Annotated in this window: 70 protein-coding genes and 17 pseudogenes; 38 read left to right on the forward strand and 49 right to left on the reverse strand. The window is 65.8% G+C overall.

Annotated features, from left to right (window positions below; all coding sequences use genetic code 11):
• The 6 genes and pseudogenes from G205_RS23970 to G205_RS05175 form a co-directional block, all read right to left on the reverse strand.
• Positions 1 to 164 (reverse strand): annotated as a pseudogene (locus G205_RS23970) (adenylosuccinate lyase family protein); the annotation flags it as partial.
• Positions 161 to 726 (reverse strand): annotated as a pseudogene (gene pcaG / locus G205_RS05155) (protocatechuate 3,4-dioxygenase subunit alpha). The pseudogenes pcaG and G205_RS23970, both read right to left, overlap by 4 nt.
• Before the next feature lie 16 nt (positions 727 to 742).
• A complete protein-coding gene (pcaH, locus tag G205_RS05160) occupies positions 743 to 1,609 on the reverse strand; it encodes a protocatechuate 3,4-dioxygenase subunit beta (RefSeq protein ID WP_009357045.1) in 867 nt (288 codons plus the stop codon).
• Positions 1,610 to 1,655: 46 nt separating this feature from the next.
• The gene (locus G205_RS05165) at positions 1,656 to 3,524 is read right to left on the reverse strand and encodes a bifunctional sugar phosphate isomerase/epimerase/4-hydroxyphenylpyruvate dioxygenase family protein (RefSeq protein ID WP_009357046.1); all 1,869 of its coding nucleotides are present in this window, start codon (positions 3,522 to 3,524) and stop codon (positions 1,656 to 1,658) included.
• Entirely contained in the window at positions 3,524 to 4,405 is an 882-nt protein-coding gene (locus tag G205_RS05170; RefSeq protein ID WP_009357047.1) for a shikimate dehydrogenase, read from the reverse strand. Before G205_RS05170 ends, G205_RS05165 begins: the two co-directional genes overlap by 1 nt.
• A 112-nt stretch (positions 4,406 to 4,517) precedes the next feature.
• The gene (locus G205_RS05175) at positions 4,518 to 5,357 is read right to left on the reverse strand and encodes an IclR family transcriptional regulator (protein ID WP_083875014.1); all 840 of its coding nucleotides are present in this window, start codon (positions 5,355 to 5,357) and stop codon (positions 4,518 to 4,520) included.
• Positions 5,358 to 5,586: 229 nt separating this feature from the next.
• Here G205_RS05175 and G205_RS05180 point away from each other — a divergent pair, with 229 nt between their 5' ends.
• From G205_RS05180 to G205_RS05200, 6 genes and pseudogenes are all read left to right on the forward strand, one after another.
• Positions 5,587 to 6,906, forward strand: coding sequence for an MFS transporter (locus G205_RS05180; protein ID WP_009357049.1), 1,320 nt, complete (start codon positions 5,587 to 5,589; stop codon positions 6,904 to 6,906).
• A gap of 253 nt (positions 6,907 to 7,159) precedes the next feature.
• Positions 7,160 to 8,716 carry an ABC transporter substrate-binding protein gene (locus G205_RS05185; RefSeq protein WP_009357050.1) on the forward strand — a complete coding sequence of 519 codons (1,557 nt, stop codon included), beginning with the start codon at positions 7,160 to 7,162 and terminating at the stop codon, positions 8,714 to 8,716.
• Positions 8,717 to 8,747: 31 nt separating this feature from the next.
• Positions 8,748 to 9,689, forward strand: a complete 942-nt coding sequence (locus G205_RS05190) for an ABC transporter permease (RefSeq protein ID WP_009357051.1) — start codon at positions 8,748 to 8,750, stop codon at positions 9,687 to 9,689.
• Positions 9,690 to 9,744: 55 nt separating this feature from the next.
• A pseudogene (locus G205_RS23700) lies at positions 9,745 to 10,077 on the forward strand (ABC transporter permease); the annotation flags it as partial.
• Positions 10,078 to 10,165: 88 nt separating this feature from the next.
• Positions 10,166 to 10,510, forward strand: coding sequence for an ABC transporter permease subunit (locus G205_RS23400; RefSeq protein WP_268743662.1), 345 nt, complete (start codon positions 10,166 to 10,168; stop codon positions 10,508 to 10,510).
• The gene (locus G205_RS05200; RefSeq protein ID WP_009357053.1) at positions 10,507 to 12,123 is read left to right on the forward strand and encodes an ATP-binding cassette domain-containing protein; all 1,617 of its coding nucleotides are present in this window, start codon (positions 10,507 to 10,509) and stop codon (positions 12,121 to 12,123) included. The genes G205_RS23400 and G205_RS05200 overlap by 4 nt, the downstream gene beginning before the upstream one ends.
• On the opposite strand, the gene G205_RS05205 is transcribed toward G205_RS05200, so the two are convergent.
• The gene (locus G205_RS05205) at positions 12,120 to 13,208 is read right to left on the reverse strand and encodes an ATP-dependent DNA ligase (protein WP_009357054.1); all 1,089 of its coding nucleotides are present in this window, start codon (positions 13,206 to 13,208) and stop codon (positions 12,120 to 12,122) included. The two genes, G205_RS05200 and G205_RS05205, sit on opposite strands and share 4 nt — an antisense overlap.
• A gap of 63 nt (positions 13,209 to 13,271) precedes the next feature.
• On the reverse strand, positions 13,272 to 14,195 hold the full coding sequence (locus G205_RS05210; protein WP_009357055.1) for an AEC family transporter: 924 nt from the start codon (positions 14,193 to 14,195) through the stop codon (positions 13,272 to 13,274).
• Between the two features lie 152 nt (positions 14,196 to 14,347).
• On the opposite strand from G205_RS05210, the gene G205_RS05215 reads away from it, so the two are divergent.
• The 5 genes from G205_RS05215 to G205_RS05235 all read left to right on the forward strand — a co-directional run bounded on the left by G205_RS05215 (position 14,348) and on the right by G205_RS05235 (position 20,097).
• Positions 14,348 to 15,373, forward strand: a complete 1,026-nt coding sequence (locus G205_RS05215; RefSeq protein WP_009357056.1) for a TIGR03885 family FMN-dependent LLM class oxidoreductase — start codon at positions 14,348 to 14,350, stop codon at positions 15,371 to 15,373.
• Positions 15,370 to 17,064, forward strand: a complete 1,695-nt coding sequence (locus G205_RS05220; protein WP_009357057.1) for an alpha-amylase family protein — start codon at positions 15,370 to 15,372, stop codon at positions 17,062 to 17,064. Before G205_RS05215 ends, G205_RS05220 begins: the two co-directional genes overlap by 4 nt.
• A 141-nt stretch (positions 17,065 to 17,205) precedes the next feature.
• Positions 17,206 to 18,423 (forward strand): MFS transporter, encoded by a 1,218-nt coding sequence (locus G205_RS05225; RefSeq protein ID WP_035752141.1) that lies wholly within the window; start codon positions 17,206 to 17,208, stop codon positions 18,421 to 18,423.
• A 66-nt stretch (positions 18,424 to 18,489) separates the two neighbouring features.
• On the forward strand, positions 18,490 to 19,716 hold the full coding sequence (locus tag G205_RS05230) for a pyridoxal phosphate-dependent aminotransferase (RefSeq protein ID WP_009357059.1): 1,227 nt from the start codon (positions 18,490 to 18,492) through the stop codon (positions 19,714 to 19,716).
• Between the two features lie 144 nt (positions 19,717 to 19,860).
• On the forward strand, positions 19,861 to 20,097 hold the full coding sequence (locus tag G205_RS05235; protein WP_009357060.1) for a hypothetical protein: 237 nt from the start codon (positions 19,861 to 19,863) through the stop codon (positions 20,095 to 20,097).
• 94 nt (positions 20,098 to 20,191) lie between these two features.
• Here the strand turns inward: G205_RS05235 and G205_RS05240 are convergent, their stop codons facing one another.
• From G205_RS05240 to G205_RS05250, 3 genes and pseudogenes are all read right to left on the reverse strand, one after another.
• On the reverse strand, positions 20,192 to 20,512 hold the full coding sequence (locus G205_RS05240) for a MoaD/ThiS family protein (protein ID WP_407710247.1): 321 nt from the start codon (positions 20,510 to 20,512) through the stop codon (positions 20,192 to 20,194).
• A pseudogene (locus G205_RS05245) lies at positions 20,472 to 21,577 on the reverse strand (WD40/YVTN/BNR-like repeat-containing protein). Before G205_RS05245 ends, G205_RS05240 begins: the two are co-directional and overlap by 41 nt.
• A 63-nt stretch (positions 21,578 to 21,640) precedes the next feature.
• Positions 21,641 to 21,841 (reverse strand): hypothetical protein, encoded by a 201-nt coding sequence (locus tag G205_RS05250; protein ID WP_009357062.1) that lies wholly within the window; start codon positions 21,839 to 21,841, stop codon positions 21,641 to 21,643.
• A 299-nt stretch (positions 21,842 to 22,140) separates the two neighbouring features.
• Between G205_RS05250 and G205_RS22055 the strand changes: the two genes are divergently transcribed.
• From G205_RS22055 to G205_RS05280, 6 genes are all read left to right on the forward strand, one after another.
• Complete coding sequence (locus G205_RS22055; RefSeq protein ID WP_200859137.1) at positions 22,141 to 22,830, forward strand: hypothetical protein; 690 nt, start codon at positions 22,141 to 22,143, stop codon at positions 22,828 to 22,830.
• Positions 22,831 to 22,937: 107 nt separating this feature from the next.
• Complete coding sequence (locus G205_RS05260; protein ID WP_009357064.1) at positions 22,938 to 23,666, forward strand: class F sortase; 729 nt, start codon at positions 22,938 to 22,940, stop codon at positions 23,664 to 23,666.
• 46 nt (positions 23,667 to 23,712) lie between these two features.
• Entirely contained in the window at positions 23,713 to 24,231 is a 519-nt protein-coding gene (locus G205_RS05265) for a universal stress protein (RefSeq protein ID WP_009357065.1), read from the forward strand.
• A 277-nt stretch (positions 24,232 to 24,508) separates the two neighbouring features.
• The gene (locus G205_RS05270) at positions 24,509 to 24,853 is read left to right on the forward strand and encodes a metal-sensitive transcriptional regulator (protein ID WP_009357066.1); all 345 of its coding nucleotides are present in this window, start codon (positions 24,509 to 24,511) and stop codon (positions 24,851 to 24,853) included.
• Positions 24,854 to 24,908: 55 nt separating this feature from the next.
• The gene (locus G205_RS05275) at positions 24,909 to 25,148 is read left to right on the forward strand and encodes a heavy-metal-associated domain-containing protein (protein ID WP_009357067.1); all 240 of its coding nucleotides are present in this window, start codon (positions 24,909 to 24,911) and stop codon (positions 25,146 to 25,148) included.
• A gap of 21 nt (positions 25,149 to 25,169) precedes the next feature.
• Entirely contained in the window at positions 25,170 to 27,512 is a 2,343-nt protein-coding gene (locus tag G205_RS05280) for a heavy metal translocating P-type ATPase (protein ID WP_009357068.1), read from the forward strand.
• Between the two features lie 25 nt (positions 27,513 to 27,537).
• Here the strand turns inward: G205_RS05280 and G205_RS05285 are convergent, their stop codons facing one another.
• On the reverse strand, positions 27,538 to 27,810 hold the full coding sequence (locus tag G205_RS05285; RefSeq protein ID WP_009357069.1) for a DUF2277 domain-containing protein: 273 nt from the start codon (positions 27,808 to 27,810) through the stop codon (positions 27,538 to 27,540).
• A 212-nt stretch (positions 27,811 to 28,022) separates the two neighbouring features.
• Between G205_RS05285 and G205_RS05290 the strand changes: the two genes are divergently transcribed.
• Positions 28,023 to 28,286: a WXG100 family type VII secretion target gene (locus G205_RS05290; RefSeq protein WP_009357070.1), complete on the forward strand. Its 264-nt coding sequence runs from the start codon at positions 28,023 to 28,025 to the stop codon at positions 28,284 to 28,286.
• A 97-nt stretch (positions 28,287 to 28,383) separates the two neighbouring features.
• Here the strand turns inward: G205_RS05290 and G205_RS05295 are convergent.
• Positions 28,384 to 29,432 (reverse strand): annotated as a pseudogene (locus tag G205_RS05295) (EamA family transporter).
• A gap of 71 nt (positions 29,433 to 29,503) precedes the next feature.
• On the opposite strand from G205_RS05295, the gene G205_RS05300 reads away from it, so the two are divergent.
• Positions 29,504 to 30,049 carry a CGNR zinc finger domain-containing protein gene (locus G205_RS05300; RefSeq protein ID WP_009357071.1) on the forward strand — a complete coding sequence of 182 codons (546 nt, stop codon included), beginning with the start codon at positions 29,504 to 29,506 and terminating at the stop codon, positions 30,047 to 30,049.
• A gap of 28 nt (positions 30,050 to 30,077) precedes the next feature.
• Here G205_RS05300 and G205_RS05305 read toward each other — a convergent pair.
• The 3 genes and pseudogenes from G205_RS05305 to G205_RS05315 form a co-directional block, all read right to left on the reverse strand.
• Positions 30,078 to 30,433, reverse strand: a pseudogene (locus tag G205_RS05305) (hypothetical protein).
• Between the two features lie 104 nt (positions 30,434 to 30,537).
• Positions 30,538 to 31,127 (reverse strand): annotated as a pseudogene (locus tag G205_RS05310) (hypothetical protein).
• Positions 31,128 to 31,181: 54 nt separating this feature from the next.
• Positions 31,182 to 32,534 (reverse strand): MATE family efflux transporter, encoded by a 1,353-nt coding sequence (locus tag G205_RS05315; protein ID WP_009357073.1) that lies wholly within the window; start codon positions 32,532 to 32,534, stop codon positions 31,182 to 31,184.
• A gap of 117 nt (positions 32,535 to 32,651) precedes the next feature.
• Here G205_RS05315 and G205_RS05320 point away from each other — a divergent pair, with 117 nt between their 5' ends.
• From G205_RS05320 to G205_RS05330, 3 genes are all read left to right on the forward strand, one after another.
• Positions 32,652 to 33,086: a DoxX family protein gene (locus G205_RS05320; protein WP_009357074.1), complete on the forward strand. Its 435-nt coding sequence runs from the start codon at positions 32,652 to 32,654 to the stop codon at positions 33,084 to 33,086.
• Between the two features lie 344 nt (positions 33,087 to 33,430).
• Positions 33,431 to 37,831: a rhamnogalacturonan lyase family protein gene (locus tag G205_RS23705; RefSeq protein WP_152419531.1), complete on the forward strand. Its 4,401-nt coding sequence runs from the start codon at positions 33,431 to 33,433 to the stop codon at positions 37,829 to 37,831.
• Between the two features lie 102 nt (positions 37,832 to 37,933).
• The gene (locus G205_RS05330) at positions 37,934 to 38,953 is read left to right on the forward strand and encodes an acyl-CoA thioesterase (RefSeq protein WP_009357076.1); all 1,020 of its coding nucleotides are present in this window, start codon (positions 37,934 to 37,936) and stop codon (positions 38,951 to 38,953) included.
• Between the two features lie 8 nt (positions 38,954 to 38,961).
• Here G205_RS05330 and dnaB read toward each other — a convergent pair whose 3' ends face one another.
• Entirely contained in the window at positions 38,962 to 40,344 is a 1,383-nt protein-coding gene (dnaB, locus tag G205_RS05335) for a replicative DNA helicase (protein WP_009357077.1), read from the reverse strand.
• 662 nt (positions 40,345 to 41,006) lie between these two features.
• Here dnaB and G205_RS05340 point away from each other — a divergent pair.
• Together G205_RS05340 and G205_RS05345 are read left to right on the forward strand one after the other, a co-directional pair.
• Positions 41,007 to 41,291: a hypothetical protein gene (locus tag G205_RS05340; RefSeq protein ID WP_009357078.1), complete on the forward strand. Its 285-nt coding sequence runs from the start codon at positions 41,007 to 41,009 to the stop codon at positions 41,289 to 41,291.
• Between the two features lie 13 nt (positions 41,292 to 41,304).
• Entirely contained in the window at positions 41,305 to 41,874 is a 570-nt protein-coding gene (locus tag G205_RS05345; protein WP_009357079.1) for a hypothetical protein, read from the forward strand.
• A gap of 9 nt (positions 41,875 to 41,883) precedes the next feature.
• On the opposite strand, the gene G205_RS05350 is transcribed toward G205_RS05345, so the two are convergent.
• The 3 genes from G205_RS05350 to G205_RS05360 all read right to left on the reverse strand — a co-directional run bounded on the left by G205_RS05350 (position 41,884) and on the right by G205_RS05360 (position 43,848).
• Positions 41,884 to 42,219, reverse strand: a complete 336-nt coding sequence (locus G205_RS05350; protein WP_035752142.1) for a TFIIB-type zinc ribbon-containing protein — start codon at positions 42,217 to 42,219, stop codon at positions 41,884 to 41,886.
• Positions 42,220 to 42,266: 47 nt separating this feature from the next.
• Positions 42,267 to 42,893 (reverse strand): FMN reductase, encoded by a 627-nt coding sequence (locus G205_RS05355; RefSeq protein ID WP_009357081.1) that lies wholly within the window; start codon positions 42,891 to 42,893, stop codon positions 42,267 to 42,269.
• A gap of 103 nt (positions 42,894 to 42,996) precedes the next feature.
• Positions 42,997 to 43,848 carry a PhzF family phenazine biosynthesis protein gene (locus G205_RS05360; protein WP_009357082.1) on the reverse strand — a complete coding sequence of 284 codons (852 nt, stop codon included), beginning with the start codon at positions 43,846 to 43,848 and terminating at the stop codon, positions 42,997 to 42,999.
• A 57-nt stretch (positions 43,849 to 43,905) separates the two neighbouring features.
• Between G205_RS05360 and G205_RS05365 the strand changes: the two are divergent.
• Positions 43,906 to 44,327: pseudogene (locus G205_RS05365) on the forward strand (DUF1801 domain-containing protein).
• 66 nt (positions 44,328 to 44,393) lie between these two features.
• Here the strand turns inward: G205_RS05365 and rplI are convergent.
• The 5 genes and pseudogenes from rplI to G205_RS05390 all read right to left on the reverse strand — a co-directional run.
• On the reverse strand, positions 44,394 to 44,846 hold the full coding sequence (gene rplI / locus G205_RS05370) for a 50S ribosomal protein L9 (RefSeq protein ID WP_009357083.1): 453 nt from the start codon (positions 44,844 to 44,846) through the stop codon (positions 44,394 to 44,396).
• Positions 44,847 to 44,863: 17 nt separating this feature from the next.
• Positions 44,864 to 45,103, reverse strand: a complete 240-nt coding sequence (rpsR, locus tag G205_RS05375; RefSeq protein WP_003800144.1) for a 30S ribosomal protein S18 — start codon at positions 45,101 to 45,103, stop codon at positions 44,864 to 44,866.
• A 125-nt stretch (positions 45,104 to 45,228) separates the two neighbouring features.
• Positions 45,229 to 45,801 (reverse strand): single-stranded DNA-binding protein, encoded by a 573-nt coding sequence (locus G205_RS05380; RefSeq protein WP_009357084.1) that lies wholly within the window; start codon positions 45,799 to 45,801, stop codon positions 45,229 to 45,231.
• Positions 45,802 to 45,874: 73 nt separating this feature from the next.
• Positions 45,875 to 46,180, reverse strand: a complete 306-nt coding sequence (gene rpsF / locus G205_RS05385; protein WP_009357085.1) for a 30S ribosomal protein S6 — start codon at positions 46,178 to 46,180, stop codon at positions 45,875 to 45,877.
• Positions 46,181 to 46,570: 390 nt separating this feature from the next.
• Positions 46,571 to 47,878, reverse strand: a pseudogene (locus G205_RS05390) (amino acid permease); the annotation flags it as partial.
• A 475-nt stretch (positions 47,879 to 48,353) separates the two neighbouring features.
• On the opposite strand from G205_RS05390, the gene G205_RS05395 reads away from it, so the two are divergent.
• A complete protein-coding gene (locus G205_RS05395; RefSeq protein ID WP_009357086.1) occupies positions 48,354 to 51,047 on the forward strand; it encodes a helix-turn-helix transcriptional regulator in 2,694 nt (897 codons plus the stop codon).
• 22 nt (positions 51,048 to 51,069) lie between these two features.
• Here G205_RS05395 and G205_RS05400 read toward each other — a convergent pair.
• The 16 genes and pseudogenes from G205_RS05400 to G205_RS05465 form a co-directional block, all read right to left on the reverse strand.
• A pseudogene (locus G205_RS05400) lies at positions 51,070 to 52,373 on the reverse strand (M18 family aminopeptidase).
• A gap of 51 nt (positions 52,374 to 52,424) precedes the next feature.
• A complete protein-coding gene (locus G205_RS05405; RefSeq protein WP_009357087.1) occupies positions 52,425 to 53,117 on the reverse strand; it encodes a response regulator in 693 nt (230 codons plus the stop codon).
• On the reverse strand, positions 53,077 to 54,459 hold the full coding sequence (locus tag G205_RS05410; RefSeq protein ID WP_009357088.1) for a sensor histidine kinase: 1,383 nt from the start codon (positions 54,457 to 54,459) through the stop codon (positions 53,077 to 53,079). The genes G205_RS05405 and G205_RS05410 overlap by 41 nt, the downstream gene beginning before the upstream one ends.
• A 13-nt stretch (positions 54,460 to 54,472) precedes the next feature.
• Complete coding sequence (locus tag G205_RS22535; RefSeq protein ID WP_009357089.1) at positions 54,473 to 54,988, reverse strand: ABC transporter permease; 516 nt, start codon at positions 54,986 to 54,988, stop codon at positions 54,473 to 54,475.
• Positions 54,985 to 55,368 (reverse strand): hypothetical protein, encoded by a 384-nt coding sequence (locus G205_RS22540; RefSeq protein ID WP_009357090.1) that lies wholly within the window; start codon positions 55,366 to 55,368, stop codon positions 54,985 to 54,987. The genes G205_RS22535 and G205_RS22540 overlap by 4 nt, the downstream gene beginning before the upstream one ends.
• 5 nt (positions 55,369 to 55,373) lie before the next feature.
• Positions 55,374 to 56,321, reverse strand: a complete 948-nt coding sequence (locus G205_RS05420) for an ABC transporter ATP-binding protein (protein ID WP_009357091.1) — start codon at positions 56,319 to 56,321, stop codon at positions 55,374 to 55,376.
• A gap of 166 nt (positions 56,322 to 56,487) precedes the next feature.
• Positions 56,488 to 57,970 (reverse strand): annotated as a pseudogene (locus G205_RS05425) (phosphatase PAP2 family protein).
• A 58-nt stretch (positions 57,971 to 58,028) separates the two neighbouring features.
• Positions 58,029 to 59,234: an MFS transporter gene (locus G205_RS05430; protein ID WP_009357092.1), complete on the reverse strand. Its 1,206-nt coding sequence runs from the start codon at positions 59,232 to 59,234 to the stop codon at positions 58,029 to 58,031.
• Positions 59,231 to 60,004 (reverse strand): DeoR/GlpR family DNA-binding transcription regulator, encoded by a 774-nt coding sequence (locus G205_RS05435; protein WP_009357093.1) that lies wholly within the window; start codon positions 60,002 to 60,004, stop codon positions 59,231 to 59,233. The genes G205_RS05430 and G205_RS05435 overlap by 4 nt, the downstream gene beginning before the upstream one ends.
• A 56-nt stretch (positions 60,005 to 60,060) precedes the next feature.
• Positions 60,061 to 61,743: an ABC-F family ATP-binding cassette domain-containing protein gene (locus G205_RS05440; protein WP_009357094.1), complete on the reverse strand. Its 1,683-nt coding sequence runs from the start codon at positions 61,741 to 61,743 to the stop codon at positions 60,061 to 60,063.
• Between the two features lie 89 nt (positions 61,744 to 61,832).
• Positions 61,833 to 63,821 carry a penicillin-binding transpeptidase domain-containing protein gene (locus tag G205_RS05445; RefSeq protein WP_009357095.1) on the reverse strand — a complete coding sequence of 663 codons (1,989 nt, stop codon included), beginning with the start codon at positions 63,819 to 63,821 and terminating at the stop codon, positions 61,833 to 61,835.
• Between the two features lie 61 nt (positions 63,822 to 63,882).
• Positions 63,883 to 65,340, reverse strand: coding sequence for a phytoene desaturase family protein (locus tag G205_RS05450; RefSeq protein ID WP_009357096.1), 1,458 nt, complete (start codon positions 65,338 to 65,340; stop codon positions 63,883 to 63,885).
• Positions 65,333 to 66,793 (reverse strand): glycosyltransferase family 87 protein, encoded by a 1,461-nt coding sequence (locus tag G205_RS05455; protein ID WP_009357097.1) that lies wholly within the window; start codon positions 66,791 to 66,793, stop codon positions 65,333 to 65,335. The genes G205_RS05450 and G205_RS05455 overlap by 8 nt, the downstream gene beginning before the upstream one ends.
• Before the next feature lie 63 nt (positions 66,794 to 66,856).
• Positions 66,857 to 66,991 (reverse strand): hypothetical protein, encoded by a 135-nt coding sequence (locus G205_RS23405; protein WP_009357098.1) that lies wholly within the window; start codon positions 66,989 to 66,991, stop codon positions 66,857 to 66,859.
• Positions 66,992 to 67,579: 588 nt separating this feature from the next.
• Positions 67,580 to 68,164: a histidine phosphatase family protein gene (locus G205_RS05460; protein WP_009357099.1), complete on the reverse strand. Its 585-nt coding sequence runs from the start codon at positions 68,162 to 68,164 to the stop codon at positions 67,580 to 67,582.
• Positions 68,161 to 69,669 carry a CCA tRNA nucleotidyltransferase gene (locus G205_RS05465; RefSeq protein WP_009357100.1) on the reverse strand — a complete coding sequence of 503 codons (1,509 nt, stop codon included), beginning with the start codon at positions 69,667 to 69,669 and terminating at the stop codon, positions 68,161 to 68,163. The genes G205_RS05460 and G205_RS05465 overlap by 4 nt, the downstream gene beginning before the upstream one ends.
• A 207-nt stretch (positions 69,670 to 69,876) precedes the next feature.
• Here G205_RS05465 and G205_RS05470 point away from each other — a divergent pair, with 207 nt between their 5' ends.
• The 5 genes and pseudogenes from G205_RS05470 to trxA all read left to right on the forward strand — a co-directional run bounded on the left by G205_RS05470 (position 69,877) and on the right by trxA (position 76,038).
• Positions 69,877 to 70,377 carry an NUDIX hydrolase gene (locus G205_RS05470; RefSeq protein ID WP_009357101.1) on the forward strand — a complete coding sequence of 167 codons (501 nt, stop codon included), beginning with the start codon at positions 69,877 to 69,879 and terminating at the stop codon, positions 70,375 to 70,377.
• Between the two features lie 93 nt (positions 70,378 to 70,470).
• Positions 70,471 to 72,644, forward strand: a pseudogene (murJ, locus tag G205_RS05475) (murein biosynthesis integral membrane protein MurJ).
• A gap of 166 nt (positions 72,645 to 72,810) precedes the next feature.
• On the forward strand, positions 72,811 to 74,400 hold the full coding sequence (locus G205_RS05480; protein WP_009357102.1) for a protein kinase family protein: 1,590 nt from the start codon (positions 72,811 to 72,813) through the stop codon (positions 74,398 to 74,400).
• A gap of 348 nt (positions 74,401 to 74,748) precedes the next feature.
• Positions 74,749 to 75,675 (forward strand): annotated as a pseudogene (locus tag G205_RS05485) (NAD(P)/FAD-dependent oxidoreductase).
• Positions 75,676 to 75,711: 36 nt separating this feature from the next.
• Positions 75,712 to 76,038 (forward strand): thioredoxin, encoded by a 327-nt coding sequence (gene trxA / locus G205_RS05490; RefSeq protein WP_009357103.1) that lies wholly within the window; start codon positions 75,712 to 75,714, stop codon positions 76,036 to 76,038.
• A gap of 4,164 nt (positions 76,039 to 80,202) precedes the next feature.
• Here the strand turns inward: trxA and G205_RS05495 are convergent.
• The 8 genes and pseudogenes from G205_RS05495 to rpmH form a co-directional block, all read right to left on the reverse strand.
• Positions 80,203 to 81,500, reverse strand: a pseudogene (locus G205_RS05495) (ParB/RepB/Spo0J family partition protein).
• 64 nt (positions 81,501 to 81,564) lie between these two features.
• Positions 81,565 to 82,632: a ParA family protein gene (locus G205_RS05500; protein WP_275450412.1), complete on the reverse strand. Its 1,068-nt coding sequence runs from the start codon at positions 82,630 to 82,632 to the stop codon at positions 81,565 to 81,567.
• A 90-nt stretch (positions 82,633 to 82,722) separates the two neighbouring features.
• Positions 82,723 to 83,373, reverse strand: a complete 651-nt coding sequence (rsmG, locus tag G205_RS05505; RefSeq protein ID WP_009357105.1) for a 16S rRNA (guanine(527)-N(7))-methyltransferase RsmG — start codon at positions 83,371 to 83,373, stop codon at positions 82,723 to 82,725.
• A 21-nt stretch (positions 83,374 to 83,394) separates the two neighbouring features.
• A complete protein-coding gene (locus G205_RS05510) occupies positions 83,395 to 83,961 on the reverse strand; it encodes a Jag family protein (RefSeq protein ID WP_009357106.1) in 567 nt (188 codons plus the stop codon).
• Entirely contained in the window at positions 83,961 to 84,935 is a 975-nt protein-coding gene (yidC, locus tag G205_RS05515) for a membrane protein insertase YidC (protein ID WP_009357107.1), read from the reverse strand. The genes G205_RS05510 and yidC overlap by 1 nt, the downstream gene beginning before the upstream one ends.
• Positions 84,936 to 84,950: 15 nt before the next feature.
• Positions 84,951 to 85,343, reverse strand: coding sequence for a membrane protein insertion efficiency factor YidD (gene yidD / locus G205_RS05520; protein WP_009357108.1), 393 nt, complete (start codon positions 85,341 to 85,343; stop codon positions 84,951 to 84,953).
• Positions 85,336 to 85,746, reverse strand: a complete 411-nt coding sequence (gene rnpA, locus G205_RS05525) for a ribonuclease P protein component (protein WP_035752146.1) — start codon at positions 85,744 to 85,746, stop codon at positions 85,336 to 85,338. Before rnpA ends, yidD begins: the two co-directional genes overlap by 8 nt.
• A gap of 41 nt (positions 85,747 to 85,787) precedes the next feature.
• The gene (gene rpmH / locus G205_RS20955; protein ID WP_003800212.1) at positions 85,788 to 85,925 is read right to left on the reverse strand and encodes a 50S ribosomal protein L34; all 138 of its coding nucleotides are present in this window, start codon (positions 85,923 to 85,925) and stop codon (positions 85,788 to 85,790) included.
• A gap of 469 nt (positions 85,926 to 86,394) precedes the next feature.
• Between rpmH and dnaA the strand changes: the two genes are divergently transcribed.
• The 7 genes and pseudogenes from dnaA to gyrA all read left to right on the forward strand — a co-directional run bounded on the left by dnaA (position 86,395) and on the right by gyrA (position 97,386).
• On the forward strand, positions 86,395 to 87,816 hold the full coding sequence (gene dnaA / locus G205_RS05530; protein WP_009357110.1) for a chromosomal replication initiator protein DnaA: 1,422 nt from the start codon (positions 86,395 to 86,397) through the stop codon (positions 87,814 to 87,816).
• A gap of 524 nt (positions 87,817 to 88,340) precedes the next feature.
• Complete coding sequence (dnaN, locus tag G205_RS05535) at positions 88,341 to 89,465, forward strand: DNA polymerase III subunit beta (RefSeq protein WP_009357111.1); 1,125 nt, start codon at positions 88,341 to 88,343, stop codon at positions 89,463 to 89,465.
• 66 nt (positions 89,466 to 89,531) lie between these two features.
• Positions 89,532 to 90,415, forward strand: a pseudogene (gnd, locus tag G205_RS05540) (phosphogluconate dehydrogenase (NAD(+)-dependent, decarboxylating)).
• 45 nt (positions 90,416 to 90,460) lie between these two features.
• Positions 90,461 to 91,669, forward strand: coding sequence for a DNA replication/repair protein RecF (gene recF, locus G205_RS05545; protein WP_009357112.1), 1,209 nt, complete (start codon positions 90,461 to 90,463; stop codon positions 91,667 to 91,669).
• The gene (locus tag G205_RS05550; protein ID WP_009357113.1) at positions 91,653 to 92,213 is read left to right on the forward strand and encodes a DciA family protein; all 561 of its coding nucleotides are present in this window, start codon (positions 91,653 to 91,655) and stop codon (positions 92,211 to 92,213) included. The genes recF and G205_RS05550 overlap by 17 nt, the downstream gene beginning before the upstream one ends.
• A gap of 359 nt (positions 92,214 to 92,572) precedes the next feature.
• A pseudogene (gyrB, locus tag G205_RS05555) lies at positions 92,573 to 94,656 on the forward strand (DNA topoisomerase (ATP-hydrolyzing) subunit B).
• A gap of 54 nt (positions 94,657 to 94,710) precedes the next feature.
• A pseudogene (gyrA, locus tag G205_RS05560) lies at positions 94,711 to 97,386 on the forward strand (DNA gyrase subunit A).
• Positions 97,387 to 97,502 lie beyond the last annotated feature (116 nt).

Below are 97,502 nucleotides of genomic sequence, written 5' to 3' on the forward strand. Positions count from 1 at the left end.
TGTTCCAGCGCCGCGGCCCAGCCGGCCTCGACGGCGAGGATCGCCGCCAGTACGGCACCGTCACCCGTCAGCGCAGCCACCATGGGCGATGCGGAGGCGGGCCGGAGCAGGCCGGCGTCGACACCGTGGCCGGCGGCCGCGTTCGGGGCAGCGGCGTCCGTCACTGGAAGTCCAGGAAGACGGTCTCGCCCTCACCCTGGAGGCGGATGTCGAACGTCAGGCCGCCGTCGGGATCACGCCGCGCGATAAGGGTCTTGCGCCGTTCCGGGTCCAGGGAGGACAGCAGCGGGTCCTGGGCCAGGGCCTCCTCGTTTTCCGGCAGGTAGGTGCGGGTGAAGAGCCGGTTGGTCAGGCCGCGGGCAAAGACGGCCACCGAGATGAAGGGGGCCGCGCCGGGCTTGGTGGCACCGGGGTTGACGGTGGTGAAGGTGTAGATACCGGTGTTGCCCACGGCGCCGCGGCCCCACCCGGTGAAGGTGTAGCCGTCGCGGTGGAATGAACCGGTCTGCTGGACGATGTTGCCCTCCGCGTCGGGCTGCCAGATTTCCAGGATGGCGTCCGGGATCGTCTCTCCGGCGCGTCGTAGACGGTGCCCTGGAGGCGGATGGAGCCGGGCGATCCCGGGGCAAGGAGCTCGTTGTCCTTCTCGAACGGCAGCGCGTAGCCGTAGAACGGGCCCACGGTCTGGCCGGGGGTGGGGACGAGCTGGCTGGTCTGGTTGCTCATGTGACTGGTCCTCTGCCTATTCCTCGTCGCCTGCGGCACCAAGTGCCTCGTTTTCGGTCCAGGTCCGCTTGGGACCGGTCAGGACAATGTCCCAGTTGTAGCCCAGGGCCCACTCCGGTTCGGTGAGGCTGTGGTCGTAGCTTGCCACCAGCCGGTCGCGGGCGTCCTGGTCCACGATGGTCTGGTAGATGGGGTCCAACGGGAACAGCTGGTCGCCCGGGAAGTACATCTGGGTGATGATGCGCTGGGTGAACTCGGTGCCGAACAGCGAGAAGTGGATGTGCGCCGGACGCCAGGCGTTCAGGTGGTTCTTCCACGGGTACGCGCCCGGCTTGATGGTGGTGAACCGGTAGGAACCGTCCGGACCGGTGATGCAGCGGCCGATGCCCGTGAAGTTCGGGTCGATCGGTGCCGGGTGCTGGTCGCGCTTATGGATGTACCGGCCGGAGGCGTTGGCCTGCCAGATCTCCACGAGCTGCCCCGCCACCGGGCGGCCGTCGCCGTCCAGGACTTTGCCGGCCACGATGATGCGTTCGCCCTGGGGTTCGCCGTTGTGCTGGATGGTCAGGTCTGATTCCAGGGCGTGGACGTCCTGGTGGCCGAAGGCAGGCGAGAACAGTTCGATGGTTTCCGGATCCGCGTGGTGCAGGCTCTTGGTGGGGTGCCGGAGGATGCTGCTGCGGTACGGCGGGTAGTCCAGCCGGGGCTGGGTTTCCGCCGGGGCGCCGTCCTTCAGTGCACGGGCGTAGGCGTCGGCCAGGCCGTTGATCTCTGCGCTGAGGTCCTGCTGGGTTTCCACGGCTGTGTCCAGGGGCGCATGTCCTGCCTTGGGTTCGGCAGCCGGGACAAGCTCGTCCGTGGGGGCGTTCAATTCGTGCGGCACGGCTGGCTCCTTTCTGGTGTTTGGTTGGGTTTGCAGTGGTGCGGGTTCAGGGGCGGTGCAGGGAGTCGTACTGGACCGCATGCCGAACCGGGGCGTTGGGCGCCCCGTAGCCGTCGTAGTTGCCGCGGCGTTCCACCATCTCGAAGAACACGCTGCCCACCGTGGCGGTGTAGAAGTGCAGGAATTCGCCGTCGGCGTCGCGGTCGTACAGGAGGTTCAGTTCCCGGAGCGTGGCCAGGAAACCGGGTTCGAGATCGAACCGGGCGTCCAGGTCCTCGTAGTAGTTGGCAGGGATCTGCAGGAACTCCAGGCCGCGGCGGCGGGCCTCCCGGGCCGTGGCCACGAGGTCCTCCACCGCGAAGGCGATGTGTTCCTGGTAGGTCTGGCGCACCTCGCTCTGTGCCTGCTGCACGGGTGCGAGGTTGAGCACCAGCCGCACGGCGCCGTCGGACGTCTGCATGACCTGCGAGCGGACCAGGCCGCTGGGGCTGGGAACCTCGGCGAACGGCTGCGGTTCCAAAGCCAGCGCACTGGTGTAGAAGAGGACGGCCTCGTCGAAGTGCTGCCAGGGCTGGGCCAGGTTGACGTGGTCGATGACGGCGCTGGCTCCGCTCGAGGGGTGCTCCAGGCCCTCGCCGAACTCGCGCGTCCACGCCGCGGTGCCGTCCGGGCTGCCCTGGCACAGGAAGATTTCCGTGGAGTCCGGGGCCGCGATGCCCTGGAACACCTCCTCGTCAGCCTGGACCTTGCGGGCCACCACCGGCGCCTTGAGCTGCTGGGCGCGGGCGGAGGCAATGACCGGCGAATCGACGTCGAACCCCAGGGCGGCGATGGCCGGTTCGGTGTGCAGGGCTGCCTGCTCGTTGATGATCACGCGCGCCTGGCCCATGGTCCAGAGCTGGACGTCCTTGGTGCGGTGGCGGCCCTGGAAGGCGAAGCCGAGCTGGCCGAGGAGCTTTTCAAGCTGGGCGGTATCGTCTGCCTTGACCTCGGCGAAGTTGAACCCGGCGGGCTCGTTCACCTTGGGCAGGGTGGCCAGTTCCATGGGATAACGACGGCGGAGGGCGGCGCCGCCGGCCCCTTCGGCGTCCGTGGCGGCGAGCCATTTGGCGCTCTGTTCCTCGAGCCAGATGAGCGACCGCATGGCGTCCACGGCAGTGCGCTCGACGTCGGACTGGCGGAAGACGTCATTGAACACTTCGAGGGAGACGGGACCTGTGTAGCCGGCACGGACCACATGCCCCATGAACTTGGCCAGCTCAAACTGGCCTTCACCGGGGAATACCCGGTAGTGGCGGCTCCAGGAGAGCACGTCCATGGACAGCTTGGGGGCGTCGGCCACCTGGACGAAGAAGATCTTGTCCGCGTTGATCTGCTCGATCGGCGCGGTGTCCCAGTCGCGGGAGAGGATGTGGAAGGAGTCCAGGCAGGTTCCGAGGTTGGGGTGGTCCACCATCTCCACGAGCCGGTACGCGTGCTCGTAGTCGTTCACGTGCTTGCCCCAGGCGAGGGCCTCGTACGCCACCTTGATGCCGTGGTCTCCGGCAAGCCCGGCCAGCTGCGCCAGTTGGGAGGCGCGCAGGCCGTCGTCGTCGATCGTGGCCGTGGCAACGTTGGAGCAGACCAGGATGGTGTCCATGCCCAGGCGGGACATGAGCCCGAACTTCGCCTCAGCCCGGCGGAGGTTGGCCTTGAGCAGGTCCGGGGTGACGCCGTCGAAATCCCGGAACGGCTGGTAGAGGTCCAAACCCAGCCCGAGGTCCGCGGCCATCTTCCGGACATCCTCCGGGCTCAGCGGCGAGGTGACCAGGTCCTGCTCGAAGATCTCGATGCCGTCGAAGCCGGCGATGGCGCAGGCCTGCATCTTTTCCTTGAGGGTGCCGGAGAGGCAGACGGTGGCGATTCCCGTACGCATCAGGCGGCCACCTCCTCGGCGGCCACGAGCTCCAGGAAGTGCGAGCGCATGCGGTCCGGGTCGGCGTCCAGGCCGGTGAAGATCCGGAAAGCGTCGGCCGCCTGGCCCACTGCCATCCGGCCGCCGTCCAGGACGTCACAGCCCTTGGCGCGGGCGCCGCGGACCAGTTCGGTGTCGATGGGGCGGTAGACGATGTCCGCCACCCAGTGGCGTGCTTCCAGCAGGTCAAGGTCAAGGGGTACGCCGGGGTGCGCAGCCATGCCGACCGGCGTGCAGTGCACCAGGCCGTCGGCCAGCGGCATCAGCTGCGGCAGCTCCGCCGTCGTCCGGGCCGTAACGGTGGCGTGCGGGAAGAAGCCTGCCAGTTCCGCCGCCCGCTCCGCGGCGCGCGCAGGGTCCATGTCCACCAGGTCCAGCGTCCTGACTCCGGCGGTGAGCAGGGCATAGGCGACGGCGGATCCGGCGCCGCCTGCACCAAGCTGCACCACGCGGTCCAGCCGTGCACCCGGCAGGCCGGAGGCCAGGGCTGCGGCGAAGCCGGAGAAGTCGGTGTTGTGGCCGATGAAGCGGCCGTCCCGGATGACCACCGTGTTCACGGCGCCCAGCCGGCGGGCGTCCGGGGAGATTTCATCCAGGTGCTGCAGGACCAGCTGCTTGCAGGGATGGGTGATGTTGAGCCCGTTGAATCCGAGGGTGCGTGCACTCTGAAGGAGCTCGCCCACAGCTTCGCCGGGCAGGCCCAGCTCCAGGAGGTCGATGGGACGGTACAGGTAGCGCAGGCCTTGCACATCCCCTTCGCGTTCGTGCATGGGCGGGGTGAGTGACGGCGTGACGCCGTCGCCGACCAGTCCCACCAGGTAGGACTCAGTTCGAGAACTCATCCGTGCAGCTCCTTTGGTAACGGCACCGGACCAGCCCTGCGGCGGTTCCGGTGATGGAAAATACAGTACAGCATTTGTTCACTTATCGCACTCCTGTTCGAGATACGAACTTTTAGCGCTGGGGAAGGCGTGCCGCCAGTTCCGCTGCGGCCTCCTGCAGGAGCGGGACATAGGCCTCGAGCGCCTCGAGGCTGAGCCGGAAGACGGGCACCGCGGTGGCCAGGGACGCGAACGCGTGGCCCTGGGCGTTCAGCAGCGGGACGGCGACGGCGCGCATGCCCGCCTCATTCTCTTCATCCATGACGGCGTAGCCCTGGTGGCGCACCTTCTCGACTTCCTCGCGGAAGGCCTGCCTGTCGGTAATGGATTTTTCCGTCAGCGCCTCCAGCGGCAGTTCGTCCAGCAGCCGCTCGCGCTCCGAATCTTCCGCGAAGGCGACCAGGGCCTTCCCCACCGCCGTGGTGGACAGGGAGCCCAGGTGTCCGGGGTCGCTGGTGACGCGAAAGATCTGCGGCCCATCCACCTTGTTCACGGTGAGATGGTGGAGGCCGTCGCGGACGCTGAGGATGGTTGCCTCACCCGTCTGCCCGGTGACGCGGCGCAGGACCGGGAGGGCGGTGCCGGCAAAGCCGTGATAGCTGGAGACCCGCTGGCCCAGCTGGAAGATGCGCAGGCCAAGGTGGTAGCGGCGCCCGTCCGGCTCATAATCCACAAACCCGTCGCGGGCGAGGGAGCCCAGGAGCCTGTATGTGGTGCTGAACGGCAGCTCCGCGCGGCGTGAGATTTCCGCAGCACTGGCCCCCCGGGGCTCATCACCCAGGAGGACCAGCAGGCCAAGGGCCTTGCCCACCATGTCCGTCCGGTCCCCCGCCCGCGTCTTTTTTCCGCCTGCCGGGGCGCCGGCCTCCTCAGCGGGAACGTCATCGGCCACTGTGGTTTGATTCACACTCATAGCTCGATATTGCCACAATGTGAGAGCTATTTCTAGATCGTGATCATTTTCTTGACAGGTGACTGCCCTCACAGCCATCATTGCTGTATCGCACAAGTAGCTCTCATCATGTGGCTACTCGCCCTGGACCTCCACCGGACTCCAGCCGCATCGCGCCCCGCCCGCACCCAGGCACGGCTGCGATCCCCCAAGATTCACCAGCGACAATGTCGTCACACAAAGGAACTCCATGAGCCAGACTCTTCCGTCCGCCGGAGCGGGTACCGCCACCCATGCCGGGACGCCCAAGAAGGCGGCCCTCGCCAGCTTCCTGGGCAGCGCCGTCGAATACTACGACTTCTTCATCTTCGGCTCGGCAGCGGCGCTGATCTTCCCCACTGTCTTCTTCCCCGACGCTGACGCCAACGCCGCCATCATGTCGTTCGCCACCTTCGGCTTCGCCTATGTGGCACGCCCCGTTGGCGCCGTGATCCTGGGGCACTTCGGTGACAGGATCGGCCGGCGGAAGGTGCTGATGTTCACCCTGATCCTGATGGGCGCCTCCACCTTCCTCATCGGCTGCCTGCCCGACTTCAACACCGTGGGCTGGTGGGCTCCGGCACTGCTGGTCCTGGCCCGGCTCTGCCAGGGCCTTTCCGCCGCCGGCGAGCAGGCCGGTGCATCCTCCATGACGCTGGAACACGCCCCGGACAACCGCCGCTCCTTCTTCACCTCGTGGACCCTCACCGGCACCCAGGGCGGCCAGATCCTCGCGGCCCTCGTTTTCATCCCCGTCCTGGCCCTTCCGGACGAGATCAAGTACGGCATCGGGTGGCGCATCCCCTTCTGGCTGAGCGCCGTGGTGGTCGTGGTGGCGTTCTTCATCCGCCGTACGCTGCACGAGCCGCCCGCCTTCGAGGAAGCCCAGAAGTCCGCGCAGATCTCCAAGCTCCCGGTTGCCGACCTGCTCAAGGGCCACTGGCGGGACGTCCTCCGCGTTATCTGCTGCGCCTTCATCGCCGCCGTCTCCACCGTCTTCGGCACCCTGGCCATCAGCTACGCCAAGACCGTTGCCGGGGTGGACGGGACCATCACGCTGTGGCTGGTGGTCGGCGCCAACCTCGTGGCCCTGGGCACCCAGCCGCTGTTCGGCATGCTCGCGGACAAGATCGGCCGCAAGCCCGTGTTCATCTACGGCGCGGTGGCCAGCGCGGTGCTGACGCCCCTGTTCCTGCTCAGCCTTGAGTCCGGCAGCGTGCCCCTGATGTTCCTGGCCGCCATCGGCATGTTCTCCTGCGGCTACGCAGCCTCCAACGCCGTCTGGCCGTCCTTCTACGCGGAGATGTTCAGCACCAAGGTCCGGTTCTCCGGCCTGGCCATCGGCACCCAGCTCGGCTTCCTGATGGCAGGCTTCGCCCCGGCCATCGTCGCAGCCATGGGCGGCATCAAGGCCGGCGGCTGGGTCCAGATCAGCATCTTCACCGCGGTCATCTGCGCCGTGGCAGCCATCTCGGCCCTCACCGCCAAGGAATCCTTCAAGACCCCCACCCAGCAGCTGGGCCTGAAGTAGGCCGCACACCGTACGGTCCCTCCCGGTTGCTCCCCGGACAGCCCGCCATTTCCCCGGAAACGGCGGGCTTTTCGGTGCCCGGGGACCGGCCGGCGGGCAGTAACCGGGCAGGAAGGCACGACGGCGGCCGGCTGGGTCATCCGGCAGGCAGGGACCGACATCAATTCACGGTTTTCAGGAAGGGAAGGCTACCCTAAGTCGTTCCCATCTTTTTATTCCTGCTTCCCCGGCAGCCCTGCAAGGCGGTATTTTCGTGCGCTCGTTCCTCCGGCCCCGCGTCCTCGTGGCAGCCCTCGCCACCCTTACCCTGGCCGGCTGCGGCTTCAGCGGCACCCAGACCCAGGCCGTCCAGGGCACGGCTGCCGCGGACACCAGCCAGCGGATCGTGGTGGACAACTTCCGCGCGCCGGTGGCCAACTGGGCCATCGAATCCGATGCCGCCTACATCCTTTCGCTGTCCGGCTGCCTGGAAACCCTCACCCGGTTCGACCAGGCACAGGGCAAGGTAGTGCCCATGCTTGCGACAGAGTGGAAGCAGACGTCCCCGCTGGACTGGGACTTCACCATCCGCCAGGACGTTTCCTTCCAGGACGGCACCCCGCTCACCGCGGAGTCGGTGGTTGCCTCGCTGAACCACGTCCTGGACGCCAAAGTGCCGGCCCGGGCCTTCAACCGGACCATGGTCAGCAGCGTCAGCGCCGTGGACGAAAACACCGTCCGTGTGAGCACCCCGGCCGAAAACCCGCTGGTCCCGTACCGCCTGGCAAGCGTCAACACCGGCATCCTCGCCCCGGCGGCCTACAAGGACGCAGAGGTGGACCCGTTCGGCCACTGCACCGGCCCCTTCACCCCCGTCTCGGAAAAAGCGAAGCAGTCCCTGACGCTCGACCGCAACGAAAACTATTGGGGCGGCGAGGTCCAGCTGGCAGGAGCGGAAATTCGCTTCATCACCAACGGCGCCACCCGCGCGGCCCAGGTCCAGACCGGCGAGGCGGACATCTCCCTGTCCATCCCGGTGGCGAGTCTCGCCACCCTGAAGGGCACCGCCGGTGTCACCGTGCTGGGCGCCGATTCGCCGCGCACTGCCACCCTGTACATGAACAACGGCCGCGCACCGCTGGACAACATCGATGTCCGCAAGGCGATCCGCGACTCGCTGGACCTGGAAGCCCTGGCCGCCAGCGTCTACGAGGGCGCTGCCCTGCCCGCCACGGGACCGTTCGCGCCGTCCGAGCCCTGGGCCGGCGAGGCGCAGGAGCAGCACAAGCAGGACCTGGAGGGAGCCCGCGCCCTGCTGGAAAAGGCCGGCTACACCGCCGACCGCCCGCTGGAGATCATCGCAATCGTGGAGCGCGCCGAGTTCGCGGACGTGGCCGCGGTCATCCAGGAGAACCTGAAGAACATCGGCATCCCGCTGTCCATCCAGGCAAAGGAATACGCCTCGGCGGAACCGGATGTGCTGGCGGGCAACTACGACATGCTGCTCAGCCAGCGCAACCGACTGATCGACATCGCCGACCCCATCGGCTTCCTGACGGCCGACTACACCTGCAAGGGCACCTACAACCTGAGCCACTTCTGCGATCCGGAGTACGACCGGATCATTGCCGAGGCGGCCAAGACGGTGGACACCAACGAACGGTACAAGCTGTACGCGGAGGCCGGACAGATCCTCCAGGACAAGGCGGTCAACGCCTGGCTGGTTAACGAGCAGGCCACCGACGCCGTCCGCACCAACGTCCTTTCCTACGTCCAGGACCCGCTGTCCCGCTATGTCCTGACGGCAAAGACGGCCAAGGCCGCCTCCTAGCCCCCAAGTCCCTCGAACACCGGACCACCGCATGCTGCAGTTCATCGCCAAACGGACGGCCACCCTGGTGGCCGCCGTCGCTGTGTCCTCTTTCGCGGTGTTCCTCATCCCCTACGTCACCCCCGGCGACCCGGTCCGGAAGATCATCCGGTCCAGGGTCGCCGGCGATGCCATCGAGGACTCCTCCGTCCAGGCCCTCGCCGAGAGCCTGGGACTGAACGATCCCCTCGCCGCCCAGTACTTCCGGTGGCTGGGCGACTTCTTCAGCGGTGACATGGGGCTGTCCTACGTCAGCCGCACCCCCGTCGCAGAGCAGGTCCTGCCCGCGCTTGCCGTCACGCTCAGCCTCGTGGCCATGTCGCTGGGGCTCGCCGCCGCCGTCGCCCTTCCGCTCGGCATCATCTCCGGGCTGCGTCCGGGCAGCATGCCGGACAAGGCCATCACCGCCGTGACCCAGGCGTTCATCGCCATGCCGGAGTACTGGGTGGCACCGGTTCTGGTCCTGGTCTTCGCCCTCAAGCTCTCGGTGCTGCCCACGGCCGGCTGGAACGACATGTCCTCGGCAGTCCTTCCTGCCCTGACCCTGGCACTGCGGCCCATCAGCTTCTTCACCTCCGCGGTCCGCGCCGGCATCATCGACGCAGCAGCAGCGGACCACGTGCCGGCCGCCCGGGCCCGCGGCCTGAGCCAGGCCCAGTCCATCATCCGCCATGTCATTCCCAACGGGCTGGTGCCCCTGTCCACCCTGTTCGCTGTCTGGTTCGCCGGGCTGCTGGGCGGCTCGGTGATCGTGGAGGTGATCTTCGCCGTGCCCGGCATGGGCCGCCTGCTCTTCGATTCCGTGGTCAACAGCGACATCCCCCTGGCACAGGGCGGCGTGGTGGTGGTCGTGGCGCTGGCCGTGGGGGTAACCACCCTGGCCGATTTCGTCCACCGCTTCCTCAACCCCACGGTGGGAGGTTCCCTTGCGTAGCCGGATCAGCGTGACCGCGGTTGCCGGATCAGTCCTTGCCCTGATCGTCCTGGCGGTGCTGCTTGCCCCGTGGATCTCGCCCTACCCGCCCGCGGAGCAGAACCTGGCACTGCGCCTGGCACCGCCGTCGGCAGCGCACTGGCTGGGTACCGACAACCTGGGCCGGGACACGCTGAGCCGGATCCTGGAGGGTGGCCGGTTCTCCATGTCCGTCGCCGCCTTGGCAACGGTGCTGACGTGCATCCTGGGGGTGGGCATCGGCATCCTCAGCGCCCGGCGACGTGGCTGGGTGGATGAGTTCCTCACCCGCACGAACGATGTCCTGCTCGCGCTGCCGGAGATGGTAGTGGCGCTGTTCATCGTCGCGGCCCTCGGCACCGGATTCGGTCCCCTGCTGCTGGCGCTCACCGTCACCGGCTGGACGCCCTTCGCCCGGCTGGCACGGACTTGCCTACGACGTCTCCGCCCGCGGGTTCGTGGATGCCGCCAGGGTGCTGGGCTGCAGTCCGCGCTTCGTTATCTTCCGGCACGTCCTGCCGCACCTTGCCGCCCCGATCCTGGGCCAGGCCACCCTGCGGTTCGGCCACCTGCTGATCAGCGTAGGCGCCCTCTCCTACCTCGGCCTGGGCGTCCAGCCGCCGCAGTCGGACTGGGGCTCCATGCTGGCCGCGGCGCAGCCGTTTGCCGACCGTGCACCGCTGGGCATCCTGGCCCCGGGCCTGGTCATCTTCACGGTTGCCCTCTGTGTCACCCTGCTGGGCCAGCGCGCCGCCCACATGGCCGCCGGGCCCCTGCTGCTTCCGACGGCGGCGGACACGTGAGCGCCCGGCTGGTGCTGGACGGCCTGGAGGTCCGGCACAAAACCGACGACGGCGGACACGGCCGCCGTTTGCTGTCCGGCGTCTCCCTCGCCGTCGAGCCCGGTGAGTTCGTGGCCCTGGTGGGCAGTTCGGGGTCGGGGAAGACGCTCACCGCCATGTCGTGCCTGCGGCTGCTGCCCCCGCAGCTGGAAATCACCGCAGGGTCCATCCGGCTGGGGGACCAGGACCTGGCGCGCGCCCGCGAACCCGAACTCAACGCGGTCCGCGGCGGGCGGCTGGGCATGCTGTTCCAGCAGCCCAAGCGGATGTTCAACCCCAACCGGACCATCGGGAACCACCTCAAAGAGCCGCTGCGCCTGCACGCCGGGCTGCGCGGGTCCAAGGCCCGGGCCAAGGCCCTGGAGCTGCTGGCGGAGGTTGGTTTCGCCGACCCCGGCAATGGCCTTCGCTCTTTCCCGCACCAGCTTTCGGGCGGCATGGCCCAGCGCGCCATGACCGCCCTGGCGCTGGCCGGCCAACCGGACATGCTCCTGGCCGATGAGCCTACGTCAGCCCTGGACAAGATGCTTGAACGCCAGGTGCTGCAGCTGCTGGACCGCGAGCGCCGGGAGCGCGGGCTCGGCATCCTGTACATCACGCACAACCTGGCGTCCGTCGCCGCTTACGCGGACCGCGTCCTGGTCATGAACGCCGGCAGCATCGTGGAGGACGGACCCGCAGGTGAGCTGCTTACCCGCCCCGCAACGGAGTATGCCCGGGACCTGCTGGCCGCGGCGCAGCTGGCACCCGCCTCCCGGCGTCGTCCGTCCCCCGGAGAAGGCGACGTGCTGGTCCTGGACAAGGTGGGCAAGCGCTTCGGGCGCAGGCGCGGCAGTACCGTGCTGGAAGATGTCTCACTCACGCTCCGCCGCGGGGAGATCCTGGGCGTCCTCGGCCAGTCCGGGTCCGGCAAGAGCACCCTGGCCAAGGCCATCGTCGGGCTTGAGGAGGCCAGCACCGGGATTATCAGCCGGCGGTTCGACGGCGGCGCCGCCCGGCCCACGGCGGTGCAGCTGGTGTTCCAGGAGCCGCACGGCGCGTTCGACCCCCGCATGACCCTGCGGGCAAGCCTGCAGGCACCGCTGCCGCCGCGGCGGGACCTCCCGCCCGCCCAGCGGGACGAGCGGATCGCGGCCGCCTTCAAGGAGGTGGAGCTGGATGCCGCCCTCCTGGACAAGCGCCCCGGCCAATGCTCCGGCGGCCAGCTGCAGCGGGCCACCATCGCCCGCGCCCTCCTGCTCGAACCTAAAGTGCTGATCTGCGACGAAGCCACCTCAGCCCTGGACGCGCTCACGCAGCGGACCATCCTGAACCTGCTGCTGCGGCTGCAGCGTGAGCATGACCTGTCCCTGATCGTGATCTCCCACGACATGGACGTGGTGCGGTACATGTGCGACAGGGTGGCGGTCCTGCTCGAGGGTAGGGTTGTGGAGGTGGCCGAAACGCGCGACTTTTTCGCCGCCCCGCGGCACCCGCACAGCCGGGCACTGGTGGACGCGTCCATTCCCTGCCGCGCGGACGGCCTGTGGAGCATGCTGGACGCCAGGAACCCGGCAGTCCGGGGCAACGGCTAGGGCCGGCCGGTCTCCAGGACCGAGGCGAGGTCAAAGTTGACCGGCTCCTCCAGCTGCGCGTAGGTGCACGACTCCGGGTCCCGGTCCGGGCGCCAGCGGTTGAACTGGGCGGTGTGCCGGAACCTGTCCCCCTCCATGTGGTCGTACCGGACCTCCACCACCAGTTCCGGCCGCAGCGGCACGAAGGACAGGTCCTTGCCGGCGCTCCAGCGGCTGCCCTCGGCGTTCCGCGGCGTCCGTTCGCCTTCCTCCTGCTTCGCCCATGCCCAGGGGTGGTTGTCGAAATCGGTCACCAGGGGCTGCAGTTCCTGGAACAGCTCCTTGCGGCGCTTCATCGGGAAGGCGCCGATCACGCCAACGCTCGCCAGGCCGCCGTCGTCCTTGTACAGGCCCAGGAGCAGCGAGCCGATGCTGTCCGGCCCGCTCTTGTGCAGCCGGTAGCCGGCCACCACGCAGTCGGCCGTGCGCTCGTGCTTGATCTTGAACATCACCCGCTTGTCCGGTTCGTACCGGCCATCCAGCCTCTTGGCCACCACGCCGTCCAGGCCGGCGCCCTCGAACTGCTCGAACCATTTGCCGGCGGTGTCCTTGTCCGTGGTGGCGGCCGTGAGGTGGACCGGTGCCTTGCTGGCCGCCAGCGCCTTCTCCAGCGCGGCGCGGCGTTCGGAAAAGGGCCTGCCGGTGTAGTCGTCATCGCCCAGGGCCAGGAGGTCGAAGGCCACGAAGGATGCCGGGGTCTGCTCCGCCAGCAGCTTCACCCGGCTGGCGGCGGGGTGGATGCGCTGCTGCAGGGTGTCGAAGTCCAGCCGGTCGCCCGAGGCGCCCACCAGGATGATTTCCCCGTCCACCACGCACCGCGGCGGCAGGTTCTCCTTCAGCGCCGCCACCAGCTCGGGAAAGTACCGGGTCATCGGCTTTTCGTTGCGGCTGCCGATTTCCAGCTCGTCCCCGTCGCGGAAGATGATGGACCGGAAGCCGTCCCACTTGGGTTCGTAGCTGAGGCTCCCTGTCCCCGGAATACCGTCGATGCCGCTGACGGATTTGGCGAGCATGGGCGGGACAGGCGGCATCACGGGAAGTTCCATGTGCCCATTCTTGCCCGGGGGCGGCCGGCGCGGAACCCCTGCCCTGCCTGCCGGCGCGGCGGATCAGCCTGCGAGCAGCCAGACGATGAGGATCAGCGCCGGCGCCGCAGCGGCCGTGGAGAGCATGATGGTTTCCCTGGCCACGGCCACTCCCCGGCCGTACTTGCTGGCGAACAGGAAGGCGTTCTGGGCGGAGGGGAGCGCAGCCATGAGGACAACGCCCAGGAGCATGGGCTGGTCCAGGTTGAACAGGAAGCGACCGACGACGAACGCCACCGCCGGCATCACCGCGGACTTGAGCACGGTGGCGGTGAGGATCTCCGCCGTATGCCCGCCGCTGCCCAGCATCCGGCTGCCGTGCAGCGACATGCCGAACGCCAGCAGCACCACCGGCACGGCCGCGCCGCCGAGCAAGGCCAGCGGGGCCATCACCGGCTCAGGCAGCTCCACGTTGAACGCCGCCAGCACCACGCCCAGGAGGGTGGCGATGATCATGGGATTCCGGAACGGCTGCGTCAGCATCAGCCGCGGCGAGAACCTGCCGGCGGCCGAAAGGTCCAACAAGGTGAGCACCAGCGGCGCCAGCAGGAGCAGCTGGACCAGGAGCACCGGTGCCACGGGGGTGGCGTCCCCCAGCGCGTACAGGGTGATGGGGATGCCGATGTTGTTGGCGTTGACGTAGGAACTGGCCATGGCGCCGACCGCCGTTTCGGCGAGCGGCCTCGGGAACCACAGCCGGCTGATCACCACGTACAGCAGCGCGGTGACCAGTGCGGTAAGCAGGGCCAGCGGCACGTAGGCAGAGAACACCACGCTGACGTCCGATTCCAGGACCACCGTGAACAGCAGGACCGGGTTGGTGATGAAGAACGCCGTGCGCGTCAATGCCGTGACGGTGGGCTCGCCGCCCAGGCCGCAGCGCGCCGCGATGTACCCCACGGCGATCACGACGCCGATCACCGCCAGCCCGATCAGCACGCCTCCCATTGAGGTACTTCCTTCCCGTTCCGCCGGCCCCCGCATCGTCGGCAGGAACGCAGTACTACAAGTTCCAAACTTATCCGACAAGTGGACGGGTTTGGGCACCGCCGTCCGGGATGCCCTCGACAGGGCACCGTACCGGACGGTAGAGGTTAACGATGGTTACCGTCGGCTTTCACGCCTCCCACGAACAGATCAGTCCCGGCCAGCTGCTCCAGGATGTCCAGCATGCGGAGCGCGCAGGCTTTGACGCCGCCATGTGCTCCGACCACATCGAGCCGTGGTCCGCACGCCAGGGCCATTCCGGGTTCGCCTGGTCCTGGCTGGGGGCCGCCCTGGCCACCACCGGCCTCCGGTTCGGGGTGGTGACGGCACCGGGCCAGCGCTACCACCCGGCAATCATCGCCCACGCGTCCGCGACCCTCGCCGGGATGTTCCCGGGACGGTTCTGGTTCGCCCCCGGCAGCGGCGAAAACATGAACGAGCACATCACCGGCGATGCCTGGCCGGCCAAGGACATCCGGCAGCGCCGGCTGGAAGAGTGCGTTGACGTCATCCGCAGGCTGCACCGCGGTGAGGAAGTCACGCACCGCGGCCTGGTGACGGTGGAGCAGGCGCGGATCTGGGATGTCCCGGATTCTCCGCCGCCGCTGATTGCGCCCGCCATCAGCGTGGAGACAGCACGACGTGCCGCCGCCTGGGCGGACGGGCTGGTCACCGTCAACCAGCCTGCCGACAAGCTGCGGGACATGCTGGCCGCCTACCGGGACAACGGCGGACAAGGCAAGGCCGTGCTGCAGGTCCACCTTTCGTGGGCGTCCCGCGAAGAGCAGGCTGCTGCCATCGCCGTGGACCAGTGGCGGACCAACACGTTCGCCCCGCCTGTGCCCTGGGACCTGCCGACGGCCGGGCATTTCGACGGCGTGGGCGAGCATGTGGGCGAGGAGCAGGTCCGCACAAGCGTCAACGTATCGGCAAGCCTGGAGCAGCACGTGGACTGGCTGGCCGGTTACGCCGAGCTCGGGTTCGACGAGCTCTACCTGCATTTCGTGGGCCAGGAGCAGGCTCCCTTCATCGACGCGTTCGCGGCGGACGTCCTGCCCCACCTGCGGACATCCGGCGGAGCGCCTGAACCGCAGCTTGCCGCAGCGGCTGCCGAACCGTCGTCGGAGGCCCGGGCATGAGGCTCGCCGAGACGTCCGACCTGTGGTGGAAGAACGCGGTCATCTACTGCCTGGACGTGGAGACGTTCTTTGACGACGACGGCGACGGCACCGGAGATTTCGCCGGGCTGACCCAGCGGGTGGACTACCTGGCCGCCCTGGGCGTGACCTGCATCTGGCTCATGCCGTTCTACCCGTCCCCGGACCGGGACGACGGCTATGACGTGACGGACTTCTTCGCCGTGGACTCCCGGCTGGGCACGCTCGGCGACCTGGTGGAGTTCATCCGCGCCGCCAAGGACCGGGGCATGCGCGTGATCGCGGACTTCGTGGTCAACCACACCTCCGACCAGCACCCGTGGTTCGTCGAGGCCAGGAAATCGACGGACAACCCGTTCCGCGACTTCTACGTGTGGCGCCAGGACACTCCCCCGGACACGTCCTCCGAGGTGGTCTTCCCCGGGGAGGAGAATTCGCTGTGGACGCAGGACGACGCCACGGGCGAGTGGTACCTGCACATGTTCGCCAAGCACCAGCCGGACCTCAACGTCACCCATCCCGGCGTCCGGGACCAGATCGCGAAGGCGATGGGACTGTGGCTGGAACTGGGGCTGGACGGTTTTCGGCTGGATGCCGTGCCGTTCTTCCTGGAGACCCGCGGCCAGCCCAAGGATGAGGCCGCCAACCTGGACCCGCACGAGTACCTTGCGGCGCTCCGCAGCTTTGTGAGCCGCCGCAACGGCAGCGCGGTGCTGCTGGGCGAGGTGAACCTGCCCTACAAGGAGCAGCTGGAGTACTTCGGCGGTCCCGAGGGCAACGAGCTGAACATGCAGTTCGACTTTATGTCGATGCAGCACATCTACCTGTCGCTGGCCCGGCAGGATGCCCGCCCGCTCGCGGAGACGCTCAAGAGCCGGCCGGCCATCCATCCGGACAACCAGTGGGCCATGTTCGTCCGCAACCATGACGAACTCACCCTGGACAAGCTCAGCGACGGCGAGCGGCAGGAGGTTTTCGCCGCCTTCGGGCCGGACAAGAACATGCAGATCTACGGCCGGGGCCTGCGCCGCAGGCTGCCGCCGATGCTGGGCGGCGACCAGGAACGGATCCGGATGGTGTACTCGCTGATGTTCTCGCTGCCGGGCACGCCCGTGCTGTTCTACGGCGAGGAGATCGGCATGGGCGAGGACCTTCGGCAGAAGAGCCGCGCCGCCGTGCGCACCCCCATGCAGTGGACCAGCGAAAAGAACGGCGGCTTTTCCAGTGCCAAGGCAGCGGACCTGGTGGCTCCGCTGGCCAGGGGCGACTACGGGCCCGGCCGGGTCAACGCCGCCGCGGCCAAGCGGGACCCGGACTCGCTGTTCAACTTCATGGCCACGCTGATCCGCCGCTACCGCGAGTCCGCGGAGCTGGGCTGGGGTGAATTCAACGTCATTGACCAGCCGGAGCCCGCGGTGTTCGCCCATACCTGCAGTTCCGACGGCGGGACGCTGGTGCTGCTGCACAACTTTGGCGAGGACCCGGTGAAGGTCAGCGGCCTGGTGGGTGGAGAGGACGCCCCGCCGCAGGCCTACAAGGACGCCATGCTGCTGGACCTGTTCGACGGCGACAACGTGGAACTGGAGCCCGGCGGCGGCTTTACGGCCGAGCTGGGGCGCTACGGATACCGTTGGTTCCGGGTGCACCGGAAGGGGGACCGGCTGGCGCCATAAGCGATGCACCGAAATCCAACTGTTCGCTAGACGAACATTTGTACGTTAAGAGAACTGCCATGTAGTCTTCTTGCTTATGCCGCGGGTCACACCCTGCTGACCGGGCGGCGAAGGCATCTTTCTGATATCAACGAGGATTTCATGACAACTTCTTCATCCGGCCTGCCCTCGCGCTGGCCTGTATGGCTGTGCTGGCTGGCAATGGTCCTGGACGGCTTCGACCTTGTGGTTCTCGGCACCGTCATCCCGACACTCATCAAGACCGGCGAGCTGGGCTTTGATGCCGTGGGCGCCACCTTCGTGGCCACGGTTTCCCTGGTGGGCGTGGGCGCGGGTGCGCTTTTCATTGCTCCCCTCTCGGACCGCCTGGGGCGGCGAAACCTGCTCATGGCCTGCGTGCTGTGGTTTTCGGTGTTTACCCTCGCCGTCGTGTGGGCGCCGAACGTTGCCGTGTTCGGCGTTTTCCGGCTTCTGGCCGGTGCCGGGCTCGGAGCCTGCCTGCCCGCTGCCTTGGCGTACATGAACGATTACTCGCCTGCAGGCAATGCCGGCAAGTCGACCACCCGCACCATGACCGGGTACCACGTCGGCGCCGTGGCCACGGCATTCCTGGCCTTGCTGGTCATTCCGGAATGGCGGACCATGTTCGTCGTGGGCGGCGTTGCAGGTTTGCTGCTCCTGCCTTTCTTGTGGTTCAAGCTGCCGGAGACGCTGCCACCGGCCAGGGCAGCCGGGGCGGAGTCCCGCACCGGCTTCCGCGACCTGGTGAAGAAGCCGTACCCGGTGGTAGCCGCAGCCATCGCCGCGGCATCATTCATGGGGCTGCTGCTCGTGTACGGCCTGAACACGTGGCTTCCCCAACTGATGGCATCCGCAGGGTATCCGGTCAGCGCGGGCCTCTCGCTGCTGCTGGTACTGAACCTTGGCGCTGTCGCCGGCCTTATTGTCGCCGGCATCCTGGCAGACAAGCACGGCACAAAACCCATCGTGCTGCTGTGGTTCGGCCTCTCGGCACTGTGCCTGGCGCTCCTGAGCATCAAGGTGGAGAACGCAGTCCTGCTCAACGTGCTTGTCTTCGTCACTGGAGTGTTCGTCTTCAGTTCCCAGGTGCTCGTCTACGCCTGGGTGAGCCAGCTTTTCCCGGCCCGGCTGCGTGCCACGGCACTCGGCTTCGCTGCCGGCGTGGGCCGCGTGGGGGCCATCATGGGACCTGCAGTAACGGGCGGACTGGTGGCAGCAGGCATCGCCTATCCCTGGGGATTCTACGTATTCGCAGCGGCCGGAGCTCTTGCCCTGATAGCACTTCTCGCAGTTCCAAACGCCATCGCTGCCGAACGAACCGGCGCTGCAGTTTCCTAGCACCGCCGCCGGCCTCCCCTGCCCTAAGCAGGGGCGGCCGGCGCCGGCTGTGTGAAAAGATCAACCATGCGCGCCATGCAACACTCCAGCAAACTCCGGAATGTCCGCTACGAACTCCGCGGCCCCATCCTCCAGGCGGCCAAGAACATGGAGGCCGAGGGGCACCGCATCCTCAAGATGAACCTTGGGGACACGGCGCCGTTCGGGCTGGAAGCGCCGGAATCCGTCGTCGTTGACATGATCCACCACCTTCGCGGTGCGCAGGGGTACAGCGATTCCAAGGGGATTTTCACCGCGCGCACCGCCATCTCGCAGTACTACCAGACCCGCGGCCTGATGAACATCGGCGTTGAGGACATCGTGGTCGGCAACGGCGTCAGCGAACTCATTTCCATGTGCCTGCAGGCATTCATGGAAAACGGTGACGAGATCCTGGTCCCGGCGCCGGACTACCCGCTCTGGACGGCTGCCGTGACCCTCACCGGCGGCAAACCGGTGCACTACCTCTGCGATGAGGCAGAGAACTGGTGGCCGGACATGGCGGACGTGGAAGCGAAAATCACCAGCCGCACCAAGGGCATCGTGATCATCAACCCGAACAACCCCACGGGCGCGGTGTACCCCCGCCACATCCTGGAACAGTTCGCTGCCCTGGCACGCAAGCACAACCTGGTGCTGTTCTCGGACGAGATCTACGAGAAGGTGCTGTACGACGGCGCCCGCCACATCCACACCGCGTCAGTGGCGGAAGACGTGTGCTGCCTGACCTTCAGCGGGCTGTCCAAGGCCTACCGGATGCCCGGTTACCGCGCGGGGTGGGTGGCCATCACCGGACCCCTCGCCGCCACCGCCGGCTACCGGGAAGCCCTGGAGCTGCTTGCCTCGCTGCGCCTCTGCGCGAACGTTCCCGCCCAGCACGCCATCCAGACCTGCCTGGGCGGCTACCAAAGCATCGAGGCCCTGGTGAATCCGGGCGGACGGCTGCGGGAACAGCGCGACCTCGCCCATAAACTGCTCACTGCCATCCCCGGCGTCACCTGCGTGCCGGCGTCGGGGGCCATGTACCTGTTCCCGCGCCTGGATCCGGAACTGTACCCGATCGCCAATGACGAGCAGTTCGTCCTGGACCTCCTGCAGGAACAGAAAATCCTGGTCTCCCACGGCACCGCGTTCAACTGGCCCGCCCCGGACCACTTCCGGTTCGTGATCCTCCCGTCCGTCCTGGACATCGAGGAAGCCGTGGAAAGGATTTCGGCCTTCCTGGCCGGCTACCGCAGCCGCGGCGCCGCCTGAGCGGAATCCCGGCACCAGGGAAACAACACCGGCTCGAAGAACTAACCGGTCCCTAACCGCGGGGAAACCGGCGCGCAACATTGCCCGGCCACACTTGGTAGTGCAGGCAAGAGCCGGCACCAGCTCCAGCCAGGAGGCCACGCAATGTTGAAGAAAGCGACCACGCATGTAACCAGAGTCCGCGCCCTGGACCAGCTCCACCGCGGTGACGAAATTGAAGCCCGCCTTTCCGTGGGCCCTTCCTACGACGACGTGGTGATCCGCCGCGGCAGCGTCCAGGAAACAGCGCCGGGCATCGGCGTGGTCTGGATCCTGGACCGGATTACAGGGCTGCGGAAAGCCATCAATGCGGACGAATGCACCGTCTGGCGGGTCGCCTGAACTTCAACGCCTTGCTGCCCTTCCCGGGGCAGCGCCGCCGCGGCAAGCGGGTGTAGTCAGTAAGGACTGCCCGCAGCCGCGGCACACACGGGATTCAGCCGCCGGCCACCGACTGGATCACCAGAACCTCCTGGCCCGGCGCCACCTCGGTTTCCAGCCCCTGCAGGCGGCGCACCTCGTCCCCGTCCACATAGACATTCACGAAGCGGCGCAGCGCGCCCGTCTCGTCGCGGAGCCGCCTGCCGAGAACGGCGTAGCCGGAGGTCACCGCATCCAGCAGCTCCCCCACCGTCACAGGCCCGTCGGCGGGCGCAGTCAGCACGGACTGCCCGCCGGCGAGGGGCTGCAGGACGCTCGGCAGGACCACTGCGATGTCAGGCACCGGCCACCACTGCCGCCCGGACACACAGCACATCCGGCAGGTGCGATGCTACTTCGGTAAAGGTGTCACCCTCATCCGCGCTGGCATAGACAGCGCCGCCGCGCGTGCCGAAATACACGCCCGCGGGTTCCGCCGTGTCCACCGAAGCGGCATCGCGCAGCACGCTGTTGTACTCGCCGGTGGGCAGGCCGGACGCCAGCCGCTTCCAGGTGGAGCCTGCATCGTCCGTGCGGTGCACCGCCAGTTCACCATCGGGCGGAATGCGTTCGCCGTCAGCTTTCAGCGGCACCACCCAGGCCGTCCCCGCGCGGCGGGGGTGGGTGAGCATCACGAATCCGAAATCAGCGGGCAGGCCGTCCGCGATGGAGGTCCAGGTCTCGGCATTGTCGTCCGTACGGTAGACGCCGTGATGGTTTTGCGCATAAAGGCGGCCTTCGACGGCGGCATCCGCGGCAATCTTGTGCACGCACTGGCCGAACTCAGGGTTGGGGTCGGGCATAAAGTAGGCCGAGATTCCCTTGTTGCGCGGCTCCCAGGAGGTGCCACCGTCAACCGACCGGTAAACGCCCCCAGTGCTCATAGCCACGTGGACGGTCTTCCCACTGGATGGACCACGATGGAATGCGCCGCTGCGCCACCATATCCTGCACCCCACTCGCTGCGGTGCGGGTGGTCCCACAGCCCCCGGTTCAGTTCGAAGTGTTCGCCGCCGTCCGTGGATTTCCACACGGAAATGGGCTCCGCGCCAGCCCAGACCACCCCCGGCCGGGATTTGGCATCCGGATAGATCTGCCACACCCGCTCGACGGCCGCGCCGGTGTCCTCCGGAAACCTGATGGCCCCCTGCTCGGGCTCGGACCAGGTGGCGCCGAGGTCATCGGAATGGGCAACCGTGGGTCCCCAGTGCTCATTGCGGACGCCCACCATGATCCGGGTGCGCCCGTTCCGGGTATCGATCCCGATGCTGGGGATTTCGCTCATCAGGAAATGGGGGCCGGTGAAGGACCAGGTACTCCTGTCCTGGCTGGTGGCCAGCCACAGTCCCTTTTTAGTCCCGATCGCTAAGACAAAACTCTCTGCGGATGCCATGTCCCCCATGCAACCATCGCTGCGGGCGGCCCGCAACGGTTTTATGGCGGCAGAAGCCTCCGGGTCCTCGGGTCAGTCGACAAACTCCGACTGCGTCTCGATGAAATCCCAGTCGGCATCGCTCAGGACTGCTGCAGGGTTATCGGGGTGCGGTCCGCCCGCTTCCGCAATGCCCTGGAGCACGGGAAGCGGCAACTCCTCGGCACGGAGGTTCTCCCGCAGCCACTCCTTGGTGTCGAGGTCCAGGTCCAGCCACCACATGTAGATTTCCATGTCCACACACCTTTCGTATGCTTCAACGTTAGGCGCGGGGCCAACCGCGGACAAGGGAGGATCAAAAGAGTCGGCCGGTTTCCCACGCTGAACAAGTAGTACTCCCCCATTTCCGCGTAGGAGCAGGTATCGGCCCACGTCAGCGGCCCATAAAGTCGAGTACCTCCTACTCGCGACCCGCCCCTGCCGCCGCTCCTAGCCTGAAACCTCAAGCAAGCTGACCGTGCTGCTGGGGCATACGGCGTCAACGCTGGCACTCCCCGCGCGCATGGACCGCTACGGATAACTGGGGAGAAAAAATGAAACGCACCTTAGCCACTTTGGGGGTGGCAGGGCTGGGCCTGATTGGCCTCACTGCCCCTGCCATGGCCGCACCTGAGAAAGTCACCGTCTGCCACAACAACGGCAGCAGCTGGGAAGCGCTGGAATTCAACGTCAATGGCCTCAGCGGCCACGACCAGCACCCGTTGGACATCATTCCACCCACGTCGCAGTCGGCCGGCAAAAACTGGACCGACGCCGGCAAGCTCCTTTACGTCGACAACTGCGCGCCGCTGCCGCCGGGCGAAACACTGCCGGTCGTCGTTGAACCGCCGGTGGTCACACCCCCCGTGGTGACGCCGCCGGTCGACCCGCCCGTTGTGGTTGAGCCGGTCGTCGAGCAGCCGGTGGTGGTGCCCCCGGCCGAGCAGCCGGTCGTCCACCCGCCGGTGGCCGCCGAGGTGGTGGCTCCTCCGGCCGCGCCGCCTGCTGCCAGTGCACCTGTGGTTCCAGCGCAGCCCGCCGCCGCCACGCCACAGGTGCCGGCACGCACCGGTGCTGCCGCAAGCGCTACCACCAACCTCGGCACCAACAAGGGCTACAACGCACAGACAGCCGTTGGCGGGGCTGAATACTCCCCCGCCTGGGTTGCCGGGTTGGGCGCACTGGTGGCAGCAGGAGCCGCAGTGGCCGTACGCCGCAGGGCCGACGCCTCCGCCGCAGGCTAAGCCCGGGGCTCGAGCCGCGTTCCGCGGCCACTGACAAGGAAGGCGTCCCGCCAGTGCCCGGCGGGGCGCCTTCCTTCCCATCACCCCCTGCCAGCAGAGGAGTAGAGATGTCCCAGGATCGCAGCCGGCACGTTGCCCGGACCGGCCGCCGGTGGCGCCGCTTGAACCGCGGTGACCTCGCGATCCTCCTGTCCGGAATCCTGGCCTTCCTGGCCATTACGTTCGGCGGCCCACTGCTCCACCAGCCGCAGCCGGCCGCCGTCGGAAGCGTTGAAACGGCAACCCTTGCACCGGCAACCGCAGCACCGCTGGTGGGCAGCACGCCGGACATCCAAAGGCCGACGACGGCGCCCGCCGCGGCCGCTCCACCACAACCTGGACCGGTGCTGCCGGCAGCGGCGGCACCGGTCCGGATCCGGTACGGGGCGGCAGGCTTTGACGTGCCGGTGCACCCCCTGGACCTCGACGGCGCCGCGCAGGACAGCCAGACCATCGTGCCGCCGGAAACCAAGGACGGCTACTGGCTGGTTCCGTTCGGAACCCCCGGGGAGGGCTCAGCAAACACGACGTACGTGATCGGCCACAGCTGGGACGGAGCGGAGGCGCCGTTCAACCACTTGAGCTCAGCCTCCCGGGTGGGTGACCGCTTCGAGGTGGACACCGCTTCGGGAACGCTGACCTACCAGGTGGACAGCGTGACGACGTTCGTGAAGTCCAGCTTGAAGGACAGCCCCATCTGGGACATCGTGCCCAACCGCCTGGTCCTCATCTCCTGCTACACCGAAGACCCGTGGGGCAAGAACGTGGTGATAACGGCCTCACCTGCGCTTACGTGACGAGGCAGGACCTGTTCAAGGCAGTTGCCCGGGCGCACAATGAGCTATGACATCGGAACGGTTCAGTGGAACTGCCCCCCTGCTGGTGGGGATCATGCCCAAACAGCATCCGGAAGTCCTGCAGACCGCGGCCACCCTGGCCGCCCGGCTGGGCACGCCCCTGGTGTGCGCGTTTGTGGATGAGGCCAGCTACCTGGTGGAGTGGGACCCTGCCCGCTCGGCCCACCGCCTGTCGCTTCATCCGGACGCCGACGACGAGGACATCCGGACCCTGACAGCGGAACTCAAGTCAGACATCCAGTCAGCCGTGGACCAGGTGCCGCCCGGCAGCGGCACGGTGGACTGGACGCTCCGCACCCTCGCTGGCGATCCCGCCCGTGCGCTGGGCCAGCTGGCCGCCGAAGCCAACGTGCCGATGATCATTGTGGGCACGTCCGAACGTGGATTCTCGCACCGGCTTTCGGAGGCACTGAATGGTTCGGTGGGAGCCTGGCTGACCCACCACCAGAGCAAGCCCGTCCTGGTGGTTCCGTACCGGATGCCGGCTCACGAGGACAGACCGTAACCCCTCCCGGGGCTGCCGGCAGGGCTCGGAAATGGCACGCTGAAAATAAAGTGAAAGTAGTTATTCGCGGTGCTGGCGGACGCTAATACCAGCCAGTAAGCTGATTCAAGCAGGCCGGTCCACGCAGGTGGACACCGGTTTTTGCCCAAGAGCTGCTCCGGAGTGCGTATCCCCCAATAACGCACTCCGGAGCTTTTTTGTGCCCTTCTTCCCGAAAGTTTGCACATACCCCCTGGGGGTACTTGCCCGATACCCCTAAGGGGTATACGGTGGGTTCATGAACTCCATCCAAGAAGCAACCGCCGCGTCCGCAGTGGAGCACTTGCCGGAACACGGCTACACAGGAAACAAGGAGGCATACCTCCGCCGGCTGAAGCGCATCGAGGGGCAGGTTCGCGGCATTGCGCGGATGGTGGATGAGGACAAATACTGCATCGACATCCTCACCCAGGTGTCCGCCGTCACCAAAGCCCTGCATGCCGTCAGCCTGGGGCTGGTGGAGGAGCACATCGGCCACTGCGTGGTCGGGGCCGCCGCCGAACCCGACCCGGAAGCGCGCGCCGAAGCCATTGATGCAAAGGTCAAGGAAGCGGCCGAGGCCATCGGCAGACTGCTTCGCTAAACCCCCAACTGCACCCATCGCCGGCCACCGCCGGCCAGACGATCAGGAGCCAGCCATGAGCACCACCTCCCCCACCATCACAACCGTCAGCGTTTCCGGCATGACCTGCGGCCACTGCGTTTCCGCGGTCAGCGAAGAACTCGAAGCCCTTGCGGGGGTGGAAGCCGTGGACGTTGAACTCAACGCAGGCGGGATCTCCACCGTGACCATCACGTCCACCCAAAAACTGTCACCCTCGGAAATCGGCGAAGCAGTGGCAGAGGCCGGGTACCTGGTCGTTGCCAACGAAGCCTAGAAGGGCCAACGGGGACAAGACATGAGCCACCAGGACCTGCTCCGCCCGCCGGACACCCGCGTAGTGGAGCTCGATATCGAGGGCATGACCTGCGCCTCCTGCGTCAACCGCGTGGAGAAGAAGCTCGGCAAGCTCGAAGGCGTGGAGGCAACCGTCAACCTCCCGCTCGAATCGGCCTACGTCAGGGTTCCGGCCGGGATCACCGACGAACAACTCACAGCCACGGTTGAAGCGGCGGGCTACACGGCAAGAGTCCGCCAGCCGCACCGTCCGAGCCAAGGTACCAGTGAGGTCACCGATGCCCAGATCACAAGCGGGGACACCGGGGAAGCCGCAGCACCCGGGGGCGCCGCCGTCGAAGGTGACCATCTCGCCCACGGCGGCACAGCGGCGCAGCTCCTGCCCCGCCTGCTGGTGGCCGCCGTCCTGACGCTGCCCGTGTTCCTGGTTTCCATGGTCCCGGCGTTCCAGTTCGCCAACTGGGGCTGGGTTGCTGCCGCACTGGCACTGCCGGTGGTGACCTGGGCCGCCTGGCCGTTCCACCGGGCCGCAGCCATCAACGCGCGGCACTTCGCGTCCACCATGGACACCCTGGTATCCCTCGGCGTGGCCGCGGCCTACCTGTTCTCCGCCTGGCAGCTTGCCGCCGACCCCCGCATGACCGAGCACCCCGGCATGGAGGGAATGGAAACCGGCGGCCTGTACTTCGAGGTGGCGGCGGTGGTCACCACCTTCCTGCTCCTGGGCAGGTACCTGGAGGCGAACGCCAAGAAAAAGGCCGGCGACGCCCTGCAGGCCCTCCTCAACCTCGGGGCCAAGGACGCCACCATCCTGCATGACGGCGTGGAGCAGCGCGTCCCCGCGGACCGGCTTCAGGTGGGCAACGTCCTGGTGGTCCGGCCGGGTGAGAAGATCGCCACCGACGGCGTCGTGGTGGACGGCAACTCAGCGGTGGACGCCTCCCTGGTCACCGGCGAGTCCGTCCCCGTGGAAGTGGCACCCGGCTCAGCGGTCACCGGCGCCACCATCAACACCTCCGGAAGGCTGCTGGTCAAGGCAACCAGGGTGGGCTCGGAAACCACCCTGGCGCAGATGGCCCGGCTGGTATCGCAGGCACAGACGGGCAAGGCGCCCATCGCCCGGCTGGCGGACCGTATCAGCGCTGTCTTCGTGCCGGTGGTCCTGGCCATTGCGGCGGCCACTTTCGCGCTGTGGCTCCTGTTCTCCGGCCCGGACGTGACCGGCGGCGAGCTGCGCTCGGCCTTCACGGCCGCCGTCGCGGTCCTGGTCATTGCCTGCCCCTGCGCATTGGGCCTGGCCACGCCGGTTGGCCTGCTGACCGGTACCGGCCGCGGAGCGCAACTGGGCATCCTCATCAAGGGCCCGCAGGTCCTCGAGGATACCCGCACCGTGGACACCATCCTGCTCGACAAGACCGGGACGGTGACCACCGGCGTCCTGGCCGTTGATGCCACCGCTGCCTTCAGCAGCTTCACGGAGGACGAAGTGCTCAGGCTGGCCGGAGCGGTGGAGTCTGCGTCCGAGCACCCCGTGGCGCACGCCATCGCGGCAGCGGCAAAGCAGGCCATGCACGACGACGGCGCCCTGCCCGCCGTCCAGGCCTTCCGTTCAGCACCCGGCGGCGGAGTCCTGGGCACCGTCGAGGGCCGGCTGGTGGTGGCCGGCCGCACCGGGTGGCTTGAGGACAACGGCATTCCCTTTACGGGCGGACAGCAGGAGGTGCTGGCAGCGGCGGAGGCCGGAGGCGCCACCGCAATCTGGGTTGCCGTGGACGGCACCCCGGCCGGCGTGATCAGCCTGCGGGACACCGTCAAGGAAGGATCCGCCGCGGCTGTTGCCCGGCTGAAGCACCTGGGGCTGCGTCCCATCCTGCTGACCGGCGACAATGCCGCCGTAGCCGCCCAGGTGGCTGCCGCCGTCGGCATTGATGCGGCGGACGTGTATGCGGGTGTCCTGCCGGAAGGAAAGGTTGAGGCCGTCCGCCGGCTGCAGGCCGGCGGGGCAACGGTGGCCATGGCCGGCGACGGCGTCAACGACGCTGCGGCCCTGGCGCAGGCGGACCTGGGGATTGCCATGGGTTCCGGCACCGACGTGGCCATCGAGGCCGCGGACCTGACCGTCATGGGCAACGACCTCACCCAAGTGGCCCAGGCCATCGAGCTCTCCAGGAAAACCCTGGCGACGATCAAAACGAACCTGTTCTGGGCCTTTTTCTACAACGCGGTGGGCATTCCCGTGGCCGCGCTGGGGCTGCTCAACCCCATGATCGCCGGTGCCGCGATGGCTGCGAGCTCGGTCCTGGTGGTGGCCAACTCACTGCGGCTGCGCAGCTTCGGCAGGTAGCCCCGCCGCCGGGAAACCGGACCGTTTAGGCGGCGCCGTACCGGACGGCGGCGCGGGCCTTCGCCTTGGCAGCCTCGGCGTCCCGGTCCTTGGGCGGGGCCTGCGTCACCAGCGAATCGAGGAGGTGCTGGGTGATGTGGGCGATCTCGTGGACCGCCTCGTCGAAGGCCTCCTGGTTGGCCTTGGAGGGCTTGGTGCTGCCGCTGATCTTGCGCACGTACTGCAGCGCGGCGGCATGCACTTCCTCGGAGGTGGCGTGCGGCTCGAAGTTGTGGAGGGTTCGGATATTCCGGCACATAAGGCCATGCTAGGCTCTGGAGCGCCTGGGATCGACCCCTTCCGTGCGGGTTGGCAGGCATCCGTCCATGGGGAGTCCGGCATGGGCAGGGGTGCCCATCGACACTGTTTGAGCGGCCGGGATAGGTTTTAGGCAATGGATCTTCCGGATGAGCCGGGAGGCCGCTGGGGATGCCGACCGTATTCGGATCCACTAACCAAGAGGAGAAACTGATGGCTATTTGGGGTGCAGACGTTGAGCAGCTTCGCCAGCTCGGCAGCAAGCTTCAGGCAGGTGCGTCCGAGATCGAGACGCAGAAGTCCACTCTCACCAAGGTTCTGAGCAGCACCAACTGGGAGGGCCCGGACGCGGACAAGTTCCGCAACGAGTGGTCCGGAACCCACACCGCCATGCTGACCAAGGTTGCCGAGGCGCTCAAGGACGCCGGCAGCCAGGCCAAGCGGAACGCTGAAGAGCAGAGCCAGGCCTCCCGCTAACCTTCCGGTCGCGAAGGCTTGCAGCAGGGCCCGGACACCATACGGCGTCCGGGCCCTGCCCTTTAAGCCTCGCGGCTGCCGGCTGCTGCTGCCCGGCCTAGGGGACGGGTTCGACGTCGTTCGCGTGCTCCAGCGGGGACGGCGCCTTCGGTTCGGCTTCCCCGCCAGGCCCCGCCTCTGTTTCCGCGGCCGGGGCGCGCAGTTCATCGAGCCGCACCAGGATGACGCCGCCGACGATCAGCACACCGCCCAGCAGCTGGATGGCACCGGGCAGTTCGCCCAGCAGGAGCCAGGCCCAGACCACGGCGAAGAGCACCTCGGTGAGCGAGACGAAGGACGCCACCTTGGAGCCGAGGGCACGGGCAGCCATGATGCCTGAGACGTAGGCGAGCACTGTCGCCAGGACCACGAGGCCGGCGAGGGAGACCCACCAGGGGGCAACCCATCCCCCGAGCTTCGTGTCTGCCGTGCTGAACGCCATGGGCAGCAGGCCGGTTGCGCCGGCCAGCCACATTACCGCTGCACCCACCATCAGGCCGCCCGAGGCCAGCACGATGGGCGGCAGGGTGTCGTTCTCCTTGGCGGTGATGAAGAAGTACATGGCCAGGCAGACCGCTGCGGCAATCCCCCAGAGGACGCCCACGGGATCCACCTTCACGCGCCGGTGAGGTCCAGGACCAGCACCAGGCCGGCCAGGGAGAGCAGGGTTCCGCCGAGCGTCAGCGCGCGCGGACGCTTCCGGCTGGCAGCCCAGAGCCAGAGGACGATCAGGACGGGCGCCAGATACTCCAGGAGCAGGGCGACTCCCACGGACAGCCGGGCCACCGCATTGAAGTAGAACAGCTGGCAGGCCGCCACCCCGATCAGGCCAAACAGGAGGATGGTCAGCCAGTTGTCCCGCAGCTGGTGCCAGCGTCCACGCAGGGCAAGGACGGCGGGGATGGCAAGGATCAGGGCGGCGCCGGTCAGCCGGAGCGTCACGGCCGCTCCCGTAGACCAGCCGGTTTCCAGCAGGGCTTTAGCGAACGAGCCGGAGGTTCCAAAGACGGCGGAGGAAAACAGCGCGACGCCAAGTCCGGAGGCCAGGAATCCCCGGCCGGCCGCCGGGGCCACGCGGCTGCGGGGTTGGTTGTTGGCGGCAGGCACCGTCGCCTCCTGTCAGGAGTAAAGTGGGGTATTGGTCATGACAGTACCCGTCTGCACTGTAAGGAGTCAAGATGGTTTTTGCCCCTGACACCGAGGTGGCGCTGCGCTCCGTGGTGGGCCTGATTAATTCGGCGGCGAACGGACGGGAAGGGCTGGCTGCCCAGGCGGACCTTGATGCCTTCCTGGAAGCCGAGGGATTTACCGGCTCAAGGACCAGGGATGCCGCGGAACTGGACAGCGTCCGCGCACTGCGGCGCGAGCTCACCCTGCTCTGGACCGCGGATGAGGACACGGCCGTGGAAATCGTGAACCGGCTGCTGCGCGAGGCAAAGGCCCTGCCCCAGCTGGTCAAGCACGATGGCTGGGACTGGCACCTTCATGCGTCGGTGCCCGAAGCGCCGCTGGCCGACCGGATGAGCACCGAAGCGGCCATGGCCCTGGCGGACGTGATCCGCGGCAAGGAGATGGACCGGCTGCGAACGTGCGAGGCGGAGGACTGCGACGCTGTTGTCCTTGACCTCACCCGGAACAGGTCCAAGCGCTACTGCGATACCGGGAACTGCGCCAACCGTGCACATGTGGCCGCCTACCGGGCGCGGCAGGCGGCAGCGGGCTGACCGGGTGGAAAGTCGGCCCGCAGGCGGGTCAGCGCTCCGCTGGTCCTTCAGGGCCGGCGTCGGAGGCGGGCGGGTTGGCGGCGCCCGGCCCGAAGCCATGGGAGGGCTTCTTGGCTGAGCTGAGGTTGATGCCGGAGCCCTTGCCCAGGTGCTCGGCGTTTTCCTTGTAGCTCATGGACAGCATGGCCGCGATGACCAGGGTGACGATGAAGCGATGCCGGCGCCGGTGAGCGCGAGGTCGAAGCGGGGCGTCTTGGCGCTGCCGCCCGAGGCGAAGATGAGTACCGCCATGAAGGTGACGACGGCCCAGAACGCGGAGAACATCAGCGGCCCCTTCACCGAGGTCCGCAGCCTGCGCGGTTTTCCTGGATGCTGGTCTGCCACTGTAAGTCCTCCCTGCAGGCGGCATGCCGGCCGTCCTGGTTTAGGTGATGTGCTGGTGCGCCCGGCCCAATTTTCTACGAGGAGTAGAACCGCGCCCTCCTAGTTTACGGCTTGCGGGCACCGGTCCGGGCATCGTGCCTTAGCGTCAGGCCGGAGAGCACCCACAACACGCCGGAAATAATGGCTCCACCGCCGGCCACTCCCAGCAGGGCGTGGGCGCCGAGGCTGATGAAGAAGGGCAGGACGGCGGCGGTTCCGAGGCCAATGATGCCGGACGCGACCCAGTCCCGGGCCAGGACGTGCCGGCGGCGCTGGCGGAGGCCGCACCACAGCTCAAGGGCCCCGGCGGCGCCCAGGCCAAGGGCCGCCACAACGGCGAACAGCAGGTCGCCGTGCAGCAGCACCAGCGCGAAACCGGCACCGGTCAGCACCGAGCCGGCTGCGGAGAGGAGTTTGCCGGATGCGGACTCCCGCGGGAAACCCGTGGCCGGCGCACCCCAGAGGGTTACGATGCCGGTGCCCAGCAGGTACAGCCCGCCGGCCCAGCCCATGACTTCGATAGAGGCGAGGGCCAGAAGATAGTCACGGCACCGAACACCAGCGCAGCCGCCGAGCGGAGCAGGACCGGCTTCCAGAGGTCGGACTGGGGAGCGGCTTCGGGAGCGGCGCCTGCGGGGGTAAGTGGTTGCGTCACCGGACCAGTTTAGTGGGGAGCGCTTCGCCGCGTATCGAGGGCCGGTCGCAACAGTCAGGCCGAGCCCAGGACCATCCACCGGTCCGACCGGGCCCGGAGGCCCAAAGTCACTGCCCGGGCAGCCATGTAGCCCACCGCGAAAGCGGCCCAGAGCCAGCCCAGGCCTGCTCCACCGGCAGCGCCGGACCAGGCGACGGCGGCCAGCAGGGGCAGATAGACGGCGAGGTTCACCAGTCCCGCCAGCGCCAGGTACCTGGCATCCCCGGCACCAATCAGCACCCCGTCCAGGACGAAGACATACCCGGCGACAGGCTGGCCGGCGGCAACAATCCACAGGGCAACAGCCAGGACGGACTGCACTTCCCGGTCGGACGTGAAGAGTGCCCCCACCCAGGGTGCCACCGCGGCCAGCAGCAGGCCGGTCAGCACGCCGAAGCCGATGCCCCAGCGGATCATCGTCCGCGTGAGCTCGCGCGCCTTGGCGGCATTGCAGGCCCCCAGCTCCTTGCCGATCAACGCCTGGGCGGCAATAGCCAGCGCATCCAGGGCAAAAGCCAGGAACGAAAAGATTGTCATCGCCAGCTGGTGCGCTGCAAGGTTCACGGCGCCCTGCGCGGTCACCACCAGCACCGTCACCAGGATGGCTGCGCGCAGGCTCAAGGTCCGCAGCATGAGCCACGACCCCACTTTGGTCATGCTCCGGATCCCGCGCCAGCTGGGGAGGAGGCTGACCCCGTGCCGGACGGCGTTGCGCCGGACCATCACCACATAGACGCAGGCCATGGCCCACTGCGCGACGCTGGTCCCAACCGCTGAACCGGTGACCGACCAGCCCAGGCCGTAGACCAGCCACAGGTTCAGGACAATGTTGATCCCGAAGCCTGCGGTGGCAACCACCAGCGGCGTCCGCGTATCCTGCAGGCCGCGGAGGACGCCGGTGCCCGCGAAGACCAGGAGCATGGCCACCAGTCCCGGCATGGACCAGCGAAGGTAGTTCACCGCGAAGGTGCGGACCTCCCCTTCCGCGCCCATCAACCCGATCAGCGGCTCAGCCGCCACGAAGCCGGCCACCGCAAGGACCACACCCAGCAGCAATGCCAGCCACACGCCGTCGCGCCCGGCCGCCAGGGCCTTGCCCAGCTGCCCCTCGCCGATGGCACGGGCCACCGCCGGGGTTGTTGAGTAGGCCAGGAACACCATGAGCCCGACGGCGGTGTGCAGCACAGCCGATGCCAGCCCCACGCCGGCCAGCTGCTCCACCCCCAGGTGCCCCACGATGGCGGAGTCAGCGAGCAGGAACAGCGGTTCGGCCACCAGAGCGCCGAAGGCGGGGACGGCGAGGCGGAGGATTTCCCTGCCGTTGCTCCGGCGGGTTGCCGCGGGAAGGGGGGCTGAAAGTTGGGGCACCGTGCCAGCTTAACCGGGAGACTCATTGCCGCGTCTTCGGACGCACCTGCATGACAAAGCCCACACTTCGCGCCACATAGTTGACTCTTCAACTATTCCTCCTGAAGACTGGAAAGCATGAACCAGCCCCGACTTACCACTACTGCCCTCACCACCCTGCGCATCGTCCTCGGCTTTCTCTTCGCAGCCCATGGCTGGCAGAAGTTTTCCGAATGGACTATCGCCGGCACCCAGGCCTCCTTCGCCAAGATGGGCGTGCCCGCAGCAGAGATCGCAGCCCCGGCAGTGGCCGTGCTCGAACTCGCCGGTGGCATTGCCCTGATTCTGGGCATCCTCACCCGGGTGGTTGCCGCCCTCCTGGCCCTCGACATGCTGGGCGCACTCTTCCTGGTGCACGCGTCCGCGGGTGTCTTTGCCGCGAACGGCGGCTTCGAACTGGTGCTGCTGCTGGCAGCGGCCGCCTTCGCACTGGCGCTCACCGGAGCCGGCCGCCTTTCGGTGGACCGGGCCCTCTTCGGCCGCGGCAATTCCAAGCTGGCTGTCCTCGCGTAACAGAAACTCGGAAAGCCAGCGCCCGACGGCGGCCGCGCACTCTGGGCCCGGCCGCCGTCGGGCATTTAACCAAACGGATCTGATGCCATTTACCAACAAATTCGAACAGCAAATATCACTATCGCGCGGGAAAGATCGGGAAAACGCTTGCCCTTCCCCCCGGCAAGCTGATAAACCATGGTGAGTGCAGCGTGCGAGCTGCATCACCCGCACCCAGGTCTCAGCCTCTTCACCGGTTCCCTTTCGGGATCCACCTTCGATTGCAGCAAGCACCCTTCAGCGGACGCGCTGCTTTTGAATCGTTACAACCGACCGGGCTGCGTTGCCACCGCTCATCGAAGGAGATGTCCGTGAACCAACCCCCGCAACCCATCCCTCCCACCCTGGAAGACCCGCCGCGCCGACGACGGCTGGCCGCTTCCGGTGCCAGGGCTGCCACTGCAGCCATCGCCTCGGCGGCGATAGCCTTCACCGGCCTTCCCGCCGTCCAGGCGGACACTGCCCTGCCGCCTGCGGGAAGCGGATTCAAGTTCGACTTTGGTCCCGGTGCTACGGCCGCCGGCTACACGCACGTGGATGCAGGCACGCAGTACTCCGCAGCAGGAAAGTTCGGCTTCACGGACACCTCAGCCACCTCCGGGGCGGACCGCGGCACCGGCGACGCCCTGCGTTCGGACTTTGTCCAGGCCCAGGGCAGCACCTTCCTCGTGGACCTTCCGAACGGCGATTACACCGTCAAGCTGATAGCGGGCGATGCCACGGAAGCAACCAACATCGCCATCACGGCCGAGAAGATGGCCAAGGTCCAGCTCACGGACAAGCCTGCCGGCCAGTACCTGGAAATGGAGTTCCCCATTTCGCTGGTGGACGGCCAGCTGAACCTCGACTTCAGCGGCACGGCCGCCAAGATCAACTCGCTGGTCATCGCTGCGCGGGCCCCCCGCACCGCCACCACCGATCCCGGCGTCTACCTTGCGGGCGACTCCACGGTCCAGACCTACGATCCCGGCTACGTCCCGCAGGCAGGCTGGGGCCAGATGATCGACCGCTACTTTGACGGCGCCGTGACCTTCCGCAACCACGCCATCGGCGGACGGAGCTCCAAGAACTTCATCAGCCAGGGGCGCCTGGACGAAATCCTCCGCGTCATCAATCCCGGCGACTACCTGATGGTCCAGTTCGGCCACAATGACGCCACTATCGGCGTGGATGACCGGTACGCGTCGCCCGCCGACTACAAGGAGTACCTCCGCACTTACGTCCACGGTGCCCGCCAGCGCGGTGCGACCCCCATCCTGGTGACGCCGGTGGGCCGCCGTGACTACGACGAGGCCACAGGCAAGTTCCGCGTCAGCTTCCCCGAATACGTCGCCAAGATGCAGGAGCTTGCCGCAGAGGAAAGCGTGCCACTGGTGGACCTCTCCGCTTCCAGCCGTGCGTACTACGACCAGATCGGCCCCGAGGACACCAAGTCGGTCTTCCTCCACGTCGATGCCGGCGTCTACCCCAACCGGCCCACCGGCACCGTGGACAACACCCACTTCCAGGAGTACGGCGCCATCCAGATCGCCCGCCTGGTCGCAGGCGGGGTGAAGGGCCTGAACCTGCCCCTGGCCACGCGCGTCCGCGAGGTGGCGCCGCCGTCGTCCGTTCCCGCCAAGCCGCAGGGCCTGGTGGCGGGCAGCATCTCCAATGCCGGGGCACTGCTCAAGTGGCAGCCGGTGGAAGGTGCCGACATCTACAAGGTGTACCGCAAGCTGGCGGACGAGCCGGATACCGCCTACAAACTCGCCACTACCGCCACTGTTCCCACCGCCAACCTGGCCGGTCTTGCCGAAGGCACGGCCTACAGCGTGCGGGTGGCCGCCATGAACGGCAAGGGCCTGTCCGAGCCCAGCGACGCCCTGGCCCTGACCACCAAGAAGGCGAAGTACAAGTTCGACTTCGGTCCGGTGGGGGCGCCGGTGGAAGCCGGCTACACCGAGGTGAACCGGACCATGGCGTACACGCCGGAGCGGACGTTCGGCTTCAAGGACACCTCCGTCCTCAGCGACCGCGACCGCGGCGCCGTGACCAGCAACCTCCTCCGGGACTTCGTCCTGAGCGGCAGCAGCTTCGAATTCCGGCTGGACGTCCCCAACGGCACCTACGCACTGAAGACGTACCACAGCGACTGGATCGGCTCCACCCGGACGGACGTTGCTGCCGAAGGCATCCCGTTCGGCCAGGTGTCCTCCGGAAAAGAATCCTCTGCCACCAAGATCATCAACCAGGTCCTGGTCTCCGACGGACAGCTGAACCTGGCCATCAGCGGATCGGGCCAGCGGCTCAACGGCCTGGAGGTCACCCCGCTGCTGGTGGGGCCCACCAACCTGCGCACCACCGCCGTGAACGCCGCAGGCGACCCCGCCACCGTGGATCTGGCCTGGGATCCGGTGGACGACGCCGCGAGCTACAAGGTTTTCCGCCAGGCCTCTTTTGAGGCCGACCCGCAGCTGGTGGCCGATCACGTGACGGCTCCGGCCTTCCAGGACACCACCGCTTTCCCGGGGCTCACGTACAAGTACTTCGTGACGGCGCTGGACAGCACCGGCCTCGAGTCGGTCCGCTCCAACACCGCGGAGACCGCGCTGGTTGACCCCGCGACCCCGGTCCCCGCAGCCACCGGCAAGGTTGACATCAAGGCAGTGGAGAAGACCAGTGTGACCCTCAAATGGCAGAAGGTGGCCGACGCCGCCGCCTACCAGGTCTACCGCTCCACTTCCCTGGACGGTCCGTTCGAGTACGTCGGCCGCGCCACGGAAGTGAACTTCACCGACTACACCGTGCTGACCACCATCAAGTACTACTACCGCGTGATCACCGTCAACAAGGGCGGTGAGTCCGCCCCCTCCCCCGTGATCGGCACGGAGAAGGTCACGGTGGTCAACCGGCAGATGGAGCAGATTGACCGTGCTCCCGTGGCGCTCCTGACCGAGGGCGGTGTACGACTAGGCTGGCGCATGCTGGGCCTGGACCCGGAGCAGATCGGGTTCCATGTGATCCGCGACGGCGTACAGCTCACCGGGGAGCCCATCCGCAACAGCACCACCTTCCTTGACCTGGCGGGGACGGCTGCTTCCCGCTACGCCATCAAGGCCGTTGGTGCCGGTGCCGACCAGCTGACCGCGGAGTTCACGCCGCTGGCGCAGGACTACCTGGCGGTGAAGCTGGACAAGCCGGCTGACGACTACACCAAGGACGGGCAGCCCTACACCTACTCCGCCGGTGACGCGAGCGTCGCGGACCTGGACGGGGACGGCACGTACGAAATCATCCAGATGTGGTCCCCGTCCAATTCCAAGGACAACTCGCAGGCGGGCTACACCGGCACCGTCTACGTGGATGCCTACCGGATGGATGGCACCAGGCTCTGGCGGATCAACATGGGACCGAACATCCGTGCCGGCGCGCACTACACCCAGCTCCTGGCATACGACTTCGACGGCGACGGCAAGGCCGAGGTGGCCATGAAGACCGCGGACGGAACCCGTGACGGCGCCGGAACGGTCATCGGCAACGCCGGCGCCGACTACCGCAACAGCAGCGGCTACGTGCTCACCGGCCCGGAATTCCTCACCGTCTTCCATGGTGCCACCGGCACCGTGATGGACACCGTGGCCTATGACCCGCCCCGCGGGGATGTGGGGGCATGGGGAGATACCTACGGCAACCGCGTGGACCGGTTCCTGGGTGCCGTGGCCTACCTGGACGGGGAGCGCCCGTCCATGATGTTCAGCCGCGGCTACTACACCCGTGCAGTCCTGGCGGCGTACGACCTTGTGGGCGGCAAGATCACCAAACGCTGGATCTTCGACTCTGACGCCAGCGGCACGCAGTACCGCGGGCAGGGCAACCACAACATGTCCGTCGCCGACGTGGACGCGGACGGCAAGGACGAGTTCGTCTTCGGTTCCATGACGATCGACGACAACGGCAAGCCGCTCTACACCACCGGCCTGGGCCACGGCGACGCCATCCACACCAGCGATTTCGACCCGTCCCGCCCGGGGCTGGAGACCTTTGCAGCCCACGAGGACATGGGATCCAGCGGCAACCGGGGCGCCACCTTCCGCGACTCGAAGACCGGTGCGGTCCTGTGGAGCATCCCTGCCGTGAAGGACACCGGCCGGGCGGCGATGGGCGACATCGATCCCCGGCACCCCGGCGCCGAGGGCTGGGCCATCGGCGGGGACGCCGCCTGGAACTCCCCCGTCGGCCAGCTCCGCTCCGCCAAGGGGGAGCTGATCGCCGAGAAGATTCCGGCCGCCAACTTCCTGGCCTGGTGGGACGGGGACCTGCTCCGCGAAATCGTCGACCACGACTGGGACGCCACCACAAGCACCGGCACGCCCAGCATCGCCAAGTGGAACTGGCAGGCCGCAGCAAGCGAACGGCTGCTGACCGCAACCGGCGCAAAGTCGAACAACAGCACCAAGGGAACGCCTGCCATCCAGGCCGATCTGCTGGGTGACTGGCGGGAGGAAATTGCCTGGCCTTCTGCTGACAGCACCGAGCTGCGGATCTACACCACCACGGCGGGCACGGACGTCCGGCTCCGGACCCTGATGCACGATCCGGTGTACCGCCTGTCGGTGGCGCGGGAGAACGTCTCCTACAACCAGCCGCCGCACCCGGGCTTCTTCATGGGTGTTGGAATGGAACTTCCCGCCCAGCCGGATATCGTGTACACCCGGGCCGGCTAGGGGATTCCCGCAATGCTGCCCCGCCCGCCTTTCCGGCGGGCGGGGCAGCGTTGTGTTTCACCCCAACCCGCCGGTAACCCGGGGCGTCAGTATGATCGCACCATGACTGCGACCGGCACTTCGAACTCCGTGACCCTGCGCTTCCTGGCCGCCCCCACGGATGTGGGCCACAGCGGCTCCGTGGACGCGGGGACAGTCCTGGAGTGGGTGGACAAGGCCGCCTATGCAGCGGCGGTGGGCTGGGCCAAGTCCTACTGCGTCACCGCCTACGTCGGAAACATCCATTTCGCGGACCCCGTCAACAGCGGCGACATGGTGGAGGTGGAAGCCACCATCGTCTACACCGGCCGGTCCTCCATGCACATCCGCACGGTGGTTTCCTCCGGCGATCCCAAGGGCGGGCCCGCCACCATGCGCAGCCAGTGCATGGTCATCTTCGTGGCGGTGGGCGAGGACGGCAAACCCATCCCCGTTCAGCAGTTCGAGCCCGCCACGCCTGACGAGATCGAGCAGCGGGACCACGCCCTGGCCCGGATCAAGGTCCGGGAACAGATCGTGGAAGCTATGAACCGGCAGGAATATACCGATGCGGGTACGGCCGAGCGGGTGACCCTGCGGTTCATGGCGGCCCCCACCGACGTGAACTGGGGCGGCAAAGTCCACGGCGGCATTGTGATGAAGTGGATCGACGAGGCCGCCTACGTCTGCGCGTCCCGCTACTGCGGCAGGGACACAGTTGCGGTGTTCTCCGGCGGCGTCCGCTTCTACCGGCCGCTGCTGATCGGGCATGTGGTGGAGGTGGAGGCCCGGTTGGTCTACACCGGGACCAAGGGCATGCACATTGCCGTCCACGTCCGGTCCGGCGACCCCAAGGGCGGTGAGCTGAACCTCACCACCTACTGCCTCACCGTCATGGTCGCCCGCGACGCCGAGGGCAACTCCGTGCCGGTCCCCGCCTGGGTGCCAGTCAGCGATGAGGACAAGAGGCTGCACGCGCATGCGCGCGAGCTGCTGGAGATCCGGGGCACCGCCCCTGGAAACCGGCTGCCGAACCACCTGCTTGGACAGGCCGGGGCACGCCGCGCGGCCGGACAGGACGCCGGGCAGGCTGCTCCGGCCTGACGCCGCAGCTAGAAGCCGCCGCCGCCGGCGTCGGCCGCCATGTTCGCGAACCGCGAGTAGTGGCCCTGGAAGGCGACCACAATGTCCTTCGTGGGGCCGTTACGGTGCTTGGCCACCAGGATGTCCGCTTCGCCGGCGCGCGGTGATTCCTTGTCGTAGACGTCCTCACGGTGGAGCAGGATCACCATGTCGGCGTCCTGCTCAATGGACCCTGACTCTCGAAGATCCGAAACCATGGGGCGCTTGTCCTGCCGCTGTTCAGACCCACGGTTGAGCTGGGACAGGGCAATGACGGGCACTTCGAGTTCCTTGGCGAGCAGCTTGAGCGCACGGGAGAATTCGGACACTTCCTGCTGGCGGGACTCCACTTTCTTGCCGGAGCTCATGAGCTGCAGGTAGTCCAGGATGACGAGCTTGAGATTGTGCTGCTGCTTGAGGCGCCGGCACTTTGCCCGGATTTCCATCAGGGACATGTTGGGGCTGTCGTCGATGAAGAGCGGAGCGTCGTTCATCCGGCCCATCGTGGTGGCGATCTTGGACCATTGCTCGTCCTTGATGGTTCCCTTGCGGAGGTCCTGCAGGCCGATGGTGGCTTCGGCCGAGAGGAGACGCATGGCGATCTCGTTGCGGCCCATTTCGAGAGAGAACATGACGGTTGCCAGATTGTTCTTGATCGCCGCGGAACGGGCGAAGTCCAGGGCGAAGGTGGACTTACCGACGGCGGGGCGGGCAGCGATCACGATCATCTGGCCCGGGTGGAGGCCGTGGGTGAGTTCGTCAAGCTCGTAGAAGCCCGTGGGGACACCGGTCATGCCCTCACCGCGGTGGCCGGACGCCTCAATCTCGTCCACGGTGGACTCCATGACGTCCTTGAGCACCACATAGTCCTCGGCGGTCCGGCGCTCGGCCACCGCGTAGACCTCGGCCTGCGCCTGGTTGACCAGCTCCTCCACCTCGCCGTCGGAGCCATAGCCCAGCTGGACGATCTTGGTGCCGGCATTCACGAGGCGCCGCAGGACGGCGCGTTCGGCCACGATCTCGGCGTAGTACCCGGCATTGGCCGCCGTGGGAACGGTCTGGATCAGTTCATGGAGGTAGGCCGGGCCGCCGATCCTGTTGATCTCGCCACGTTTTGTCAGCTCGTCCGAGACGGTCACTGCGTCCGCGGGCTCACCCCGGCCGTAGAGGTCAATGATGGCTTCGTAGATGGTTTCGTGGGCCGGACGGTAGAAGTCCTGGCCCCGGAGGATCTCAACCACGTCGGCAATGGCATCCTTGGACAGCATCATGCCGCCAAGAACCGACTGCTCGGCGGCGATGTCCTGGGGAGGCTTTCGGCTTGAGTCTGATCCGCGGGTAGTTTCCACCGGGTCCAGTTGCGCGATTGACAAAGCTGCCGTCCTCCATTTGTACCGGGACATGGATTGCCCGGTGGTTACTGTCCTGTCTGAGGCTCACCCGGAAAAGTCCGTGCCCAGCCACCTGTCCAGTTCTACCGGCGGGGTCCGACAATGCTGCCGCCACCCCGAAAGCACATGATCCGGGAGTTATCCCCACTGTCCACAGGTTTTCCACAGAGGCCTCTCCTGAGGACAGTCATGGGCCGCGGCGTGGAGTGTGAACACCCGGCTGCCGGAGCCATTTCCTGCCCTCACAACAGGTACTCCGCTACGCTAGCCCCCCGAGCCCCGGCCGCAAAGCCGGAAGGCCTGGGCGGCTGTGGATAACCTGTGCACTAAGCGGCATAGCTTGTGCACAGCCTGTGTGAAAGCCTGTGGAAAGAAAAAAACTTTTGCCTGCTATCGGGCTCTGACCTGCGGAAACAGCACATTAAGACTGTGGAGTAAATATTTCTTCTGTGGAATTTCATCCACAGGGTCTTTCCCTTCCGCTGGGCCAGGGGGTGGCTAAACGGCTCAAGTGACCCATGCCATGGGCAGGGAGTGGGACTTCTCATATTCCCCCTGCAGCGACTGCGACGAATGCCAGCCACGCTGTATGCGCACGCGTGAATATTGCTGTGGATAACGTGGATCTGGCATAAGCTCTAAGTATGGGCGAACTGCTGCTGGTGCTTCTGCCGGCAATTGTCCTGGTGGCGCTCATCTGGGGTCTCTTCACGGCTCTGAGCCCGCGGGACTCCGGCATCTCCGACGCGGAAAAATACCAGCGCGACCTTGCCGAACGCTCAGCCCGGCATTACGCAGCCCAGGTTGAAGCGGCAACCGCCGCCCGCGCCCGGCTGGAGGCGAAGACGCGCCCCAGCCAAAACGCGCAGCAGCATATCCAGCAGCAGGACGCAGGCAAACAGATCTGGCACCGGCCAGGAAACATATAGAAGGCTAAGAACAATGGAATCGCTTGTGGTCCCGGTCCTCATCCTCCTGGCCGTCGTGGCAGGAGTGATGCTTGCCATGCGCGCCTTGGGTAAGCGCAAGGCAGCACATCCGGCCGCGACTCCGCAGCCCGCGGCGACCTCAGCCGAGCTGGCCCGAGCAGCGGCAGCCAAGCTCTCGGAGGACGAGCACCGCCGGCTCTATGCCCTGATCGCGCAGGGGCAGGCCATGGCAGCCATCAAGCTTTACTACGAGGCCACCGGCGACGGTTTGCGCGCCTCCCGGGATGCGGTGGGTGCACTGGCCGCCCACCCGCAGCCCTACCGGAGCACGGAAGCAGCCGGCCCGGAGCCCGACGAGGACGACGACGAGCCGCAGCGGTTCCCCTACCGCTACCGCGCCATTGCGAGCAAGGGCGACGTCACCCGCGAGGTCAGCAGCAACATGCTTAACGACGAGATCTACGGCAGGATCCGCACCCTGGCACGGAATGGTGACAGGGAGGCGGCCGCGATGGCATTGACCCGCCACTCGGACATCTCCATGAAGCAGGCCCGGGAATTCATCGAGCTGCTGGACGATTAAGGCCCCGGCCTAGAAATCGAACAGCTCCCCCAGCCAGCCTTCCTTCTTCTTGTGCCGGCGGTCGTAATCCCGGTCATAGCCCTGCTTGCCGTACTTCCGGTCATCGTAGCGCGGTTGCTCACGCCCCGGCTGGAAGTTGGGATAGAGCGGGGGCGGCGTAGGACCTGACGCGGAGGGTGCAGGCCGGGCAGGCGCCGTGCCTGGCATCAGCTCCGCGGCCCGGTCCAGGATCTTGTCCAGCTCGCCTCGGTCCAGCCAGACCCCGCGGCACTGCGGACAGTAGTCAATTTCCACCCCGCTGCGCTCGGTCATCAACAGGTCCACGGCATCCACAGGGCATTTCATATCCCGCACAACGACCGGCTGTCCCCGAAAGTTCGCTCCGGTCCGCGTCAGCGGTTCCCGGAGATGCCAGCCAGCAGCTGCTCGAAGGGGAGCGACTGCATCGGGGCAGGCTTGCGGCCGGGCTGGGTGCCGGTCAGCAGCCCGGCGAACTCGCCGGCAGCGCGGTCAATCCGGCCCGCGAGCGAGGAACCGCCGTCGTCCACCGTTCCCCAGTCCTGCGGCCCGGCAAAGACGCCTGTGGCGGTGATCCGCGTGCGCAGGTAGCTGAACAGGGGACGCATGGCGTGGTCCAGGACCATTTGGTGGCGGTCCGTACCGCCCGTGGCACCCAGCAGCACTGCCTTGCCGTCCAGCGACTTGGGGTCCAGAACGTCGATGAATGACTTGAACAGGCCGCTGTAGGACGCGCTGAATACGGGGGTTACGGCGATCAGCCCGTCGGACGCCTCCACGCCGGCAATGACTTCCGCCAGCCGGGGAGCGGCGTAACCGGTCACGAAGTTGTTGGCAATGTCCACCGCGAGGTCGCGGAGCTCCACGACGTCCACCGTCACGTCGTAACCGGCGGACGAGAGCTGCCGCTCCGCGGACGCCGCCAGCTGGTCAGCCAGCAGGCGGCTCGACGACGGGACACCGAGTCCAGCGGAAAGAACTGTGATGCGGCGGGTTTCCATGGCATATCTCCTGTTGATCGTTCATTCACCATACATGCATTTGCATCTACATGGTGAACGGCCGGCCTCCCGTGGGTATTCCCGTTGCCAGGTGCGCCCGAAGCTACAGGAGTACCTCGCCGCGGATGCAGGTGCTGGAGTGCCCGCCGATCCACGTTTCGCCGCCCCCGGCTTTGACGTGGATGCGTCCGGCACGGCCGAGGACTGTCCCCTGTGCGGCCACGTATTCCTGCGGGGCCCTGCCGCTTGCCATCAACCATTGCGCTGCACCCGCATTGAAGCTGCCGGTAACGGGATCCTCCACCATGGCATCCCCGGGAATGAAGGTGCGCACCTCAAAGTCGGCATCCGCACCCGGCCCGTGCGGGGCCACAACACCCACTTTCAAATCCCCCATGAGCGCCAGATCGGGCTCCAGCGCAAGCACCTGCCCTGCAGAGGCAAGCAGCACGCCGATCCATTCCGGCCCGTTTACCAGCCAGGAAGCGTCAAGGATGTCCTCCGGCGCCAGGCGGAGTGCCGCCGCCAACTGCCCCCTGGTGGGTCCATCCACCGGCCCGAAGCGTGTCAGCGGCGGAGCAGCGAAGGCCAGCCGGCCGCCGTCGTGCTTTATGTGGACCAGACCCGCCCCGCACTCCTGCACCACGCTGCCGGGCGTCTTTGGAACTCCACCGGCCTCCAGCCAGGCGTGGGCCGAGCCCAGCGTGGGATGCCCGGCAAACGGAAACTCCTCGCTGCCGGTGAAGATCCGGACCCGGTAGTCGGCGCGGGGATCGGTGGGGGGCAGCAGGAACGTGGTTTCGGACAAATTGGTCCAGTTGGCGAAGTGCTGCATCTGGCCTCCGGTGAGGCCTTCGGCATCAAGGACAACGGCAAGCGGGTTGCCCCGGTACGCCCGTTCCGAAAAGACGTCAACCTGGTGGAACGGGCGCGGCCGGATGGGTTCGATAGTCACCGCTGCATGCTAGCAGCAGTGCTGGCAGGACACAGGCGCGTCTGCGAGACTACGTCCATGGCAGAGAACAAGACGATGCCCACCGGCGTCCCGGTGGAGGAGTTCCTTGCGTCAGTGGAGCATCCCGGCCGGCGGAATGATGGCTACGAGTTGCTGGCCCTCATGCGGGAGGCCACCGGGCAGGAGCCGTGATGTGGGGACCCAGCATCGTGGGCTTCGGCAGGTACCACTACCGGTACGGCAGCGGCCGGGAGGGTGACTCCGCCGCCGTCGGTTTCTCGCCCCGCAAAGCCAGCCTCGCGCTGTACGGCCTGACGTACGGCCCGGAAGCCAAGGCACTGCTGGAGACATTGGGCAAGCACAAGGTGGGCGCTGCCTGCCTGTATATCAACAGGCTGGACGACGTGGGCAGGGACGTTCTCACCCGGCTGGTCCGCAGCGGGTACCGGCACGTCATGGCAGAACTGCACAGCCCCTGAAACCCAATTGAAAGACCCCCGCTGCCGGAATCCGGCAACGGGGGTCTTTCCAGGTGCAGTCAGGGACTACTTGCCTGCTACTACGTCGAGTTCGATCACAGCAGCAACGTCGTCGTGCAGACGGACGTTGGCCTGGTAGGAACCGACCGACTTGATGTGGACGGGCAGTTCAACCTTGCGCTTGTCGATGCTGCCCAGGCCTGCGGCCTCAACAGCGTTGGCGACGTCGGCCTGCTTGACCGTGCCGAACAGGCGTCCGGTTTCGCCGGCCTTGACGACGAGCTGAACCGGCTTGGACTGCAGTGCAGCGGCCTGCTTCTGAGCGTCTTCCAGGGAAGCGTGCTCGCGGGCGGCGCGGGCAGCCTTGATGGACTCAACCTGCTTCTCGCCACCCTTCGACCAGGTCAGGGCGAAGTTGCGGGGCAGCAGGTAGTTACGTGCGTAACCGTCCTTGACCTCGACAACGTCGCCAGCAGCACCGAGACCGGTTACTTCGTGGGTCAGAATGAGCTTTGCCATGTTAGTTAATCCCTTCCTTAGCCGCGGCCAGCGCCGGAGTAAGGCAGCAGAGCAACTTCGCGGGCGTTCTTGATTGCCTGTGCGATCTTGCGCTGTTCCTGGACCGTGACGCCGGTGACGCGACGGGCGCGGATCTTTCCGCGGTCGGAGATGAACTTGCGCAGCAATGCTACGTCCTTGTAGTCGATGACAGTGATGTCAGCGGCCTTCAAGGGGTTGGACTTTGGTTTGGGCTTACGGAGTTCAGCCTTAGCCATCGTGGAGCTCCTATTCTAGGGAGCCCGTGGATGTTGATCCACGGGATGGTGGTGGTCCGGCGGCGGCATCCGCACAGGTGCCGAAGGCACTTTCTGCGGTCCCGGCGTCGGGCCTTTATTGGTTGTTAGAAGGGAGGTTCGGAATCGGGGCCGTTGCCCCAGCCGCCCGCGTTGGAGACGCCGGGCGTGGCCCAGGGGTCATCCTGCGCAGCCTGCTGGTTGCCGCCGCCCCAGCCTCCACCGGAGTTGCCGCCCTGGCTTCCGCCAGAGTTGCCGCCTCCGAAGCCACCGCCGCTGTTGCCGCCACCAAAGCCGCCGCCCTGACCGCCGGAGCGCTGGGTGCGGTTGACCTTGGCATTGGCGTAGCGCAGGCTGGGGCCGATTTCGTCGACCTCGAGCTCGATAACGGTGCGCTTTTCGCCTTCTTTGGTTTCGTAGGAACGGCTCTTCAGACGGCCGGTAACGATGACGCGCATGCCCTTGGTAAGGGACTCGGCCACGTTTTCGGCTGCTTCACGCCAGACGGCGGCGCGGAGGAACAGGGTTTCCCCGTCCTTCCACTCGTTGGACTGGCGATCAAAGGTGCGCGGGGTGGAAGCGATGGTGAAGTTCGCTACTGCCGAACCGGACGGTGTGAACCGCAATTCCGGGTCATTGGTGAGATTACCGATGACCGTAATGGTGGTCTCGCCTGCCATCTACTGCCTCCTTGTTCGATCCTGGGTGAAGAGTTCGTTTCCTGCGGGGTAAAGAATGAAGATCGGTGCTGAATTACTCAGCAATAACCTTCTGCTCTTCGGGGCGGGTGATCTTGGTGCGCATGATGGTCTCGTTAAGAGACAGCTGGCGGTCAAGTTCCTTGGCGGTTTCCGGCTTGGCGGTGAAGTTCACCACGGCGTAGATACCTTCGGACTTCTTCTTGATGTCGTAAGCCAGACGGCGACGGCCCCAGATGTCAACCTTTTCGATGGTTCCACCATCGTTGGTGATGACGTTCAGGAACTTCTGAAGCGACGGCTCAACGGTACGCTCTTCGACCTCGGGGTCGATGATTACCATCAATTCGTAAGGACGCATATGTGAACCCACCTCCTTTGGGCTAAGCGGTTACGGCATTTCCGTAACAGGAGGTTCATTTGCGATGCAGTGCCGTGGCCAGCCACCGGAACGGGGCGGGACGCAGCACAGACTTCACTATCTTAGTGCATTTGGAACGGATAGGCGATTCGCGCTTGACTTCGAGCCTAGCCCCCGTGCGCCACCCGGCGCAGGACGGATGCCCCTATGTGGAAAACCGCCCGCCCGGGAGCCGAGGCGGCTTCCGGGCGGGCGGTCCGTTGGACAGTCGGGGCGGGAATTACGACGCCGGGCCTGCCGTGGCAGGGACTTCGCGGGCTTCGTCGCCGTCCCCGGCCTGGGCGGAGGCCGGGCCGGACCTGCGGTAGCGCCACACGCCCACGGCCACTACAACGGCTGCCAGTGCCACGGACAACAGCAGGGACTCGCGGGTGGATTCCAGGATGACCATGCCCACCACCAGGGCCACGATGCTGGCGATGGCCAGCCAGGTCAGGTACGGGAACAGCCACATCTTCAGCGCCAGGTCCTTGCCGGCAGCGCCCATCCGCTTGCGGAGGATCAGCTGGGAGGATGCGATCACCAGCCACACGAACAGGGCAATGGCACCGGAGGTGTTGACCAGGAACAGGAAGACGGTGTCCGGGGCGATGTAGTTCAGGCCCACCGTCACGAACCCAACCACAGTGGAGGCCAGCACGGCGGAGGCGGGCACGCCACGGCGCGAGATCTTCGTCCAGGACGCGGGGGCGTCACCGCGCTTGGACAGCGAGAAGAGCATGCGGCTGGCGGTATAAAGGCCGGAGTTCAGGCAGGACAGCACTGACGTCAGGACCACAACGTCCATGATGGTGCCGGCGCCGGGAATGCCGAAGAGTTCGATCACGGCAACGTAGGGGCTCTTGGCCACGCTGGCGTCGTTCCAGGGCAGCAGGGTGACCACGATGGCGATCGAGCGATGTAGAAGACCAGGATGCGCCACACTGTGGACTTCACGGCCTTCTTGACCGCATCCACCGGGTTCTCGGATTCGCCGGCAGCGATGGTGGCAATCTCGGCGCCGAAGAAGGAGAAGACCACAACCAGGATGCCGGCCAGGACAGCACCTGCGCCGTTGGGCATGAACCCGCCGTTATCCACGAGGTTGCTCAGGCCGGGGGCGGGGACACCCGGGACCAGCCCAAGGATTGCCGCGGCACCGAAGAGCAGGAACAGCACGATCGCGGCGACCTTGATCGAGGCGAACCAGAACTCGAACTCGCCGTAGGACTTCACGGAGCCAAGGTTGGTCAGCGTCAGCAGGACCATCAGGATCAGCGCCCAGACCCACTGGTCGATACCGGGCACCCAGCGGTGCATGATGGCGGCACCGGCGGTGGCTTCGATGCCGAGCACGATGATCCAGAACCAGGCGTAGAGCCAGCCGATGCTGAACCCCGCCCAGCGGCCGAGCGCCTTGTCCGCATAGGTGGAAAAGGAACCGGTCTCGGGGTTGGCCGCAGCCATTTCACCGAGCATGCGCATCACCAGGACCACCACGATGCCGGCCGCCATGTAGGCAACCAGGATTCCGGGGCCGGCCTGCTGGATGGCGGCACCGGAACCAACGAAGAGGCCTGCGCCGATGACGCCGGCGATCGCGATCATGGAAAGGTGCCGCGGCTTGAGCGACTTGGCTAACTGCTGGTCAGCGGGCATGGTGCGCCGTCCTTTGGGTCATTGCGGAATGGATGGAAGCCGGACGCCGGTGTCAGGGGGCTGGCCGGTGCCGTTCAACGCTGCATCCAGTGTGGTGGGTCACAGGGTTTTTCCAACCCTAAGCGTGGCGCGGGAAGGGACGTCATGTGCAGCCGCACAGATGGCCGGAACCGGATTCAGATCTTCTCACAGGTGGGAGCAGCAGGAGTAATCAAAAGGTACTCCAGGGGAAACGTTGAAACGCAGCGGAAATCACACGGAGTCAATCTTGAGCCAATCCAGCGGATATCTGCATGGTGCCCCGTGACGGGGCGGCGCTATATTCACTTCTACGGCTGGGTACCGTGCTGGAGGCGTTGGGCCTGCAGCATGCCGGACCTCCGGTTGCGGCCCCGTAACCGGCAGTGCGGCGGTCACTGTTGGAACGGATTGAAGCGAAAAGAAAGCGGTCTCCTTTTTCAGGGATGGGGACCCCATGTGCTTAATTGGCCGCAACAAGGAATTGGACCGGATCCGTTCGGCAGTCCGGTGTCCCAAGGAGACCGCCCTCACCATCAGTGGCGGGCACGGCGCGGGCAAGTCTGCCCTGCTTGCAGAAATCCCCACCCTGTCCGACCACCGCACCGTCTTCCTTACCGCCAGCGCAGCAGAGTCGGACTGGCCGTTCTCCGGCCTTACGGTGCTCCTCAACAGCATGGATGACCCGGTACTCAACGCAATCGCGGATGACGTCCTGCATGATGGCACACGGGCGCCCAGCATTCCCACGGTGGGCACCATGCTGCTCAACGGTTTGCACCAGCGGTCCTCCGCCCGGACGGTCATCGTGCTTGATGACGCGGACCAGCTGGATGCCGGCAGCCAGGCGGTCATCGGATTCATCAGCCGCCGGCTTGCCGGAACGGACATAGCGCTGTTCATGAGCGTGCGCGAGGACGTACCGGAAGGCCCCCTCGGCGGGCCGGCCGTCCTCCACCTTGGTCCCTTGAGCTACAGCGACACGGTGCGGGTGCTGGAGGCAATACCCTCGCGCCACAGCACGACGGCGGCGGCCCACGCGGTTGCCGCGGCCAGCAAGGGAAACCCGCTGGCCGCCGTCGAGCTTTACCACCACCTCCTGGACCGCCAGGCGGAGGGAAAGTACGCCCTGCCTGTTCCGCTCCCCTGCAGTGCCAGCTTCGAAGCGGAAGCCGCCTCCGCCGTCGCCACGCTGACGGCTGGTGCACGCCGGGTCCTGGACTTGCTGGCCCTGTCCCGGCGCACTGAGGTCACCTCCTTGGAGGGTGTGGTCCCGGGGATGTGGTCCGGCGTGGATGAACTCCTTGCCGCCGGCCTGGTAACCCGGTCCGGGCCGCACCTGGGAATCCCGGACCAGTTGCTGCGGGGTTACCTGTTCTCGGCCATGACGCCCGCCGTGCGCGCGGCAGGCCACCATGCCCTCGCACAGGCGTCCGGAACGGCGGATCCCCACGTCCGCCGCTGGCACCTGAGCTTCACCGCGATGGAACGGCAAACTCCCTTCGGCCTCCTTCGCAGCGCCGTGGACCTCATCCAGGATGGGGATGTCCCCTTTGCCGTCGAGTGCATCGAACGGGCCCTCACCATCAATCCCTGGGAAGCGGAAACCGCTGCCCGCCTCACCACCGTTGCCGGGCTCATGTTCAACCGGGGCGAATTCGTGTACGCCAGGCGCTGCCTGGAGTGGGCGCAGCGGGTGACGCGGAACCCTGCCCTGGTGCTGCGGCTGACAGGCCTGGCGTTTGAAATCGAGTTCATCCAGGGCGGCTTTGTCCGGCCAAGCATGGTGCTGCGCCTGGTGAAGGAATTCGGCGTCCACGACCCGTGGTATGCGGCTAACCTGCTGGCGCTGGCTGCGCTCTACTTCGCCGAACGGTGGGAGCTCGATGATGCCGCCGTGCTGCTGGAACAGGCCACCGGGTTCCGGGAATCCGCGACTGCTGAGTGCCTCGCAATCATCGAGCGGGCCAGGATGCTCGTCGCCTCCGCCAGCGGGGATACGGGCACCATCAGCCGGAAGCATGAGCCGGCGGGAAGCGTCAGGATGCTCAGCCTGCTGGCGCAGGGGCGGGCCCTCAGTTACGCGGAACGCTACGAACACGCCCGGGAGGCGTTCGCCCTGGTGCGGAGCTCCAGCGACGCCGGCAGCATCAACTGGCGCGAAACCGCAATGTACCTGGCAGCGGACAACGAAATCCGGGCCGGAAACGTCCGGGCCGCCGTCATGCTCATCGACGACCTGGAACGCCACGAGCCGGAGAACAAGTACCACCGCGGAATGCGGCACGTCTTCCGGGTCTGGCGGGCCCATGCCCTGGGCGACGAGGCAGGGGCACAGGCAGCCGCTTCGGAGGCACTCCGCCATGCAGGCTGCGAAAGCCATCCGGCCATCACTGCCCAGCTGGCCGCGTGGCAGGGGCACTTTGCGCTGCTCCGGGGTGACCTGGCCGAGTCCTTCGCGCAGCTGTCCCGGGCGGCCGAGATCGGAAAGGCTTTCGGCAACCCCGCCCTGCTGCGGTGCGAGGCGGACCTGGTGGAGGTCCTCATCCGGCTTGGCCGCCACCGGGAGGCAACGCAGGCATTGGTCCGCCTGGAAAGCCGCTCCGTGGGACTGCGGTCGCCTTGGCTCATCATGGCGGTGGCGCGGAGCCGTGCCATGCTGGCCGACGGCGAGCAGTCGTTGCAGTTGTTCAGCCAGGCGCTGGAGGGCAGGGGCGGGCATGATTCAGTGCTGGAACGGGCACGGACGCTGCTGTGCTACGCGGACCGGCTGAACGCCTTTGGCCGCGTCCGGGCCGCACGCGACGCCCTGGCCCATGCCAAGGTGATGTTCGAGGAGAAAGGGGCTGTGGCCTGGAGCCAGCACGTAGACGCGTTCCTTTTCCACGAGCTTCTGGAGCCCCCACGGCAGCAGGACAATCCTGCCATGCTCATGCTTGCGGACCATGAGCGGGCTTTGGCCAAGATGGTGGCACGGGGGATGCGCAACAAGGACATCGCTGCCACGCTCTATGTGTCGGTGCGGACCGTGGAGGTGCGGCTGACCTCCATCTATCGGAAACTCGGGGTGGAGTCGCGGGCGCAACTGACTGCCCTTGCCGCCGCCAGGGACGACGGCGCCGCAGCACCGTATGTGCTGCCGGTCCTGTAGCGGACTCCCCGGAAAGAAAAAGCTAGGCGGCAGTCCGGAAGAACAGCTCCGTGACGGTGGCCAGCCGGTGCGGGTCCTGCACGCCGCACAGCTCGCGGGCCGAATGCATGGAGAGCAGCGGCACCCCCACGTCCACAGTGCGGATGCCCAGCCGGGTGGCCGTCAGCGGACCGATGGTTGAACCGCACGGAATGGCATTGTTGGATACGAACTCCTGGTACGGCACCCCGGATTCGGAACACAGCCGGGCCCAGAAGGCGGCACCAAAAGCATCGGTGGCATACCGCTGGTTCGCATTGATCTTCAACAGCGGGCCGCCATTGAGCACCGGCAGGTTGGCCGGGTCGTGCCGCTCGGGGTAATTCGGGTGGACGGCGTGGCCGGCATCGGCCGACAGGCAGAACGACGACGCCATCGCCTGCCGCCGCTGGCTCACCGAGGCACCGAGCTGTCGGAGACGCGCACCAGGACGTCCTCAAGGATGGGCCCGCACGCACCGGAGCGTGAGTTGGAGCCGATCTCTTCATGGTCGAACGCTGCAAGGACGGCGACCGGCGCCCCCGGAGCGGCCCCGCCGGAGGCGTGGGCGACCAGCGCGGCAAGCCCCGCGTGCGTGGACGAAAGGTTGTCCAGCCGCCCGGACGCCAAGAACTCCCCCTTGCCCCCGAAAACCGCGGGGGCCTGCGTGTCCGCAATGACGACGTCGTACCCGCCGATCCGTGCCGGGTCCGGGGCCTTCCCGGGCACGGACGACGCCAAAACGGCCAGCAGGTCGAAGTCCGCCGGATTCCCCAGCCCCCACACCGGGTTCATGTGCCGCTGTTTGTCCAGGGTCAGCCCCTCGTTGACGGCGCGGTCCAGGTGAATCGCCAGCTGCGGGAACCGGAGCAGGGGACCGGTGGCGGTCAGGTGCTCGGTGCCGTCCAGCATCACCAGCCGCCCCGCCAGCTGCAGCTCCCGGTCCAGCCAGGAGTTAAGGAGGGGACCGCCGTACACCTCCACGCCGGCCTGGAGCCAGCCGTGGGAGCCGGTGGTGGGCTTGGGCTTGAGCTTGAAGGACGGCGAATCGGTGTGCGCGCCGAGGATATTGAAACCGGTGGTGGGTCCCGCACCCTCCGGCACCACCCAGGCGATCAGGGCACCGTCCCGGATGATGAAGAACCGTCCCGGCCCGCCCTCCCACGGCTCCTGTTCATCCAGGCGCGTGAATCCGGCATCCTCCAGCCGCCGGCCCGCCTCATGCGCTGCGTGGAAGCTCGACGGCGATGCGCTGACGTAGGCGCCAAGGTCCTGGATGTGCTCGGTGGCGGAGGATTCGAAAGGCATGGTTCCGAGTCTAGGGGGTGACGTTGAGCCCCGTCGTGTACCTTCCCTGGATCAGTAGTCCGGGTTGCTGGGGACCACCAGGCCCGTCTCATACGCATAGACGACGGCCTGGACCCGGTCCCGGAGGTGGAGCTTGGTGAGGATCCGCCGCACATGCGTCTTCACGGTGGCCTCGGAGAGGAAATACCGGTGGGCGATCTCCGCATTGGAGAGGCCCTCGGCCATCGCCCCGAGCATCTCCGTTTCCCGCGGCGTCAGCTCAGCCAGCAGGGGATCGGGCGCGGGGGCAGCGGGCACCGGCCGGCCGGCACCCCGCACATACGTTTCCAGCAGCCGCTGCGTCACACGGGGAGCCACTACGGCGTCGCCGCTGGCCACTACCCGGACCGCGTGGATCAGGTCCTGCGGGGCCGCGTCCTTGAGCAGGAATGCGGACGCGCCCGCCTGCAGGCCCGCGAAGGCGTACTCGTCCACGTCGAACGTGGTGAGGATGATGACCCGGGCGCTGGAACCGGCAGCGGTGATCGCCCGGGTGGCCTCGATGCCGTCCAGGACGGGCATCCGCACGTCCATCAGCACCACGTCGGGCTGGAGCTCTTTGGCCAGCTTCACGGCTTCCGCGCCATCGGACGCCTCACCTGCGATCCGGAGGTCCTCCTCGCCCTCCAGGATCAGGCGGAACCCCATCCGCAGCAGGGGCTGGTCATCCACCAGCAGGACGGTGATGGGCGCATTGTCTGTCATGCCTTGCCTTGCAGTTCGTACGGATGGGTTGGTGTTTCGGTGCTGCCGTCCCCCGGCCAGGAGAGGACGGCGAGGACCCGCCAGCCGCGCCCGGTCCGGCCGGCCTCCACCGTGCCGGCGTAGATGCGGGCGCGTTCCGCCATCCCCGCCAGGCCCTGGCCGGTGCCGTAGGAGCCGCCGTGCGGGCCGCCCCCGTCGTCGGGCGCTGCCCCGGAACTCCCGCGCCGTCGTCGAGCACCTCGATGGTGACCATCCCGCCGGACACGGTGATGCTGACGTCCACCCGGGCCAGGGACCGTCCGTAGCGGAGCACATTCGTGAGCGATTCCTGCACGATCCGGTACACGGTGAGCTGGAAGGCGGCGTCATCGGGCAACGCGGGGCCGCTGTGTAAATAGTGCAGCGGCAGGCCGGCCGTCCGGAAGCCCTCCAGCAGCTTGGCCAGGCTGTCGCCGGCGGCCAGCGGCAGGCGGGGTGCAGCCGCACCGGCATCATCGCGGAGGACGCCCAGGACACGCCGCATGTCCGCAAGGGCTGTCCGGCCCGTGCGGGACAGTTCCCCCAGCACCTCACCGGCCCGCTCGGGGCTTTTCCGGACCACGACGGCGGCACCGTCGGACAGGCTGACCATGACGGTCAGGGAGTGGGCGACGACGTCGTGCATTTCGCGGGCGATCCGGTTGCGTTCGTTCACGGAGGCAAGCTGCGCCGTACGGGCCGCCCACGCCGCCACCTCCTGTTCGTGTTCCCGCCGCTGCTTGACGCCGATGCCGATGCCGGTAGCAATGACGTTCGACAGCGCAATGGTGGCTCCGGTGGCAATGCTGGTCAGGAGGTGGAAATCCCCCGGATTGACCCCGTGGTCCTGGACAAACGAGTTCTCCATGGGTCCGACGGCGGCCAGCAGGTACAGGAGGGCAAGCGGTGCCGTGGCCACCGCCATGGTGATCAGCGCGAAGCGGCGCGTGTGCACCACCGCCACGGCATAGAGCGAAAACCACAACCCGGCGGACGCATTGGAACCCCACGGGTGCAGCAGGGTGACCGCAACCTCCACCACCGCCACGAACGCCACCAGCCCCACCGGATGGGAGCGCCGCAGGAACATGGCGCCCGCCACCGCCACCAGCAGGGCTGCCGCGAGCCACGTGCCGGAGAGGACGGCATCAACCACCGTGGGCGCCACCAGCAGTGCATAGCTGGAAGCCACCAGCGCATCCATGATCCGCGGGTGCTGGTAGAGGTAGCGCCGGATGAGCCCGCGCCGCCGGGCCGTGAGCTCTGCGAAGGACGCGTCAGCCTGTCCGGCTGCCGCGTCCTTCCCCGGTCCTTCCTGGTTCATTCGTGAGTGCAGGTCAGACGTCGCGTTTCTTGAGCACAATCAGCGCCGGTACCAGGAATACCAGCACGTAGCCCAGGAAGATCAGGCCGCCCTGCCAGGGATCGATGACACCGTCCGTGTGGCCGATGGAGAGGAAGCGGCCGCCGGCGTCACTGGGAATGTACTGCGGGACGTATTTCCAGAATTCGCCCGGAATGAGCGTCAGGAAACTGGCCGCGATGGACAGCACGAAGAAGATGCCCACCAGGACGGTGATCCCGCCGGCGGAGTTGCGGAGCAGCGTCCCCAGCGAGAGCCCGATCAGTGCCACCCCGGCAACGTAGAGCCCGCCGGTGAAGATGCTGTACAGCACGCCGTCCGTGGACCAGTCGAGGTCGAACCCGATGCCCTGGAAGACCGGCATGGCGATCAGGAACGTGGCCAGGCCCGCGATGGTGGTGATGACGTAGGAGATCACGGCCAGGATGATGGCCTTGGCCACGAATGCCGGGGTGCGGCGCGGTACAGCGTTCATCGTGGAACGGATCATCCCGGTGGCGTACTCCGAAGCATGAACAGGACCGCCAGCGAGCCAAGGACCAGGATGCCGATCTGCAGGCCGGCGTTGGGCAGGTTGTAGAGGTCGAACCCGGATCCCGGCGGGAACGTCTGCTCCATCATTTCCGGCGTCAGGGTCTGGCCCTGGTCCCTGGCGTTGCGGATCATCTCGTCCAGGAACGTGTAGCGGATCAGGACGGCCAGTGCGCCCACGCCAACGATTGCCACCAGGGTGAGGAGCAGCAGGATGCGTGTGGACATCAGGGACCAGAGTTTGATCCATTCGGAGCGCAGGACGCCGCCGAAAGTGACCCCGCGGGTTCCCGCGGAGGAACGGACCGGGGCGGCAGGGGTTGTTGTCTGGATGCTCATCGTCCTTACTTTCCTGCCGTTGCCGGGGCTGCCACTGCGGGGCCCCCGGTCAGGTGCGAATGGTATTCCACTTCGTCCTTGGTGAGGTCGAAGTAGGCGTCCTCCAGGGAGGACAGCTGCGGGGTGAGCTCGTAGACCAGGACGCCGCTGCTCAAAGCGACCTGGGCGATCTCGCGGGGTTCCAGTCCTGTCACCGTCAAGGTTTCCGGCTCGCTCTGGTCCACCGTGACGCCGTTGCCCGCCAGCAGGGACGCCAGCTGCGGGGCCGAGTCCGTGCGGACCAGGGTCCTGGCCTGCCGGGTGCCGGCGATGATCTCCTTGACCGGCGCGTCAGCAATGATGCGGCCACGCCCGATGACAATCAGGTGGTCGGCGGTTTGCGCCATCTCGCTCATGAGATGCGAGGAGAGGAAGACCGTCTTGCCCTGGTTGGCCAGGTAGCGCACCAGGTTGCGGACCCAGAGGACACCTTCCGGGTCCAGGCCGTTCACCGGCTCATCCAGGATGAGCGTCTGCGGGTCGCCCAGCAGGGCAGCGGCGATGCCGAGGCGCTGCCCCATGCCGAGGGAGAATCCGCCCGCCTTCTTGCGTGCCACGGCTTCCAGGCCCGTCATCTCGATGACTTCGTGGACCCGCTTCTTGGGGATGCTGTGGGTGGCGGCCATGGCCAGCAGGTGGTTGTAGGCGCTGCGCCCGGTGTGCACGGCCTTGGCGTCCAGCAGGGCGCCCACCTCGTGCAGCGGCGCTTTGTGCTCCGCGTACGGCAGGCCGTTGACGGTGACGGTTCCGGACGTGGGCCGGTCGAGTCCCATGATCATGCGCATGGTGGTGGACTTGCCGGCACCGTTCGGCCCCAGGAAGCCCGTTACCTGCCCTGCCCGGACGGTAAAACTGACCCCGGCCACGGCGGTCTTCGCGCCATAGACCTTGGCCAGGTCGTGTGCCTCAATCATTGGATATTCCTCCGGTCGGCAGCGCAGGGCTGCGGATGGGTCCAGCTCGGTGGTGTACCCCTTACGCTACTGACGCAGCGGTCCCTTTTCGCCTTCCTCAGGGATGATTCAGGGGCGAACCAGGGTAGTCCCCCTGGATGACCGGCAGCCCGGGGGACTCAGCGGGTCAGGTGTGGGGCGAGTAGTAGGCCAGGGCCCTGGGGAGCACCCTGTACTCCACGCTGCGCACCCCTGCCAGGGCCTCGCCGTCGACAGCCAGGGCCATGGGTGCCCCGCCCGCGTCGATGCGAACTTCCGTGGCTTCCCTCAGGTGCGTGATCCTGGAACCTGCCACCGTCCCCGTCAGGACGGACCACAGCAGCCGCAACCTGGCGAACGACTCATCCGCAGTGATCAGCCGGACGTCCAGCACGCCGTCATCCATGACGGGCCGGAGCAACGGCGCGTGGTCCCGCGGGTAATACCGGCCGCGGCCCACGTAGGCGATCCACACCCGGTGCGGCACACCGTCCACGCTCAGCGTGACGGGGGTTCCGGCGGCGAAGGTCCGGAACATGGCGATAACCCCGGCGAGGGGCTTGCCCAAAGCCGCCTGCAAGTGCTCCCGCCGCCGCACGAAGTTCGGGTACAGGCCAACGCTGGACGTGTTCAGCATGAGCAGTTCCGTCACCTCCGGCTGTCCGGGGAGCCCCCGCTCCGCCCGGACGATGCCGATGTCCGCCAGGGCTGCCTCGCCCCTCGACGCCGCCGCAACTGCTTCCTTGAGGCTGCCGGTGCCGGCATCACGGGCAAAGTGGTTCAGGGTTCCGCCGGGCAGGACCAGGAGGGGAATCGAACGTTCGACGGCGGCGGCGGCCGCTGCTCCAACGGTTCCGTCGCCGCCCCACACTCCCAGCGCACGGGTGCCCGGCCATTCGGCTGCGGCGGTGATGGCCTCGAGGAGATCTTCCCCAGGCGGGACCGTAATGATATGCGCTTTGGGGAATACATCGCGCAGTGCCGCCGCCGTTTCCTCCCGGAAGGATCCTCCAAGGTGTTCACCACAATGCTCAGGCCTTCCCCGCCCGGCAGTTCGGGTGCCTCGGTCCAGGTTCTCGACGTTTGCGGGAAGGGTGGCCGCACCGGCCACCAGTGCCGGGTCACGAAGCTGCTCCCGCCCCGAGCGCTGATCCGAAGAAGACGTCGGACGGCCAGTGTGCGCCCGTGTGCACCCGGGAATAGGCCACTCCAATCGCTGCGGGCGCCAGCGCGGCGCCGATGGCCGGCCGCACGAGGCCTACGCCAACGGCAAAGGCAATGGCGGATGCCGAGTGCCCTGAGGGCATGGAGGAACTGGTGGGCTGTGGATGCACAAAACGGAAGACGGGCAGGTGCTCCGGCAGGGGCCGGGTCCGGGGGAGCAGGGTCTTGAAGATTCCGTTGGTCACCGCCGACGCCACCGCCTGGGCCAGCAGCCCATGCAGTGCTGCGCGGCGGGTCTTGCCCGGAAACGCGGCCATCAGGGCTGCGACGGCCATCCAAAGTTTGCCGTGGTTGGCCGAGGCCGAGAGCCTGCGGAAGAAATCATCATGGTTTCCTCCGGGCAGGTCTGATACATGCCGCACCAGGTATCTATCGAGCCGGCCGATCCACCGGTGGCTGTGACGCATGAGCTCCGCATGCCCCCAGACTACCCCCAGCCGGTGGGCATCCTCCTGCCCGTGCCGGCTAGGTGCCGTCAGCCTTGGCAGGGAGAGGTTTTGCCGCTCCGGCCAGCAGGAGCGCCAGCACAATGGGGGCCATGATGGCCAGAAGAGCGAGGTGGATCCCGGTGAGGTCGCCAAGGTAACCCAGGAGGGGCGGCCCGGCGAGGAACGATATATAGCCGAGAGTGGATACGACGGAGACCCGGGCTGCGGAGTGCTTCGGGTCGTCCGCGGCAGCGGACATACCCATCGGGAAGGCCAGCGCGGCGCCCACGCCCCATAAGGCAGCCCCCGCGGCCGCAAGCCACACATTCCCCGCGAGCACGAACAGGCCCAGGCCGGCTGCCGCCGCCGCCATGCTGGCCCTCAGGACGGCGACCCGCCCGTACTTGTCGATCACCCGTCCCCCCAGGAACCGCATCGCTGTCATAGCAAGGACAAAGAGGGCAAACATGAGGGCACCCGTGGACTCGGAGGTTCCCAGCCCGTCCACGGAGGCCTTGGCAATCCAGTCATTGCCGGCACCCTCCGTGAGGGTGGCCCCGAGGACCACCACGCCAATGAGCAGCGTCCGGCTGTCCCGCCACGCGGACGGGCCCTTCGCCTGCTTTGCTTCCCCTTCGGAAGTGGCTGCGGGGACATGGGGGAGGAAGTGGCGCGGGGCGATCATGGTCACCAGTACCACCACGCCTGCGATCACCAGCAGGTGCAGGGGCAGGTCCACTCCCAGGTTGGAGAGTCCGGCCCCGATCAGCGCACCCACGAAGGCCCCGCCGCTGAACGCGGCGTGGAACTGCGGCATGATGGTGCGCCGGAGTTTGTGCTCTACATCGGCGCCCTCGATGTTCTGCGAAACGTCCCACAGGCCAATGGCGATTCCGAAGAAGAAGAGCGCGATTGCCGTGCCGGGAATGGATTCAAGGGATAGGGAAAGGGCGATGCCCACCCCAGCCGCGGCTGCCAGCAATCCGCCAAACCGGACGGTGTTTGCCGTTCCGATGCGGCCCACCACCAAACCGGCGGTGGGCAGTGCCAGCAGGGAACCGACGGCGGTGCACAGCAGCAGCGTGCCCATTTGCCCCGAGGTGATGTTCAATGTTTCGGTCACCGCCGGAATCCGGGCAGCCCAGCTGGCGAAGACCAGTCCGTTGATGCCGAAGACCAGGAAAGTCGCCACTGCGGCTGCCTTGAGTCCGGCGTCCCGGACCGTGTCCGTATTCGTGCTCATACATTCACTACTTCCACAGAGTATTCATCGAGTTGGGCGCGTTCTTCGGCGCTGAAAACCTTGTCTGTCACCATCACATCCACCCGCTCCAGGCCGGCGACCAGTACCCGGGCGTTGCTGTGCCACTTCGCGGCGGCAGCAGCGAGGATGACGCGCGTTCCCGATTCCAGCCCGGCCCGTTTCACGGCGGAATCTTCCAGGTCATGGGCCAGGAGTCCGTCCCTGGTGCTTACGGCGCAGGGCGTGATGATTGCCGTATCGAACCGCAGGGACCGGATGTTTGCCTCGGCCAGGGGTCCGCGGAAACACAGTTCACCGGGCACCACGTTTCCACCGGGGAGCAGGAGCCCGGGCCGGACGCCTGCCCCGGCGTCCTCACCGGCGGCAGCGTTCAGCGCCTGCAAGGACATGGGCATCAGCGTCAGGTCCCTGCCAGCCAGGGCACGGGCCACCTCCGTGGCCGTGCTCCCGCTGTCCAGCCAGACATGCTCACGGTCCCGCAGCAGGCCCGCAACAGCAGCCGCGATACGTCGCTTGGCGTCCTGGTCCTCCAGTTCGCGCTGCCCGTAACCGGGGTTGTCCCCGGGCCCCAGCAGGCTGCGGGCCCCGCCGTGCACCCGACGGAGCACCCCGTTGGCGGCCAGCACCTCAAGGTCGCGGCGGATGGTTGCTCCGGACGCGTTACAGGCCACAGTGAGCTCTTCGACGCTGACTTCGGCCCGCGCCCGCAGAAGGTCTGCGATTGCGCGGTGCCGCTCGTCCGTCTTCATGCTCAAATGATAGCAATTCTTGAGCAACTGATCATCGTTGTGATCATCGCTTGCCGTCAGCGGGCGCGCTCGACCCGCTTTTCGTCCCAGACGGGCTCGGCCGATTCATACACCTTGCCGTCGGAGCCGAACACGAGGAACCGGTCGAAGGTCCGTGCGAACCAGCGGTCGTGCGTCACGGCCAGGACGGTGCCCTCAAAGTGGTCGATGGCCCGTTCCAGCGCTTCAGCCGAATGCAGGTCAAGGTTGTCCGTGGGCTCGTCAAGCAGCAGCAGGGTGGCACCGCTGAGCTGGAGCAGCAGGATCTGGAACCGTGCCTGCTGCCCGCCGGAGAGCGACTCGTACTTCTGCTCCGACTGTCCGGCCAGGCCGTAGCCGTCCAAGGCACCGGCTGCGGCTTCCCGGCCCAGCCCCGAGCGGTGCTCGTCCCCGCGGTGCAGGATGTCCAGCAGCGTCTTGCCCAGAAGGTCGGGCCGCACATGGGTCTGCGCGAAGAAGCCGGGGCGGATGCGGGCCCCAAGTTTGACGGTCCCTTCATGCGGCACCTCCGCTATGTCCACGTCGGATACGGGCAGGTGCTCCCGCTCCGGGTCCGTGCCGCCGGTGGCAAGCAGCCGCAGGAAGTGCGACTTGCCGGACCCGTTGGAGCCCAGGACCCCAACCCGGTCACCGAACCAGACCTCCGTGGAAAACGGCTTCATCAGCCCGGTCAGTTCCAGCCGTTCCGCAACAATGGCGCGCTTGGCCGTGCGGCCGCCCTTGAGCCGCATCTGCACGTTCTGCTCAATGGGCAGCGCCTCCGGCGGCCCGGCCTCGAGGAACTTGGCCAGCCGGGTCTGGGCTGCGTGGTACCGGTTGGCCATATCGGAGCGGAAGGCTGCCTTGTTCTTGTACATGTTGACGAGTTCCTTGAGCTTGATATGCTCCTCGTCCCAGCGTTTGCGGAGCTCCTCGAACCGTGCGTTCCGGTCTGCCCGCGCTTCCACGTACGAGCCGAATCCGCCGCCGTGGATCCATGCCGCAGCCCCGTTGATGCCGGGCTCCAGCGTCACGATCCGCCCCGCGGCATTGTTCAGCAGTTCACGGTCGTGGCTGATGAAGAAGACCGTTTTCCTGGACTCGTTGAGCTTCTCCTCGAGCCAGCGTTTGCCGGGCACATCGAGGTAGTTGTCGGGTTCGTCCAAAAGCAGCAGCTCATCCGGTCCGGCGAACAGCGCTTCGAGGACCAGCCGCTTCTGCTCACCGCCGGAAAGGCTCGACGCCGGGCGGTGCTGGGCGCGGTCAAAGGGGAGTCCCAGCGCGGCCATGCATACCTCATCCCAGACGGTCTCCACGTCGTATCCGCCGGCGTCGCCCCAATCGACGATGGCCTGGGCGTACCGCATCTGGGTGGGCTCGTCGTCGTGCTCCATCATGGCCAGTTCGGCCTCGTCCACCTCGCGGGCGGCGGCAGCCAGCGCCGGCGGGGCGGCGGAAACCAGCAGGTCGCGCACTGTGGATCCGTCCCGGACCTGTCCCACGAACTGGCGCATGATGCCCATGCTTCCGGACCGTCCGATGACGCCCTCATCAGGGGTGAGGTCTCCGGCGATAATCCGGAACAGCGTGGTCTTGCCCGTCCCGTTGGGTCCGATCAGCGCAGTCTTGGTGCCGTCCGGAACCTTGAAGGTGACCCCATTCAGCAGCTGGGTGCCGTCGGAGAGGAAATAGTCGATGCCGGAAACGTCAATATGGGCCACGCAGTCCATCTTCCCACGCCCCACCCATGAGTTTTTGCCCGGATATGGCGGTCTGACGGGCTTGGAAGCCGCCATACGTGGACAAAATTCTAGCCGGCGGCAGTCAGGAATTCCTTGAGCAGCGGCCCCGAGGTGGTTGCCCCCAGCCCGCCGTCCTCCACAAAGACGGCCACGGCAAGGTCGCCGTGCACGGCCACGATCCATGCGTGGGTCTTCGGCGGTACCTCATTGCCGAACTCGGCGGTGCCTGTCTTGGCACCGACCGGGGCCCCCGGAACCGAGGACAGGAACCCTGCGTGGCCACTGGTGACGACGGCACGCATCATGTCCGCCAGGGACGCCGCCTCCTGCGCGGTAATCGGCTGCCCGGAAGCTGGAGCAGGGGCTTCCGCCGTTGCCGTGGCCGAGGGCTGCGCGGCGGGAGCAGTGGAACCGCTGGTGGTCCCGGCAGCCGCTTCGCCGCCGTCGGGATTCAGGACGAGCTGCGGCGCAACGGGTGCACCCTTGGCCACGGATCCCGCCATCATGGCGGCGGCCAGGGGTGACAGCAGGATCTTGCCCTGGCCGATCATGGACGCGGCATGCTCGGTCCCGGAAGCCTCACCCGGGACAGATCCCAGGAAGGCCTCCGCTCCAAGGGTGGGGGCCTCCACGGCCAGTCCCATGGCCATGGCGGCAGACTCGAGCTGGCCCTGCGGGACTTTGTCCCGGGCGGCAATGAACGCAGTGTTGCAGGAGTGCGCAAAGGCGTCCCGGAGGGTGACCGAGCCCAGGGAACCCTCCGGGTACCCCTCCGCATTCTTGAAGGTCCGGCCATCCACCGTGAGCGTGGGAGTGCACTCAACCTTGGATTCGGGTGTCAGGCCGTTGCGGAACATTGCCAGGGAATCGACCATCTTGAAGATCGACCCCGGCGCGTACTGGCCCAGCATGGCCGTGTTGTAGCCGTTGCTCCCCGGACCGGATGCGACAGCCAGAACGGCACCCGTCGAGGGCCGGAGGGCGACGATGGCGGAGGCAGGTCCCACCTTCGCCAGGGTGTCTTCGGCAAGCGTCTGCAGCCGGGGGTCCAGCGTGGTCTTCAGCGGTGTGCCGGACGTCGGTTCCACCTCGAACAGGACCCGCCGGGGGTCCGTTGCCGAGGACTGGATCTGTTCCCGGGTCAGGTCGGCCCGCTGGGCACGGATGACGACGGCGTCAGACCCGCGGAGCTGTTCGTCGTACTGCTGCTGCAGCCCGCCGATGCCGGTCAGGTCGCCGGCAGCGAGGGCCCCTTCGGATTCTTCGATCTGTTCCGCCGTGGCCTCACCCACGGAACCGAGTACGGCGCGGGCAAAAGACCGGGTGGGGGCCAGGGGCATGGTGGCGGGGATGGCGCGGGCACCGGGAATGGCGGCGATCTGTTCGTTGGTGATGGTGCGGCCCTCTTCCCGCAGCGTGATCGCCGGAACGAAAGCTTCGGCGCCCGAGGCCTTGACCTGTTCCGCATACACCGCGGGATCGACGCCCACCAGGGCGGCGACCTTGCCGGCCGAATCAGCAGGATCGGCGGAACCGAGCTGGGGCTTGTCGATGCCGACGTTGACCACGGGGCGATAGGTGACCAGGGGGACGTCCCCGGCGCCGAGGATATCCGCACGCGGCGGCGACTGGGCGCCCTTGCTCAGGACCTCTGAATCAGCCAGGCCAGGCACCAGCGTGGCGGGGTCCCATACGGTCAGCCATTTGTCGCCGGACTTCTTGAACCTGGCCGAGACCGTATATTTCCATTCCGCCTCGCCGAACGTCCACGTGTAGTTCAGCGGCGCGGAGGCGTTGTCCCCGTCAAGGGTGAGCTCGCCGGCGGCAACGGAAGGCTTTTGGGGATCGAGGGCCGCGAAGACGGACTTGAGCTGGTCGTTGGCGGCAGCAGCATCCTTGCCGTCGAACTCCACCGAGCTGATGTCCAGGCCGGAAACGGCGATGGCAAGCTCCGCAGCTGCGGCTTCCGCTCCGCTGCGGCCGTCATCGCAGGCAACCAGTGACGTTCCCAGGATGAGCGCGGCAACAGCAACAGCAACTATCGATTTTTTCCCCATCGCGCCATTATCCCCTGCTTTTGCCGCCGGTTTTGCCTGCATGACGGACCGCCCCGGCGGGTCAGTTGCCGCCGGCAGTATTCAGTCCCAACGCGGGTACCGGCAGCCGGAAAACGTCCTGCAAGGCATGTGTCGCCGCATGCAGGCCGGGCATTCCCGTGACGCCGGGGCCTGGCGGTGTGGCGGATGAACACAGGTAGACGCCCGGCAGGGGAGTGCGCCACGGAACGCGTGACACCACCGGCCGGCGCAACAGGCCCCGCAGGTCCATCGTGCCCACGCTGAAGTCGCCGCCGATGTAGTTGCGGTTGTAATCGGCGAGCCCGGCGGCGGTAACTGCCTTCGACTGCACCACGAGGTCGCGGAACCCGGGTGCAAAGCGTTCCAGCTGGGCGGTGACGGCTTCCGTCATGTCCCTCGTTGAATTGGCGGGGACATGGCAGTAAGTCCACAGGGTGTGGCGGCCCGCCGGCGCCCTGCCCGGATCGAACCGGGACGGCTGGGCAACCAGGACGTAGGGTTTCTCCGGATGCCTGCCTGCGTTGACGTCATTCTCAGACCGGGCCAGCTCCTCCCGGGTGCCGCCCAGGTGGACGGTGCCGGCGTCGGCCAGTCCGGGCGCCTGCCAGGGGACAGGTCCGGACAGGATGAAGTCCACCTTGCAGGAGCCATTGCCGTACCGGAATGACTCCAGGGAGGAGCGGTAGCGGGCCGGCACGGCATCCCCGGCCATCTTCAGCAGGCCACGCGGAGACACGTTCAGCAGGACGGCGCGTGCCTTGGGCAGGTCCGTCAGCCTGTCCACGGGTGCGCCGGTGTGGATGACACCCCCATGGGCGGTGAGGTCCTCGGCAAGGGCCGCTGCGATGGCGGCGGAACCGCCGATCGGGACGGGCCATCCCTGGGCATGGCCCAGGGCGCTGAGCATGAGGCCAGCGCCGGCTCCGGCCAGGGACGGCTGGTGGGTGATGGCATGGGACGCCACCCCGCTGAGGAGGGCGGGTGCGTACTCCTCCCGGAACCTGGCGTTCCATGCCGGTGTCCCCTGTTCCAGGGTGCGCAGGCCAAACATGACCGCCGCGAGCGGGTCCCGGGGAATCCGGTACAGCTGGTTTTGCGTGAAGTCCATGACGCCGTCGATGTTCCTGACCAAAGGCGCCATCAGCCGGCGGTATGCTGCACCGTCCCTGCCGAGCTCCGCTGCTGTGCGGTCCAGGGACCGGTACGCAAGGGCTGCGCGTCCGCCGTCCAGCGGCGAACCGTAGGAAATGTCCGGGCTGACCAGCTCCACCCGGCGGGCCAGCTCAAAAGAACGGAAGAACGGTGAGGCCAGCGCCATGGGATGCACCGCCGAGCACACATCATGGAAGTGCCCGGGCTGCATCAGTTCGGAGGTCCGCGTCCCGCCGCCAATGGAGGACGCGGCCTCGAAGACCTCCACGGACAGTCCGGCCCGGGCCATGACTGCTGCTGCGGCCAGGCCGTTGGGGCCGGCACCGACTACCACTACGTCAGGCATGCGTGGGGTCCTTTCCGGGAAGAACGGGATGTTCCGCGCGGCGCAGGCTGAGGCGGAAGCGGTCCGGCGCGCCGGAAAACGGCCCGCCATGGGGGTCATCAACGTGGTGGCGCCGGATGGGGTCGTAAGTGGGGTCGTAGATATCCCAGGTGATCCTCACCATCAGGTACGCCACGGCCACCATGTGGGCGGCCACTGCCAGGACGTAATAGGGCATGTCCAGGTTGTGCTGGGAGGAGCCTGCGCTGGTCACCTGACCAAGGTACATCCACACCGCGCCCCAGTGGAGGCCTTCAATGCCCTGCCACACCAGGAAGTCCCGCCACCGTGGCCGGGCAAGCGCGAGCAGCGGGATCAGCCACAGCACAAATTGCGGGGAGTAGGCCTTGTTGGTGAGGATAAACGCTGCCACCAGCAGGAAGGCCAGCTGGGCCAGGCGTGGGCGGCGGGGTGCCGTCAGCGCAACAAAGGCGATCCCGGCGCACAGCAGCGCAAGGAATGTCGGTGCAAGAAGGTCGACAGCCGCCGGACTCAGACCCGGCCAGCGCAGCCTGCCGGCGAGCAGGTTGTAAGCAAACCATGGGGAGCTGTAACCGGCATCGCGGTCAGCACTGAACCGGAAATAGTAGGACCAGCCACTGAAGTTGGCCGCTGCGAACGGCAGGTTCACTGCAGTCCAGGTCACGGCCGCGGCTGCGCCGGTCACCAGCAGGGGACGGTATTGGCCCGTCCGCAGGGCCAGCAGCAGGATGGCAGCAAGGACCAGCAGGGGATAGAGGTTGGTGGCGGTGGCGAGTCCGAAAAGGATGCCGGCAGGCACCAGCCGCTGCGACGCGAAAAAGTACATTCCCACCGCCACCAGGCACACTGTCCAGAGGTCCCAGTTAATGGTTCCCGCGAGGATGATCCCCGGCGCGAGTGCCACCATCGCGGCGTCCCAGGGCCGGCGGGCCGATATCCGCGCTGTTGCCAGGACCGTGACCACAGCCGCCGCGGCCAGCAAAACGGCGTTGATGTCGAAATACGCCAGGACGCGTCCTTCGGAGGCGCCAGTGCCGGGCACCAGCCAGGCGGTTAGCCCCGCCACCAGGGCTATGAGTACCGGATATTCGAACTGCCCGCCCAGGATGGGGAAGGCGCCGTCCGCCAGGCCGCGGCTCCGGAACAGCTCGGGGAAGTCCGAATAGCAGGTGGCATAGAAGTGTGTGGGCGGCTCCCAGCCGTTGGCGCGGCAGTACCCCTTAAGCAGGACTCCTGCCAAGGCTGCGAGAACGGCCAGGAGTACCAGGACCCGCTCCACGGTGAAAGGACCCGGAGAAACCACGCCCGGCTCGGATCTGCGCCCCATGGGACCGCCGGCTACCTCGGTGAAATTCCGCAACAGGACGTCGCTGCGGCTGGGAACCACCAGCCGCGACCGTGCCCGGTTCCCCGCAGGCTGGCTTTCCTCCATGCAATCGAGCTTACCGGTGTGCCTGTGGTCTGGGGCGCCCCACACCACAGGCCCCCGGCGTGCTCAGCGGAGGCCGCCCATTTGCTGGTGCATCAGGACGAAGACGTCTTCCCTCTGCTGTTCCAGCAGGTCCCTGTTGAACTGCTTCCTGCCGGACAGTCGCAGAGGAAACAGCAGTTCACGGATCTTCCGGACCATGGTTTTTCACCTCCTATTGAAGGAATGCCGGTCAAAAGGCAGCCCGAAAAAAGGGCGCAGCAAATCAACCGGTAAGTAATGGGAAAATTGCAGCAACAATTAATGCAGGAAATACCGCGGGTATGGATTGGGTATTCCAGGCGTCAATAAGTGCGGGGAATGCCGCGCGCCGCAGGCAGGACTAGGTCATGCAACGGCCAGCGGGCAGGCATGGGCTGCAGAATACGGGAAGCCTAAGCCGCCACATGGAGCGGGAGCTTCTGGTTTCCCCGGAATGTCCTGCCGGTCAGCCACCGCCGGTAATCAGCAGACGGCGGAGCGGCCAGGCGCTAGCAGCCCGGAAAGCCCCAGGACAGGTGCGCATTATGCGCCGAGGCCGGGGCGGCATTGATGGTGGTCTTCCGTCCGCCAGTCAAAGTCATCATTTCTCCCAACCTCCTTTTCTCCTGTTTGCCGCAATGAAAGCGTGCAGCCGGGGCGCTGACCCCTGGCAGATTGCCTTAGGGACAGGAATAAAAGTACACCACTAATCCGTGGTTGACTACCTAATTCGGGAAAACTGCAAAAAGAAATTTCAACGAGGGATTGTTAGAGGCCCCAGCGCACAATTGCGGGGGTCTTCTTGTCCCAGCCCAAGGTGCAGACTTTGGCCGTTCCAAGAATGAAATGCCGGCCCTCGGTGGGTGGCAATTCGAGCCACCGGGCAGTCAGGATCCGGGAAAAGTGTCCGTGCGCCACAATGAGCACATTGTCCATCCCCGATTCCAGGATCCGCCCAATGATCTTGTCGGCCCTTGCCGCCACTTCGTCGAGCGTCTCGCCGTTGGGAACACCGTGGGTCCAGATGAGGTAGTCGGGGTTGTCCTTGCGGATCAGGTCGGAGCTGATGCCCTCGTAGTCGCCGTAGTTCCATTCCACGGCCAGCGGCTCATGCTGTGCGTCGGGGAAGCCCGCAAGTTCGGCTGTGCGCCGGGCCCGCCGCAGGGGCGAGGTGAGCACCAGGTCGAAGTCCACGGCGTCGAGCACCTTCCGGGCCTCCACGGCCTGCTGTTCACCTTCTACCGTGAGCGGGAGGTCCGTCAGCCCGGTGTACTGGCCGCTCTTGGACCATTCGGTCTCGCCGTGGCGCAGGATCCAGAGCTGGGGGCGTGGGGCAAGGGCGGGATATGTCACTTGGTCTCCTCGGAGGGGGAAGGTTCGACGACGGCGGGAGACCCTGCGGGATCCGCTGCAGCAGGTGCCGATTCCGGCTGCCCGGCCCACCAGCGGAGCAACCGGGCCTCAGCTTCCTCCGCTGGAAGGGGTCCGTGTTCCATCCGCTCGTTGAGCAGGAACTTGTAGGCCCTGCCCACGACGGGCCCGGGCTTGAGGCCGAGCACCGCCATGATCCGGGCCCCGTCCAGGTCCGGCCGCACGGCATCCAGGGACTCCTGTTCCTTCAGGGCGACAATGCGTGCTTCAAGGTCGTCATAGGCGAAGGCGAGCCGCTCGGCCTTGCGCTGGTTCCGGGTGGTCACGTCGGACCGAGTCAGCCGGTGCAGGCGCTCCAGCAGCGGCCCAGCGTCGGTGACGTACCGGCGGACGGCTGAATCGGACCAGCCGGCGTCACCGTAGCCGTAGAAGCGCATGTGCAGTTCCACCAGCCGGGCAACAGCCTTGGTGGTGTCCTTGTCGAAGCGGAGGGTCTTCATGCGCTTGGTGGTGAGCTTGGCACCCACCATGTCGTGATGGCGGAAGCTGACCGCGCCGCCCGGTTCGAAGCGCCGCGTAGCCGGCTTGCCGACGTCGTGCATCAACGCCGCGAAGCGCAGCACGAAGTCGGGGCCGGGGACAGGGCCGTCCGCGTCCGTTTCCAGCTCCGCTGCCTGCTCCAGCACCTGGAGGGAGTGCTGGTACACGTCCTTGTGCCGGTGGTGCTCGTCGGATTCAAGGCGCAGGGCCGAGACTTCCGGGAGCACGTATTCGGCCAGGCCGGTATCCACCAGCAGGTCCACCCCCACGCGGGGGCGGGCGCCGCAGATGAGCTTGACCAGCTCGTCGCGGACCCGCTCGGCCGAAATGATGGTGATGCGCTCGGCCATCCGGGTCATGGCCTCGCGGACGTCGTCGTGCACTGCCACCCCCAGCTGCGCGGCGAACCTGGCGGCCCGCATCATCCGCAGCGGGTCGTCGGAGAAGGACAGCTCGGGCGCACCGGGCGTGGCCAGAACTGAAGCGTGGAGGTCCCGGACGCCCCCGAACGGGTCCACCAGCTCGAGGGAGGGCAATTTCAGGGCCATGGCGTTAATGGTGAAATCCCGGCGGAGCAGGTCATCGGTCAGCGACGACCCGAATGCCACCACGGGCTTGCGGGACTGCGGATCGTAGGCTTCGGCCCGGTAGGTGGTGATCTCGATCTGGAACCCGTCCTTGCGCATGCCGATGGTTCCGAAGGCGCGGCCGATATCCCAGAAGTTGTCCGCCCACTTCTTGATCAGGGCTACCGTCTGGTCCGGCGTGGCGTCCGTGGTGAAATCAAGGTCGGGGGAGGTCCGCCCCAGGAACAGGTCCCGCACCGGGCCGCCCACGAGCGACAGTTCATGCCCGGCGTCCACAAAGCGCTGGCCCAGCTCCAGGACCACCGGGTCCACCTTGAAGTCGACGGTGTGGGATTCAGTCTTGTGATGTGCGTGCGCCATAGTTACTTAAGCTTGGCAGAAACCGGCGGCCCGGCAGGCCAAAATACTGTCAAGATCCGAAGGATTCCACCTGCCGGCATGAAACTGCGTCATATGCCGTCCATGTTGTTGTCATGTTCCGGTCATCACGAACGGGCAACAGTCGTTAGAGTGGACTCCATGGCCCATCCAGTACCGAGCGCTCCAGGCAGGAGGACGAACGCACCATTGCCATCGGCGATCGGTGCGCATGTTGCCCCTGCCCCGCATTCGGCGCCGGCCTCGCTGCCCACGGTGGAGGAAGTCTCGGCCGGCGGCGTGGTGGTGGACACGTCCGACGCCGAGTTGCGGGTTGCGATTATCGCCCGCCTTAACAGGGGCGGACGCCTGGAATGGTGCCTGCCCAAGGGCCATCCGGAGGGCAAGGAAAACAATGAAGAGGCGGCGGTCCGGGAAATCGCCGAAGAGACCGGCATTGAGGGCAGCATCCTGGCACCGCTGGGCAGCATTGACTACTGGTTTACTGTCAGCGGCCACCGGGTCCACAAAACTGTGCACCACTACCTCCTGCGCGCCACGGGCGGCGAACTGACCATCGAAAATGATCCCGACCAGGAGGCCGTGGACGTGGCGTGGGTGCCCATCCAGGAACTGGCCCGGAAACTCTCCTTCCCCAATGAGCGGCGCATTGCCGACCTCGCCCGTGAGGTCCTGCCCGGACACTTATAGGGTGCCCCGGCCTCCCGTCCGCCGCAGTGTGCCTGCCGCGCTGGCGTCCGGGCGTTGCGGCGATAAGCCCCTGCGAGTGAGACGATGAACTCGATGTCAGCTACCAACTCTCCATCCGATAACGCCGGCCGCCGCGGCGATGCGGTTCCCGACGGCGTGCCCCCGGAAGCGGGCGGGCCGGAACTTGCCGGTCCGGATGCCCCGCAGGTTGCGGCAGGTGCCAGCGAAACCCGGTCCAGTGCCATCATGGCCGCCGGGACCCTGGTTTCGCGTTTCCTGGGATTTGGCAAGACCTGGATGCTCGGCACTGCCCTGGGGCTTGGCTCCACGGTCAACGACACGTTCATCAATGCCAACAACCTTCCCAACCTGATCTTCCTGCTGGTGGCCGGCGGCGTGTTCAACGCGGTCCTGGTGCCGCAGATCATCAAGGCCAGCAAAGCGCCGGACAGGGGAGCCGACTACATCAGCAGGCTGCTGACGCTTGCTGTCCTGCTCCTGCTGGGCCTGACCGCCATGGTCACGCTGGCCGCCCCGTGGGTCATCGACCTGACCACCCAGGGCTATTCACCGCAGCAAAAGGCGCTGGCAGTCACGTTCGCTTTCTGGTGCCTGCCGCAGATCTTCTTCTATGGCCTGTATGCCCTCCTCACCCAGGTCCTCAACGCCAACGGCGCGTTCGGGCCGGCCATGTGGCGCCCATCCTCAACAACATCGTGGCCATCGCCGGGCTGGGGATGTTCATCTGGATCTTCGGCACCAACGAGGCCAATCCCCACAGCCTGGACAACTGGGGCGATACGCAGACGCTCTTTGTGGCAGGGTTCTCCACCATCGGCGTCGTCTCCCAGACGGCCATCCTCCTGATCCCGGTCTTCCGGCTCCGGCTCGGCCTGCGGCCGCGCTTCGGCTGGCGGGGCGTCGGACTCGGCCAGGCAGCCAGGCTGAGCGTATGGACGCTCCTGACGGCCGCCGTCGGGCAGCTCGCGTTCCTTTACGTCATGCGTATCGCCACCATTCCCGGTGCCGAACGCCTCCGGCTGCAGGAGGCGGGCGACCCGGCAGCCGCCATGCTGCCCGGAAACGCCGTCCTCGAGGTCGCCAGCCAGCTGTACCTGCTGCCGCACTCCATCATTGCGCTGTCCCTCGCCACGGTGCTGTTCAACAGGATGACCCGCGCGTCCCAGGACGGCAACCGGGACGAACTGCGCGATGCGCTGTCCCACGGGCTTCGCACCATGGCCGTCGCCACCGTGTTCGGCGCGCTGGCACTGTTCGCGCTGGCCGGACCGCTCGGCATGTTCTTCTCCGGAGGCTCGCGCCAGGACGGCGTGATGCTGGCCCAGACGCTCACCATCCTCGCCCTGAGCACTCCCTTCATGAGCGCGAACTTCATGATGTCCCGGGTGTTCTACGCCAACGAGGATGCGCGCACGCCGTTCTACATCCAGCTGCTGCTGGCGGTGGTCTACGTGGCGGGTGCCTTCGCCATCCAGTTCCTGCCGGTAAACCAGATCATCTACGCCATCGCCATCCTGTATATGGTGGGAAACATCCTCTCCGTGGTCATCAGCGCCTACTTCCTGCGCCGGCTCCTGGGACACCTGGACGGACCACGGATCGCCAACTCCTACATCCGGATGGGGTACGCCGCCCTGGGTTCAGCAATCGCCGGTGCCGGGGCCCTCTGGCTGATGGGCAGCTACAGCCCCGATGGCTTCGCCTGGCAGAACCGCCTGACTGCATTGATCACGGTGGTGGTGGTGGGCCCCGTCATGCTGGTGGCCTACTTCTTCCTGCTGAAGCTGTTCCGGGTTGCGGAACTGCGTGACCTGCTCCGGCCGCTGCTTGGCCGCCTGGGCCGTGGGGGCCCCGCTGCTCCTGCCGCGGAAGGCGGGGCGCCGCCGTCGTCCGCCCCGGAAGGGACCCCATCGGTGGAAGGTGCCTCGGCGGAGGCCCGCATGCACCGCCCCGAGCGTGCCACCACCTCCGTGGATACCGGCCTGATCCCCAGGATCTCCGGCGAATTTGACGCGGTGTCCTTCCGTGCCGGCCCGGAGCCGGAGCGGACGGCGGGCGGTGCGAATTCACATGATGGCGGCCCCCAGGAAAAGTCCGACGGCGGGTACCTGCCCGGCGAGGACCAGCCCGGCACCGCACGGGGAGGCCTGCTCCGCGAGCAGATTCCGCTCCCCGGGCGCCGCACCTTCCAGGGGAAGGCCGGCGAGAACCCCTATTTCAAGCAGCGGCGGCGGCGTAAAAAGTAGGCTCCCGGCCGCTCCCGACGGCCATAGTCCGCGGCGTGCCGGACGCAATCCGCTAGGATCGGAAAGGTACAGGGGGAGTTGCATTCGGGGGCAAGCCACTCGGCGGGTCCTTGAACGGGGGTTGCATCATCCATGCCGGCAACCCCGGACAGTCTAGGAGGAACACGTGTCCAACCCGATCGATGTCGGATCAGTACTGGGCGGCCGCTACAAGGTCACAGCCACGGTATTGGCCTCGCACGACCACGATCTGGTGCTGGACGGTGTGGACCAGGTCCTGAACCGGCCGGTCAGCATCCTGGTTGCCGGTCCGCAGAACACGGAGCAGGTTGCGCAAAGCGCCCGCGAAGTGGCCACGGGTGAGCGGCCTGGTACCGTCCAGGTCCTGGACCTCGGCGTGAGCGATGCCGCCACCTACCTTATTACCAACCACACCTCCGCCGCTGACCTGCTGGACCTTGTGGTCGCCTCGAACCCGCCCTACGTGGAGCCTTTCTTCACTGACACGCTGGGCAGCGAGATCTTCGGCCAGCCCCGCTCCCGTGAGCCTGAGCCCTACGACGAGGAAGACCACGTCGACGCCGGATATATCAATTACGGCGACACGCACCAAAGCCAGGTGGACCCCTACCGGACCGCACCTGTTGTGCCGCCCAAGCCTCCCGCGCGTCCCGCTGCGGCACCTGGAAGCGGCCGGAGCGGAGCTTCGGTAATCGGCGGTGCTGCTGCCGCGGGGGCTGCTGGCGGTGCCGCCGCTGCTGCGGGGTCCGCTACCGGCAAAGCAGCAACGAGCCACGCTGATCCGGACGCCACCGCCGCCCAGCCGGTGCAGGATGTATCCAGCGGATCGGCTCCATCTCCCGCCACCGCCCCTGGCAATGCGATCGGGGATACCGGTTCCGGCAAGCCCAAAGTGTCGTTGTGGTCCGACGACGATTACGCCCAGGCGGACGAGCAGGAGCAGTACCACGCTGACTCAGAGCCGTACGATGAACCCCAGCCGGTCAACAAGAAGCCCGCCATCTTCGCCCGGGCCGCGGCACCCGCTGCTGCCGGCGTCTCCTTCGCCGACCCGGGGGATTACGACGGCGACCGCGACGAGCCTGAACGCGAACCGCGCTCCATGCGCTGGCTGGTGGGCGGGCTGCTGGCCGTCGTCCTCATTGCCGGCCTCGTGTGGGCGCTGACCGGTTTGGGCAGCCTCTTCTCCCAGCCGCAGGCAAACAACCCCGCACCGGTGGCCCCCACCAGTGCTCCCGAAGGATCAGCCGCGGCAACCCAGGCACCCAGCTCCGCTCCGCCTGCCGCACCGCCGGCCATCGAAAGCGTTTCGCGCCAGGGCAATTTCGACTTTGCCGCGACCTTCGACGGTGACCTGGTGAAGGCCTACGACGGGAACGCAGCCAGCTACTGGTCAGACATGGAATTCGCCACCGAAAACTGGGGCGGCCTGGCAGCCCAGGGCGTACCGCTCGTGGTCAAGCTCGAGAAGCCCGCTGCGGTCTCCTCCATCACCCTGTCCCAACTCGGTGGCTCCGGGGGCAACATCACGGTCTACACCAACGACCGCCCATCGCTGGACGGGGCGCGTGCAGTGGGGACCAGCAGCTTCACTTCCACGGACCTCAACATGCCGCTGGCAGAACCTGCCCAGGCACAGTACGTCATCGTTTCGATCAACTCCCTTCCCAAGCTGGCCGCGCCAAAGACCCGCTATGGTTACGGTTTGCGCCTGGCGGAGATCAAGGTCCAGTAGCGGCTTATTGGACGTCTGCGGTCCTCAGGTACACGGCCCTTCCCTTCGGGGGAGGGCCGTTCCTCTATCCGCGCCGGTAGTGGTGCCCGGCCGGGGCGACGCATCGCGTCATCCAGGATTCGACGGCGTGCCCTCCCGTCGTCCTTGGCTCTGGCGGGGCGGTAATCTGGAACGAGCGCCTGGAGGGGGCCGCACTTTGCCGTTCGCCGGCTGTCATCCCAAATCCAGCGCCGGAATATTCAGCATCCAGTAGCAGTTGTGCCATGTGGCCGGCCTCCACAGCGGGGCGCGTCAAGTAAGGAAGAGGTTCACCGTTCAGTGACCATCGCAGAAAACACCGCGTCCGAAGTGCGTGATGTCATCATTGTCGGCTCCGGACCGGCCGGCTACACAGCCGCCGTCTACACGGCCCGTGCCAACCTGAAGCCGCTGCTGCTCGCCGGCTCTGTGACCGCAGGCGGTGAACTGATGAACACCACCGACGTTGAGAACTACCCCGGGTTTCCCCGACGGCATCATGGGTCCGGACCTCATGGAGAATTTCGAGAAACAGGCCGCACGCTTCGGCACCGAGATCCAGTTTGAGGATGTCACGGCACTGGATCTCCAGGGCGCCGTGAAGACGGTGACCATTGCGACAGGGGAGACCTTCCAGCCAAGGCAGTCATCCTTTCCACCGGCTCCGCGTACCGCGAGCTGGGCCTTCCCAACGAGAAGCGGCTCTCCGGACACGGTGTCAGCTGGTGTGCAACCTGCGATGGTTTCTTTTTCAAGGACCAGGACATTGCCGTCATCGGTGGCGGCGACTCCGCGATGGAGGAGGCCCTGTTCCTCACCAAGTTCGCAAAATCAGTCACGGTAGTACACCGCCGCGATTCTCTGAAGGCATCCAAGATCATGGCAGACCGCGCGCTGGCCCACGAGAAGATCAACTTCATCTGGAACAGCACCGTGGAGGACGTCCTTGGCGAAGACAAAGTCACCGGCCTGACGTTGAAGAGCACCCTCGATGGCACGGAGTCGCATCTTGCCGTGACCGGTGTGTTCGTGGCCATCGGCAACGACCCCCGGACCGACCTGATCAAGGATGTCCTCGACCTGACGCCCGAAGGAACCATCGCCGTGCAGGGGAGGAGCTCCAAAACCAGCATCCCCGGCGTTTTCGCTGCAGGGGACGTCATCGACCCCACCTACCGCCAGGCCATCACGGCTTCCGGTTCCGGATGTGTGGCTGCCATCGATGTGGAACACTACCTGGCCAACCTGCCCGCATAAGTCAGCAACCTACGAACCGAGGAGAAAGAGAACGCAATGAGCAACGCAAAAGACGTAACTGACGCAAGTTTTGGAACGGACGTCCTGTCCTCTGAAAAGCCGGTAATTGTCGATTTCTGGGCTGAATGGTGCGGCCCCTGCCGCAAGCTCGGTCCGATCCTCGACGAAATCTCCGTTGAGTACAGCGAGAAGGTTGATGTCGTCAAGGTAAATGTCGATGACAACCCCTCCATTGCTGCGGAGTATGGCATCACGTCGATTCCGGCCGTCTACCTGTTCCAGGGTGGAGAAGTGAAGAGCACGGTTATCGGTGCAAAGCCGAAGCAGTTCTTCGAGAAGGAATTCGCGGACGTCCTGTCGTAAACGCTCTTCCGGGCTCTTCATCGAGAACGTCGAAAGTGGTCATCGCCCTCGGGTGGTGGCCACTTTTTTGCCTGGCTTGTAACGCCCGCGCTCGTGCAACAAGCCGCACGGGGAGGGGTGAGTCACGTTTCACGTGAAACCCTACAAGTACTTGCCCCATTACGCGACAATGCAACAGTGCTGATCGGCACGAGGGTCAGGCCATGTTTCACGTGGAACATGCACTTGTGGTTCGCGGAGCCCTTGGGGGTTGCTTGGTTGGCGCCGTAGACCTTCCGATGACAGAGAGTTGTCCACGGTGTTTACCGCCGAGGTACGTAGATGTCTGCTCACCGGCACAATTGGGAAGTAGCTGGGGCAGAGCACAAGCAAGACCACCGATGCCCACGGCGTTGGGCTCCCGACATAGCCCGGCGCTGCTTGATCGGCGTTTCACGTGAAACATCACTGGCCCACGCACCCCAACAAGCTGCGCCATTGCGGCAGAGCCACAGCACCATGGACCCTCACAAATTTGAGTTGAAGTAATCAGACGCCTGCTTCCCTTGGATGAAAGCATAAGTGCTTGGTTACTGGCACAGCTCACCGTGATCACAACCAGACCCACGTACTCGCAGCGATATACCCCAGACAAGCTGCGCGCACTGTACTGATGTGCTCATAGTTCGAATTGGGGTGCTACGTCCACCGAACTCCCAACGGCAATCTGCCACTGGATGCAAGATGTTGTGGCCGGCAGCAAACAGAAGTGCTCATGTACCCGGGTATGGCCCGGGCGAAGAACTAAGCAGCCTACGCCCAAATCTCGCAAGACTGATTCGACTTCCTACACGAAGAGACGCATCCCAGCTCCCAACATAAGACCCGCTGCAGCGACATAGGACTCACTGCAGCAAGGGGAAGTGCGTTGCTAGGTGCAATTCTGTCAGTTCCGCTGCCGTTGCCGAAGCAAGCAGGATCTTGTGCCGCAAAACGTCTAACCAGGGGTGAGTTAGAAGTGGCATAGCGAGGGCCAGATCGCCCGACTGGAACTGGACCGCGGCCTAATCCTGAGCCTGACCGCAAGCCTGTCCTCGACCTGACTTGTAACTCACCCGGACCTCCGAATCCTATATCGCGAATCAGTGAGGCTCCTTGGCGTACCGATACGGCCACCACGTTGCATCGGCTCTTCTTCTGGCGTTACCCGTATGGCGGCGTGTCAATAGCCGCTCATGGGCTGCACAGTCTGAGCCGGCCTGGCAGGTCCGCAGGTCGACCGGTCCTGGCTTCCAATCCGCCGGGACCGTTCCCGTTGCGATCCGAAGCTGCAAAATCACCACGCCCGCTGCCTTGTTTCACGTGAAACAGTAGGAGCGTGAAGCTGTCACGGTCCGCGTGAAAAAAGAGCTGAACGGAAGAGACGGAAAGGAGAACGCAAGGTTCACTAGCTGGCCGCCGGAATCACCGGCAGCCGGAACGCAGTCGTTAAGGTGGCATCCTCCTTTTCCTTTAGGATCCGAGTCGAATGTTCAGGCTCAGGGCATCGCGGTAGCCCCTGGTGCTAGGTCACTACGCTCTTGACGCGTGGCGTCGATGGGATATCGCGGCAACGGCAATCGCGGGCGTACCCAGAGCGGCTATCCAAAACATCGCGGAGGTACGGTGGAAGCATCACGAATCCGGAGACCGACACATCAAAATTCGTCTGCGGGGCGCGTCGCCCAGTGGGAGCCGCTTCGTTCAACACTGGCTTCATCGCAATGGGTGGGAGGGCCAGGCATGATCGGTCCGACGGCAGCTTACCAGGGCACAAGCGGATCTCAGCAGCAGAGGCGCCGGTTGCAGGGGTTGAAGCGTCAGCTCTCGGACCAAATCTGGGCCGCTAGCGCCCACCGCTATTCACAAGTTTTCCACAGGCCGCTAGTGATCTTATGCACACAGTTATCCACAGGCGACTCAACCCCGAAGACAGCTCCTCGTGGGCACTGCTAGGCGGTGTCCTGGCAGGACAAAGGAGCCGGGGAGCGTGCAGGCGTCTTCGGATGGAAGCGGCGACCCGCATTGGTAGTGACCGGAGGCGAAAGCTTAGTTCACTGGGCGAGAAAATCAACCTGCTTCGTGCTTTCCACGACTAAGAAGCCCCCATTACTAGCGATTCATAAGGGTGCTAGGTTTCACGTGAAACAAGCGCTAGCCATGTCCCTTGCCAACGACGGACCGTCGAGCTTGCGAGGCTACGGTCATCTGCCGGTAGGGCTCGCCGTCCTCGGACGGAATGAACAGGATGAACACGAGTTATCCACCACGTTATCCACAGGGATATCCACCGATATCGGAACGCGATCCGCAGGGTGCGGATAGGCTGGAAAGCCTCATTTTGGTCTGGCAGACGCTCCTGTTGTTGGCCCGGCTGCGGCGTCCGGAAGGTCCGCACCCGGCCGCTCGAAGCAGACCTGTTGGTCAGCTACGGGCCTGGGAACATCCCAGCGACAGGTGCGGTATGTCGGTAGCGGTGGTAGCCAGTTACCAGCAGCGCCTGTCGTGCCCCGGCAGGAGCGGAGCGTCTACCGGATGTCAAAGCGGAGCCAGCCGCCTACTTCCCACAGAGGAAAGGGGTCCATACCCCGTCCCGGGGATTGGCCACGAGGAGGCGGGCTGCGCGACCGTGGCACAGAAAGGTCCCATCAAAGGCCGCGGAACCACTCCGTCTGCGCGTCCTGTCCGCTGTATGCCCTCACACTGCATTGCTGCGGATTCCGGTCATATCGGAGTATCGGAGTCGGATGTCGCCCTTGGCGTCCGGCAGAACGTACTGCTCGGCCGGATGGAACAAAGGAAGAACTGAAGGTTGCCGCCTGTATGGTCACAGAACCATGTGGGCCGCGGCGTCCGAGGAAGCGGCGAATTCGAGTGTGGGTACCGCTAGGGGGGTGTCCGTGACGTCAGCGGGCCTACGTTCTGTTTCACGTGAAACAGCTGCCCCGCTTGTTGCGGGTAAACCGCACCATTGGAAATGGCTAGCGACATCAGGCCAAATGGGTCAGAATAGATAGCCCTCCTGCTGCACACTCAATCGGAGTGGAAGGCATTCTACTGACGGCGCCAATGCATTTATCGCGAAGGCACCCCAGTTTCGCCAGCGTCGAAAGATTTGCAAACGCCACGGTTGGGCCTGGATAGCGGTGCTGCCTCATATTGAAAGAGTGAATATCGCCCTTGGGTATGCTGACGCCATGGGTGGCGCTCCGGTGATCGTGCCGTAGGACATCATCCGAAGGGCTAGCGGATCTTGATGTTTCACGTGAAACGCCACCAGAGGACCATGGAATGGGTAGTTTCAGCGTGTGGGTGACATTCCTGGGCTTCTTGTCAGGTAATCTTGCGACAAAAGCCGCATCCAGGGGCGGACCGGCAATCAGCGGGACACGTCTCCTTTCCAGCCACAAACTTGTCGTATTTTTCCGCAGGATCCGTCGCGATTGCCGTTTCTATGGCTTGACCTGTATCGCGCGAGATCAAGCGTAAGGGATGTACAGCACGCAAATGGCCGGGACATTTGTATTTTTCGGAGAAGACCAGCTTGGGATGGGTGCAGGCAATAGTCCCACTGGTCGGATCTAGATTCAGATCGAGAACCAGAACTCTGTTCACTGAACGCCACACACCCGCGCTTCATGGCGGATTGAGGGTCGCATATATCGAATATAGGGGAGTCCGACGCCTTTGCTTCTACAAATCGCCTAGGACGCCCCGACGTTCTGCCGCAAGCTCGTCGAAATTAATCAGGCAGCATGTCGCATTTCTCCGCAGGTGGAGGGGGCCCGATATCCTGACTCTTCTATCGATGGGCACCTTCTACGCTAGGCATAGTAGGCCGACGTGTTTCACGTGAAACGCAAAACTAGATGACGGCATCGAGCTGAGCCGGTCCACGTGTGGTTTCTGCGGAGCTGGTTCACAAATAGATCTGCGGCCATATATAGTGCAGTTTCGGTGCTTCAAAACGTCGATTGCCTCTTCTACGGGAGGGCGAGGGGCAATACAAATTGCTGAATTGTGAAGAATGAGATTTCCGAATAGTGATCTGGACTGTCTCATGACGTTCATTGGCAAGTATAGGGCCCCCAACAGACGCAGAAGAGGCCCGGTTCGCAACGAACCGGGCCTCTTCACAAGAACTTGCTAGTTGGTGGAACCAGGAGCCAATACATCCATGATGCGGTTCAGGTCCTCAACACTCGCAAACTCAATGCTGACCTTCCCCTTCCGGACACCCAGGGAAATCTTCACGTTAGTGTCCAGGCGGTCAGAGAGGGATGAAGCCAGATAGTCGAGCCGTTCATGGCGGGCACCAGGCCGGGGAATGTTGTTCTTTACCGGTTTGGCTGGATCCTGGTAGAGCGTGACCGCCTCTTCGGTGGCGCGCACGGACATGCCCTCGGCAACAATCTTCTGTGCCAGCCGCTCCATGGCCGCGGCATCCGGAAGGGACAGCAGGCGCGGGCATGCCCCGCAGAAAGGACGCCGGCGGCAACGCGGCGCTGGACCAGGGGAGGAAGCTTCAGCAGACGCAGCGTATTGGACACCTGTGGCCGTGAGCGCCCGATCCGGTCGGCCAGCTGCTCGTGGGTGGTACCGAAATCCTCTAGCAGCTGCTGGTACGCCGCAGCCTCTTCCAGCGGGTTCAGCTGGCTCCGGTGGAGGTTCTCGAGCAGAGCATCGCGAAGAAGGTCGTCGTCGGTGGTATCCCGGACGATGGCCGGGATGGTGTCCAGCCCCGCCGCCTGGACTGCGCGCCACCGGCGTTCACCCATAACGAGCTCGAACGGCTCGCTACCGGATTCGGTTGACTTACGGACGACAATTGGCTGAAGGACGCCGATTTCCCGTACAGAGTGCACCAGCTCCGCCATGTCGTCCTCATCGAAGACGTTGCGCGGCTGCTTTCGGTTGGGATGGATATCCATAACCGGTATTTCGGCGAAGCGGACACCCGGAACTTCGACGAGCTCCACCCCGTCGTCAATCAGCGCGGGGGCAGCGACCGGCTCCGCCGTGGACCCATCCGAGGATTCGTCGTCGCGGACTTCGGCCTCAGCCGGCTTCGTGACATCCGCCTTGGCGGGCGAACCCTTGCGCGCCGAACTCTTGGTTGCAGCAGAAGTGGAGGAAGATTCCGTCTTCTTGGCACCTGCAGAATCGGTAGCGGAGGAAGAAGTGCCTGCTGCCTCCGTATCACCATCCTGATTCCTGGACGGCCTGGACGTGGTCCTGGGGGCAGGGGAAGCGATCAGCTTGTCTGCAACTGACTGGGCTGTGCCTGCAGCAGCGTCCGGCGAATCAGTCTTCTTCCGTCCCTCAGGAAAGAAGAGGTCCACCGGGCGGGATACCGCTGCCCCGTTCCCCTGCCCGTTTGATGCGGCGGAACTTGGAATCAGCGCGCCAAGACCGCGGCCTAGGCCCCGTCGCTTCTCGCTCATGGATAAATCCCTCCAGTGGTAGAACCAGGCAGTGCCGGTTCCGGTCGTTGCAGTTTGAAGATTTCTAGCGTTCTGCTATTTCAGCAGCGGCTTCCAGGTAAGACAGTGCGCCACTGGAGGATGGGTCATACGTCATGACAGTCTGCTGGTAACTCGGCGCCTCGGAAATACGGACCGAGCGCGGTACTACGGCAGACAGCACCTGTTGCGGGAAGTGCGTGCGGACTTCGGCAGCGACCTGTGCAGCAAGGTTGGTCCGGCCGTCGTACATGGTGAGCAGAATCGTGGAAACTTCGAGCTCGTCATTGAGGTGCTTCTGGATCATCTCAATGTTCTTCAGGAGCTGGCTGAGTCCCTCGAGCGCATAGTACTCACACTGAATGGGAATCAGGACCTCGTTGGCAGCGCAGAACGCGTTGACTGTGAGAAGTCCGAGGCTCGGCGGGCAATCGATGAAGATGTAGTCCAGCCGCTCCTCTCCGTTCTTTTCACGCGTCTTGGCATATACATCGATGGCCCGGCGCAAACGCTGTTCACGCGCCACCAGCGATACCAGCTCGATCTCCGCGCCTGCGAGGTGGATGGTGGCCGGCGCGCAAATGAGCTTCTCGATATCGGGGCACTGGGCCACCACGTCTGCCATCGGCACATCGTTGATGAGGACGTCGTAGATGCTGTCGACATCCGCGTGGTGCTCGATGCCCAGCGCAGTGGAGGCGTTGCCCTGCGGGTCGATATCGATCACCAGGACATTCAGTCCGGCTGCTGCCAGTGCGGCCGCGATGTTCACGGTGGTGGTGGTCTTTCCCACCCCACCCTTCTGGTTGGACACGGTGAAAATCCGGGTCTTCTCCGGCCGGGGCAGCTTGCGGCCCATGAGGCGCTCCCGGCGCTTGGTTTCGTGCGCGAGCTCGCGGGCGATAGGACTGGAATCATCCATCGCGTCAATGATGTTTGATCTACCGGCAGGGGTTGTTTCACGTGAAACGAGGGCGGCGGATCCGGCATTCGCTACCGATTGCGGATGATTCCCGCCCCGGCCAGGGGCAAGTCCCGGTCCAGTGACGGAACGAGCTGACCCCAATGACACAAACGGCGGTATCCGTTGTGCGGAGGCTTCACTACTGGTCACTGGGGCACACTCACTCTCGTTCAGCCATTTTTTGCTGCCGTTGACTAGCCTAACTGCTTGACCCGGCAGACTACGGCTACCGGGCCAGGACTAGGACTTCTTTTGGGACTTGTTTACAACGATGCGCACTACCGTGGTGGGTTCCTCAAGCAGGTTGTCACCCACGGTCAGGACTGACGTTTCAACGCCGCCCAGTTTGCGGATCACCTTGGCGGCTTTTTCGATTTCTTCGCCGGCGCTCCGTCCCTTGATGGCAACAACTTCGCCCTTGCCGTTCAAGAGGGGGATGGTCAGCCCTGCGAGGTTGCTCAATGCCGAGACTGCCCTCGCCGTCACCACGTCGGCATCAACATGGCCAACGGCCAGTTCGGCACGCGTGCGCATCACCGTCACGTTGTCCAGCCCGAGGTCGTCCACCACCTCCTGGAGCCAGATCACCCTGCGTTCCAGGGGCTCGATCAGGGTCAGTTCCAGGTCGGGCCGGGCGATGGCGAGGCACAGACCAGGCAGGCCGGCCCCGCTGCCGACGTCGGCTACGTGGCTGCCGTGCGGGATCTGCCTCTCGATGACAGCGCAGTTCAGCACATGCCTGCTCCACAACCGGGGGATTTCCCGCGGCCCGATCAGGCCGCGTTCAGTTCCCGAAGTGGCAAGATGCTCAACGTAGCGCTTGGCCAGATCAAGGCGGTCGCCGAAGATTTTTTCGGCGGCCAGAAGCTCAGGTGCCGTGATGTCAACCATGTTCAGCGGGCCAGCAATTCTCTAGTCTGCGGATACAACAATGTGGCGTCCGCTGCCTTCGCCCTCGGACTCACTGACGAGCCCCAGGTCTGCGACGGCGTCGTGGACGATCTTCCGTTCGTAGGCGCTCATCGGTTCCAAGGCCACGGATTTGCCGGTTTCCTTCACTGCGGCTGCGGCGTCCTCCGCGATCTTCTGCAGGTGGCCGGTGCGCTCCTGGCGGTATCCGTTGATGTCAAGGACCAGCCGGGACCGGTTCTCCGTTGCGGACAGCACCGCAAGGCGCGTGAGCTCCTGAAGTGCTTCAAGGACCTCACCGTCCTCGCCAACCAGGCTCTCCAAGCCTTCGGACTCTTCCTCGGCAACGATTGAAATGTAGGTGCGGCCGTTGCGGACCTCGATGTCGATGTCGCCGTCGATATCGGCGATGTCCAGCAGTTCCTCAAGATAGTCCGCCGCGATGTCGCCCTCTTCCTCGAGACGGCTGACAGCGGACATCTTCGGCGCGGAAGTCTCTTCGTTCACGGACTCGTCCTGCTCTTCGATCATGTCTTCAGAAAGGGCGTGTTCGGTGCTCTCGGCTGACATTACTTCTTCTTCCTGTTCTTGCGCTGGGGCTGGACACGCTGGCCCTTGGGTTCGGCAACGGCTGCTGCCGCGGCGGCATCGGCGTCGTCATCCTTCTTGCCGCTGAGGATGGACAGGGCGGGCAGGCCCTTGGCGGCACGGCGCTCGGCAAGGGCCTTGGCGGCGGGGGATCCCGGCGTCGGCATGCGGCGGATGACGAAGAACTGCTGGCCCATGGTCCACAGGTTGGTGGTGGTCCAGTAGATCAGGACACCGATGGGGAAGTTGATGCCGCCCACACCGAAGACGATGGGCAGGATGTACAGCATCATCTTCTGCTGGCGCATGAACGGGCTGGCCATGGCCTCTTCGGACATGTTCTTGGCCATGATCTGCTTCTGCGTGATGAACTGCGAGGCCGTCATGGCCAGGATCATCAGGATCGAGAGGACGGCAACAGTGATCTGGTTCTCGCCGCCGCCGCCATGCAGCAGCGTTGCGTTCAGGGGTGCCCCGAAGATGGTGGAGTCGTCGAACTGCACTACCTGGTCGTGGCTCATGGCGCCGATGCCTTCGCCCTTGTCGCGGGCACCTGAAATGCCGGACAGGACGGTGAACAGCGCGAAGAAGAACGGCATCTGGATCAGCATGGGCAGGCATGCGGAGAACGGGTTGGTGCCGTGCTTCTTGTACATGGCCATCTGTTCCTGCGCCATGGCCTGGCGGGACAGCTGGTCGGTCTTGCCCTTGTACTTGTCCTGGAGCTTCTTCAGGTCCGGCTGCAGGAGCTGCATGCCGCGCTGAGCCTTGATCTGCTTCACGAACACGGGAATCAGGGCGGCACGGATCACCAGCACCAGCCCGATGATGGAAAGAGTCCAGGTCCAGCCCGATGCCTCGGGCAGGCCGATGGCGGTCAGGCCCTCGTGGAAGCCCACCATGATGATGGACACAAGCCACTTGAACGGAAACATGATTGTTTCAAAGAAGTCCATACTTATCCCTATTCGTCAGGCCGCACTGCGGCCTTCTCCATCAGTCCGAGCAGCCAGGTACTTGTCCGGGTTGTTCAGCACAACAATTGTGGGGGCCTGGCTCTCCGGCCAGTCCCGCTTTCCGGCGGGGACGTGGTCCACACCGCCGGCGTTCCATGGATGGCAGCGGCCGAGGCGCCGGACTGCGAGCCAGCTTCCCTTGACGGCGCCATGGACAGTAACCGCTTCAAGGGCATAAGCCGAGCATGAAGGGAAAAAACGGCAGACCTGCCCGTACAAGGGTGAAATCACCTTGCGGTAAGCCTTGAGCAGCACGATGAGGGTGTTCCGGGGCAGGTTCCACAGGAACATTCCGACGGCGGCGGCTACAGGACGGAGACGGGCGACGACGGCGGTGGCGTTACGCACGCGATGTCCCCTCCTGTGTTGTACCAGCCGAACCATTTGCGGCCGCCTGTATGGGGCGTCCGGCCAGCCGGGTCAGCGTCGATTCCAGTGCAGCGTTGTAGTCCTTCAGCAGCTGGTCCCAGCTGGCAGAGGCGGACGCGGGCAGCGCCCGGACCACTATGGCGAAACCGGTGCCGTGCTCGCGCAGCGAGGCGGCACCCGCTTCCCTCAGTCTTCGCTTAACGAGGTTCCTGACCACAGCGTTCCCTACACTCTTGGAAACGATGAACCCGATCCGGCTGGGTTCGTCGGCAGCGATAGCTGCCGCATATAACACTACGTTCCGGCGCCCATTGCGGACACCGGAACGTACAGTTGTTGAAAAATCGGTAGCAGTCCTCAGGCGGTTGCGGGCGGCCAGCACCTTAAACTCGCAAAGGAATGTCTACCGACAAGTCAGGTTATTTAGGCCGACAGCTCGGTGCGGCCCTTGCCACGGCGGGCTGCCAGGATGGCGCGGCCGGCACGGGTACGCATACGAAGGCGGAAGCCGTGCTTCTTGGCTCGACGGCGGTTATTCGGCTGAAAAGTCCGCTTGCTCACGTTAGTTACTCCAGTGGATCAAAGGTGCGCCCACCCGATCAGTATGGGGAAGAACTGGCCGACGCTAAGTTTTGTATATGCACGCTTCCCCCGGCTGCCCAAACGCGGAGCGTCTGGGAGATTCAGATGGGGCCAAAAAGCGGACACAAAGGACTTCACAACGTTAGGGCAATTTGAGCCCCTGCGTCAAACCGGGACGGCCCCCGAGCGCTATCCCCAGCTGTTCCTAACTACCCCTCAAAGCCTGTGGATGAAGTGGCTCACAGCCCCCTTTCGGGAACCACAACCGTGTAATTATCCACAAGCAACTGGCCAGCTATCTTCTAGGCTTTTCATCCCCTAGAGTGGCTCAGTAGCCGATTATCCACGGACTGTGCATAACCCTGTGGATTAAGCTGGGCCAGCACCCTGGTTCCGGACTTTGGGCTGCAGGCATTGCAGGCAAAGCAAGTTTTGAGGGAACCCATTGATGACAGTAGACGAAGCCAACCACGCCAATACTGTCGGAAGTTCCTGGCGCCGGGTGGTCAGTTTGTTGGAGCAGGACCACCGCGTTTCCCCGCGGCAGCGCGGCTTCGTCATCCTCGCCCAGGCCCAGGGCCTGATCGGTTCCACCCTCCTGGTGGCCGTACCCAACGAACTCACCCGCGAGGTGCTCCAGACCCAGGTGAAGGATGCCCTCGACGATGCCCTGCACAGCGTCTTCTCGGAAGACATCCGGTGCGCCATCGACGTCGATACCGATCTGGTGCCCGTCCACGAAGAACCTGAACCCGTCGTCGAACCGTCCTTCGTCTCGGACCAGCTGGTGGAGCAGAAGCCCCAGCCCATGCTGCCGAGCACCTCGCATGAGTTCGGCCGGCTGAATCCCAAGTACGTTTTCGACACCTTCGTGATCGGCTCGTCCAACCGCTTCGCGCACGCTGCGGCCGTGGCAGTTGCCGAAGCCCCCGCCAAGGCCTACAATCCGCTGTTCATCTACGGCGATTCCGGGCTGGGCAAGACGCACCTGCTGCACGCGATCGGCCACTACGCACGGCGCCTCTACAGCGGCATCCGCGTCCGCTACGTCAACTCCGAAGAATTCACCAACGATTTCATCAACTCCATCCGCGACGACGAAGGCGCCAGCTTCAAAACCACGTACCGCAACGTGGACGTGCTGCTCATCGACGACATCCAGTTCCTGGCCGGCAAGGACCGGACGCTGGAGGAGTTCTTCCACACGTTCAATTCGCTGCACAACAACAACAAGCAGGTGGTCATCACCTCGGACCAGCCGCCCAAGCTGCTGGCTGGCTTCGAGGACCGGATGAAATCCCGCTTTGAGTGGGGCCTGCTGACGGACATCCAGCCGCCGGAACTCGAAACCCGCATCGCCATCCTCCGGAAGAAGGCCCTTAGCGAGGGACTTTCGGCACCGGATGACGCCCTTGAGTACATCGCCTCCAAGATCTCCAGCAACATCCGCGAACTCGAAGGCGCCCTGATCCGCGTCACGGCGTTCGCCAGCCTCAACCGGCAGCCGGTGGACGTGGCCCTGGCGGAAATGGTCCTCAAGGACCTCATCACGGACGACGGCGCCCAGGAAATCACATCCAGCCAGATCCTCCAGCAGACGGCCGACTACTTCAAGCTCAGCATGGAAGAGCTGTGCAGCAAGTCGCGCACGCGCACGCTGGTGACGGCGCGGCAGATCGCGATGTACCTGTGCCGGGAGCTCACCGACATGTCCCTGCCCAAGATCGGCCAGGAGCTCGGCGGCCGCGACCACACCACGGTCATCCACGCGGACCGCAAGATCCGTGAACTCATGGCCGAGCGCCGTGTGATTTACAACCAGGTGACAGAGCTGACCAACCGGATTAAGCAACAGCAGCGCGATTCCTGACCCGCCACCTATACCTTATTAACAGGTGCATGTGGATAAGGCTGTGGATAGTTAAGGGGACAACCGCGGTTAATGGGCTTAAAACCCTTAAGCCGCCTGTGGATCGCGAAAACGGCGAAAATTTCTGTCCCCATCCACACCCTGTTTAAAACCTGCTCCACCCACAGTCCATGAACAGGGCTTAACCGCTCGAACGCAGGCTGAAGCACGGTTATCCACAGTTTCCACAGCAGTTATTAACACTACTAATCCCAAAAAATCGAAGTCCCTCAAACAACAAGATCGATCTGCACACCTCTGCCGGGCGGGCCGGGCGGCCCGGACCCCTTGAGGCCGGACTGGGGGATGGGTTAATCGCGGATGTTCCGGCTAAGCTGTCAGCAGCGCTCCCATCCCTGGGTCCGTGCGTGGTCCGCCGAGTGCAAACCATGCGCCAAACAGGGCGGGGACAACACTTTCCAGGGACTCCTACCGCGGGAGTGCCGGAACCCAAACGCAGCAGCAATGAAAGGCGGCACCCTTCCGTGAAGTTCAGAGTCGATCGGGACGTCCTGGCAGAAGCCGTCACCTGGACAGCCCGGTCCTTGTCTCCGCGGCCGCCCGTACCCGTCCTGTCCGGCCTCCTCCTGAAGGCCGAAGCCGGCACCGTCAGCCTCTCGAGCTTTGACTACGAGACCTCCGCGCGGCTCGAAATTGCCGCGGACATCCGGGACGAAGGCACCATCCTGGTGTCAGGCCGGCTGCTGGCGGATATCTGCCGCAGCCTTCCCTCCGCTCCGGTCGACGTCGAAACCGACGGCAACAAAGTGACGCTCACCTGCCGCCGAAGCAGCTTCCACCTGGCCACCATGCCTGAGGCCGAGTACCCGCCCCTGCCCGCGCTTCCCGCGATCAGCGGCACAGTCCCCGGCGATGCCTTTGCCCAGGCTGTTTCCCAGGTGATCATCGCCGCGAGCAAGGACGACACCCTCCCCATCCTCACGGGTGTCCGGATGGAGATCGAAGACGACCTGATCACCCTCCTGGCCACGGACCGGTACCGGCTCGCCATGCGCGAAGTCCCGTGGAAGCCGGTGACGCCGGGTATCTCCACCAGCGCCCTGGTCAAGGCGAAAACCCTCAACGAGGTCGCCAAGACACTCGGCAACAGCGGGGACATCAACCTTGCACTCTCCGACGACGACAGCCGCCTGATCGGCTTCGAAAGCGGCGGGCGAACCACCACCTCGCTGCTGGTGGACGGCGATTACCCGAAGATCCGCTCACTGTTCCCGGAATCAACCCCCATCCATGCCACCGTGCAAACCCAGGAACTGGTTGAGGCAGTCCGCCGTGTTTCGCTCGTGGCCGAGCGGAACACCCCGGTACGGCTGGCCTTCACGGAAGGCCAGCTGAACCTCGACGCCGGCACCGGTGAGGACGCGCAGGCTTCGGAGGAGCTGGAAGCACAGCTTTCCGGGGACGACATCACCGTGGCCTTCAACCCGCACTACCTGGTGGAAGGCCTGAGCGTGATCGAAACCAAGTTCGTCCGGTTCTCCTTCACCTCGGCGCCGAAGCCGGCCATGATCACGGCCCAGGCGGACGCCGACGGCGAGGACCAGGACGACTACCGCTACCTGGTGATGCCGGTCCGCCTCCCTAACTAGTCCCCATCGGCTCGCCGATGGGCCCCAACCACCGCCACCCATTCACCGCGCAGAAAAGAGTTCCTGATGCACATTGGACTGATTGGCCTTGGCAAAATGGGATTCAACATGCGCGAGCGGCTTCGCAAAGGCGGGATCGACGTCACGGGCTACGACCGCAACCCGGACATCAGCGATGTTGCCTCCGTGGACGAGCTGCTCGCCGCAGTCCCCGTCCCCAGGCTGATCTGGGTGATGGTCCCCGCCGGCGCGATTACGGATGCGGTCATCACCGAGCTGGCGGACAAGCTGGACCAGGGCGACCTGGTGATCGACGGCGGCAACTCCCGCTTCACCGAGGACCAGAAGCACGGCGAAATCCTTGCTGCCAAGGGCATCCGCTTCGCCGACTGCGGCGTCTCCGGCGGTGTCTGGGGCCTGCAGAACGGCTACGGCCTGATGGCAGGCGGGGATGCGGCTGACATCGAACGCGCACTGCCCGTGTTCGATGCCCTGCGCCCCGAGGGGGAACGAGCGGACAGCTTTGTCCACGTTGGCGGGGTCGGTGCCGGTCACTACGCAAGATGGTCCACAACGGAATCGAGTATGGCCTGATGCAGGCCTATGCCGAGGGCTACCAGCTCCTTGCATCCAAGGACATCATCAACGACCTGCCCGGCACTTTCCGCGCCTGGCAAAAAGGCACGGTGGTGCGGTCCTGGCTGCTTGACCTGCTGGTCAAGGCGCTGGAGGAGGACCCGGGCCTGCAGAACATTGATGACTACGTGGAGGATTCCGGCGAGGGGCGCTGGACTGTGGAAGAAGCAATCGCCAACGCAATTCCTGCCCCGGCCATCACCGCCGCACTGTTCGCCCGCTTTGAGTCCAGGGAGGACAGTTCACCCGCCATGAAGATGGTGTCCGCCCTCCGCCACCAGTTCGGCGGACACGCAACCCGTCCTGCCAAGTAGCACCCACCGGGGACCGCCGTTGTCCCCAGAATTGTCGAAACCCGCGTGTACCTGGAACACCTCTCCCTGACCGATTTCCGCAGTTACGCCCAGGTGGACCTTGCCCTGGAGCCGGGCGTCACCGTCCTGGTGGGATACAACGGCATCGGCAAGACCAACCTGATGGAAGCCATCGGGTACCTCGCCACGCTCAGTTCCCACCGGGTCAGTTCCGATGCCCCCCTGCTCCGGTTCGGGACCGACCGGGCGCTGGTCCGTGCACGGCTGGTCCGCGGGGACCAGACCACCATCCTGGAGCTTGAGATCAACGCCGGCCGCGCCAACCGCGGGCGGATCAACCGCAGCAATCCCGTCCGGGCCAGGGACCTGCTGGGGATTTGCCAGACAGTCCTGTTCGCTCCCGAGGACCTTGCCCTGGTGAAGGGCGATCCCGCCAACCGCCGGCGGTTCCTGGACGAACTGCTGGCCAGCCTCATTCCACATCATGCCGCCACGCGCAGCGACTACGACCGGGTGCTGAAACAGCGCAACGCCCTGCTCAAGTCGGCACGGTCCGGGAAATTCACCTCCGGACACGAGGCAACCCTGGATGTGTGGGACCAGCACATGGCACGCGCCGGCGCCGAGCTCCTCCACGCACGCCTTGAACTGGTGGAACGCCTCCGGCCGCACCTTGCCCGCGCCTATGCGGAACTGACTGACGCATCCAAGCCAGCCGATGCCACCTATCGATCCACACTCCAGAACCAGATGGACGACGACGGCGCCCCCCTGGCAGGTGCGCCGCGCGGAGTGCCGGGAGACGCCGTCGGGACCGAGGACCTGCGCAGGCTTTCCGTCGAACAGCTCACGGAACGGTATGTCCTCGCCTTCGCTGAGTCACGGAAGAAGGAACTGGAACGGGGCATTTCGCTGGTGGGACCGCACCGCGATGAACTGGAACTTGTCCTGGGGCAGGCCCCGGCCAAGGGCTATGCGTCGCACGGCGAAACCTGGTCCATGTGCCTGTCCCTGCGCCTGGCCTCCTACTACGTGATGCTCGACGACGCCCGCACCGGTGGTTCTGCACCGATCCTGATCCTTGACGACGTTTTTGCCGAACTGGACGTCCAGCGCAGGCGTAAACTGGCGGCAATAGTCTCCGGCGCGGAACAGGTCCTGGTGACCGCCGCCGTCGACGCCGATATCCCGGAAGAGCTGTCCGGCCGGCGGGTGAAAGTCATCCCGGGAGGTATTGATGAGCAGGGACGGTGACCACGGCGGCGGGCTGCAGCCCGGCCGCGATCCCGACAGCATCGATGCGCCGCAGGCAGCGCTGAACAGGATGCGCGAGGCCGCGGCTGCCCGGGGCGAAGTCCGCCGGAAGGCCGTTCGGCCGGGTTCTTCCAAAGCCAGGGGCGGAATCCGGGATACCCGCGGTTTCAGCCAGTTCCATTCCACCGGCCGCGATCCCCTGGGCCTTGGCAAGGTGGTGGGACGCCTCGTGGCTGAACGCGGCTGGACGTCGCCGGTGGCCGTGGGTTCCGTCATGGCGGAATGGCCTGCCCTCGTGGGCCCGGAGATTTCCGCGCACTGCACCCCTGAGAGCTTCACGGACACTACCCTGCACGTCAGGTGTGATTCCACGGCATGGGCCACCCAGCTCCGGCTGCTCAGCACCAGCCTGCTGGAGAAATTCCGCGTGGAACTCGGCGACGGGGTGGTCACCAGCATCCAGGTCCTGGGCCCCTCCGCGCCCAGCTGGCGCAAGGGCGGACGGACCGTCAATGGCCGCGGACCACGGGACACCTACGGATAGCCTCCGGCCGGACTATTGAAAATGCTCCCAACGCCGTGTAGAGCGCTGGAAGGGCCGGTGGGTGTATAGGCCCCCGGGGACGGTCCTTTTGGGGCGCCCTAGGCGCGGCCAGCGGCCGTCCACAGCCATGCAGCTTCCCGTCCACGGCCCCGGAATGCGGGAATATGGGCTGTTTCCCGGTAGAATCGTTGTAGATAACTGGGCGCGGGTGAAACGTTGACTGCGTCCGCACCCGGGTGCGGACCCCCACCGTCAGCAAGCCACCCGCGCCATAAGTTTGTGCCTGTTGGCGGGTGCCTTTTCCGGATGGAGGAGGAATCAGCCGGCCATCATCGAGAACAGAGGAGTCGACAGCGCCTGTGGCTAACGACAATACAGATCTGGCAGTTGAACCCGTAGTCGAGGATGCCCGTACGCCTGATACTCCGGCGGAATCTGCGAAGCCGCGCGAATACGGGGCCAGCGACATCACTGTCCTTGAAGGTCTGGAAGCCGTCCGGAAACGTCCCGGCATGTACATCGGCTCCACCGGCCCGCGGGGGCTCCACCACCTGGTCTACGAAGTGGTGGACAACTCCGTCGACGAAGCCCTCGCCGGCTACTGCACGCACATCGAGGTGGTCCTCCAGGCCGACGGCGGCGTCAAGGTTGTGGATGACGGCCGCGGTATTCCCGTGGACATGCACCCCACCGAGCACAAGCCCACCGTCGAAGTGGTCATGACCATCCTGCACGCCGGCGGCAAGTTCGGTGGCGGCGGTTACGCAGTGTCCGGCGGCCTCCACGGCGTGGGTATCTCCGTTGTCAACGCACTGTCCAGCCGGTGGATACCGAGGTCCGCCGGCAGGGCCACGTCTGGCGCATGTCCTTTGCCAACGGCGGAAAGCCCCAGGGCAGCCTGGTCAAGGGCGAGGAAACGGACCGCACCGGTACCAGCCAGACGTTCTACCCGGACCCGGAAATCTTCGAGACCACCGAGTTCGATTTCGAGACCCTCCGTGCCCGTTTCCAGCAGATGGCGTTCCTCAACAAGGGCCTGCGCATCACGCTGACGGATGAGCGCACGCCTGCCGCTGACGACGCCGACGCCGACCTGGACCTTGATGCCATCGCCACCGAGGGCGAGGTCAGTGCCGAACACCGGACCGTGGTGTACCAGTACGACGACGGCCTGCTGGACTACGTCAAGCACCTGAACTCCGGCAAGAAGGTGGATGTGGTCCACGAGGACGTCATCGCCTTCGAAACCGAGGACACCGAGCGCAAGATCGCCGTGGAAATGGCGATGCAGTGGACCAGCGCCTACTCCGAAAGCGTCCACACCTACGCCAACACCATCAACACCCACGAGGGCGGAACCCACGAAGAGGGTTTCCGCGCTGCGCTGACCTCGCTGATCAACCGCTACGCGCGCGAGAAGAGCATCATCAAGGAAAAGGATGACAACCTCACCGGCGACGACATCCGCGAGGGCCTGACAGCCGTCATTTCGGTCAAACTGTCCGAGCCCCAGTTCGAAGGCCAGACCAAGACCAAACTCGGCAACTCCGAGGTCAAGGGCTTCGTCCAGCGCGTGGTCACCGACGGCCTGGGTGACTGGCTGGAACGCAACCCCGGCCCGGCCCGCGACGTGATCCGGAAAGCCATCTCCGCCGCGCAGGCCCGCATGGCGGCGCGAAAGGCACGCGACAACGCGCGCCGCAAGAGCCCGCTGGAATCGTTCGGCATGCCCGGAAAGCTCTCGGACTGCTCCTCCAAGGATCCGGAGAAGTGCGAGGTCTACATCGTGGAGGGTGACTCGGCAGGCGGTTCCGCCAAGCGCGGGCGCAACCCCGAGACCCAGGCGATCCTGCCGCTGCGCGGAAAGATCCTCAACGTGGAGCGCGCCCGCCTGGACAAAGCCCTGGGCAACGCCGAAGTCCAGTCCATGATCACCGCCTTCGGCACCGGCATCGGCGAGGACTTCGACCTCTCCAAGCTCCGGTACCACAAGATCGTCCTGATGGCCGATGCCGACGTGGACGGCCAGCACATCACCACCCTCCTGATGACGCTGCTGTTCCGCTACATGCGTCCCCTGATCGAGAACGGCTACGTGTACCTGGCACAGCCGCCGCTGTACCGCATCAAGTGGTCCAACGCGGCGCACGACTACGTCTACAGCGACCGTGAACGCGACGCCAAGCTGGTGGCCGGCCAGGCCGCGGGCCGCAGGATCCCCAAGGACAACGGCATCCAGCGCTACAAGGGCCTGGGCGAAATGGACTACACCGAGCTGTGGGACACCACCATGGACCCGGACAACCGGACGCTGCTGCAGGTCACCATGGACGACGCCCTCGCCGCGGACCAGATCTTCTCCGTCCTCATGGGCGAAGACGTGGAGTCCCGCCGGAACTTCATCCAGCAGAACGCCAAGGACGTCAGGTTCCTGGATATCTAGGGCACGGCCCAAGATATTCGGACTTAGACATATACCTGAAACGGAAATAAATAAATGAGCGACGAAACACCCGAGAACCCGGCTCCCGACGCCGGAAACCCGGACACCGTTCTTGAGGGCGACGTGCTGGTTGACCGCGTGGAGCAGGTTGACCTGCAGACGGAAATGCAGCGGTCCTACCTGGACTACGCCATGGCCGTCATCGTGGGCCGTGCCCTTCCCGACGTCCGTGACGGGCTCAAGCCCGTCCACCGCCGCGTGCTCTACGCAATGTTCGACGGCGGCTACCGCCCCGACCGTTCCTTCAACAAATGCGCCCGTGTGGTGGGCGAGGTCATGGGCCAGTACCACCCCCACGGCGACACCGCCATCTACGACGCCCTGGTCCGCCTGATCCAGGACTGGACCATGCGCTACCCGCTGGCGCTGGGCCAGGGAAACTTCGGTTCCCCGGGGAACGACGGCGCGGCCGCCCCGCGTTACACCGAAACCAAGATGGCCCCGCTGGCCATGGAGATGGTCCGGGACATTGACGAGGAAACCGTCGACTTCCAGGACAACTACGACGGCAAGAACCAGGAACCCACCATCCTGCCGGCGCGGTTCCCCAACCTGCTGGTTAACGGCTCGTCCGGCATCGCCGTCGGCATGGCCACCAACATTCCGCCGCACAACCTCCGGGAAGTGGCCGACGGCGTGCAGTGGTACCTGTCCAACCCCGGCGCCAGCCGCGAGGACCTGCTGGAGCAGCTCCTGCTGCGCGTCAAGGGCCCCGATTTCCCCACCGGCGCCACCATCCTGGGCCACAAGGGCATCGAGGACGCCTACCGGACGGGCCGCGGCTCCATCACCATGCGTGCCGTGGTGAACGTCGAGGAACTGCAGGGCCGCACCTGCCTGGTGGTCACCGAACTGCCTTACCAGGCGAACCCGGACAACCTGGCCATCAAGATCGCCGAACTGGTCAAGGACGGCAAGATCCAGGGCATCGCCGACCTCCGGGACGAGACGTCCGGCCGCACCGGCCAGCGCCTGGTGATCGTCCTCAAGCGGGATGCCGTGCCCAAGGTTGTGCTGAACAACCTCTACAAGCACACCGAACTGCAGAGCAACTTCTCCGCCAACATGCTTGCCATCGTTGACGGTGTACCGCGCACCCTGAGCCTGGACGCCTTCATCCGGCACTGGGTCACGCACCAGCTGGATGTCATCGCACGCCGGACCCGCTACCGGCTCCGGAAGGCGGAGGAGGAAGCACACATCCTCCGCGCCCTGCTCAAGGCACTGGACATGCTCGATGAGGTCATCGCCCTCATCCGTGCCTCCAGCACCACCGAGGCGGCACGCGACGGCCTGATGGAACTGCTGGACATCGACGAGCTCCAGGCCCGGGCCATCCTGGACATGCAGCTGCGCCGCCTCGCCGCCCTGGAACGCCAGAAAATCCAGGACCGGCACGCGGAACTCGAAGCACTCATCGCCGAATACAACGAGATCCTGGGCTCCGAGCAGCGCCAGCGGGAAATCATCAGCACAGAACTCGGCGAGATCGTGGACAAGCACGGCGACGACCGGCGCACCAAGATCCTCATGGGCTACGACGGCGACATGTCCATGGAGGACCTCATCCCCGAAGAGGAGATGGTGGTCACCATCACCCGCGGCGGCTACGTCAAGCGCACCCGCAGCGACAACTACCGGTCCCAGCAGCGCGGCGGCAAGGGCATCAAGGGTGCCCAGCTCCGCGGCGACGACGTGGTGGAGCACTTCTTCGTCACCACCACGCACCACTGGCTCCTGTTCTTCACAAACCTGGGCCGGGTGTACCGTGCCAAGGCCTACGAGCTGATGGAAGCCGGACGCGACGCCAAGGGCCAGCACGTGGCCAACCTGATGGCCTTCCAGCCCGATGAACACATCGCCCAGGTGCTTGACCTCAAGGACTACCAGCAGGCCCCCTACCTGGTCCTCGCCACCAAGCGCGGCCTGGTGAAGAAGACCCGGCTGGAAGACTACGACACCAACCGGTCCGCCGGCGTCATCGCCATCAACCTGCGCGACGGCGACGAACTGGTGTCCGCGCAGCTGGTGTCCGAGACGGACGACCTGCTGCTGGTTTCCCGCAAGGCCAGTCCATCCGCTTCACCGCCACCGAGGATGCGCTCCGGCCTATGGGCAGGGCCACCTCCGGCGTCACCGGCATGAAGTTCCGTGAAGACGACGAGCTGCTGGCCGCCAACGTGGTCACCGACGGTTCCTACGTGTTCATCGTGACCGAGGGCGCTACGCCAAGCGGACCGCGGTGGAGGAATACCGCCTGCAGGGCCGCGGCGGCCTGGGCATCAAGGTGGCCAAGCTGGCGGAGGAACGCGGCGACCTGGTAGGAGCACTCATCGTCCAGGAGGAAGATGAGGTGCTGGTGGTCATGGAGGGCGGCAAGGTTGTCCGGTCCTCGGTGGCCGGCGTCCCCGCCAAGGGGCGCGACACCATGGGCGTCATCTTCGCCAAGCCGGACAAGAACGACCGGATCATCGAAGTGGCACGCAACAGTGAACGGGGCCTTGAGGCGAGGAATCGCCGGAGGATGACGTAACGTTGGCTGAAGATGGCGGGGCCCCTGGGGAGTCCGCCGGGCCAGGAATGGCAGACGAATCACCGGCCGTTGAGTCAGAGGACGCCTCGGGCGACGCTGAGCCGAACGAAGACACCACGGAGGTAACGAGTGAGTAATCCCGACTCATTTCCCAAGCCGAGCAGCACTGTTCCCGACGGAAACCGGCCCTCAGCCGCTCCCCGCGTGAACGCCCCGGTTCGTCCGCAGCAGCGGCCGGCAGCGCCTGCCGCCG

Source organism: Arthrobacter nitrophenolicus, from assembly GCF_000332815.1.
Lineage (GTDB): Bacteria > Actinomycetota > Actinomycetes > Actinomycetales > Micrococcaceae > Arthrobacter > Arthrobacter nitrophenolicus.

Excerpts from the sequence above, each read along its gene's own strand:
- G205_RS05165 (WP_009357046.1), bottom strand. The coding sequence starts at position 3,524 with ATGCGTACGGGAATCGCCACCGTCTGCCTCTCCGGCACCCTCAAGGAA.
- G205_RS05170 (WP_009357047.1), bottom strand. The coding sequence starts at position 4,405 with ATGAGTTCTCGAACTGAGTCCTACCTGGTGGGACTGGTCGGCGACGGC.
- G205_RS05175 (WP_083875014.1), bottom strand. The coding sequence starts at position 5,357 with ATGAGTGTGAATCAAACCACAGTGGCCGATGACGTTCCCGCTGAGGAG.
- G205_RS05180 (WP_009357049.1), top strand. The coding sequence starts at position 5,587 with ATGAGCCAGACTCTTCCGTCCGCCGGAGCGGGTACCGCCACCCATGCC.
- G205_RS05190 (WP_009357051.1), top strand. The coding sequence starts at position 8,748 with ATGCTGCAGTTCATCGCCAAACGGACGGCCACCCTGGTGGCCGCCGTC.
- G205_RS05205 (WP_009357054.1), bottom strand. The coding sequence starts at position 13,208 with ATGGAACTTCCCGTGATGCCGCCTGTCCCGCCCATGCTCGCCAAATCC.
- G205_RS05210 (WP_009357055.1), bottom strand. The coding sequence starts at position 14,195 with ATGGGAGGCGTGCTGATCGGGCTGGCGGTGATCGGCGTCGTGATCGCC.
- G205_RS05215 (WP_009357056.1), top strand. The coding sequence starts at position 14,348 with ATGGTTACCGTCGGCTTTCACGCCTCCCACGAACAGATCAGTCCCGGC.
- G205_RS05220 (WP_009357057.1), top strand. The coding sequence starts at position 15,370 with ATGAGGCTCGCCGAGACGTCCGACCTGTGGTGGAAGAACGCGGTCATC.
- G205_RS05225 (WP_035752141.1), top strand. The coding sequence starts at position 17,206 with ATGACAACTTCTTCATCCGGCCTGCCCTCGCGCTGGCCTGTATGGCTG.
- G205_RS05230 (WP_009357059.1), top strand. The coding sequence starts at position 18,490 with ATGCGCGCCATGCAACACTCCAGCAAACTCCGGAATGTCCGCTACGAA.
- G205_RS05235 (WP_009357060.1), top strand. The coding sequence starts at position 19,861 with ATGTTGAAGAAAGCGACCACGCATGTAACCAGAGTCCGCGCCCTGGAC.
- G205_RS05240 (WP_407710247.1), bottom strand. The coding sequence starts at position 20,512 with ATGTGCTGTGTGTCCGGGCGGCAGTGGTGGCCGGTGCCTGACATCGCA.
- G205_RS05250 (WP_009357062.1), bottom strand. The coding sequence starts at position 21,841 with ATGGAAATCTACATGTGGTGGCTGGACCTGGACCTCGACACCAAGGAG.
- G205_RS22055 (WP_200859137.1), top strand. The coding sequence starts at position 22,141 with ATGAAACGCACCTTAGCCACTTTGGGGGTGGCAGGGCTGGGCCTGATT.
- G205_RS05260 (WP_009357064.1), top strand. The coding sequence starts at position 22,938 with ATGTCCCAGGATCGCAGCCGGCACGTTGCCCGGACCGGCCGCCGGTGG.
- G205_RS05265 (WP_009357065.1), top strand. The coding sequence starts at position 23,713 with ATGACATCGGAACGGTTCAGTGGAACTGCCCCCCTGCTGGTGGGGATC.
- G205_RS05270 (WP_009357066.1), top strand. The coding sequence starts at position 24,509 with ATGAACTCCATCCAAGAAGCAACCGCCGCGTCCGCAGTGGAGCACTTG.
- G205_RS05275 (WP_009357067.1), top strand. The coding sequence starts at position 24,909 with ATGAGCACCACCTCCCCCACCATCACAACCGTCAGCGTTTCCGGCATG.
- G205_RS05280 (WP_009357068.1), top strand. The coding sequence starts at position 25,170 with ATGAGCCACCAGGACCTGCTCCGCCCGCCGGACACCCGCGTAGTGGAG.
- G205_RS05285 (WP_009357069.1), bottom strand. The coding sequence starts at position 27,810 with ATGTGCCGGAATATCCGAACCCTCCACAACTTCGAGCCGCACGCCACC.
- G205_RS05290 (WP_009357070.1), top strand. The coding sequence starts at position 28,023 with ATGGCTATTTGGGGTGCAGACGTTGAGCAGCTTCGCCAGCTCGGCAGC.
- G205_RS05300 (WP_009357071.1), top strand. The coding sequence starts at position 29,504 with ATGGTTTTTGCCCCTGACACCGAGGTGGCGCTGCGCTCCGTGGTGGGC.
- G205_RS05320 (WP_009357074.1), top strand. The coding sequence starts at position 32,652 with ATGAACCAGCCCCGACTTACCACTACTGCCCTCACCACCCTGCGCATC.
- G205_RS23705 (WP_152419531.1), top strand. The coding sequence starts at position 33,431 with ATGTCCGTGAACCAACCCCCGCAACCCATCCCTCCCACCCTGGAAGAC.
- G205_RS05330 (WP_009357076.1), top strand. The coding sequence starts at position 37,934 with ATGACTGCGACCGGCACTTCGAACTCCGTGACCCTGCGCTTCCTGGCC.
- G205_RS05340 (WP_009357078.1), top strand. The coding sequence starts at position 41,007 with ATGGGCGAACTGCTGCTGGTGCTTCTGCCGGCAATTGTCCTGGTGGCG.
- G205_RS05345 (WP_009357079.1), top strand. The coding sequence starts at position 41,305 with ATGGAATCGCTTGTGGTCCCGGTCCTCATCCTCCTGGCCGTCGTGGCA.
- G205_RS05350 (WP_035752142.1), bottom strand. The coding sequence starts at position 42,219 with ATGAAATGCCCTGTGGATGCCGTGGACCTGTTGATGACCGAGCGCAGC.
- G205_RS05355 (WP_009357081.1), bottom strand. The coding sequence starts at position 42,893 with ATGGAAACCCGCCGCATCACAGTTCTTTCCGCTGGACTCGGTGTCCCG.
- rplI (WP_009357083.1), bottom strand. The coding sequence starts at position 44,846 with ATGGCAAAGCTCATTCTGACCCACGAAGTAACCGGTCTCGGTGCTGCT.
- rpsR (WP_003800144.1), bottom strand. The coding sequence starts at position 45,103 with ATGGCTAAGGCTGAACTCCGTAAGCCCAAACCAAAGTCCAACCCCTTG.
- G205_RS05380 (WP_009357084.1), bottom strand. The coding sequence starts at position 45,801 with ATGGCAGGCGAGACCACCATTACGGTCATCGGTAATCTCACCAATGAC.
- rpsF (WP_009357085.1), bottom strand. The coding sequence starts at position 46,180 with ATGCGTCCTTACGAATTGATGGTAATCATCGACCCCGAGGTCGAAGAG.
- G205_RS05395 (WP_009357086.1), top strand. The coding sequence starts at position 48,354 with ATGTGCTTAATTGGCCGCAACAAGGAATTGGACCGGATCCGTTCGGCA.
- G205_RS05405 (WP_009357087.1), bottom strand. The coding sequence starts at position 53,117 with ATGACAGACAATGCGCCCATCACCGTCCTGCTGGTGGATGACCAGCCC.
- G205_RS05410 (WP_009357088.1), bottom strand. The coding sequence starts at position 54,459 with ATGAACCAGGAAGGACCGGGGAAGGACGCGGCAGCCGGACAGGCTGAC.
- G205_RS22535 (WP_009357089.1), bottom strand. The coding sequence starts at position 54,988 with ATGATCCGTTCCACGATGAACGCTGTACCGCGCCGCACCCCGGCATTC.
- G205_RS22540 (WP_009357090.1), bottom strand. The coding sequence starts at position 55,368 with ATGAGCATCCAGACAACAACCCCTGCCGCCCCGGTCCGTTCCTCCGCG.
- G205_RS05420 (WP_009357091.1), bottom strand. The coding sequence starts at position 56,321 with ATGATTGAGGCACACGACCTGGCCAAGGTCTATGGCGCGAAGACCGCC.
- G205_RS05430 (WP_009357092.1), bottom strand. The coding sequence starts at position 59,234 with ATGAGCACGAATACGGACACGGTCCGGGACGCCGGACTCAAGGCAGCC.
- G205_RS05435 (WP_009357093.1), bottom strand. The coding sequence starts at position 60,004 with ATGAAGACGGACGAGCGGCACCGCGCAATCGCAGACCTTCTGCGGGCG.
- G205_RS05445 (WP_009357095.1), bottom strand. The coding sequence starts at position 63,821 with ATGGGGAAAAAATCGATAGTTGCTGTTGCTGTTGCCGCGCTCATCCTG.
- G205_RS05450 (WP_009357096.1), bottom strand. The coding sequence starts at position 65,340 with ATGCCTGACGTAGTGGTAGTCGGTGCCGGCCCCAACGGCCTGGCCGCA.
- G205_RS05455 (WP_009357097.1), bottom strand. The coding sequence starts at position 66,793 with ATGGAGGAAAGCCAGCCTGCGGGGAACCGGGCACGGTCGCGGCTGGTG.
- G205_RS23405 (WP_009357098.1), bottom strand. The coding sequence starts at position 66,991 with ATGGTCCGGAAGATCCGTGAACTGCTGTTTCCTCTGCGACTGTCCGGC.
- G205_RS05465 (WP_009357100.1), bottom strand. The coding sequence starts at position 69,669 with ATGGCGCACGCACATCACAAGACTGAATCCCACACCGTCGACTTCAAG.
- trxA (WP_009357103.1), top strand. The coding sequence starts at position 75,712 with ATGAGCAACGCAAAAGACGTAACTGACGCAAGTTTTGGAACGGACGTC.
- rsmG (WP_009357105.1), bottom strand. The coding sequence starts at position 83,373 with ATGGTTGACATCACGGCACCTGAGCTTCTGGCCGCCGAAAAAATCTTC.
- G205_RS05510 (WP_009357106.1), bottom strand. The coding sequence starts at position 83,961 with ATGTCAGCCGAGAGCACCGAACACGCCCTTTCTGAAGACATGATCGAA.
- yidC (WP_009357107.1), bottom strand. The coding sequence starts at position 84,935 with ATGGACTTCTTTGAAACAATCATGTTTCCGTTCAAGTGGCTTGTGTCC.
- dnaA (WP_009357110.1), top strand. The coding sequence starts at position 86,395 with ATGACAGTAGACGAAGCCAACCACGCCAATACTGTCGGAAGTTCCTGG.
- G205_RS05550 (WP_009357113.1), top strand. The coding sequence starts at position 91,653 with ATGAGCAGGGACGGTGACCACGGCGGCGGGCTGCAGCCCGGCCGCGAT.